Origin of the sequence: Erwinia sp. JH02 (genome assembly GCF_013074405.1) — a bacterium.
Taxonomy (GTDB): Bacteria; Pseudomonadota; Gammaproteobacteria; order Enterobacterales; family Enterobacteriaceae; genus Erwinia; species Erwinia rhapontici.
Genome location: NZ_JABANZ010000011.1, coordinates 1 through 115343, shown reverse-complemented (window position 1 = coordinate 115343; position 115343 = coordinate 1). Strand labels below are relative to the sequence as shown.

The window sequence follows — 115343 nt, the reverse complement described above, 5'->3', positions numbered from 1 at the left end:
CAAGCGTATCGCTGGCGGAGGCGTTGGCGACAGCCGCACGCAGTTTGCCGCCCTTCACCGGGGCTTCAGCGGCAAAGCTGAATTCCGGAAAACCAATCAGACCGGTGCTCATCACCGCGCCTGCTGACAGCAGCTTCATCATGCCGCGTCGGGATATTGCGACATCCGTAATCGCCTGGGTCAAATTCGGGTTAACACGGCTAAATTCTTTGCGAAATTTACTCATTTGCACACCCTCAAAATCGTTGTTAGTAACGTTTACCCTGAACGGATATGTTCTTATTTAGGACATTTTGTCTTTAACTTTGTAATACAGTCCTGCTACCGGCAGGAACCAGGGCTTCCCGAAGTAACCGGGTACCGCTGGCCAGCTGTTGCGCTGCCACGGATTTTCGTTGCTTTTCTCTGCTATCAGATCGGCCATCACGCGGCCCATCCACACTGACATCTGAGTGCCATGCCCGCTGTAGCCCAGCGAGTAAAACACCCCGTCCTGTTCGCCCGCATGCGGCAGACGGTCGGCGGTCATATCCACCAGTCCACCCCAGCAGTAATCAATCGCCACATTGCCCAGCGCCGGGAACATCTTCTGCATTCCGGCTTTCAGCACGTCGCCACTTTTTGCATCCGATGTCGGGCTGCTGATGGCAAAGCGGGCGCGTCCACCAAACACCAGACGACGGTCGGCGGTGGTACGCATGTAATTGCCCAGGTTAAGCGAGGTGACGTAGGTGCGGTCACCCGGCAGTAAACGGTTAAGCAGGCTTTCCTCCAGAGGCTCGGTGACCACGACAAAGCTGCCCACGGGGATAATGCGGCGCTGGAACCAGTCAAACGGGCCCATGTTCGAACAACCGGTCGCCATCAGCACTTTGTCCGCGATAATATCGCCCTTAGCGGTGCTCACACGGTGGCGGTACCCGCTCAGACGCGTCAGGCCGGTGACCGCACTGTGCGGGTAAATCGCGGCTCCGGCACGGGCGGCAGCTTCCGCCAGGCCGACGCCAAACTTGCCCATATGCATCTGGCCGCCGTGGCGCTGTAACAGCGCACCATGGAACTGCGGCGAATCGATTTCGCGCTTCACCTCATCGGCACTCAGGATTTCCACATCCGGGTCAACGTGGCGTTTCATCATTTCGCACGCCGCGACCAGTGACGGCAGATGCGACGCTTTGCTTGCCAGCTTCAGCTTGCCGCAGCGGCGGAAATCACAATCGATCTGCTCACTCGCCACCACGCTTTGTACATAGTCCACCGCATCGGCAAAAGCGCGGTAATAGCGGGTGGCCTGCTCCACGCCCTGGCTCTCCACCAGGGCTGAGAAGTTCTGCGCGACGCCGGTATTACAGTGGCCGCCGTTACGGCCGGAGGCCTGGCTCATTACTTCACCCGCTTCCAGTACCACCACTTTCACGCCACTGCGGGCGAGGTTGAGTGCTGCTGAGATGCCGGTAAAGCCGCCGCCAATCACCACCACATCGGCAGTGGCTGGCAGGTCGCCCGTTGCCGCACCGGTGAAAGCGGGTGCCGTTGCCTGCCAGAATGATTCCAGTTTCATTGCCCTGCTCCTCTGAGGCTTACAGCCCGACGACGCCCGGAAGACCACCAATATCTGTGATTTCGCTGTACTCATAGGCCGGGTTGCCCGGGCCGTGACCGCGATTAACAAACACTTTGTTTTTGATGCCGAGGTCGTAGGCGGTCATCAGGTCGTAACGCAGGCTGCTGGAAACGTGCAGGATCTCTTCCGGGCCACAGTTCAGCTTGTTGAGCATGTACTCAAAGCCTTTCATCTGCGGCTTATAGGCACCGACTTCTTCGGCGGTGATGGTCATATGGATCGGTGCGCCCAGGCGCGGAATATGGTTCTTGATCAGCGCATCGGTGGAGTTAGTCAGCAGCACCAGCGGGAACTCTTTCGCCACAATGGCCAGGCCGGCAGGCACATCAGGATGCGGGCCCCAGGTAGCACAGGCGGTCATCACGTCAGCGCAGTCCTGATCCGTACACTCCACGCCCCACTTGTTACAGGTGCGGTACAGCGCATTGGCCACCACCAGCGGATAGAGCTTGAACGCCCCCAGTACTTCATCCATGCGATAGTTCGAGAAGTCGGTGGTAAACGCCACCATCTGAGCCGGGCTGACGCGATCGGCGAAGATGGCGGCGGCGGCACCGGCCATATCGAAGTTGATCAGCGTGCCGTAGCAATCGAAGGTGATGTATTTCGGTTTGAACACAGCCATTACGCTACCTCTACAGAGTTCGGTTTAGGGATGAAAACAGGTTTCAGAAATCGATCAGCACGCTTTTATAGCGCTGGCAGGCCTCAAAAGCCTGACGGCCCAGATCCTTGCCGATGCCGGAGCCATGGAAGCCCCCGGTAGGAATAATGAAGTCGCCGGAGCGGCCGTAACGGTTGATCCATACGGTCCCGGCAGCAATACCGCGCATCGCGCGCAGGGCGCGGTCGATATTTTTGGTATGCACCCCGGCGCACAGGCCGTAGGTCGGATGGGAGGCAAGTGCCAGGCCTTCGGCTTCGTCGTCGAAGATCTGCACCGTCAGTACCGGGCCAAAGATCTCTTCCTGTACCGCCGGGTTATCGTTGCCGCTGACGGCCAGCAGCGTGGGCTGCCAGAAGTAGCCTTCACCGGTATCCGCAAAACGCTCGCCGCCGACCAGCACTTCAGCCCCCTGCTGACGAGCGCTGCTCACCACAGAGGCCACTTTTTCCGCCTGACGGCGGTCAATCATCGGCGCATAGCGGCTGGCGTCGTTCCAGGTCACGCCAGCGCGGAAGCCCTGGCACAGCTCAATCAGTTTGCTAATCAGCGCATCGTGGATGCCGCGCTGGACAATCAGACGGGTGCCCGCCACGCAGGCCTGCCCACCGTTGGCGGTGAAGCCGCGCAGGATACGTCCGGCCACTTCATCAATATCCCCACAGTCGTCAAACACCAGCTGCGGGCTTTTGCCACCCAGTTCCAGCGTGACCGGTTTCATACCGTTAAACGCGGCATCGCTCATAATGCGTGCCCCGGTAGCGGTTGACCCGGTGAAGGAGACTTTACGCACCAGCGGATGGGCCACCAGCGAGCTGCCCGTCACCGCCCCGCCACCCTGGATGATGTTCAGCACGCCCGCAGGCAGACCCGCCTGAATGGCCAGTTCGGCCATACGTACGGTTGAAAACGGGGTCAGTTCTGAAGGCTTCAGCACCACGGCATTTCCTGCTGCCAGCGCCGGGCCACATTTCCAGGAGGCCATCGACAGCGGGAAATTCCAGGGGGTAATCGCACCGATCACGCCGTAAGGTTCCGGCACCAGCATGCCCAGGCTGGCATCACGGGTCGGCAGCACATCGCCGCTGTATTTGTCGGCGCACTCGGCATAAAAGCGGATCGCTTCAGCAGTAAAGGGAATTTCGTGGTTCACCACGTCATGAATCGGGCGGGTGGAGCCGAGAGACTCTAACTGTGCCAGCAACGGGTCAGCGGCAATCAGATCGGCCCAGCGCTTCAGCACCGCGCCGCGCTGGCGTGGTGGGCAGGATGCCCAGCCACTGTCGCGCACCGCACGATCAGCGTTGCTCACGGCGTCATCGACCAGCGCGGCATCGGCCTCAAACAGTTCTGCGGCACGTAAACCATCAGAAGGACGGTTAACGGTTAATGCCTCACCTTTACCGGTCAGATGCTGACCATTAATGAAGTGTCCTGCCGGTAACGCTATTTTGTCGGGATCGAAACTGAGCATGAATAGACCCTTAATGGAGACCAGAACTTTTTGGTCTTAGTTATTTCATTTGTATTAAGCAATGCAGAAAGTATGCCACTCACGCAAAAAAATAATAATGCGTAAAAGCGGGTGCAAAAAAATTTTCTGCCGTAATGAAGGGTGTTTTTTTCCAGATAAACCGAGTAATTAAATAGATGATTTTCATCACAAAAAAGATGCACCACTGCGGTGAATTCGGTACTAAACTTGCACCAAATAAGAGCGGTGAATGTGTCAGTTTTCCGTTAAGTGCAGGTATTACAGATAAAAAAAGGCCCGCACCTTTATGGGTAGCGGGCCTTTTTAAAGATGAATCCTTATCCTTACCTTAAATAATTCGAGTCCCCTCAGGGGGCCTACTTTTGGTACAGGAAGGCGGCAAGTGAATGAATCCCCAGGCGCTTAGATAACTAAGTGACTGGGGTGAATGAATGCAGCCAACGCATCTGCGGCTTGAAGTATGACGGGTAAGTTACAGGCTGCCGAAATGGAAGGCTTTAGATTCCAAATATTCTTCGATGCCGTAGCGTGAACCTTCGCGGCCAACACCCGATAATTTAATCCCACCAAACGGCGCCACTTCCAGCGAAACCGATCCGGTATTAAATCCAACCATGCCAAACTCCAGCGCCTCTCCTACGCGCCAGGCACGGCGAATATCTTCGGTGAAGAAATAAGCCCCCAGACCGAAGGGGGTGTCATTCGCCATCGCAATCGCTTCCTCTTCAGTATCGAAGATAAACAGCGGTGCGACCGGGCCAAAGGTCTCTTCATGGGCAATACGCATGGCGCTGGTGACGTCACCCAGTACCGTTGGCATCACAAACGTGCCGTTCCCGTTGCTGATGCCACCCGCCAGCAGTTCTGCACCGTGGCTGAGGGCATCTTCAATATGGCTGTTCACCTTAGTCACCGCGGCCTGGTTGATCAGCGGCCCGATGGTGCTGCCTTCGGTGAATCCGTCGGCGACTTTCAGTTTCGCCACCTCGGCCAGCAGACGCTCGGCAAAACGCGGATAGATATTGCGCTGCACCAGGATACGGTTGGCGCAGACGCAGGTCTGCCCGGCATTGCGGAATTTACTCATCATTACGCCGCTGATGGCGATATCCAGATCCGCATCATCAAAGACGATCAGCGGGGCATTGCCCCCCAGCTCCAGGCTCAGACGTTTAATGCTGTCGGCGCTCTGCTGCATCAGCAGCTGACCAATACGGGTTGAGCCAGTGAAGGAGATCTTACGTACCGTGCGGCTGCCCGTCAGGGTTTCCCCGATGGCTTTCGGCAGCCCGGTGACAATCTGCAATACGCCTGCGGGAATACCTGCTCGCTGGGCCAGTTCCACCAGGGCAAGCGCCGAGAGCGGCGTCAGCTCTGAGGGTTTAACAATGATCGGGCAGCCTGCGGCCAGCGCCGGGGCCACTTTGCGGGTGATCATCGCAATCGGGAAATTCCACGGCGTAATCGCCGCCGCCACGCCAACAGGCTGCTTCAGCACGAGGATACGGCGGTCGTCGCTCGGTGCCGGGATGGTATCGCCATAGATGCGGCGGGCTTCTTCAGCAAACCATTTAACGAACCCTGCACCGTACAGCACTTCCCCTTTGGCTTCTGCCAGTGGTTTACCCTGCTCGGCGGTCATGATAATCGCCAGGTCGTCGGCGTTGTCGAGGATCAGCTGATGCCATTTTTCCAACAGCAGTGCGCGCTGCGCATTCGGTGTTTTTGCCCAGCTTTTGCGCGCCGCATCGGCAAAGGCAATCGCCTGTTCGGTTTCCTCAGCACCGAGCGACGGAATGGTACAGAGCACATCTCCGGTAGACGGGTTGATCACCGGCAGGGTTTCGCCATTGATAGCATCCTGCCACTGTCCGTTAAAATAAGCCTGCTGGCGCAGCAGAGTGGCATCCTGTAAACGTTGTGCGAGCATAGCGTCTCCTTAATAAGTTCATTTCACTTTAGCGGAGGAGGCGCAGGCAATGCTGCGTTATCGTTTGGGCCGATGCGTGGTGGCGCGTGTTTTGCTGCGGGAAACGAAATTTTATGCCGTTGAGGTATTGGGGGCTGATTTTATGATCTTCCGTCACTGCTGATGCGCTCGGTTTTAAAACCTCAACGGCGTCCAGGTCTGATCCAGGAGGCGATCACTGAAGGATCCCCACAAAAATGAATGGCTGGCAGTCTGGCTTCAGGTCCGGGGCCAGTTTGAGCACGCCGGATCGGCAACGACCGCATCCCTGCGGGCCTCGGCACGCGACGTCCTGTCGCGTGACGTCCGGCTTACCTCAAACTGGCCCCATCCCCGCAGAACGTCTGCTCGCTGTCGGTTTTAAAACCACCACCACGTGACAATCTATGCGGATTGATTCGAATCAAAATTTTTAGGTTTTGACCTGGATTTTGACGTTGAGGCGGCATTCAGCAGCGCTGAGGAAGCGCAGAGAACCAGGACGACCGAAAAAGAGAGTCCGCCACTACGGATTAATCTCAGCATTATCGATTAATCAGCAACACGCTTAATTTTAGCGTTATCGCCACGCTGAATATATTCACTATCATCCGTCGTGTAACTGGTATCGGTTTGGTTGTAGTGCGATATCCATAACAGCCATTTTTTTTCGATACAATTAGCACCAGGTTTTAGACTGTCAAAACAGCGCAAATCATTGTCGCTGGCCCTGTGCTGCAGAAACTGAAACCCATCACCTACTTCGCTAACTAACACGGTCCACGGGTATTTACTGCCAATAAAGGGCAAGTTATATTTTTCTTTCAATAACTCTTTATTTTCCAGCCACCATGCAATTCTCCCTTTATCCATCATGGGGAAATGCTCCACAAAAAGGTAAATACGACTTCCTTCCCGTACGAAACTGACAATTTTCACTGTCCTGAGAAACAGGAACAACAGGAGAAAGAAAATGATAAGCAACGAGATCACTAAAACCGATTTTATTACTCGCTGATTTTTCCCCATTTTCTCTACTATGCCCATATCTGTTTCCTTCTGACAGGATGCACGAAAATGGCCCAACGATGAAAATCGTCATATCAGGCCAGTTATAATATCAACCGAATAGCTGCTTTCTGCTATCCAGACAAGACCGCTTTATCTCTTAACACGTCTAATTTCAGCATTAACGCCACGCTGGATATATCTTTCGTCATCCGTATGGTAGCTGGTATCGGTTTCGTTATAGTGTGATATCCATAACAGCCATTTTTTCTCGATACAATTAGCAGCAGGTTTCAGGCTGTCAAAACAAATAAGGTCGTTGTCGCTGGCCCTGTTGCTCAGAAACTGAAACCCATCACCGGCTTCACCAATTAACACCTGCCACGGATATTTACCGCCGATAAAGGGCATATTGTACTTTTCCTTTAACACGTCTTTATTCTCTTCCCACCATGCAATTCTCGCTTTAGCGGTACTTGGGAAGTTAGCCACAAAAAAATAACCCTCATTCCATTCGCGGACAGTACTGAAAATTTTCACTGGTCTGAGAAAAAAATACAGTATGATAACAGTGGTGACCAAAATGATAGTAACCGGCACTATATACTCAAAACGTTGCTGGCTGGTGTTTGTTTTTGACTTATTCATAGCGATTACCTGTTATTGTTATGGTGGTATTCATCTCTGTAATAAAGGGTTTAAATGAAAATTTATTATAATGTTGAAGTACAAACCAGAGACGGAAAATTCTAAACTGCCTGTAAATCGGATGCAGGACATCTTTGTAATCCAGTCCAAAATGGTCCTGAGCATGGTAATGAATCACAGCAGAGTAATGATTCCCCTTAATGACCAGAGATTTTAGTGTAATATGGGTGGCCCATACATCATGTACACTGATAGTAAGCGAATTTATTCTATCTACCCACCTGTTAAATTTTGGCAAAATCATTTTTGCCATATTTCTCGTAAACTGGTGTTTATTTTCACTATCGTACTGCCCTAAATCCCAGTTAATAAATTTAGTCAATGTATTTTTAATAATCAGAAGCGAGCTATTTTCTGATGAGTCGTTCACTATCTGTTCCTTATACGCAGAATCCAGCAAGTGACTACTAAATAACTTGCCATTCCCTATTTGCATATGGGTGATTAATTTTTTAATCAGATCGCGATAAGGACCCGTAAATGAAAAGATCGTTGATAAGTCGCGAAACTCATCAAATAAAATATCCGTTCGTTCTTTCACAGACAGCGGCCGTGGTGCCCAATGATTAAGATCATAACGCGATGCCGTCATCTTCTCGCCTGAGTAGGGATCGACAAGGGCGGAAACGAGCCTTAGATTGAAATCGCTTTTCAGACGAGATTCTGACACGTCGCCATAGCGCATATCCTCGGCACTGTATTCGTCCATTCGCTTGATAGTTTCAAACAGACGGCAGGGAAGAGAGATGGCAGGCTGCTTAAACAGCGAGTTGGGATCAAACGACTGTTCTGACACAGAGCAACTCCTTTTGCTTTACCCCTTCATCATGTAGGGGAATAGAGAAGCGCCTAATATAGCCTGGTTTTTCCGTAAATTTTCATGCTGCACAATAAATCAGATTTTACACCAGTCGGCATTCTTACTGCCGTTGAGAGTGACGCAGGCCGTGCCCGTACAAGACAAGCTGGGCGATCACCACCATTCCGCCCGTCCCCGGCCTGCCGGGGTGGCGGGTCGATCATTTTTTCGATCGGCCCGTAATGATGATGTGTACCATGGGTCAGGTCCGCGTTGCTGGCCGACCAAAACGGAAGATCGACCACTGAGGGAGCCCCTGCAATATTAATGGCTGGCAGTCTGGCTTCAGGTCCGGGGCCAGTTTGAGCACGCCGGATCGGCAAAAGACGCATCCCTGCGGGCCTCGGCACGCGACGTCCTGTCGCGTGACGTCCGGCTTACCTCAAACTGGCCCCATCCCCGCAAGAGAGTGCTCGCTGTTAGATTTAAAGCCGCCACGACATGACGTCACGACCATTCCGTCGGTGAACGAAGCAGACGAATGTATCCACGCAGTGGACGCAGCGCCTGCCGCAAAGCCCGGGTCCCCAGGGTGGTGGCGACTGCCCACCCTGGGTCGCTCAGCGCGCGCAGCGGGAAAGCGAAACGCCCTTGACGTTGACCTGGCCGTTAAGCCCCTTACAGGACGACCGAAAAAGAGAGTCCGCCACTACGGATTAATCTCAGCATTATCGATTAATCAGCAACACGCTTAATTTTAGCGTTATCGCCACGCTGAATATATTCACTATCATCCGTCGTGTAACTGGTATCGGTTTGGTTGTAGTGCGATATCCATAACAGCCATTTTTTTTCGATACAATTGACGCCAGGCTTCAGACTGTCAAAACAAATAAGGTCGTTATCGCTGGCCCTGTGCTGCAGAAACTGAAAACCATCGCCTGCCTCACCAATCAATACCGACCAGTAGTATTTACCGCCAATAAATGGCACGTTATACTTTTCTATCAACAACGCTTTATTATCCAACCACCATGCAATCCGACCTTTATCCGTCATGGGGAAATGCTCCACAAAAAGGTAAATACGACTTCCTTCCCGTACGAAACTGACAATATTGACCGGGCGTTGAAACCAGGAAAACACATATACACCCGCGATTAAAACCAGCAATAGATAATATTTTTTCATCATCCCAGACCATAGATAACAGTAACCGACCGGTCGACATATCCTTGCTATCGATCGGTTAACAGCGATAAATTTAATCAGCAACACGCTTAATTTTAGCGTTATCGCCACGCTGAATATATTTGCTATCACCCGTAAGGAAGCTGGTATCGGTTTGGTTATAGTGTGATATCCATAATAGCCACTTTTTTTCGGCACAATTGGCGCCAGGCTTCAGACTGTCAAAACAAATAAGGTCATTATCGCTGGCCCTGTGCTGCAGAAACTGAAAACCATCACCTGCCTCACCAATTAACACCGTCCATTGCTTATCACTGCCAATAAACGGCATGTTATATTTTTCTTTTAATAACTCTTTATTATCCTGCCACCATGCAATTCTCGCTTTTTCCGTCATGGGAAAGTTATCCACAAAAAAATAACCCTCATTCCATTCGCGGACAGTACTGACAATTTTCACTGGCCTGAGAAAAAAATACAGTATGATAACAGTGGTGACCAAAATGACAGTAACCGGCACTATTTTTTCAAAACGTTGCTGACTCGTCTTTATTTTTGAATTAATCATAGCGACTACCTGTTATTTCTTAACCGACCGACGTATCCTTGCTATCAATCGGCCAACATAAATAAAATCAATCATCAACACGCTTAATTTCAGCGTTCTCGCCACGCTGAATATATTCACTATCATCCGTAGTGTAACTGGTATCGGTTTGGTTGTAGTGAGATATCCATAACAGCCATTTTTTTTCGGCGCAATTGGCGCCAGGCTTCAGACTGTCAAAACAAAGATAATCATCGGCTTTGTCTGTTTTCGGCCGAAATTGAAAACCCTCGCCTGCCTCACCAATTAACACCATCCATTGCTTATCACTGCCAATAAATGGCATATTGTATTTTTCCTTTAAAACTTCTTTATTCTCTTCCCACCATGCAATTCTCGCTTTAGCCGTCATGGGAAAGTTATTCACAAAAAAATAACCCTCATTCCATTCGCGGACAGTACTGACAATTTTCACTGGCATGAGGAAAAAATACAGTATGATAAGAGCGGCAACCAAAATGACAGTAGCCGGCACGACTTTTTCAAAACGTTGCCGACTCGTCTTTATTTTTGAATTAATCATAGCGATTACCTGTAATAGTGATGGTAGTGTTCATCTCTGTAATAAATGGCTTATATGAGTATTTTTCATAATGTTGCAGTAAAAACCAGATGCGAAAAATTCTAAACTGCCTGTAAACCGGGTTCAAAACATCTTTGGAATCCAGCCCAAAATGATCCTGGGCCCGATAATGAATTGTAGCAGAGTAGTTATCACCGTCGATCACAAGAGACTTTAAAGAAATATTAGTTGCCCACACATCATGAATGCTGATCGTGAGTGAGTTGATTCTATCCACCCACTTATTGAATTTTGGTAAAATCATTTTATCCATACTCTCGAAAAACTTGTATTTATTTTTGTTATCGTAGCGACCAACCTCCCAATTTATAAATTTCGATAGCGTCTTCTTTATTTTCAGAAGTGAACTATTTCTTGATAAGTCGTTCACTACCTGCTCCTTATACGCACTATCTAACAAGTGGCTACTAAATACCTTGCCATTACCTGTCTGCATATGGGTAATTAACTTCTCGATCAGGCCGCGATAAGGACCAATAAATGAAAACACCCTCGATAACTCACGAAACTCATCAAATAAAATATCCGATCGTTCTTTCACTGAAAGCGGTTGTGATGCCCACTGATTAAAGAGAGTGAAACGCGATGCGGTAATCCTCTCACCCGTGTAAGGATTTACCCTTGCGGAAACGTCCCTTAGCTTGAAATCGGTTTTCAGACGAGATTCTGACACGTCGCCATAGCGCATATCATCGGCACTGTATTCATCCATGCGGTTTGCGGATGTAAACAGACGATAGGGAAGAGAAATGGCAGGCTGCTTAAACAGCGTATTGGGATCAAACGATTGTTCTGACACAGAGCAACTCCTTTTGCTTTACCCCTTCATCATGTAGGGGAATAGAGAGCGCCTAATATAGCCTGGTTTTTCCCTGAATTTTCATTCTGCACAATAAATCAGATTTTACACCAGTCGGCATTCTTACTGCCGTTGAGGATGGCGCAGGCCGTGCCCGTACAAGACAAGCTGGGCGATCAACACCATTCCGCCCGCCAGCCCGAACGTCAGTCGCATTCCGTGGGATGATGCAAGATGAGGAGCAAAATCACCGTACCGTGTGGCTGCGGCATACACCGCCGCCATTAATGCCGCACCGGCAATAAACCCCAGGTTCCGGCCCAGATTCATCAACCCGGAAACCAGACCGCGCCGTGCCGGATCGGCCCCTTTCAGTAAGGCCGTATTATTCGCCGCCTGAAACAGCGCATAACCCGCCGTCAGCAGCATCAGGCCCACCACATAACCCGCAATACCGGCGCCGGGCGGCAACAAAGCCAGTAACAGGCAGCCCCCCGCCACCGCGGCTAAACCGATTAACGTCGTGGACTGCGCCCCAAGACGGTCCACCAGACGCCCGGCAGGTACACCGCTGAAGGCGGCCACCAGTGGCCCCACTGCCATCACCAGCCCGGTCTGGCGCGGGGAAAGCTGCAATCCATGGCTCAGATAGAATGGCCCGACGACAAAGGTCGTCATCATCACCATGGCAACCGCCATACTTAGCAACAGGCCGCGTACCAGCGCCGCCTGACGCAGCAGCGACAGCAGCGATCCACGGGGCATGGCGGCATCCGGCGCGCCAGAAGACGGCAGGAAATGCTGCACCATTCCCCATGCGATCAGCCCAAGCGGCAGGTTAATCACAAACAGCGCCTGCCAGCCGAAACCCGTAATCAGCAGGCCACCCAGCGCAGGCCCCAGCGCCGTGCCGATGGCAGAGACGGTCCCCAGCAGCCCCATTGCCCGCCCGGTGCGTTCAGCGGGCAACACCTGGATCGCCAGCGCCAGCGTATTCGCCATCATCATCGCGCCGCCCAGGCCTTGCAGAATGCGGGCAGCAATCAGCCAGCCGATATGCGTTGCCAACCCACAGCCCAGCGATGCCACACTGAACAGCAGCACGCCGTAGCCCAGCAGCCGCTGGCGACCAAAACGATCGCCCAGCCACCCCATCGCCAGCACGGAAGCCGTCACCGCCAGCAGATACGCCAGCACCACCCACTGTATTTGTGAAAAAGTGGCAGCAAACGCCGCCGCCAGCGTCGGCAGACCGACGTTCGCAATACTGCTGCCCATTGAGGAGATCAACATACTGAAGGCCAGCGCATAAAGCGGGCCGGAGGAAGAACGGGGAAGAGATGAGGTCATGGCTTAAGCTCGCGAATAGAATGTACCCGGAGCTTAGGCCGTCAGTCGATAAGGCGGAAGACGCAGGGGTGTCAGTATATAGCTGCACCCAACGCCATGTCAGAATCAGATCTGGAAGTCGATCACCGGTTCTTCTTCGTTCAGCGACAATGCCTGGCGTTTGATCTCTTCCAGCGACAGGTTCGCATTACAGAGCTCCAGGAACTGCCAGACAAAATTACGCTGCAACTGCCCGCGTTTCAGCCCCAGCCAGACGGTATTAGACTCGAACAAATGGCGCGCTTCGAGCCGGGTCAACGGCGAATGCTCATCCAGCTGGCAGGCCTGATCGGCCAGTACACCCACACCGAGGCCCAGCTCAACGTAGGTTTTTACCACGTCCGAGTCCTGCGCACTCAGTACGATATCGGGCTTCAGACTGGCGGCGTGGAACGCACGGTCGACTTTCGAACGCCCGGTGATCCCCTGGCGATAGGTGATCAGCGGATAACGGCTCAGCGCCGCCAGCGTCAGCGGTTGCTGCTGCTCCAGCTCGTGCCCTTTCGGCACCAGCAGCGCATGGTGCCAGCTGAACCACGGGAAGGCAGCCAGCGCCGGGTTGTTAACGACCTGCTCACTGGCGATGCCGATATCGGCCTCCCCCGCCACCAGCATGGAGACAATCTCCTGCGGCGATCCCTGATTGAGTTCCAGACGCACATTGGGATAGAGCGAACGGAACGCTTTAATCACTTTCGGCAGGCTGTAGCGCGCCTGAGTATGGGTGGTGGCTATCGTCAGCACGCCGCTGGATTCGTTGGTGAACACATCGGCCAGGCGACGCACTTTACCCGCTTCATCAAGAATACGTTCTGCAATGGTCAGCAGCGCTTTGCCCGGTTCGGTCATCCCCAGCAGGCGTTTACCCCGGCGGATAAAAATCTCGACCCCAAGTTCATCTTCCAAATCCCGTATATGGCGGCTGACCCCAGACTGGGAGGTAAACAGCGCATTCGCCACTTCGGTAAGATTAAACTCGCAGCGTGCTGCTTCCTTAATGATTTTAAGTTGCTGAAAATTCACGCGCGCTCCTCCCTCTGTTATCTGTTGGTTTCCTTCATGTTAAGGACGCACATTGATAGCAACAAATAATAAAAAGAGGTTTTATATGCTTTTTAGCGATAAGGGAGGCGAAGCGGCAGGAAGTGAGGCGCGCGATGGCGCGCCCGGCACAAAGGCATTTAACTGACCAGCATCAGTTCGCGATCTTCTGTCACTGGATTATTCAGCAGCGACAACAGAATGTTTTTGACCGCCAGCGCGGACGGTGACATGGGCAGCGTGGCAGAGACGTTTAAGGACAGCGGCAGGTTCAGCGCAGGGCTGGTGATGCGCGCCATCCAGGCATTGGTTGAACTCACCAACGCCCGCGCGGCAGACTCTGGCAGCACGGTCGCTCCCATGCCGCTGGACACGGCGGCGGTCAGCGTAGCGATAGATTCAATTTCACCGATGATGCGTGCGCTGAGGCGACGCAGAGAGAATGCTTCGTCCACACGTTTACGTACGGCGCTGTAATCACGCGGCAGGAACAGATTCATCTCTGCCACATCGGTCAGGTCGATAGTCTGCCCAGGACAGGCGCTGGCACCCACCAGATACAGTTCTTCTTTCATCAGGGGAATGCTGGTGATGCCCGCGGCCGGTGAACGGTCATACAACACCGCCATATCCAGTTGCCCACTCATCACTTTTTCGTTTAATGACGCGCCGCTGTTCTCATGCAGATATACCAGCACATCCGGAAATTGTTCGCGTACGGTTTGCAGCAGAGGCATGGTCAGCGAAGAGGCGGCGGTCCCCGGCGCCAGGCCGATGGAAACCTGCCCTGCCAGTGCCTGCCCGGCGTTGATCACCGCCGTCTGTGCTTGTTCACACTGACGCAGAATAGTGCGGGCGTGGGCATAGAGGATCTTACCCGCGTCAGTCGGCGTGACACCGCGTTTGGTGCGGATCAGCAACTGCTGGTCAAGTTCGTTTTCCAGTGTTGCCACCTGCTGGCTGAGAGCTGGCTGTGCAATATGCAGGACTTCTGCCGCCTGAGTCAGGCTGCCGATGTCGACGATTTTTACGAAATACTTCAGTCGTCTTAAGTTCATTTTGCCTCCGTCACGGTTCCCCGAGTGCCAGTAATGCTGGCGTCTGTAATAAGTTTTCATTCTGACCCGAGGGTAATTGCAAGGGGCGTGCCAGAATTTTCCTAATAGTGACAAGGCGTCAGGGATGTGGGCTAACAGGCGGTAAAATAAGAGAATCTGATTACGGGTACTGGGATGATGCGTACGCAGGAGGTCTGGCAGGTCAGGTCACTTTGCGGGGTTGCACGCGGATGGTGCAGGAAATGCGTTGAGGATGTGCAGGAGGTTAATGGAAAAGGCGGACCTGAATTCTGGCCCGCCCGGTCCCACCCGAATTAACGCTTACTACGGTTGCGGTACATATCAATCGATACCGCGGCGACAATAATCATCCCTTTGATGATGTCCTGGATGTAGGCATCAACACCCACGAAGGTGAAGCCGCTCTTGATCAGACCGAGGATCACCGCACCAATCAGCGTGCCGGTAATACGCCCTACCCCACCCATCAGGCTGGAACCGCCGATAACCGCCGCGGCAATGGCATCCAGCTCGTAGCTCAGGCCCATACTTGACTGGCCGCTACTCACACGCGCCGCCAGCACCACACCCGCCAGGCCAGACAGGCCGCCTGCGATGGTGTAAACGATGATCAGGTATTTATTAACGTTGATACCGGAGACTTTCGCCGACACCATATTGCCGCCGATGGCGTAAACATACTTACCGTAGCGGGTATGTTTCAGCGCGATATGGAAGATCACCGCCACCACCAGGAAGATAATCACCGGCATTGCACCCTGACCAATCGACGTAAAACCATCGGACAGGAAGCTGATTGGGTTACCCTGAGTGTAATACTGTGCCAGACCACGCGCCGATACCATCATCCCCAGCGTGGCGATAAACGGCGGAATACCGGTCTTCGTGATCAGCACGCCGTTGACGATACCGCACAGCAAACCGACCCCGATCCCGGCGCTAATCGGCAGCGCGGCAGGCATATCCACCAGCGAAGGGAACATCGGTGACAGGCTTTCAGAGGTTTGCGCCAGACTGGCGGCAACCACCGCCGTCAATGCAATCACCGAACCGGACGACAGGTCAATCCCCGTGGTAATAATGACCTGAGTCACCCCGACCGCAATAATACCGATAATCGCGACCTGAAGAACAATCAGCACCAGGCGGTTCGGGTTCATCAGGAATGACTGATCGCGAACATACCAGCCAAAGGCCTCAAATATCAGCGCGATGCCGACCATCACCACAAAAATACCGGTATCTTTCGGCAGTTTGCCTTTCAGATTACTAAAGAACGACGGTGTCTCAGCTGACTGTTGCGTTGTCATTTTCACATCACTCATGTTTGTTTACCTCACGCCCTTACTCGGACGCCAACGACAATATGGTTTCCTGGTCGGCTTCTTCTTTATTGAGGATGCCGGTAATACGTCCTCCGTGCATCACCATCACGCGGTCACTCATGCCAATAATTTCCGGCAGTTCAGAGGACACCATGATGATGGCAACGCCACGGCTCGCCAGTTCGCTGATCAAACGGTAGATTTCCGCTTTTGCGCCGACGTCGATACCACGGGTAGGTTCGTCAAGAATCAGGATCTTCGGTTGTGCCAGCAGCCAGCGGGCAATTAATACCTTTTGCTGATTACCGCCACTGAGGTTGTTTATGATCTGGTCCATGGTTGGCGTCTTGATATTCAGACGTTTGATCTGTTCCAGACAGTCTTTCGCCATGTTGGCATGATTGACGAAGCCGCCTTTGGCGCTGTAGTCAGTCATTTTGACGATACTCATGTTTTCCATCACCGACAGCACCAGGAACAGGCCTGACTTTTTACGGTCTTCGGTCAGGAACGCCAGTCCTTTATCAATCGCACTGGCCGGTGAATCAATTTTGGTCGGCACACCATCAATCAGGATCTCTCCACTGTCTATTGATGTCATACCAAACAGACTTTCCATTACTTCACTGCGTCCGGCACCCACCAGACCCGCCACCCCAAGGATCTCCCCGCGACGTACGCTAAAGCTCACATCGTGGAACACATCCTTACGCGTCAGGCTGCGTACCGTCAGAACATCTTCGCCAATATTGCTGTCTGTTTTTGGGAACAACTGGGTCAGTTCACGCCCCACCATCTGGGTGATCAGCGACTGTCGCGTATAGCTCGATGTCTCATTGCTCGCCACCCAGGTGCCGTCACGGAATACGCTGACTTCATCGGTAATCGCAAAGATCTCATCCATTTTATGGCTGATATAGATGATGGCTTTGCCCTGCTCACGCAGGTCGCGAATGATGGTGAACAGATGCGCCACTTCGGTTTCCGTCAGGGCTGAGGTCGGTTCATCCATAATCACGATGTCTGAGTTCCAGGAAACCGCTTTGGCGATCTCCACCATCTGCTGGGAGGCGATACTAAGATCGCCCACCATCTGATCGGGACGCAGACGAATATTCAGCTTAACCAGCAGATCTTTGGTTAAACGGTTGAGCTTACCGTGGTCAACGAAGCCGAATTTCATCGGCTCGCGACCCAGCCAGATATTTTCGGCGACCGTCATATGCGGTACCAGATTAAGCTCCTGGTGAATCATGGAAATTCCCGAACGCAGCGCATCCAGCGTGTCGGTAAACTGCACAGGCTCCCCTTTAATACGAATCTGCCCCTCATCGGGACGATAAATCCCGATGAGGCACTTCATTAAAGTGGATTTACCTGCGCCATTCTCACCCATCAGAGCATGCACCGTTCCCGGCTTGATACGGAATGAGACGTTACTTAACGCCTTCACACCCGGGAAGAATTTGCTGATGCCTTCGGCTTCAAGCGCATATGCGGTCATTTAACTACCTCCGTACTACGAGTTCAGCGAAAGTTATTTCAGATTCTTGCTGGTGAAGCTTTCATAGTTTTCTTTGGTGATCAGCTGGAACGGGATATCCACGATCTTCTGAACCTGCTCACCTTTCACCAGTTTCACTGCGGTCTGAACTGCGCCGGAACCCTGCCCTTTGGCATCCTGGAATACGGTGGCAACCATCTTGCCGTTCTTGATCATCTGCAATGCATCCGGGGTACCATCCACGCCAGCCACCAGGATTTTCTGCTCGTTTTTACCTAATGCCTGAAGGGCACCGATAGCCATTTCATCGTTGTTAGAGGCGATGGCCTGGATGTCATCACCGGCGGTCAGCCAGTTACTGGTGACGTCAACGGCATCGTTACGGGTAAATTTCGCGGTTTGTTCCTGAACCACTTTCAGGCCAGGGTATTTCGCCACCACCGCTTTCACACCTTTGGTGCGCTCACGCGTGGCTTCGTTTGCCAGGTCACCCAGCAGGATGGCGACGTTACCTTTGTAATCCATACGTTTTGCCAGTGCTTCCATCTGCAAGCGACCCGCCAGCTCGGAGTCAGAACCCACGAACGCCATTTTGCCTGTCAGCGTGGTAGCCGGTTTACGGTTGACAAACACCAGCGGGATGCCGGCTTTGGTGGTCAGATCAACGATAGGTTTAACGGCGTTGGTATCCACCGGGTTAACGATAATCGCGTCAACGCCCTGACCGATAAAGTTTTGAACCTGTTGCAGCTGCTGTGCGACGTCACCTTTGGCGTCTTCGATCTGGCCTTTCACGCCTTCCGTTTTCATTTCATTAGTGATGGAGTTACGGACAATCGTTAAAAAGTTGTCATCAAACAATGCCATAGAGACGCCAACCTGCAGGTCTTTGGCAAAACTGGTAACAGGTAACATGCAGACTAACAGTGACGCTAAAATTGTTTTTTTCACGTTCATGTCCAGGCCCTTATTATCGTTAGCTTGCGAAGGTGACGGATTCTGCGAATGAAAAATTTCTTTTACATTCACACACCCTCACCGACGGCTTTATTAAAGTGTAGGGGGTGACTATCTCGGGTAAAACTATCTTTCTTATTACTGTGTATCGGGACCTACTTTTACTCTTTAAAACAACACGTTATGTACAACCCACTGTTTCTTCTTCTTTCATCCCCGTCTACGTTACCGCAGAGCAGTTTTTTTGTTTCATAATAACGCTAATTGAAACTTTCACTATGAAAGCATCGAAACGCATGTTTTAAAATCAGCAAATAACAAAAATTTGACACACCTCTAACATCGGCCAGCTAAACGCTACAAAGTGAGATCTGGCGCAGAGATTGAAGATTGTCCAATCAAGATAAAAAACCCTCACGCTGCTGCTTTTGCCAGCAAACGCACCGACAGAGTGGAATAGGCCTTTGACATTTCCCGGACACGCCGTTAACATGCGCCCCGTTCACACGATTCCTCTGTAGTTCAGTCGGTAGAACGGCGGACTGTTAATCCGTATGTCACTGGTTCGAGTCCAGTCAGAGGAGCCAAATTAGAAAAGCCCGCTCAGGGAAACCTGAGCGGGCTTTTTGCTTTGTGTGATTGGTGAATCTCTGACAGGCTCAGATTTTATCCATCAAATAGCGATGCGCTTTGGATGCGTGCCATTTACTCTTGCGGGACGGGTTGTGTTGGGAAACGATTAACCGAAAGTTGATTCGGAACGGAAGACACGCAGGATAAAACATCTGACCGGCATAACCGGCGGTGAAATGGGTTAACGCTGGCGTTAAGAACCTGAATCTAACTGTATCAGTTCAGACCTGATATGGCAGTGTTCTGAGGTAGAACACACTCAAGTCTGACTTTCTGCTATGAGCGAGGAGCGGAAGTTATGTCTGAAATAATAGCCCTCGAATTGAAGAGGACTTAAAGGAATAAGATAAAATTTACATGGCCGTAACCCAGTTAATCCCGAAATCCGGCCATGTAAGAACTTTCCAGGTTCTGAAATGAATCAATGACAAGTTGATTCTAATTGTCATATTACGGTTAGGCCGTATTTAACGAATGTTGAACCAACCAGTTGTATCCTCAATGACACGCCACAGTTTCTGGGGTATAGCAAGTTGCTCTACGTCTGATGCAGCAATATTGAGAGCAATTTTTCCTTCAGCTTTGCCATCTACGAATTTAACCCAGTCTGGGTTCATAACCATACCCTGACCTACTGCCGTCAAAGATACCCCTGCTTTAACAGCATCCTCGGCTTGCTCTGGTGTTCGTAACTGCCCGGCAACAATCAGAGGTATACGTCCAGCAAGGTGGTCGCACACGATTTCGATGACTTTGGGACCATTCGGTGCATCAACGGGTCTGGCTTCAAGTGCATTACCGAGTGATACATGAAGATAATCAATACCCTCATCGACCAGTCGGTCAACCAGCTGAAGCGACTCATCAATGCGCAACCCATCTTCGTAATGCTCGTCCAGGGAAATGCGGTATCCCATCAGGAAGGGATTGGCTGCATGCTCAGCAATTGTATTAAGCACACTTTCAATGACGCTGAGTGGGAAACGCATACGCTTTTCAAGTGAACCGCCCCATTGATCATCTCTTCGGTTGGAATGAGGTGAGAAAAAGTTCTGAAGTAAAAAGCCATGAGCACCATGTAACTCAACACCATCAAATCCTGCTTCAATCGCACGGCGAGTTGCTTCACCGAAAGCCTGAATAACCGTTTCGACTTCAGCGCATGTCAGTTCACGAGGGGTAACGGACGGTGCGAAAGGACCGGCGTCACCGGTAATAGCGCTTGCAGCTACAATATCCGAAACCAGTTCAGGGCTGGTTTTCACACCTGCATGGAATATTTGTAAGATTGCCGGTGCTCCACCGCTTTTGGCAGCAATAGCAAGGCGCTTTAAACCGGGAATAAATTTGTCGTCATACGCAGCAAACTCTCCCGTAAACCCAATGCCGTTTTCCTGAACATGTGTACAACCAGTAATGACCAGCCCGATGTCCTGAACGCGTCGACGATAATATGCTTCTTCCTCATGAGACACCGTGCCGTCATCATTACCCGCCCAGGTCGTCATCGGGGCCATAACAATACGATTGCGCAGAGTCACACCTTTACCCAGTGGAAATCTTTCAAGAAGTGGAGTTTGTTTCATGGATAATCATACCTATGCGAGATTTTTCTTGAAGAAAGGAGCCAGCTGACTCGCTGCAACCGTTGCACCCTGACCATCATAGAGATCCATGTGCGTCGCACCTGGGATGATATGCAGCGTTTTTTGAACAGAAGCAGCAGTTTTGTGTAATTCCTGGCTGTGCCAGAGCGAGCCAGCTTTGCTACCAGCTACAATCAGAAGTGGCTGTGTTAAATAGACATCCGCCCCTTCAAATCCGGTGAAAGATGCCAGCGTACTGATACTTGTCATCAGCATTTGATTGGTGGAAGTCGGATATTTTCCGCGTTCGGTTAGATAGTAGTCCGCAGCTTCCTGAAGATCTTTTGGGGCACTGGTATCACCCAATTGGGGCACATAGTTGACATAAACCGGTGCGCCGCCTGCTGCTTCGATTGTGCGCTGTTTAGCAACCGCATCCAGAGTTGGAATGAGTTCAGATTCTGATGTTGTTCCCTCCCAACCTTTACGGGTCGCCGCCCCAACATCTACGGCACTGACTGTTGCCAGCGCTTTGATTCGGCGTTCCGTCATCGATGCTTTAACCGTGATACCACTGCCTGCACAAACGCCTAATGCGCCGATACGATTATTATCGACATAAGGAAGAGTGGTCAGGTAATCGACTGCGCTATAGAAATCGACGACTCGCTTCATGGGATCATCAATAAAACGTGGTAATCCGCCACTAGCCCCCTGATGGGAGGCATCAAACGCCAGGGTGATAAATCCTTCTTTAGCCAGTTTGAGGGCATAAAGGCCCGCAGTCTGTTCCTTAACACCACCGCCTGGGTGGACAACGACAATTGCAGCGTATTGACGGTTTTCGCTGAAGTCCGGGGGAACATAGACGTTTCCGGACATCATTATTTCATTGTTCCGGAACAGGACACTGCTGACTGTGACGCCATCTACGTGTGTCGTGGTGCCAGATGTACGAGGTGTTGGTGAGAGCAGGGCTGAAACATGACCCGCCATCAATAATCCTGCTGAAGCCACTGAACTCGTCAGGATAAAATTTCGGCGGCTTAACCCGCCTGCTTTTTTACTCATTGCAAGACTCCTTCATTTACATGATGACGGCCCTGGCCGCTGAAAGAACACAAATTGTTTCAGCAGCCATCTTAATCTCTTTAGTATTCAGAAATTAGAGGCTTAATTTCGCATGGGCTTAGAAGGAGGTTTTATTAATAGGGTTATAAGAAACTGAGTTCGATATAGACCAGTACAAACAGCGCTCAAAGGTTATGGGGCGCGGAGTGCTTCGAGCACAAGTGCAAATGCCGGAGAATGTTGCAGACGGCTGGGGTAGTAAAGATGATAGGGGGGACGCGGTGGACACCAGTCTGTCAGCACCTGGACTAACATCCCGTTTTCAAGATAAGCCTCGACGGTATCTAGCGGCAGATAAGCAAGTCCCAGCCCATCAAGGGCGGCCTGCCTCATCATATTTATGGTGCTGAAAGTCGCTCGTCCATCAATACGGACCTTAATTTCAGTCTCATCTTTGCGAAACTCCCAGGTATAGAATCCGCCATGAGTGGGCAGGCGTAATCTGATACAGCTATGATCGTTTAAATCACGAGGCGTGACCGGATATGTCTTCCCCATGAAATAAGAGGGTGCTCCGACCACTGCAAAACGGAAGTCCCTGGCAAGCGGCAGGGAAATCATATCCATATCCACCTGTTCGCCCAACCGAACTCCGGCATCATAACGTTCAGCGACGATATCCTTGAGTCCGTACTCACTGATAATTTCAATGTTGATATCGGGATATTCAAGCATCACCGGGGCGAGCTTAGGCCAGAGTATTGTATCGGCTGCGTGTTCAACGGAAGTAATGCGCACAGTACCAGCGGGTTTTTCTCTCAATCCACTGAGCGCGGCGATCTCACTTTCAATTTCGTCAAAGTGTGGTCCTATACGGGAAAGTAGCCGTTCGCCAGCTTCTGTCACAGAAACGCTACGTGTGGTACGTGTAAGAAGACGAAGACCAAGATCTGCTTCAAGAGTCCTTACGGTGTAGCTCAGCGCCGACTGTGAGACACCTAATTGAGCGGCCGCTTTTGTGAAGCTTTTTTCTCGGGCTACTGCGATAAAGGCTTGATAATCGTTAATATTTTTACGGCGCATTTATTGACCAGGTTCTTTTGGATTAATATTTCTTACTTATAAAATAATTCCTGGCGTGGAGGTTTGTCTATTGGTAACGATCCAACATTCCTCATCCACGGCAAGTATCCATTAGCACTCACTAATGCTCAATAGAACCAAGGCTTACCAACTTCCGCTTCTGGCACAGGGCGGACATCCCATCTTCTTACGGGCTAGAGGGCCAATCGTGCGAAAAATCACGTTGAGAAACTAACTGTAGTCATTTTGAAACTAGATCGTATCAAGATAGATTTCCGATACCCATCAGCGTGGTTTGTAAATCGCCGGACGTCATCCCCCCCCCCCAGGGTACTCGGTTTGGCCAACTAGCATGAGGCGACCAGCACGCCTGGCCCCTCTCCAAATGCAGCCGCGCCGACAACGCGCCAGTGTTGGGCAACAAATACAGCATGATGTCGCCTAACGTGTTGTCGAACATAACCGCCCGTTCGGTATTGCTTGGTGTCCCACTGGTATCCTGAATCCTTAGCCTGCAATACTATCCAGTGCCGTAATCGATTCATCAGGTAAATAAAGTGCAGCCGCTGCGAGGTTTTCTCGTAAATGCTCCAAAGATGAGGTGCCCGGAATGAGCAGAATGTTCGGCGAACGGCGCAAAAGCCACGCTAAAGCGACCTGCATTCCTGTCGCATTCAGGTTTTCAGCTACTTCAGTCAGAATGGATGACTGGAAGGGACTAAAACCGTTAAGGGGGAAAAATGGGACATAAGCTATATCCGCCTGTGCCAGGGTATCTATCAAGGCATCATCCTGGCGGTGAGCCAGATTGTAATGGTTTTGCACGCAGACAATCTCACAGATTTTACGGCTTTCCTCAATCTGCATCGCGGTAACATTGCTCAGGCCGATATGTCCCACTAATCCCTGTTGCTGAAGCTCTGCAAGCACGGTCAGTGGCGCTTCGATGGAACCTTCAGTTGGACCATCCACACCAAGCATTATCCTTAAGTTAACGACTTCAAGCCGTTCCAGCCCAAGATTTTTCAGGTTGTCATGCACTGAACGGGTAAGCGTCCCGGGCGATAAATCAGGGATCCACTCACCATTATTGCCGCGTACTGCACCAATTTTCGTGACGATTGTTAGATCTTGTGCGTAAGGCGCAAGCGCTTCTCGTATCAGTCTGTTGGTAACATGTGGACCGTAATAATCACTGGTATCAATGTGATTTACGCCAGCGCTGACCGCCTCATACAGCACTTTTACCGCTTTATCATAATCCCGCGGTTGTCCAAATGCGCCCGGCCCTGCTAATTGCATTGCGCCATAGCCAAGCCGGTTTACGCTGCGATCGCCAAGAGAATATGTGCCTGCGTGACTGATATCCGTCATAAAAACCTCTTACTGTAAAGTCGAGCAGATACCATAGGAGAAAAATTTAATCCGCACTATGCTATAACGTCCCCTTTATCTTTGAGATCGTCCAAATTAGCTATGGATCCCCTTTCTGATGTTCTCGCGCTGCTTAAACCACGCGGTTATGTCTCCACCGCATTAGATGCTGGCGGAGAATGGGCGCTGCGCTTTCCTTCCAATGCGGGAATAAAATGTTATTCAATCGTGTCGGGGCATTGCTGGCTGTCGATAGAGGGTGTTGATGACCCTATTACCCTGAGCGCCGGCGATAGCTTTCTGTTACCCGGAGGACGGCCATTTGTCATGGCCAGCAATCTTTTGCTACCGTCGGTAGATTCTAATGAAGTCTTTGCGTCCCCAAGGATAAAGGGGGTTATCAGCCACAATGGCGGCGGAAATTGTCTGATGGTAGGCAGTCGCTTTTTTCTTGGCCAGCGCCATGCCGGTATCTTGCTCTCAATGTTGCCACCTGTCGTTTTTATCCGGGCAAAAGCTGACCAGGCGGTTTTACTTTGGTCGGTTAACCTCATGATTCAGGAGCTTTCTGAGCAACGGCCAGGCAGTGAATTGACTGCCGAACATTTGGCACATTTGATAATGATTCAGGCGCTACGGATGCATATGAATGAAGGCAGTAAAAACGGTGGTATGGGATGGCTTTATGCGTTAGCCGATCCGAAGCTCGCTGCGGCGCTTAATGCGATGCACTCCACCCCGGCGCATCGCTGGACACTCGCGGAATTAGCGAATTACGCCGGAATGTCACGTTCGGCTTTTGCCTTAAATTTTAAAAAGGTGGTCGGCACAACTACGATGGAATATCTAACACAATGGCGCATGATGCTGGCCGGTGAAAAGTTACTTAATTCAGGGCTTCCAATTTCAGCAATTGCACCGTCCCTTGGCTATGAATCTGAAAGCGCCTTCAGCACGGCATTTAAACGCGTGATCGGATGCTCGCCTCGGGATTATACCCGACGTCATCGCCTCTCAGATTAAAAGGGTGGAACGCACACGCTTTTCGTGCCTGAAGATGTTAAGGAAATGATAACGCTATTCACCATATGCGGTGTTTATACGTATGTCGATCCAGAGGAAAATGCGCCCTTTTCATTTTTGGCTGAACAGCTGTAGCCCTGTTTTATCGGGGCATGGGAGATGCGCTGGCGTAGTACCTGAAAACATATCCCGCAGCCCCAGGGGGAGGAAAATCGCTTTTTTACGGACATGATGTGGGGAGATATGGACGAGCGCGAAGGACTGCAACGACTGCTGGTCCGTGCAGAACAGGAGGACATTATCCTCTGTACCAAAATGGACCAACTGGGCCGTAATACGTCTGACATGATCAAAATCGTCGACACATGTTATAAAAAGAGATAGCCATCAGGCTTCTGAATAATGGGCTGAGTACTGAAGTAACGACGGGTAAAATGGTTATTCAGATCCTTGCAGCCGTTGCAGAGGCGGAACGTGAACGAATATTAGAACGTAGCAACGAGGGCAGAGTGGTTGCGATGGCGGCAGGGGTTAAAACCTCATAAAGGGTCGTGAATGGCTCTGAAACTTATTCACCGTGATATTCCCATTAAGATGGTGATGGAGAAAACCGGCATTTGACGGGCAACTTACTTTCGGTTGAAGAATCATCAGAGCCGTTCCTGATGTTCAGAAGATACAAATGAAATTTTCAGGCTCCTGCCTCGGAAGCGCTAAACATCTTCACATAAATGACCGGGGACATAATGGATAATTATAATCAGTTGCTTGCATTCATATGGGCGTATGAATACGGCAACTTTTCTGCCGCCGCGCGGGCAAACGGATTGACGCCTTCAGCAATGAGTAAACTCATCAGCCGGCTTGAGGCGAGATTACAGGTAAGACTCTTCCATCGCGGAACGAGAACGTTAACGCTGACCGAAGAGGGACACGTTTATCTTAACAGTGCCCGGGCAGTCGTTGACGCAATGACGGAGGCTGATTCACTGGCTGAAGATATGCCATCACGCATCAGCGGGCAGCTGAAAATCCGTACTATGACTACCTTTGCCCGTTATCATATCCTTCCATGGTTGTCCGAGTTTATTGACGCCTACCCTGACCTCAACGTTGATATTGAAACGGGGCCGGTTTACCGGGATGACTTTGATAAAGGGCTGGATTTGGCCATTTATGGTGGTGTACTTGCGAGTTCTTCCCGAATCGCCCGTCGTATCGGTGAGAGTCAGTGGATTACCTGCGCTTCGCCGGCCTACATCACCAGGTACGGCATACCCTCCCATCCCCGTGAGTTGATGGAGCATCGCTGTTTTCACTTTAATTTCGATAGCCACTGGAACCAGTGGCTATTCGCCGAAAACAATCAGAGCATCATATTCCCGGTGAAACCGGTTGCCTCCCTGTCGCAGGGCGATTTGTTGCGCGATCTTGCCATTCAGGGAGAAGGTATCGTCCGGCTGGCTGACTTCCACGTTCACCGGGATATCAGAGAAGGAAGATTAATCCCGCTTTTGAAGGCATTCCAGTCTCCTGTCAGAGAGCCGCTCTATATAATTTACGCAAAAAGGCAGCATCTTAGCCCACGCATCCGCTGTTTTATTGAATTCATGGAAAAACAGATAGCCCTTCATCCCTGGAACATTTGAATTTTCAGTCAGCCCTTACTACTTGTCCCTCAGGTCATATTTTAATACCCACTGTGAAACTACGTCACAGTGGGTATTCCTGCTGCTCGAATCCCGTCGCTAACGGATCGTGTTACTGTTTTATGGATTTTTACAGAACGAATCCATTTTCCAGGACACAATAAATTACTATGTCAGACAGACAAACATCACGGGCAGGGATGGCACTGGCCCTGGCTTTCTTTTCCGGAATGCTGAGCAGCAGCCTTCCCACTCCACTCTATCCCGTGTACATCAGTTTATATGGCTTCAGCGCTTCTCAGATAATGGCGGTGTTTGGCGTCTATGCGGCAGGTGTACTTTTCGCGCTGGCATTTACTGCCAAATTCAATATCAGGACTGACCTGTATACAAGACCTCTCTATGCAGGTCTGGCATGCGTTTTGCTGTCATCACTACTAATGATGTTTGCAGATAACCTTATGATACTTCTCCTCGGCCGATTTGTTACGGGTCTGGGTTCAGGTATTTTAATGGCCTATATTAACCGCTCGCTGATTAAATTATTTGATACGGAAGTAAGTAATACTGCGGCATTGACGGCTTCTGCCTCGTTGATCCTTGGACAGGCTATTGGCCCATTAATAACGGGGGAAATCGTGCATCGCGGTTTTTATGCACTTAAGGCTCCCTACGTAATTCTTTTTATTCTGGTTACAGCTTCAGTATTTGCGATCAGGGGCAGTCGTCTGGTGATTAACAGGCACAGTACGCCCGTAACCGGTGAACGGAAAAATGTCAACGCTCAAGGTCATAAGGCGCTCTCTTTCCGGGACGTCATCGTCTGCTGCATGGCCATATTTCTTTCATGGGCGATGGCGTCCACGTTTATGTCCCAGGGGCCCACCCTCGCCCGCACCTACTTCAATGTTACCAGCGTGCAGCTGGTAAGCTATTCACTGTCGGTATTCCTACTGATTGCAGGTATCACCCAGATAGTGATGAGAAAAAAACACCATTATTCATCGCTGAAAATCGGAATTGTTACCCAACTTGCTGCGGTTTTGATCGTCCTCTGCAGTGTATACACAACGGATCCCTTCCTTCTTTTCATAGCCGTGATGCTCGAAGGATTCGCCTATGGGGCAATACTGGTCGGTGCCGCCACTATCGTTAATGTGGTCGCCAGGCAGAGTCAGCGGCACCACCTGATAAACCTTCTTTACATTGTGGGATACGTGGGTAACTGGTTGCCGTTTTCGCTGAGTGTAATGATGGATCATTTCTCCCAGGAAAAAGCCCTGAATGCCTATCTTTGTTTGTGCAGTGTTTTAAGTGCGTGTATTGCTTTATCGGCTTATTTCGCGGGAAGGAGCCAGCCAAAATCATGGGTCGGAGCATAAAATACTAAATAACATAGACGGAAAATCAATCATCCGGGCCCATCTATGCATGACGGCCGGAAATAGAATGCGAAAAATTCAAACGTAAAGTCAAAATTAAAGGAAAATAAAGATGTTATTATGAATGCTAATTTCCCGAAAGTCGATCACATCGTCTAAGGAAGGCTCCTCCCTTACGAGCGCTCAGCCTTGATGACCTGGTATTGCCATCTTCGTGGAAGATAACACGTCTACGGTTGCTGAAATTGCCACGATGACCGGTATGCTGCGTATTCCTGAATCAAAACTGGCATGCAAAAGATAAGCACAATCAGCGCTCTTTATCTTTCTCCATCAATATATTTAAAAATGAGCGTACCTTTGTCGGGCGAAATCGAGATGCGGGAAAAACTGCATGAATCTCACCTGAAGGTAGTTCCCATTCTGGGAGCACCTGAATTAAGCGGCCAGAAATAAGATCATCACTGACAACGTAATCCGGCAACACAGAGATGCCTGCACCTTCTCTCACCGCTTCACGGACCGCCAGTGTGTTATTAATGAATATCGAGGGCTGAACGTTGATACTTTGTTGATCCGATCCATTCAGCGTGAAATGCCACTGAGAAGGTTCACGCAGAGCTGTATTGGCTATAAAAGGCAGTGGTTTGATATCTTGTGGTTTATTAATTTTTTCTACCTGCGGCTGCATATTGCGCGGGGCTATCAGCAGCTGCCGGAAGTGCCCGATTTTCCTTGCCTGCAAATGTGAGTCATCTAACCAGCCCACACGGATGGCTATTTCTATATCTTTGTCCACGATATCAAACTTGTTATCACTTATCACGGCGTCAACTTTGCAGTCTGGATAGCGCTGACTGAATGCAGTGATAGCTGGAACGACGACGCTGATCCCATAGTCAAAAGGCGCTGTCAGCCTCAATGTCCCAGAGGGCTCAGCCACCAGTGCGTCTAACTCTGCAAAGGCTTCCTCTGTTTCACGTAGAATAGACGCACAGTGCTCATAAAAGACTTTTCCCGCATCCGTTAAGCGAATGGTACGAGTGGTACGGATAAGAAGAGTGGTGTTCAACTCCTCTTCAAGACGCGCGACCTGATGACTGACTACCGCTTTAGTTATACCCAAACGCTCGGCAGCTGCAGTAAATGAGCCAGCTTCAACCACGGAGACAAAGTAGGCAAGGCGTCTGATATTTCCCAGTTTTCTCACTATCGCATTCCAATTGTATGTTTTTAGATGACAAGCTGTTTACCATGGATGTATTTAATATCCAATGAAAGTTTTCTATGATGAGCTACTTTTAAAAATAGGGGGCACCTGTGAACATGATTCTTAATTACTTATTCGATCCACTTTGCGGTTGGTGCTACGGCGCGTCACCTGTGCTTACTGAACTAAATGACATTCCGGGTATTAAACTTGAGTTCATGCCAACCGGCCTGTTTTCAGATGCCGGTGCACGTCCCATGAACAATGAATTTGCTGCTTTTGCGTGGGAAAACGACCAGCGAATTTCTAATATCACCGGGCAGCCTTTTTCCGAGATTTATCGCGAAAAAGTGCTTCATGACCAGCAGAAAAAATTTGACAGTGGTTCAGCCACGCTTGCGATTACTGCAGTATCGCTGTCAAACCCTTCGCGGGAAATTGAAGCGCTGAAAGCAATACAACGCGCCCGTTATGTTGAGGGGCTTGACGTCACGTCATTGTCGGTTCTTGCGGGTGTGTTAAGTTCTCAGGGGTTGGAAAATGCAGCGAAGAAAGTGTTGGATCCTACAGCAGACTTGCTCGAAGCAAACCATACTCGTACTGAGCGTGCGAAACGATTAATGCGGGAATTTGGCGCACGCGGTGTTCCCACTTTTATTGCCGAATCCGGCTCAAAGCGCTGGATGCTAAACTCAAGCATATTGTTTTCAAACCCTCATGAATGGGTACGTCAGTTAGTGGATTCATAACGTCTGGTGAAAGCAATGCTCACCTAATTACCACTTTAACAGAAGGGGAAAATACGATGACACTACAAACCAACGTCCCTGATGCAGGGAAGAACATTCCCCTGAGTTGGACACATTTTCCTGCCGGCGAGCACGGTTTTTATCGCTCGCCAGTGCTGATCTCTGGCGATAAGGAAGCCGTACTTATTGACGGTGGTTTTACGCTCGCCGATGGCAGACTGCTGGCAGAGGCTATCCAGAAAACAGGTAAAAAGCTGACCACAATCTATATTAGCCAAAGCGACCCTGATTACTACTTTAGCCTCGGTCCCGTAAGAGCAGCCTTTCCGGAAGCTCGTGTCGTTGCCGCATCGTCGACAATCGACGCCATTAAGAAAAGTGTTGATAAGAAACTGGCAGTGTGGGGCCCACAACTCCAGGACAACGGCCCGCAAACGTTGTCAGACATCGTTATGCCCGAGGTCTTTGACGAGGATGCGTTATCTCTCGAAGGCCAGGCCCTCGAAATTATCGATGCTGATGGCCTCGCTAACCGTCGTTATCTCTGGGTACCTTCGCTTAACGCCATTTTTGGCGGTGTACTGGTGTTCTCTGGTACCCATGTGTGGACCGCCGACACTCAAGGTCCAGAGGCTCGCGCACTTTGGATAAAAAATCTGGACACCATGGCATCCAGACATCCCACGACGGTCATCGCAGGGCATATGTTATCTGAGGGTACTACCGATATTTCAGCAATAACCTATACCCGCGACTATCTTCTGGCTTTTGAGAACGAACTTAGTCTGGCCGGTGACAGTAGCGAACTGATTGCAGCCATGACAAAACGTTATCCTGATGCTGGCATGAGTGTCGCTTTACAAATTGGTGCAAAAGTCGCCAAGGGCGAAATGAGTTGGGGATAGAATAGTGAAGAGTAATGTGGAAATTATACGCGCGACTTATGAAGGCACCTCTGAAGAAAATGGAAAGAACCTGCTTGCTGTCCTGTCCCCCAATGCGACATGGACTGAAGCGGCTGGGTTCCCCTATGCAGGGACTTACACCGGTGCAGAAGAGATAATCGCTAACGTATTTCAGCGACTGGATAAACACCTTCGACGTTACCTCTGGCTACGCTTCATTTCCAGAGAGTAAAATAGTAATGTTCACCCATGCTGCGGAACAGTCATACCAGATTTATGGAGCCCCCAACGGTGGTCATTCTGGTTGTCTTGACAGAAAGAAAATTCAGATTCACCTTACTTATTAGCCAGTTAATGGCAAAAGCGTTCCCAGTCAGAGGAGCCAAATGTATGTTTCATGCATCTTCATGAATCTGTATACGATTGAGATTAAACGAGGAGAACGACACTAAAATCCGCAGTCTCAGGCCTTCTGAAAAACCTTTCAACGTTTGCAATTAACACCGCCTGTACCCGTTAGTTAATCCCGGCAGTTAACGTTTCTCGTATCTCAAATATCGCATCAGTGCCCGTAAAGCGATGATGCGATAAGTGAAAAGAAAATCTCGTTTACCGCACAGCACGTAATCCGTCAGAGTTAGCTGTTTTTAATCCCTGGAGTTGGGGTGTATGCACATGAAATGAGAGCATATTTTCAGCATCAATAAACTGCTTAACACCCTGTTTATCGGGTAATGCTGTCAATGCGCCCTTTTGCGTCGTCGCCAGCGCTCCGCAGGCGCTGGCCTGTGTGATAGCTTTCTCGAGTTGTATTAAATCATCCAGTGGATTTCCCTGTGCGATGCTTGCCAGCAACCCTGCCATGAAGGCATCCCCCGCTCCCGTTGTGTCCAGGCTTTCCACCTCGAATGCACTTACGCGAACAAACTTGCCCTGCCACAATACGTCTGCACCGTTTACCCCCCTGGTAACCACTTTCAGGCATGAAGGGTATTCCATTAATAAACTCAGCGCGTTCTCATGATGGTTTGTCCCAGCCAGCCAGTACAACTCCTCTTCTGAAAGCTTGAGAATATCCGCCTCGCGTGCAAAATGACGCACGGTATCAGACATGATCATGGGGTCCGGCCACATTTGTTCACGTAGATTAAGATCAAAACTTAACATCCCTCCGCGCTGTTTAATCTGATCCACTGCCCGCACCAGGGTTTCGCGACAATCCACAGCCACCAACGCCAGCGAACAAAAATGCAAAATGTCGTTGCCGAAATCCGGCAGATTAGTGGAAGACAAAAACTGATCTGCCGAGGGATTGACCAAAAAAGTAAAACTGCGATCGCTGTTTTCACCGAGGGAAACCACCACTGTGCTGGTACGATGTTCGGCATCAAATTGCATATGCTGTGTATCAACATTCTTCTCAGCAAGCGTGTCCTGAAGAAAATGACCGAAAGGGTCATCACCTACCCTGCCAATAAATCCACAATCACATCCCAACTGTGCAGCACCAACGGCTACATTGACCGGCGCGCCGCCCGCACACGCCGTATACTGCATCATCCCCTCAGGCATCAAATCGACTACCGCGTCACCCAATGTCCAGATTTTCATTTGACCTCCTTAGCGCAATGAATAGAGTTAGAAAAGATATTTAAAACGCACCCGTGCGCCATAGCGGTTATCGGTATTGCCGGTTTTAACCGCCGGTGATTCAAGCCATGAGGCATAGGCCCCGAGATAAATATTGAAGTTAGGCATATCCATGATGTCAGGCAGCTGCCATGAAGAATGGATGGTATGAATGTCATATTTTCCCGGTGCAAGGATCGCGCAGTCGCTGTCACAGTCACTGGCCAGGCCGGCCATATTGAACTTGTCGATATTGTTGTGCGCATAGATGTAACCAAGTTCCACGCGATGCCAAAAGGCATTAATTCCTGCGCTAAAATCTTTTTCGTCAGCGGCATCGAGATATGCGGTGCTCAGGTTAACGACTGCGCCGTTTTCTGCATCAGTTTTGAGTGTGTTCCAGCTCATGGTCATGCCATATCCTGTCCGGCTTGACTGATCGACCCAAACACCCTGCGTATTTTGATATCCATAAGCATTGTTCACCAGGTTGCTTTCGACAGCGGCGGCGACCGACCACTCGCCGGATTGCCAGGCCACGACCGGGCGGGCATAAACCACATTTTTTCGGTTATCTAACGTGTTGCCGTGATAGTTATTGTCGACAAATAGCGAACTGCCATCTTCTATTAGCGTGTTGAGTTCGAAATACCAGTTGTCGAGGGTTTTACTGAGCAGGAAATTGCCACCGCTGCTGCTACGCCCGCGCCCCTCTTTCATCATGTAGATATAACCGTAGCCGTCACTGTAGAGATCGTTAGCGGTGTTACCGGAATACTCAATGAACGTATCCTGGTTTAGCGGGAACATATCCCAGGCCTCGAAGCGACCTATTTTAATTTTCCAGTCATTCTGCTGACCAAAGAAAAATGCCGCATCATCGAGATTCATTTTTCCGTTGATATCAGCCAGTGGCTGAACACTAAATCCAGCATATTTTCCATTAATGCCATTTCGCAGACCATCAAACCCAAGGAGAATGCGACCATTCATATCCCAGCGTTCTTTATCTCCGGGGGCCCAGTTTTTATTACTACTGGTTTTTACCGACGTCAGGCTACCGGTACGGCTGGCACCATCCATATTAAATTCAACATCACCATAAAATTTTATATCACTATTGCCAGTGAGCTGAAGAGCAGGAGTGGCGGGAACATTATTGACCACAGGGGATACTTGCTTCTCCTGCTTGAGGACGCGAATTTCTGCCTCCGCAGTCGCAGCGCGTTGTTCCGTGACTTTCAGTCGCTGCTCCATTTGTTCCAGCCGTTGTTCGAGTGAAAGCGCATCCTGTGCATTCGCTGCTGAGGAGAGTACAGACGTCAAAATACATCCGAGCCAGATTTTATTCATCGGAAAGACCTTCTTATTATTTATAGTAATGCATCATTTTGGTGTAAATACAGCCCAGAGATAAATACAGTAATAACCCGCCCATCCTCCAGGGCAGGTTATTTTCGACACTCACTATGGATTATCCCAGCTGCCAGGCTCCGGCATCTGATAATGTCGCCGTTCCATGCCAGGCAAATAAACTTAATTCGCGGCGATCGGCATCAGGATATATTCGGCTGCTGAGGCACGCCTCACCGTCATTAACGAATACCTCGACCGAAGAACTATCAATAAACATACGTAAAGCCAGAGGAGCGCCGGGCACCAACGGTACACTACGCGTGCCACATAATCCGTACTGCGGATAGCGGCGCTCAAGCACCAGACGCTGCATCTGTGTATCAACATAAACACGCAGGCCTTCACCCAGACTCAGTCCATACTGTTCCGCGTCACTGTTTGCGCAATCCCAGTGAAGCACAACTTCCATGGCTTCCCCTTTTTCCGCCATCAGGATCTGCTGATTTTTCAAGGTACTGACAGGCCAGGGGAACCAGGCCTGACGCAGCGCGTCGACCTCTTTCGCGGGCCGCATTTGCAGGCGATTGTTGTCATCAAGACTCAGCTCACGCGGCAGAGACAGCATCCCGGCCCAGCCGTCCTGTTGCTCCGGCAGCGGCGACTCCCACATATCCAGCCAGCCAATTATGATGCGGCGGCCATCCGGCGTCAGGAAGCTCTGTGGGGCATAGAAGTCATGTCCGTTGTCCATTTCGGCAAATTCCCCTGCGCGGACAAACGGCTCTCCAGGCTGCCAGTCACCCACCAGATAGCCGCTCTGGAACAGGTTGCGGTTCTCAAAACCCTGCGCGGCGATCCCCTGCGGGGAAAACATCAGGACACGTTTGCCATTAAGGGTAAAGAAATCAGGGCACTCCCACATAAAGCCCATTCCGTTTTCTGCCTCATCCAGGATCCCTTCATCCTGCCACTGACGCAGATCGGCTGAGCGATACAACCGGACTTGCCCGGTATCGCCAACGCGCGCACCGACGACCATGTACCAGCTATCCCCTTCGCGCCATACCTTAGGGTCGCGGAAATGATGTAAGTCCGGCGGGGTATCGATAATGATCCCCTCACGCTTAAAGTGAATACCATCGGTGCTGGTGGCCAGGCACTGCACCTGATAAAGGTTCTCTTCATTGCCGACATCGCCGTGAAATTTGTGTCCGGTGTAAATCAGCGACAGGGTATCGCCATCCACCACCGCCGAACCCGAAAAACACCCGTCTTTGTCTTCCGGCCCTTCCGGGGACAGCGCAACAGGTAAATGCTCCCAGTGAAGCAAATCTTTGCTCCGCGCATGTCCCCAGTGCATCGGCCCCCACTGAGTGGAATACGGATGGTGCTGGTAAAAAGCGTGATACCAACCATCAAACCACACCAGGCCATTAGGATCATTAATCCAGCCAGCCCTTGCGGCCAGGTGATAACGCGGGTACCAGCGCAGGTTTAGCCTCTCGCGTTTAGCCTCAAGTTCATGTTCAGCGTTAGCAATTGAGTACGTCATAGTCTTCACTCTTTTCATTCAAATAGTAGAAAGTTGCGGTATTTGCGGATCCCGGGTGGGTTTACCGGAGCGCAACAAGAAGATGGAAATAAAGGTGATACAGAACACCATCAGCCCCATAACCAGATAGGACTGGGCAAATCCATATTTTTCGTAGCTGTAGCCTGCGAGGGGTGACAGCACGGTGGCGATCACTGAACTCGTACAAGCAAAGCCCACCAGATAGAGCGTGGAGGAGAGTCGTTTATCGAAGTTAAGACTGTTGTACTTGAAGATTGAGATTAACAGTACCGGTAGCTCAACGGCATGTAACAGCTTAGTGATGGAGATAAGCAGTGGACCTTCCACTAACCCGGAAGCGATCATGCGCATCGCCATCACTATTCCGGCGAAAATCAGACCATTTTTGGCGCCGATACGATTGACCAGCCATGGAGCACAGAACATGCCAGCAGCCTCAAGGAACACCTGAAATGAATTCAGATATCCGTACATGGCATTTCCTTCATGTTGCGTCGGGAACTGTGAGGAAAAATAGACCGGGAACTGCTGATCGTAGACGCCGTAGATACAGGTCCCGACCACAAAGAACACCAGAGCCCAGAAGCGCGGCAGGGTCAGCAGACGAACCGCATCTTCCAGCGTGACTTTTCCGCCTGATACGGCCTCCTGCATCGCATGTGGTGCCGAAGAGACGCGCAACCGCATCAAAAGCATAAAGAAGATCAGACCAGAACAGCTGGCGACCACGAAGTTTAACTTCGGGTTTATATTAAACAGCAGCCCGGCGAAAAACGTTGCCACCGCCCAGCCCAGCGACCCCCACATTCTTGCTTTTCCGAATTCAAACTGGCTCTGGCGTGCGACACGCTCGGTGTAGGATTCCAGAACACCAATACCGCCATTGAATGTCAGACCGATATAGACACCACCAAAAAAACTGCCAAGAAAGACATTCACTTTCAGAAGATGACCAAAAAGCAGATAAGCCGGGCCGGAAAAGATCAACAATGCCGTGATAAACCAGAGCAGGTTCTTGCGCAAACCGAGCTTATCCTGAATAAAACCATAACAAATTTGCACAAACAGGGTGGAAAACGACATCACTGAAAAGATGATTCCGGTGTCCCCTGCTTTCAGACCGACTTCCTGATGCAGCCAGATAGAGAGCAGTGAGCCAGTAGAGGACCAGGTCACAAAGAAAAAGAATAATAAAGCGCTGAGTATCAGATAACTTTGAGAATGATGGGTTTTCATCATGGCAATCTCATGCGGAGTTGGAGCACAAATGATAACGTTAACATAAAATCAAATGCATGCCGTTTTACGGCAATTCTAGATGTTAATCACAAAAGTTAACGTTAACATTGAGAATATGAGATCATGATCAACTTTTCTTATTCGCTGCAATCGATACCCGCAGTCCATAATCACGTATGATCCTTTTACATCAGTAAGTTAGTTATATAACCTGTGGCAGAGTGATAAGGCTGGAGCAAAACAATGGCATCCCTGAAAGATGTGGCAAAACTGGCAAACGTCTCGCTGATGACTGTATCCAGGGCATTAAACTCCCCGGAACGCCTGAAGCCGGAGACATTGTCTCGCGTACAGTCCGCTATCGATGCGATGAATTACGTGCCCGATTTATCGGCAAAAAAAATACGTGGTGCTCACGCGATTCCAAAAACCATCGGGGTGTTAGCACTGGATACCGTCACCACCCCCTTTTCAGTGGAAATCACACTCTCTATTGAAGAAACGGCACGCGCACATGGCTGGAACAGCTTTGTGGTGAACATGTTTTCCGATGACAGCCCGGAAAATATCGTCGATCTGCTTCTCTCACATCGGCCGGATGGCATTATCTATACAACAATGGGATTACGGCAGGTGCCGCTACCCGGGAAGTTGTTAAACCTCCCCTGCGTACTGGCCAACTGCGAAAGCCTGCATCAACAGGTTGCGAGTTATATTCCGGATGATGAACGTGGGCAGTATGCTGCGGTGCGTGCACTTTTTTCTGCAGGCTATCGTCGCCCGCTCTGCTTACATTTACCTGAAAATCAAGTCGCTACCATCAGACGTCGCAAAGGTCTGGAACAGGCATGCAGGGAAGCAGGTATAGCGCCTGATACACTCGACCACTATTACATGGGATATGGGGATGAACATTATCGCGATATTCCCAACAGGGTTTTAGCGCATATCCATCAAGGCATACCTCAATTTGATTCAATTGTGTGTGGAAATGATCGTATCGCCTTTATGGTCTATCAGACTCTGCTGTCACAGGGGTTAAGAATACCCCAAGATGTCGCGGTGCTTGGCTACGATAATATGGTCGGTATTGGCGATCTATTCTTACCATCACTGTCAACGGTGCAATTACCCCATTACGAGATCGGTCGTCTTAGTGCGCTTCATATTATTAACGGTGAGTCTCATCAGAAAACGGTGGCCGTTGAAAGCCCGTTGCTACTTCGTGAATCGGTGTAAAAAAACAACGTAAATCTGCCTTGCTCGTCCAACGCAATCGGCTTAGCTCACCGATACTTCCTCACATGCCACCCATTCGTAAAGTGAAGGAACATAAATAACATCGGTATCAGTGTCAGGAAGATTGAAGCGTCTGTGCTGCGTCAATCAGAAGAATATTCGTCACACCATTGAGAGCTACCATCCGACATATTACTGCAGGGTGCAAATGATGAAGCACAGTCCAACACTGTATTTAATATAACTTCAGACGTATTCATGAGGTCTCATGATCGAAACCCGGCTTCTTGTCCAGTTCATTGCCGTTGCAGAAGAATTACACTTCAACCGCGCCGCGCAGCGACTCCATATGGCGCAGCCCCCCCTGAGCCAGGCTATCCGCAGGCTGGAGCAGGAAATGGGGATTTCGCTGTTTGATCGCACCAATCGCAGCGTGTCGCTGACGCCTGCAGGAGAAGACTTTCTCGAATCCGCCAGAGAGGTATTGCGTATTCTTGACGAAGGCGTTGAAAAAAGCCGCCGGGTGTCACAGGGTATTGAAGGCCATCTCACCCTCACCTTTATCAGCATTGCACAGTATGGCCCCCTGCTACACGCCCTCAGGAACTTTCGTGCTGCCTTCCCTGCCGTCTCTTTCACGATGAATGAGGCCACGACGCAAGAACAGGTTGATGCCCTTGAGCAAGGACGCGCCGACCTGGGATTTATGCGGCCGCCAGGCAGAACCTCGCCTGGCCTGCGTTTCGACGCCATATTGCGCGAACCTGTCATGATCGCTTTGCCTGCTGAACACCGCCTTGCAAGCTGCGAGAGCATCCCACTGGCAGCACTTCAATGTGATCACTTCGTTTCAGCCCCCCGCCACCTGGGCCAGGGTTTTCATGACCAGCTTGTGCAGCTTTGCGAAGCGGCTGGATTCACACCTCACATTGCACAGCAGGCCCGGCAATTGCAGACACTCGTTGCACTGGTTGCCAGCGGCTTCGGCGTCGCGCTGTTACCCGCCTCACTGGCGCAGGAGCCGCGGAAGGACGTGATATTCCGGCCACTTGAGGTCGATGCGCCGGCCGAACTCCAGCACGTTGAACTGTTAATGGGATGGAATGAGCACTCACCTTCTCTCATCCGCGACAAACTCATCGAAGAAATACGCAATGCAATGCCGCCAGGCCTTGATTAAGACTATTTAGGTCTTATTAGACTACAAATAATATATTTTACTGGCTACGCGTGGCGTCCCATCATCGTGACACCTAAATTCACGGAGATTCAACATGGGACAGAAAAACCCACTTACCGATGCGCTTTTGAAGGATGCGGTAGCCATCATCACCGGCGCAGGACAGGGCCTGGGACGTGCCTACGCGCAGTTACTGTTAGACCATGGTGCGCGCGTTGTTATCAGCGACCTCGGCACCAACCGGGCCGGTGAAGGCGCCAGTAAAGATGTGATTGCGGAAGCTGGCCGTACCCTGCGCGCTGACAACGGACAATTGATCACACACAACGGACGCCTGGATAATGAGGATGGCTGCAGGGAGCTCGTGGAGCTGGCTATCACCCACTTCGGTAAGCTGGACATCCTGATTCACAACGCAGGCTGGGTGGACTATCAACGTATCGAAGACCAGAGTGATGATTTCCTTGAACGTGCCATCGGCATCAACATCCGTGCGCCGATTTGGCTGAGCAAATATGCCTGGCCATACCTTAAGCACTCTTCATCACCACGGATCGTGCTCAACACCTCTGATCGCGCCCTGTTCCAGCAATATGCGCAGCCCGGCCTAGTGGCTTACGCTGCCGGTAAGATGGCTCAGGTGGGCATCATGAATGCACTGAGCCTGGAAGGCGAGCAGCATGGGATTCTTGTCAATGCTATCTCCCCTGTTGCCAAAACACGCATGTGGGGAAGCATGCCGTCACCCGAGAACCTCAAACCGGAGTGGGTCGCACCGGGCGTCGTGTATCTGGCCAGTCCGCTGTGCCATGACACAGGCTACATCCTTCGCGCAAGCAACGGTCATTTCACCGCAACCCGCTTTTGTGAGAACCCCGGCGTTGTTTATCCCACTGACCTGGCGCGTGTCGAATGTGAGAATGTGGCTGACGTCGCCCGCCAGTGGCAGCAGATCAAAGAGTGTGAATATGCATAACGATTATGATCTGTGCAACATTGCTCATGTCGGCGCCACGTTAGGCGAAAGTCCGGTCTGGGATGCTCAGAAGGGGCTTTTGTACTTCGTGGATATCGTTGAAGGGCGGATCAACATGCTGCGGCCAGAGGGAAAGGTCGACCGTGTTTATGAGTCCGCTGCACGTATTGGCGCCCTGGCGCTCACTGACAGAGGGAATCTGATCTTCACTGAAGATGCCCGCGTTGCCATGCTCAATCTGGAGACCGGTGCAGTGAGCCACGGCTCTCCCATTATCCATGAAGGCACGAGCTATCGTTTCAATGATGGTGCCTGCGATCCACAGGGACGTTTTGTTACCGGACTGATGAACGAGCGCCCGGATGGCAATAGCGGTGCCCTGTACCGATTCGATAGTGCACTGAATGCCCGGTTAATCCTGCCGGGAATTGCACTGCCCAACGGGGTGGCCTGGTCGGAAGATGGCCGTACTCTGTTTTTCGTTGATTCGGTAGCATGTGCAATTTTTCAGGCCACCTGTTCGGCGGAGGGCTTGCCAGGCGATATCAGGTTATTTGTTGAGACACCCGCCGAACTCGGCCGTCCTGACGGTATCGCTCTGGATAAGGAGGGAGGGCTGTGGGTATGTCAGTTCAACGGGGGATGCCTGCTGCGCTACGACAGCAACGGGTGTCTGAGCGATCGTGTCATCATGCCCGTTCCGCGCCCTACCAGTTGCTGCTTTGGTGGAGAGGATCTCAAAACATTATTCATTACCACCGCACGCTTTGCTATGACGCCTTCGGAGTTACTGACGTCCCCAAGTGCCGGGGATGTGTATACGATTCATCCCAGAATATCGGGCAGCCGAAGGCATCTGTTCAAAGAAAGACCACTATTCATGCCGTAGCAATCCTTGCTGATGGCGAATGCCTGTGGCGCACCCAGGCACGCGGTAGATCTCAGAAATCACCTGCATCGTGGCGTCTTCGATTGTTCCTTCATTACGGCATAAAACCCAGCCGTTATCGGCAATTTCCCGTTCGAACGCCTTGCTACAGGCAACATGTTCTTCCAGTTTATGAATCACCGTACTGCTTAGCCCACGCGATCGGGCCGCGGCCCTTGCCCATGAAATATCAGGCGCAGTCACCACACCGACATGCAGGTCTGGCGTTCGCACGTTTCGTTCAAGGTTAAGCTGTAAAATCTCTGCGAAGGGAACCATGCGGCGAAACGCGGCATCCGATGGATACCAGCGATCCATCAAGATAATGCTGTCCTGTGGCTGTTTAGCCAGCACGTGCCGGGAAATCCAGGCGCGGCTGGCGGCCAGGCGCTCACACACCTCCCATTCCAACGCCAGGGTGGGTTGTCTGGCGAGCCTGTTAACGAGAACCATGATTTCGCGCCTGTAGGGATCGCTTTTTTTCTCGCAAAGCCGGATCACCTTCTTGTTGTCAGCCCTGAGGGCTTTGGTCATGGCCTCCAACAGTGTGGTTTTACCGGCGCCTTTGGGCCCATCCAGCGTCACAAACAGCGGACGACTCATGGTTCAAATGACGCTTGATAGACGGTTTTTGTAAAGCTCACATCAGGCAAAAGCATCTTACGTCCTTCGTATGTTTTGATCTGCGCGCTACTCATGTGGACGCGTTGCCCGTTTTCCATATTCCGACAACATTGCCGTTGCTTCATCCATCCGTTGACGATCAAGTTTATAGAATACCCAGTTCTTGATACGTTTCGAGGTCACAATTCCGGCTTTAGCCAGATTTTGTAGATGGCCTGTCACTGTGGGCTGACTCAGACCAATTTTTTCGGTGATAAACCCGACACACACACCGTCCTCAACCAGGTCGCCGTCCTGCTGCTCCGGAAAATGTGACCTTGGATCGGACAGCCATTCAACAATCACGAGCCGGTGCTCATTACCCAGGGCGCGAAAAATATCGGCCATTAACGTCTTTGAGTTGTTCATATAGCCAATTACCTATATAGTCATTTTCTTATATAACTTCAGGAGAATACTATGACAAACCCCGCACAAAGGCCAATGGGCAGTGTCACGCTGAAAGATATTTATGCCGCTTCCCGGCGAATTAAGGCAACAGTATGCAGGACACCGCTGGAGCCTTCGCAGGAACTGTCTGCCCTTGTCGGGGCGGAGGTCAGACTCAAGATGGAAAATCTCCAGCATACCGGTAGCTTTAAGCTGAGAGGCGCCGCAAACGTTCTTGCCAGTCTTGATGCTGAACAGCGAAGCACCGGCGTCATCGCCCCGACGGCGGGGAACCATGGCTTAGGACTTGCCTGTGCGGGGCATGTAACAGGCATACCCGTATCCATATACTTACCGCATTCAGCAGACCCGATGAAGGTCTCGGCGATGAAAAATTATGGTGCTCAGGTGAGCTTTTTTGACAGTATTGAAGACGCAAGGCAAGCCGCTATTGCCGCAGCGCAACAGTCCGGCGCGACGTTCGTCTCCGCCTACAATAATGAGCAGATGATTGCCGGGGGCGGCACCGTCGGTCTGGAAATTATGGAAGACTGGGCAGATGCTGACGTTATTCTCGTGAACATCGGCGGCGGCGGGCTGGCCTCAGGTATTGCGACGGCCATCAAAGCCATTAACCCTGCTGCCGAAGTGTGGGCAATACAAAGCGAAGCGAGCCCGACATTTGCGCGCTGGAAAGACGCTGGCGAGACGATTCCTGTGGAAATAACGTCATCAATCGCCGAAGGCATCAGTGGCTACATAGAGCCCGAAACGATGACCTGGCCACTGATACGCGACCGTGTCGATCGTGTTCTTCTCGTCTCAGAAGCCGAAATTAAAGCAGCGATGGCGTTAATGCTTAATCTGCATCGCCATGTTGTGGAGCCTTCAGGAGTGCCCGCAGTTGCGGCAGTCCTTCGTTATGCAAAAGAACTGAGCGGGCGTAACGCTGTCTGCGTGGTCAGCGGTAGAAACATATCTGGCTCCCGCTATCTCGGATTAGTGAATGAGGCCACACGCTGAAGAAACGACATCCTCAGCCGTAGTCGATTGAACGATGAGCGTTTCCAGGCGTTGGAGCGGCGAGCCGTATTGATGATAGGCATCGGCAATCACCTGCCCTGCCAGGCGCCAGAGCTGATAGCTGGACTCCGCCATCTCGGTGTTGAGATGATGGATCATGGTGGGTGAGTCGCTCCCTGCTAACCAAAATTCAAACAGCTGATCCCGTGCATATTCCCAGCGATTTTCTTGCTGCATCTCTGTGATGGCACTGAAAAACTCCGTCGACGGCTGATTCATGATCCAGTCCAGGAATATCATAGCAGGCACGCGTTCAGTTAAACTTTCCGCTAAGTCCACGGCGATCCAACTGGCGTGGGCGACGGAAACCGGGACAACGCGCTTCAACCCGAGATGTTCAATGAGTGCCAAAGCGTCAGCGAATAACGCTGCCCCGTCAAAATCCTGACCATCGGTGGAAGATTTCCCATGGCCCCGCCAGTCTGGAGTGACAACCCGAAAAGAAGCGGCTGCCAGGCAGGGAGAGCTGGCAGCCATTAACGCCTTACTCACTCATGTTTAGAGAGGCATTCTGTACTCGATAACCCCCGGTTTCTCGGCCACCCAGTCATAAAGCCTCTGTGCCGTTACGTTCTTTTCCTGGGTATGCCAGTATAAGCGCCCACACTGGCGCTCGCGGGCCTGCCGTTGCACATAGTCAATCAGATGCTTTCCTGTCTGTTTACCCCGACTATTGGCGGCCACAAACAGATCTTCTAGATAACAGAAATCACTGACCGACCATGTTGAGCGGTGAAAAACATAGTGAACAAATCCGAGGAGGGTCTCCCCCTCTTTTGCGACAGCGCAATACATCGGTTCATCAGCATCAAAAAAACGCCCCCATGTTGCTAATGTCGTCTCTTCTGGCAGCTCAACACCATAGAATTTCTGATAGCTCAACCAGTAAGGTAGCCATGCTGAGTAATCTGCCTCTTGAACGGGCACCACGGAAATTTCTAAATTTTCATCATTCATATCAATCACTTTTTTAAAATGAAACGTATCAGGTGATGAAAGAGTAACGCTGACAGTGGTATTGTATAAGGCACACTTTGTTTATTTTTTATGGGTCCACTTTGGCGATGAAAAAGAACGCGGCCAGCTTTCCCAGCATATTGTTAAAAAACGGGAAAATTAAAGAACAGTTCTATTCGGTGATCAAAGAACTGATCCTGAATGGTCAGCTTCAAACAGGGAAAAAACTCCCCTCCAGCCGGACATTTTCTGAAATGATGTCCATATCAAGAAACTCTGTTCTCGCAGGCTTAGAACGCCTGACTGATGAGGGCTACCTGATCGCTAAACAAGGATCGGGAACCTATGTGGCATCGATCATTCCTGATGAGGTGATGCACAGTCAGCCGCAAGCCTCTTATCTACCGGCGAGCCTTGATAAGGGGAGCCCCGACATTAATCCGCATATGCAGGTCATGAGAAACATATGGGATGAAACGCAGCCCTGCTCGGGGCAAAATCTGACGTTTAATATTGGCGTCGGCTGCAGAGATTTATTCCCTTATGAACTTTGGGGTCGCCTGTTAGGACGCACCTGGCGTCAGTTCCGCCACCAGGATGGAAAACTGAATGAACTCCAGGGGTTTAAACCCTTACGGCAGGCTATCAGTAAATATGTCTGCACCACGCGCGGCCTTCATTGCACTGAGCAGCAGATACTGATTGTTAATGGTACCCAGCAAGCCATGAATCTGGCCGCGCAGGTGCTGTTGCAAAAAGGGGATGAAGTCTGGCTGGATGAGCCGGGCTATGATGGTGCGTTAGGGGCGTTTACCGCCATGGGGGCTACCCTTCGTCCTGTCATCAGTGATAACAATGGCATGGACGTTGCGTATGGCATCAGGCACTGGCCCAAGGCCAAATTGATTTTCACCTCTCCCTCTCACCAGTTTCCGCTGGGCGGAACATTAAGTTTATCCCGCAGGCTGGCGCTACTGGAGTGGGCCGCTGAAAATAACATGTGGATATTCGAAGATGATTATAACAGTGAGTTCAGGTACACCGGCCAGCCAATACAAGCCCTTCAGGGGTTAGATAAACATCAGCGCGTGATCTATGCAGGAACCTTCTCCAAAATGATGTTCCCGGGATTTCATTTAGGTTTCCTGGTGGTTCCAGAACATTTAGTGGCGTCTTTTAACATTGCCAAATATTACGCCGATACACGCACCTCGTATTTAGAACAAACGATCCTTGCCGCTTTCATTTCTGAAGGCCATTACGCCCGTCACGTCAGGCGGGTGAGAAAAGCCTGTCATGAACGCCAGCAGGTGATGATTGAGGCCATCAAATTATATCTGCCGGAAGTCGTCTGTGTGGAGCCGTCGGATTCAGGTATTCATCTTGTCTGCTGGTTAGCGGATAACCTTGAAGAATCCGTCATCATTGAGCAGTGCCGTCAAGCGGGTTTAGGCGCACAGCCGCTTTCACGCTACTGCCAGACCAGGCCAGCGAAGCAGGCGATTTTGTTCGGTTTTGCCGCGCATCCACCGTCAGAGATCGTTGAAGGCATCAAGAAACTGGCTCAACAACTTGCTGAAAACAAAAGAGATTGAAACTGATAAACAGCCTGTTGCCTCTGTGCAGAGATAACGAGTCTCCCCGTTATCTCCCTGCATATCCCGTTCAGCGCGTGCCGGTAGACTCATTAACAAAATGCTCGTAGGTCCGTAGCGGACGTCCCAGCAGCGTCTGCAAACGCTCCACCGTTCCTTCTGCCGCCTGCATCCCGTACTGCTGAATGCCCGCCATCATCAGGCTCATATCATAGGCCAGCCAACCGGGGCTCCAGGCGGTCATCTGCTGCTCAAAAGCGACCACGTCATCACCGCCGTAGCCAACTTCACGCCCCAGCGCTGCGCTCCAGACGGCGGCGACACGCTCACCGGTCAGAACGTCCGGGCCCACCAGCGCCAGGGTGTTGCTCTCCAGTGCTTCGGGTGCCCTGTCACGCCGCAACAGTTCCACTACCGCGATATCGGCAATATCCCGCACATCGATCATGGAAACACCCGCCGAACCGATCGGCATCGGATACACCCCATACGCTTCAATGACCTTTTGCACCGAGGCTTCGTTCTGCATGAAATAGGCCGGACGCAGAATAGTCGCCGGGATATTCAGGCTTTTGATCATACGTTCAACCGTATATTTACCGGTAAAGTGCGGTACGTTGGTGTACTTTTCCGCATGGATCACCGACAGATACACCACGCGTTCGATACCCGCCTCACGGGCAAGATTCAGGGTGATAAGGGCCTGGGTGACTTCATCGGGTGTCACCGCATTCAGCAGGAACAGGGTACGCACCGAGGCTAAAGCGGCGCGCATTGCCGCGACATCGGTCATGTCACCCGCGACTTCAGTCACACCGGCCGGAAAAACGTGTTTACCCGGCTGGCGCACCAGCGCCTTGGTGTCTGCGCCCGCATCAGCAAGACGCTGACAAATCAACGAACCCAGCGTGCCCGTGGCACCAATAACAAGAATGGTCATATTTATCTCCAGAATGCGTCAGATAGCGCCGGTTAGCGCAGAAAATCGGCCACTACTTTGCCGATACGCGGCGCCGTGCGGTGACGTTCAATGGCCTGCGGGATGTCGTTAAAGCCGACGATCTCGCTGACGTGTGACTTCAATGCTCCGCTGGCAATGCTGGCGGCCAGCGTTTCCAGCTGCGTGCCGTCCGGCGTGTTCATAAACCACAGCCCACGGCGCCCGGCAGGTGTGCGGGCAACAATGTCGGGCGAAGCCGTGCTGATGATAACGCCCTGCCCCGACAGCACCGGCCATGAGCGATCCAGCACGCCGCCACCAACATAGTCGAGGACAAGGTCAATATTGCGGGCAAGCGATTCAAACGGTTGCGACTGATAGTCGATAATGTGGTCGGCCCCGAGGCTGCGCACGTATTCCATGCCTGCCGCCGCCACGGTGGCAAACACCTCTGCCCCGGCCTGTTTAGCAAACTGCACGGCGTAGCCCCCCAGCCCTCCGGCAGCGCCGTGGATCAGAATGCGTTGCCCGGCGGAGATCGGGCCAGCATAGTTAAGGCTTTGCCATGCAGCGACGGCGGCAACGGGGATGGCAGCAGCGTGGATATCGTCCAGTCCTGCCGGTGTATGGGCCAGATTTGCCTCACTGACGACGACGAAATCCGCATACGCCCCGATTCGCCCCAGCGATCCCATCACACGGTCACCGATACGAAAACGCGAACAGCCCGGGCCCACGGCCTCAACAACACCTGCCAGCTCAATGCCGAGAACGGCGGGCAACGATAAGGGAAACGCATCGCGGACGTACCCTTCTCTCACCTTCCAGTCGAGGCCATTAATACCGGCGGCGTGTACCCGCACCCGTACCTGACGCTCTCCCACGTCGGGCAGCGCTATATCAGCCACTTTGGCGGCATCAGCCCCTCCGTACTCTCCGATGACAACGGCTCGTTGCGTCATACTCATGATCTGTTCCTCTGGTCTGTTAGGATGAATGAACGATAAACCGTTGCGCAGACAGAGAGCAGACTCTAAATTAGAGACATGTCGTTTCAAAAATGGAACAGTATGGATCTCAATGCTCTGGTTGATTTTGCGCTTGTCGCCACCCATGGCGGGCTGGGGAAGGCCAGCCGCGCCAGCGGCAGGTCTAAAGCCACGTTATCGCGTCATATCGCGGATCTTGAACAACAGCTTGGCGTACGCCTTATCGAGCGCAGCCCCAGAGGGCTGAGACTCACTGAGGCGGGCGATATGCTGATGGCCAGAACATCGGGGTCAATGAACGAGGTGGTGGAGGCCATGACGTCGGTGCGGGAAGGGATCTCTGTTCCACGCGGGCACCTGCGCGTGGCATCACCCGTGTTGTTCTCGCAGCTCACCATGGGGAGAATAGCTGCCGAGTTTTGCGCCGCGTATCCGGAAATCACCCTTGAAGTGGTGGCAGAAGACCGCATGGTGGATCTGGTGGAGGAACATTATGATGTGGCCATTCGTATTAACCCGCGCCCCGACAGCAGCCTGACGGGGCGATGCTTTGCTGAAGACCGCCAGATTGTGGTTGCCGCGCCCTCCGTTACCCTGCCCCAGCCGGGCCTGGTCACTCAGGTTCCCGCCATCGTATTTGGCAACGCACAGCCATCGCTGTGGAAACTGGACGATGGCCGCCTGGTGATTGAACCTCTCCCCCGCCTGAGGTTTTCCTCTTTTCTGATGATCCGCGACGCCGCCATCGCCGGTGGCGGTGCCGCGATTATTCCTCAGTCTATTGTCGGCAACGCCCTTGCCCGCGGCGACCTGGTGCAGTGGGGAACGGTGTCAGATGTCAAGGTGGCGCTGTGGGTGCTGCATACCTCGCGGCGTTTAACGGCGCCAAAGGTCAGGGCATTCGTCGATTTTATCTGCGAACGCTACCCTAAAATTGCGCTGGTGATGACGGGATAACACCGCACCGGATGCGCTCACCTCACCGGTTATTTCTCTGCGGCACATCGACCGAAAACCTGGCCGTTCTTGCATCACGTTCATACCCCTGCAGTTCCGTCAGTATCTGGTATAGCTCAGGACGGCGACCGTGGATCCAGCGGCGGCCCGTGCTCATCGCCAGCAGGGTTAAATCGAGTTCGGCGCTGACCATGGCATCGCCCGCCGCCCAGGTTTCCTCAATAATGCTGCCGTAAGGGTCAATCATCATGGCATTGCCGGTACGGACTTCGTCTTCATCCGCACCAACGCCGTTACTGAATAAGATAAACACCCCGTTGTCATGAGCACGCGCTGGCAGCCAGCGCATCAGCCAGCCGCGACCATTCGGGCCTCTAAAAGCAGCGGTCAATTCCTCCTGGCGCGTCGCCCGTTGCTCCCAGAGTTCCAGCGGGATCGGCTTCATGCCGCAGGGACTGCGGGATTGCGTGCCCCCTGTCTGGTGCGGTGCGAGAAGAATATCGGCACCCAGCAGCGCCGTGGCGCGCACATTCTCCACCAGGTTGTTATCCCAGCAGATCAGTATCCCCACTTTCACTCCCCAGGGGGTGTCAAACACCGTGAACCGATCGCCACTGCTGATCGCGGGATGTTCAAAGGCATGAAGCTTGCGATGTGTATGCAGTGAACCGTCGGGCAGACAGGCAACGTAGGCGTTATACAGGCGGCCATCGTCGGCACGTTCGATCAGCCCGGCACCAATCAGCATCTGATGCTTGACGGCCAGCGAACGGATCAATGCCAGAGAAGGACTGGTTTCAATCGGCTCTGCCAAAGCTGAAACCTCAAAAGAGGTCAATTTAGGAACATGCCAGTAACCGGTGATACACATTTCGGGGAAGGTGAGGATCTTCACCTGTTGCAGGGCGGCTTGCTCGATAAACTTCTCCATCATCAGGAGATTATAGTGTTTGTTACCGGCCTGATGCTGAAACTGCACGGTGGCAGCCTTTAATGATGTTAACGCGGACATAATGATTCTCCAGCGGGGGTCAAAACACCATTACACCCGGTTGACTGATAACGGTATAATCAAATGATTTCCCATTCTGATAACTTTCTGGAATGTAATAATGAACCTGCGGTTGCTTAAAGCCTTTGTCACGCTGGCAGAGAAAGGTAATTATGCCGACGCGGCACAGGCGCTGTTTGTCTCGCAGCCCGCGTTAACCAAACAGATTAACCTGCTTGAGTCACAGCTCACTCTGTCGCTGTTTTCACGTGGCCGTCACGGCACCACGTTAACTGCCGGCGGCCGGCGCTTACTGCCAGAAGCGAAGAAGGTGGTCAGGCAGGCCGCGCTGTTTCTCCAGCATGCAGAGCAGGTCGCGAAAGGGAGTGAAGGCAGTCTGGCCGTGGGATTTGGGCTTTCCAGTTTCTACTTAGCCCCGCGCTACATCGCAGAATTTCGCCAATGTTATCCCGGTGTCGACGTCTCATTAACGGATCTTCCCTCAGCAAAACAGGACCAGTTGCTGCAAAGTGACGAGCTTCAGGTGGGGTTTGTTCGCGTTCCACCCAGCGAGCCGCTGGATTACCTGCCGCTGTTCAACGATCGGCTGGTGTTAGTGACGCCGGATACAACGTGGGTCAGTGCGGCAGAGTGGCTAAAAAATCGCCCTCTGTTGCGGCTGCATACTGAACGCGGCCGTGGGCTGAATACACAGATTGATCGCTTCTTGCAGGACAACGCGCTTTATACTTCCTCGACTCAACTGGCTGACGATATTCATACCATCGTCGCGCTGGTGATTGCCGGTACGGGCGTGGCGCTTTTGCCACAAAGCGTTATTCATATTGCGCCACCGGGGTTGAATATTATTCCGTTAAGCGGCGAGTCGTTAAGCTGGCAGGTGGGCATCGCCTGGCATGCCAGTACGGAGGATCTCATCAGGGATAATTTTATTGCGCGGATAAAAGCGGGTCTCACCCGCGAAGCGTCTTCTGAAACAGGCTCCGCAGGTGAGACCCGCCACGGCAGCGGAGGCCGTGATTAAGCCTCCGGCCAGTATCACTACCAGCTCACACACACCTTGCCAACGTGTTGACCGCTTTGCAGGTGGGCAAATGCCTCACCCAAACGCTCATAGCTGAAGACCTTGTCGATCACCGGTTTCTGCGACATCAGTTCCAGCGCCTTCACATAATCAATCTGGTCCTGACGGCTGCCGACAATCAGCCCCTCAATACGCACCTGTTTCGCCAGGATGCTGAAAATCGACAATGCCGCATCCGTACCGGACAACACGCCGATGACGGCAATATGCCCACCGACTTTCACCGCCTTAAGGGACTCATTAATCGTGGCAGGGCCGCCGACCTCAACAATATGGTCAACGCCCAGGCCGTGAGTGAGTTCCAGCACTTTATCCCCCCACTCCGGGGTGGAGCGGTAGTTAATGGTGTCATCGGCGCCCAGTTTGCGCACCATCGCCAGTTTTTCATCAGAGGACGAAGTGGCAATCACTCTGGCCCCCATAGCTTTGGCCAGCTGTAACGCAGCAATCGACACACCGCCGGTGCCCTGTACCAGCACGGTCTCACCCGCCTTTAAGCGACCGTTGACCACCAGCGCCCGCCACGCGGTCAGGCCGGAGGTCGTGATGGTGGCCGCCTCGGTGTGCGACCAGCCCGCAGGAGCGGGAGTAAAGGCATTGACCGGACGCACCACCACTTCGCTGGCCAGGCCATCAACGCCATCGCCTGGCGTATGCGCAAAACCGCCCACCGCCGGGGTGGCTTTGCCTGCTGCCCACTGCGGAAAGAAGGTGGAAACCACGGCATCACCCACGCGGAACTCCGTTACGCCTTCGCCTACCGCCTCAACAATTCCGGCACCGTCCGACAGCAGAATACGGCTATCCTCCACCGGCATAGCGCCGGTGGCCACCATCAGGTCATGGAAGTTAAGCGAGCTGGCTTTGATGGCGACCCTGATTTCCCCTTTAGCGGGTTGGCCGGGATCCTTCACCTCGGTGAGCTGAACACTGTCCAGATTAAATGGGCTGGTAACCGTGACTGCTTTCATTATCTTCTCCTGGTTTGTACATTTCTGGCACATGCCATCGACTCAGTGCCGTCAGGTATACACCCGATGCGGATTCGCCAGATAAGCACTTCGCGCTGTTACGCGGCGTTAATGCCCTGCGCCTCTTTTACCCACTGTAAGCGTAGCAGCAATGCCACGGCGATAAAGCAGGCACCTCCGGCGCACAGCATGGCGAGATGAAAACCACTTTCCATCGCTGCTGTGTAGCGTGCGCTAAAATCAGCGACGACCGAGGTGGGCAGATGCCGCGTCACCGCCAGGTGGGCAATCTGCGCAGCATCGCTAATACCGCTGACATCGAGGGAGGCCGTCAGCGTGCGTATTGCCTGTGCGCTCATTAACGTTCCCAGTAACGCAATGCCGATGGTCATCCCCGCCTGGCGCAGCGCATTCATCATGGCGGAAACTGACCCGGCCTGCTCAGGCGGCGCCATCGCCATCACCAGCATGCCCGTGCCCGGAACCGCCAGCCCGGCCCCGGCCCCCAGCAGCGTAAACAACGCCCCCACCTGCCAGTAAGCGGAGTTCGCATCCAGCAGCACCATAGCGATCATCGACAGGCCCGCCAGCCCGTAACCCGTGACCATTAATCCACGCATCGGCAGCCGCGCACTCATGCGGCCAAACAACAGCGACACCAGGCCGGTGACGACAAATAACGGCATCATGCGCCAGCCTGCTTCTGCGGGTGCCCAGCCTTGAATCTGTTGGAGGAAAATCGAGAAAAAGAACAGACAGCTGTAGTAAGAAAAACCGAGAATAAACGACGCCAGATTCACGCTGACAAATCCCTGCTCGCGCAGCAGTGCCAGCGGCAGCAGCGGGCGCAACGTCCGTTTTTCCACCAGCGCGAAAAGCATAAAACTCACCAGGGCACAGGCCAGAATCGCCAGTGGAAGTTTGCCGGTAAAGCCGTATTGCCCTGCCTCAATCATTCCCCAGGCCAGCGTTCCTAACGCGACAATCCCCAGCAACTGGCCCGCCGTATCCAGCGCCGCGTGGTCAGGATATTTACGCTCCGGTATCCCCCACAGCCCTGCAGCAATCGCCACCAGGCACAGTGGGATATTGACCAGAAAGATACTTTGCCAGCCCAGCCACTGGAGCAGAACGCCCCCCAGCAGCGGCCCGAGGATCAGCGCCAGCGCGCTAAACGCCGACCACCCGCCGATGGCATGCGCGCGCTGGCGGGCATCAGGAAACGCGTGGGTCAGGATGGGCATCGCCCCTGAAATCAGCAGCGCGGCGGACACGCCCTGAATGGCCCGCCCGGTCAGCAGCATGCCGAGGCTGGGCGCCACACCACACAGCAGAGACCCGCCGGTAAACAGCACGACGCCGCTCACCCAGGCACGTTTATGACCGTAACGATCGGCCAGCGGACCGGCAGAAAGCATAAAAGCAGACAGGCAAACGGCGTAGGCATTGACCACCCACTGCAACCCGGCAATATCCGTATCCAGCGCACTCTGCATGGTGGGCAAAGCGACATTCACAATGCTGATATCCAGTGAGGCAAGAAAAGTGCCAAGGTAAGCCGCAGCAAGCGCGGCATGATGACGGCTAAGACGCATGATAATCCCTAACGTGATTGGCTGATTTTACCCAACCCTAGCAATTGACTGACCGACGGTCAATCAAAATCCGACACAATGGACACTCTGCCAGCCATCATTATACCGCCCTTCATCCCCCCGGCTGTGCATCCTCCCGTTCCGGTGTTTTCAGCCCCAAATGTCCCCGGAAGGTGGTCGCGGTGTACTGCTCTCTCAACAGCCCCCGGCGCTGTAACACCGGGATCACCTGGGTGACAAACTCCTCTGCGCCGCCGGGAAAATGAGAGAACATCACGTTGAATCCATCGGCCGCCCCGCTCTCCAGCCAGTGTTGCAGGGTATCGGCCACCTGGGTTGCCGTGCCCACCATTTCCAGCCCCTGATAACCACAAATGCGACGCGCCAGCGCCAGGATGCTGAGACCCTCCCGCCGCGCCAGTTGAACCACCCGTTCACGCCCGCTTTTGCTGGCATTACTTTCCGGCATCGCGGGCAGCGGGCCATGTTTATCGTACGGCGAAATATCATGCCCAAGCGCCACGGATAAGGTGGCAAGGCTGCTCTGCTCGTCGACCAGACTGTCGAGCAGTGCTCTTTTCGCCTGCGCCTCTTGTGGCGTTTCCCCCAGCACCACGAACGCCGCCGGGATGATTTTCAGTGCATCAGGGCGGCCAGCAGCCTGCGCCCGGGACTGCATATCCTGGTAAAACTGACGGGCAGAGACGAGATCCGTCTGGTAGGTGAAGATGACTTCTGCCGTTTCCGCTGCCACCTGCCTGCCGGCTTCAGACGCCCCGGCCTGCACAATCACCGGTCGCCCCTGCGGAGGACGGTCAACATTTAACGGCCCGCGTACGGAAAAATACTCCCCCTCGTGATTGAGCGTATGCATCTTTGCCGCATCAAAAAACACGCCGCTGGCGGCATCACGGCAAAATGCATCCTGCTCCCAGCTGTCCCACAGCCCGTTCATCACCGACGAAAACTCGCGCGCACGCGCATAACGCAGGCCGTGCTCCATATGTTCAGTGACACCAAAATTACCGGCCTCGTTGGCATTACTGGAGGTCACCAGATTCCATCCGGCCCGGCCTTCGCTGATGTGATCCAGTGTGGCCAGCCGCCGGGCGAGCATATAAGGCTCATTGTAGGTGGTGCTGGCGGTGGCAATCAGCCCGATATGCTGCGTGACCGCCGCCAGCGCAGGGAGCAGCGTCAGCGGATCCAACGTCACCGTACTGTGCCCCCGCGCCAGGGCCTCGGTCGATACCTGGCGCAGCGCCAGCGTGTCGGGCAAAAACAGGCCGTCAAACCGCCCCTGCTCCAGCGTCCGGGCAAACCGTTTCATGTGTTTAAAGCTGCTGTGAAACTCGGGGATGGCGCCGGGATAACGCCATGCACCGGCATGAATGCTGGGCATCGCCAGCAGAATAAGTTGAGGTGTTCGAGTCATACGGCGGTCTCCTTGAGGCTTAACCAGTAGCCGGATTGATAAGGCACGGGAAGAAAACGTTCATGTAACTCGCGGAAGGTGGCTTCCGGGTCAAGCGCGGCAAACAGCTCAGGATGCAGCCACTTCGCCACGCGCTGAAGGGCGATAAAATAGTAAGGATTGTCATAAAACGGGTGCCAGATGGCATACACCTGCTGTTCCCTGACGGCACGCAGCGTGCGGTACGCCGGACGCTGCATCAGGCGTTGCAGGCGCGCATGCCCTTCCTGCGCATCGGCCCCTGGCCCCAGATTCACCCAGTCACCGCCGGGGGAATACAGTGACCAGTTCGCGCCGGTGACCAGCACCACATCGGGGTCGGCGTGGATCACCTTCTCCGGGCTGAGAGCACCAAAGGTGCCAGGCAGTAGTTGTGTGCCCAGGTTACGCCCCCCGGCCACCGCCACCAGTTCACCAAAGTTGCCGTCACCGTAGGTCAGGCAACAGTCGTCATAGAGTCCTGCTGCGCGTTCAACCATCACCAGGGGGCGCGTGGTTAACAGTTTAAGCGGCTGTATCACCCGGTCGATCTGCTGCTGACGAAAGCGTAAAAAGTCGGCTACCCTTGCCACTCTGCCGAACAACTCCCCCAAAATCTGCATGCTGCGCCCGGTGTTGGCGAACATCCTGGTCCGAAAGTCGACGAACACCACCGGGATCCCCGCCTGCTCCAGCAGGCGCAGTAAACCGGAGGTGGTTGCTGCACCTGCCGAGCTCAGGTTCAGCACCACAATATCGGGCTTCAGCGCAATCGCCTGCTCTCCGCCAATCGCATCAACCGTCTTACCGGAAAAGCGTGGGATCTGGTCGATATGGGGAAACTGCCGCTGATACGCCCGATAACTATCGAGGTCGGCGGCGCGGAAGTTATCTCCCCAGGCCACCACGCCCTGAAAGGGATCGTCGGGGCGCAGCAGCGCCAGTGCATACGCCAGGGTGCCGTCACCCAGCAGAATACGGCTGACCGGCGTGTGAATCCGCACTGAGCGCCCGGCGATATCAACCACAGACTGCGTGGCGGGTTTTGCTGCCAGTGCCCGCGTGGTCATCAGAACCCCCGCGGCCAGCAGGCCAGTGAGCAGCGAACGTCGCGAGGTGCCGCCAGATACGGCATCACTGACACGTTCACGGCGATGAGTGGAGGACGGTTTTTGCATCATGAGGACATTATTCTGTTAGCGGAGAAAGAAAGAATCATAACATTGACCGACTGACGGTCAATGTATAATATGCAGTCATTATAATTATCATTCGCATTTATGAATTGTGAAAAACCCGCTTAAAACATTTTATTTCAATAAGTTGAAATGAGCTCTGTGTGCACAGACCACTCCACTCTGAACTTCTACCAGGATCATAAGGACGTACATGCTGACGAAACAATCTGCTGCTGCGCACATTCGCTCTCTACCCTGTCCGCCGTTGGTGTTAAGCGGCTTTTCCCTGTCATTGATGCTTTCTCTTTGCCTCACTGCGCCCGCTAACGCCGCAGAAAATCCGTCAGGTGAGAAAAAAGAGGACGCGACCACAGAACAATCCCCGATGACGGTGAGTGCCAGTGTGCCGGTGCAAACTGAGGGAGAGGAAAACGGCTATGTGGCGGAAGAATCGGCCGTCGCCAGCAAAACCCGCACCTCTATCCTGGAAACGCCCCAGTCCGTCTCGGTGATCACCCGTTCGCAGATGGACCTGACGCGCCCGTCATCCAGCAGTGCCGCATTGCGCTACACGGCTGGCGCCACCAGTGAACGATATGGTGGCTTTGGTGATTATCTGGATATGACCCGGATTCGCGGCGTCGATGCCGATTACTATCTGGATGGTTTACGCATCATCAGCAACCCGGGCAGCTGGCTGCCGCAGGTCGATCCCTGGTCCCTTGAACGGATCGAAGTGCTGCGCGGCCCCGCATCGACCCTCTACGGCCAGGGGACGGGCGGCGGTATTGTCAATCAGGTCAGCCGCAAGCCCCAGGATATCGCCTCACACGAGGTCAGCCTGCAATACGGCAGCTTCAACCGTAAGCAGTTCGGCATTGATTCCACCGGCGCCGTCAATGACGATAACAGCCTGTTGTATCGTTTTACCGCCAGTGGCCTGGACAGCCAGGGGCAAATTGAAGATAGCCGCCACCGCCGCCTCTATCTCGCCCCTTCCCTGACCTGGCGCCCGAGTGATAATGCCAGTTGGACCGTGCTGGCGACGTATTCCTGGGAACCGGATATTCCCGACTACAACAGTTTGCCTGCGGCCGTCCTGGGGCTGAATAACAGCCCTTATCAGCAAATTGACCGGCATAAAAACTACACTGATGGCCATTTTTCCCACTCCACCCGCCGTCAGGATTCACTGACCTCGCTATTTGAATATCAGTTTGATAATGGCTGGCGTTTCAACAGCAATGCGCGTTATATGAATGTCCATTCAGATATTCAGCGCGGCGTGGTTTACGGGTATCAGCTCGTCAACGATCGCCCCTGGCTTAAAGCTTACGATGAGCTGACCCCGGCCAGAGTCAGCACGTTCTCGATGGATAACCATATCAGTGGCGATGTGGACGCTGGCCCCACCCGTCATACGCTGCTGGCCGGCATCGATTTTTCCACCGGTAGTCTGAAGAACGAGCTGTACAGTGTCGGTCCGGTGCTGATTGACCCGTACAGTTCTGACTACCGACCGGATCTCAATCCTGATTTCACCGCCAGCCGGGCCGCCCCCTGGAAAGAGAAACAGACATTTAACCGTACCGGCGTCTATGTGCAGGATCAGATGGCCTGGAACCGCTGGCGCCTGACGCTGAGTGGCCGCCATGACTGGTCGAATACCGACCATGAAACCAACAGCTACTCTCCGGTGACGGTGAAAAGCCGCCAGGAAGATACCCAGTGGAGTGGGCGCGCCGGGTTAAGCTATCAGTTCGATATCGGGCTGGCACCTTACATCAGCTACGCGACCTCATTCGACCCGCTGCTGGGCAGTGGCTATGATGGTAAAACCTTCCTGCCCGTGGAAACGAAGCAGAGCGAAATCGGCATTAAGTACCACCCGCAAGGGTCGAAAACATTACTCAGTGCCGCCCTCTTCCAACTGACCCAGTCCAATGTGAAAACCAGCGATGCCGAGCATCTGGGCTTCAATACCCAGGCCGGTGAGGCGCGCACGCGCGGGCTTGATTTACAGGCGACCACTGAAATTGTGCACAACCTGAACCTGATCGCCAGCTACACCTGGCTGGATAATACGTTGACCAGGGATACGAAAAATCAGGGCAACACCCTGACGCAGGTACCGGCCAACAGCGCCGCCGCCTGGCTTGACTATCGCTTTGATGCGGGAGAGCTGGCGGGCTTACAGCTGGGCAGCGGCGTGCGTTATCTCGGCACCAGCTACGGCGACCCCGCCAATACCTTCAAAGTCCCGGCCACCACGCTGGTGGATATGGCGGTAAGCTATGATTTAGGGCAGTTAACGCCACAGCTAAAAGGCACCACGTTGGCCGTGAATGTCAGCAATCTGACAAACCAACAGTATGTGGCCAGCTGCACCTCGGCGATGTATTGCTTCGTCGGTCAGGATCGCAGCGTCACGGCCAGCGTGGATTATCGCTGGTAAAAAAAAGGGGATGGCATGTGCCATCCCCCGTGTATCAGGCCACCATCAGCGCGGATTTTACCGGCTGCAATAACCTGCCCACTTCACAATCCAGCAGTGTTGCACGCCGTAATAACTCTTCCGTTTTCGCCCCAATCACCGAATAAACATAGGCATTCACCTGATCCTGGCTCATCTGGTTGTAGCGCTCGGTAAAGGCCATTTCGATACTGTCACAAATCACCGCCCCCGCATTGCTGACATAGTCGGGCAGATAATGAATCCCGCGCGCAATCAGCACATCTTCCGCCAGTTGGCTGTTAAACGGTGAGTTGGCGCTGCTGACCACCCATCCGCAGGCTAACTGCGTAACGTTATCCTGGGTTAAAATGCCGGACAGTGACGCGATACACAGGATATGACTGCGCAACTCGAATAGCTGCGCTTCGTTAACCCGGCGCACGCCTTCAGGGAAAACCGCGCGTGGGTTAATGTCATATCCCACCACCTCGCACCCCTGTTGCAGGCACTGCCTGGCCACTTCAGAACCCACTTTGCCCATACCGTGGATCGCCACCAGCGGATGCGCAACATCAGACAGACGCAGCATGATCACTTTATGAATCGAGCTCCAGACGCCGTAGCCGGTGGCAATCGACGTATCAATCTGTGGGCTGTCCATCGCATTGAGGATCCAGGGGGTAAAACGCCGCAGATAATCCATATCCTGGTTACTGGTGTTAATGTCACAGCCGGTAAACATGGTGCCATTATAGCGATTCAGCAGCTCGCCAATCGCCGCCATCACCTCCGGTTGCTGGGCGGGCAGATGCGGGCTGTTGACCACAATTTTGCCGCCGCTGAAGCCGGTGTTATACAAACCATGCTTGAGTGACATACTTTGTGCCAGCATCACAGCCTCACTCTCCTGCTGCTGACGCGAGCCATATTGACGCCAGCGAATGCCGCCGTTGGCGGGAAGGAGCTTGATTTGTGGTGAGCAGGCCAGAGTAAAGGACGTCTCGCTGTCAAACTGCACGGTTTCAATCTGATACTGTTTATCGTTCAGTGTTGCATTCAATGCGCACATGATTTTCATCCTGTTAATGAGTGAGATTTTGCTCAACAACGCCAGACTTCAGCAAACAGTGGCGAATCCCCAACGGGGTTGGCTGCTGTAAAAAATCGGCCATACTGATGGCCACGCTAAATTCCTGTTCCAGCCGTGCCATCAGGCGCAGTGCCATCAGTGATTGCCCACCGGAATCATAAAAATCCTGATATCCCGACGCAGGTAGCGCCCCGGTAATTTCCAGCCACAGCAGGCGGATACGGGCCATTAGCGCATCATGCTCTTCTGCCTCCTCACCGGCGCCAGCGGGCTGCGGACTGGCGGGCAACTGACGGTCACCCATCCACCAAAAATGCGGTTCAAAAGGATACAGCGGCAATGCCACGTGGCCGGGCGATGACGTCCACAGTCGTGACCAGCAGATATCCACCCCGGCACGCCAGATTTTTTGCAGCGCCTGTACCCACAGAGCACATTCGCTGAGTGCATCATCGCGGCGACGCAGTGTGCGCACCGTGGAGGTTTTCCCACTCTGCTGCCGTAACTGCGCGACCAGGGCGGTCAGCGTCGATCCTGGCCCCACTTCGATAAACAGCGTTCGCCCACGTTCGGGGATCTGTTGCAGCGCCTGGTGATAACGCACCGCCTCGCGGGCATGGCGACACCAGTAGTCGGCATCCAGCTGACGCAAGTCACCGACCTCCTGCGCCAGCAGCGCGGAGTAGTAGCGCACGCCCTGGTGCGGCACAGTGACGGGGGGCACAACGTGACGCAAGTCGTTGAGGATCGGTTCCATCATCGCCGAATGGAAAGCGTGGGAAACACTGAGGGCTTTACAGCGAATGCCTTCCCTGCGCAGGCGTTGCTCGCAGTCGGCCAACGCGGCCACATTGCCCGACAGTACACAGCTGTTTTCGCCATTGACCGCCGCCAGCGCAACACCGCGGCCAAGCCAGGGCTGGCAGCCACTGTCGCTGAGTTCCACCGCCAGCATCGCCCCCCCTTCCAGTGAGGCCATCAATCTGCCGCGCTGCGCAGCAAAGTTCAGCGCCTGCTCAACGGAGAAGGCGCCCGCAGCCCAGGCCGCAGCGATCTCCCCGACGCTGTGGCCGATCACCCGGTCGGGGACCACACCGTAATGCATCAGCAGTTCGGCGAGAGATATTTCCACGGCCACCAGTGTCGGCTGGGTCAGTGCCGTATTGTTCAGCATCGCGCTGTTGCCCTGCGGGCTAAACAGCAGAGCAATATCCAGCGCCAGTTGATCACGCAGCAGTGCGATCTTCTCCTCCATCAGACGCTGAAAGGTGCTGTCATTGGCCATCAGCTCTCGCGCCATACCGATAAACTGGCTGCCCTGCCCTGGAAACTGGAATATCACGCTCAGTCGCCCTTTACCGCTGTCGGTCACGCCCTCTTTCACCACCAGTTTTCCCTCTTCATCTGGCCCCAGCGTGCCGCGAAAGCGCATGGCCTGCCTGCGGGTCTGCGCACTCCAGGCCAGCGCGGATAACGGCTCACCCGCCGCACGCTGACGATACTGCTTTGCCAGCTGGTGCCAGGCCTGTTCAGAACGGGCAGAGATCGGCACCACGCTGTCAGCCAGCGAAGAAGACCGGGTGTCAGATGCGGCTGCGGCAACCTCAGGTCGGCTTAACACCACGTGCGCGTTGCTGCCACCGATACCAAAGGCACTGACACCAATTGCACGGCGGGGATCGTCAGCCTGCCAGCGTTCTGCACGTGTCAGCACGCGAAATGGACTGTGGCGCAGGTCGAAGGCCGGATTGGCACGGGTGAAATTGATTTGCGGTGTTAGCCAGCCGTGTTTGATTTGCAGTGCAGCTTTGATCAGTCCCGCCATCCCAGCCGCCGTTTCCAGATGCCCGACATTGGCCTTTACCGCCCCCAGCGCGCAGAAACCTTCACGCCCGGTAAATTCCCTGAACACGCTGTTAAGCGCGGAAAACTCGATCGGGTCACCCGCCAGCGTGCCCGTACCGTGGGCTTCTATCGCACGGAAATCCTCCGGATGCCGCTGCGCATCCTGCAAGGCCAGGCGCAACAGGCGTTGCTGCCCCGCAAGGCTGGTAGTGGTAAAACTGACTTTTTCAGCCCCGTCATTGTTCATCGCCACGCCGTCTATCACGGCGATCACCTCGTCCCCGGCGGCCAGCGCGTCCTCCAGACGTTTCATCACCACCACGCCCACACCGCTGCCAAACACTGTCCCGCTGGCATCCGCCGAAAATGGCCGACAATGCCCATCCGTGGCGAAGATCATGCCCTGCTGGCTGAAATAGCCTTCGAGTTGAGGAATGCGCAACGTGCAGGCTCCGGCCAGCGCCAGATTGCAACGCCCGCTGCGCAGGGCATAGACCGCCTCACAGACAGCGACCAGAGACGTGGCACAGGCGGCCTGAACATTCACGACAGGCCCCCCTATGCCCAGGTGCCAGGCCACACGCGTGCTGAGATAATCTTTATCGTTGGTGATCTGCTGCTCGAATGCCGAGGGTGCCAGGCTGGCAAAGCGCTGCGCGCCGCTGTTCTGCCGTAAATAGTCTGAACTGCTGCAGCCCGCAAACAGAGCAGCATCAGGCAGTGCGCCAGGCACAATGCCGGCATCTTCCAGTGCGTGCCAGGCACACTCAAGGAACAGACGGTGCTGCGGATCCATCAGCGCGGCTTCACGCGCACTGAGACCAAAAAATCCGGCATCAAAGCGCGCGATATCCTGCGCCAGCGGCGCAGCAACCCCCACCCAGGTCGGATCGTCTTGCGGGCCGTCTTCCAACGTGATCAGAGATTCAACGCCGTTGACCAGATGGTGCCACCATGTCTCGATATCACTGGCGCCGGGAAAACGGCAGGCCATCCCCACCAGCGCAATCTTCTGATGCGTGCAGTGTTGCTGTTGCATACTGCTCTCCTCAGTCAAAAACGTAATGCGCTGATATCCCAGCGGGGCGATTTATCACTTAACAAGTCCGCGCAGATCTCCCCCATCAGTGGCGTAAATTTGAATGCCCATCCCCCCGCAGACACCACCACGTTCTCGCCGCCGTGGCAGCGGCCACGGGCGCTATCCAGGTAGAACTGCCGCTGGGGATCGGTGGGTAGCACGGCCAGGCAGCTGCTGGCGTAATGTTCACGGTCGGGGGCGAGGAACGGCATGTGACGCTGGGCGAACTCCAGTGCACGTTCGACGTGCAGCGGGTTGGCACGATAGCTCGGGCCATGCGTGTCACTGAGCGGGTCGACTTCAAAATCGGTGCCGAGGCGGTCAAAACCGTTAACCGACCAGGGATTGGGGGGAAAGCCGTAAAACAGATTACTGTCACTGGCAACCGGCTGCTGAAAAGCGAACCAAAATGGATCATTCGCCGTGGTGCGCTCGCTGCGCAGCATACTGATACAGGCCATCTCATAGGTCGACAGCGCCAGATCGATATCCAACTGCCCCACCAGTTTTTTACTTCCCGGACCACTGGCCACCAGCACCTTACGCGCCCGGAAACGCTGTTCTGCGCCAATCACAGTGACGCCCGTGCTGTCCGGCTCCAGTGCCACCACTTCCTGGCCGAAAGCAAAGCTGACATTCAGTTCGCTGGCCAACGCATACAGCGCGGAGAGCGTGCCCTTAACATCAATAACGCCGCCGTCACGCTGTAAAAAACCTTCATAGTTAGCGTCAAAATGGGTGAAGCCGAAACGCTGCTCAATGGCGCGGATGCTCAGACGCTCATAGGGCAACGCCATCTCATCCATCGATTTCATTGTCTGCGTGATCTGTCCTTCATTCGTCCAGACATCCGCATCGCCAAACCACAGACTGCCGGTACGATGGATCAGTTTCCGGTCAGCGTTTTTTTCCAGCGCCTGCCATAATTTATCGGCTTCCAGCGTTAAGCGGAAAATATCAATTTCTGAATATTGCAAACGCCAGTGGCGTTCTTCACCACTCGTGCCGGCAAGTTGCGTCATCAGACCATATTTATCTAAGACTAACACCTTATGCTGTTTATTCTCTCTGGCGTAATTCCAGGCCGTGGATAAACCAATCGGACCCGCACCGATAATAACAACATCCCATTCTTCAGACGTGTGCATACCTACCCCTTAAGAGTGTTTATCTGTTCTTGAATATAAAATTATTGGGTCAGTGTTTTAATTTGATCGAGTGGCACCAGCACCAGTAACGTACGATATTTCTCTCTGGGCACTTCCTGATAAAGCTGACGTACCCCCACTTTCCCCATCACATCGCCACTTACGCCTACGGCCAGCAATGACTGCCACTGCGATGCCCAGATGGCACTGGAGTTCCAGATGCCTGAAGTTTCAATACGTCCCTGAGGGGTTTCGGCGGTCTCATGATAATAAGAGACCACGCTGTTATCGGCCAGCGCCGCAATTTTCCACCCGCTGCCGGTCATGGTTCCTGCGGGGTCACCTCGCTCATCAATAAAATGGTCGACGTGCGAATTCGCGTCGCCCACCGTCGGCCCACTGTTGGTTTTCGCATTAAAATGAATATTTGCCATTTCCACGACGGAAATAACCGTAGCATTCGCGTAGCCTTTATTTTCTGCCAGAGAATGCTCAACCTCGGTTACCGAAGAACCCTGTTCAATTTCAGCGCGAACCCAGTTTGCGAGCGCAATCAGCTCTGACAATACATTATTATTGCCCTGAATAATTTCCATGTTTTTGACCCTTTAATTAAAAATGAGGTTATGCCACCACGATATCTGACTGTTTAAACCAGGCTTCTCCTTTCTCTCTTTCCACATCACTTCCGGCGTCAGCGAACAGGGTCACCACCTGCTGACCGCGGTCAAGCGTCTGCGCCAGTTTCCACGCGGTCTTCCAGTTGGCGGCGGAGGATGCGCCAATTTTCACGCCGGTCAACTGCCAGAACTCATACATCGCCGTCAGTGCTTCGCGATAGGTCACTTCATTAAACGGCAGATTTTTTGGCATCAACTGGGTAATAAACGGCTGGCGGAAGCCAAACCCCAGGCCGCCTGCCCCGGCAAACTTTGCCTCACCGTTAGGGGCATTCAGCGTGCCATAAGGTAACTCTGCAGGCGTGGATCCCCAGGCAATAATCTGGGGATTATCGCGGCTCAGTGCTGCATATACCCCGGATAAGGTGCCACCGGTTCCTACTGCCGATACCCAGCCATCGGCACGTGTGCCGTTCAACTGATGGAGGATCTCAGCCCCGGTCTGATGCTGATGCACGGCGGTATTCACCAGATTGAGGTGCTGTGAGAGTAGCGTCCAGCTGGGATCATCACGGGCAATTTGCTGGCTACGGGCAATCACGCCGAGTAAAAACTGACTGCGGTCCACCAGCGTCACCTGCGCATTATCGCCCTTCAGCGTCGCCACCAGCTGCTCGGGTGAGGAGTCGGGGATCACTACCTGCACGGCAATGCCACACATGTTGCCCAGTTTTGCCAGCGCCTTCGCCATATTGCCGCCGGACGAATCCAGCAGTTTCAGTTCGCCACGCGCAAAGTCATGTTGATTGATGGCATCACAAAACAGCCCGAAGGCGGTCCGGTCTTTTACCGAACCAAAAGGGTTGTTGAATTCATATTTCGCCAGAATCGTCGCGTGCCCCTGAGGGCCTGGCACCGGGATCAGCGGCGTTTTGCCGAGCGAGGCATAAAACTTTTTCAATGCCGGGAACAGCGTAAAAGCCTTTTCTGTGTCTGGCGCAGCGTGTTGAGGATTAAACAGCTCAAAGTTCATCACATCTTCCTTATCTGACCATCAGTTGAGTTGAGCCGCTGCGCATGACGGCAACAGCTGGTGTAAAAAGGCATCCAGATTGTCCTGGAAGTAAAAGTGTCCGCCCGGCCAGCGCTTAAGCTGACTTTCCGTCACCGTTGTCGACCAGGCTTCCAGCGCCGACCGTTCCACCAGCGGATCCTCTTCCCCACCGGCAATCAGTAACGGGATATCGGCGACCGGCAGGTCGGCCAACTGCCCGAGCAACATCAGATCCTGCAAAATTAAAGCGGCGACCCTCGGGCGCGTCAGTTCGTCAAGGCGCATGATGCCGCTCTGTTCGCTGTAGCTGAGGATGGTGTCGAGCAGTCGCTCGCGCGCGCCCGGCTGTTGCAGCATCACCAGTTCTGACGGCACCCGCTGTGCGGAGAGCACCACCCGCTGGCAGGCAAAGCGTGAATCCCATAGCGCAGTGGCCACCTGCAATGCCAGCAATGCGCCCATGCTGTGACCAAAAAATGTTACCGGTGCCACGCCCAGTAATTCCCGCAGCCCGTGGTTACAGGCCGCGATCGCCTGCTGTGCGCCCGACCAGGGACGGTCTGCCTGGCGCTCTTCCCGCCCCGGATATTGCACCACCAGCAGGTCACATTCTGCCGGGAGTCGCTCACGCCACTGCTGGTAAAACGCGGCACTGCCGCCAGCATGAGGAAAGATCACCAGCTGCTGCTGTACGGGTGCAACGTTACCGGTGCTGAAGCGCATGACTGTTCTGTTATGACTGAGGGTGGTTTTCATCGTCTACGTTCGCTCTGTCATCGTGCCAGGAAGAGGCGCCTCTTGCTGCGCCAGTAACGCCCTCAAGGCCAGGCGGTCAATTTTGCCAATGCCTTTCATCGGGATGGAATCAATCAGGATCAGTCTTTCCGGGGCCTTGAAGGTGGCGAGCCCCTGCTGTTCAAAAAAACGGCGCACCGCCCCCAGGGTCAATTCGCTATCGTCGGTGGTGACAAACAGGCAGGGAACTTCGCCATACAACGCATCCGCCATGCCCACACAGGCGGCCTGCCGGATCGCCGGATGATGAAGCGCCAGCTCTTCAATTTCATTCGGTGAGAACTTCTCCCCGCCACGGTTAATCGCGTCGTTAACTCGTCCATCGATAAAGACATTGCCCTGTCGATCAACGTGTGCGAGGTCGCCGGTGCGATAAAACCCGTCAGCGGTAAACGCCAGGCTGTCGGCCAGCGGATTCTGGTAATAACGGGTGATGGTATAAGGGCCACGGGTAATTAATTCGCCCGAATGTCCCGGCGGAACGTCTTCCCCCTGTTCATCAACGATGCGCACCTCATCTTCAGGACAAAGCGGGCGCCCCTGCGAGTGGAAACGAAGGCTGTCATCATCTTCGAGAGCGTTAAAACAGAGCAGCCCTTCGCTCATGCCATAGCATTGCTGGAGGGTAATGCCGAGGGTGTCAGATGCGGATGCGGCCAGCTCCGGTGTCACGCGTGCGCCACCGACCTGCACATGCCACAGCGAATCGATAAAGCGGGGACTTTCGCGCTGAACCTCCGCCCACTGCGAGAGCAGCGCCGGAACCAGCGTGGTATGTGTGACGCCACAGTAGGCGATGAAATCCAGTGCCTGCGCCGCAGAGGGCACATCGGCCAGTGCGACGGCACCTCCCCGCAACAGCGTGCCCAGCATCCCCGGGCAATTGATCACGAATCCGTGAGAAACCGGCATTACCGCGAAATAAACGGAGCGCTCAGTCAGGCCAAAAACGTCGCACCCGCAGGCAATCATATAGCTATAGCCGGCGTTTTTACGGGCGATAGCCTTCGGAAGACCGGTCGTGCCGCTGGAGAGCAGCATCATGGCGATATCGTCATCGGCCATCGTCGCCAGCTTTTGCACGGGAACGGGCGCCAGCAACGCGCAGAAATCCTGCAAATTAAGATAACGTGAGTCCTGGTGGCAGTTAGCGCCCTCCTCCACCAGCACCAGATCGACATTAAGCCCCTCCTGCTGCAGATTTTGTAATATTGCCAGAGGGTTATAACGACGAGTACTGCGTTGCACAGCCAGCACTTTAGGCGTGGTCATTTGCAAAATATGACGCAACTCTTTTTCACGATAAGAGGGAAGGACAGGAACGGGGATCGCGCCGATCATCAGCGTAGCGAGCATTAATATCACGGCCTGATGCGTATTACGCAGTTGCATCGCCACGCGATCTCCCTTCTGCACACCCCGTTGCTGCAGGCGATAGCTACAAGAGGCCACGCGGTCGGCTAACTCACCGTGAGTGATTATCATGTCCTGCTCGAACAATGCCCGGCGTTGGCGGTTTTCGTGCAGCGCCGCCAGCAGGTTTTGATTCAATGAACCACCAGACTTAACCATGTTTAACTCCATCATGCGCACACTATTTGTCTGCTTTGAAAATACGGTCAACCGCAATCATGCAGGGTTACCCCTTCTTCGGACCTGGCTTAACGAAGATGCTGTTACTCGTGCTTACTCACATGGAAGAGAAAAATTTACTTACTGGTATTTATTAGTTATGGGCCACACTACACACCACGACTGACCGTCAGTCAATTAAAAATAGATTAATTTTATATGTATTTTTCTCGCAACCTAAGTACCTTCGCTTCTGTTGCGATAACGAATCAGATAAATCCCTACTGCCCCTCTCGCTTTAGTTACCCAGTGCAATAATTTCATCAAGGGTGTAGTCATTGCTTCCCCATAACGAAAACTGCCTGCCGGTTTGCTGCTGTAATCGTGCCTGCAGAGCCACCGTTTCGGCAGAAGATAGCGCCAGATCGCGCCTTAACTGCCAACTTCCGTCTGCCTCATCCAGCACATCTGCCGGAATACCAATCTCATTGAGCAGGGAGATTATGTCGTTAAAATCCATAACAGTTTCACCTAATGATTAATGAAAGTGATTATTATTAGCATTGACCGCCAGTCGGTCAACAGCTTTTTCACCACAGAAGTTTGTATGAATGTAAAACAAACAATTAATAAAACTTATGTTTATGAGGGTATTCAGAAGAAGAACGAGGAAGGGAGAACAAAGGCCGGAAGGAGACGTAGTCGCGACGCCCCCTTCAGAGAATTATGGCTGGTGGTAGCCGAGTAAGCGCAGAAACTCGCAGGCAAGTTGATGGCCCAACTGCGTTTTATCGTTTTCATCAGTGACCACCGCATCATCCACCGCACCGTGCATGCCGTGGTACATCAGGATAGCGGTCAGACGCGGGTTCTCAAGCTGCCAGGCACCAAAAGTGCTGCCGTGATTGAGGATTGTCAGGATTTGATCCAGTACCGCATCACGATCCTGATTACCACGCGTGTGATAATGATGATCGTGATACAACGCATCATGCAGCGCCATGCCGTTAAAATAGGCGGTGATACCGGCATCACACCAGGCACGCAGACGCGCAACACTGTCTTCAGCGGGACAGGCATCCACGGCCAGCTGGATCTCTTCGATAAAATGCCGGGTAAAGCGCTCACGCAGTGCGGAAAGCATCTCATTTTTTGACGGGAAGTAGTGGTAGAAGGTCCCTTTTGCCACTTGCGCATCGCGTACGATGTCGCTGATGGTGGTGGCTTCAAACCCTTTAGTGATGAACAACTGCTGTGCAGCATCCATCAGTTCATCAAGACGGACTTCCGCCGGTTTCGTACGTGGCTTAGGATCTGTTTTCTTTATTTCCATTTTAACCATTTTATCAAGTCAGGACTTGAGTAAGATAGTAGACAATATTGACCTGATTGGCGAGGGGTTGTTGGGTTATAAAGAAACCTTTTCATTTTACTCACAAAAGTGCTGACAAGGGTATTAATAAAACAATAACCCTCTGCACAAAATTATAATTCCGCATGGAGAACTGAATTAGCCAGAGAAAGCACAAATTTTAATATCATAGATAAATAAAATATTGAATATCATTAATACACGTCAATAATTAATACATTAAAATAAAGCACAGCGCTATTTTCATCCACCGCGGATCGTCCCGCGCCAGATAAAATCAGCATGGTACATCCGTGTTTCGCCAGGCATCTCCTCGTCCAGCGCCGCAGGCTGGTTATCTTCACGTTGCTCCTCATTCACCAGCCACTCGACCGCGTCACGGGCAAAGCGATCAACGGGTTGGGTGAAGGTGGTGAGATGATAAGACGACCACGCCGCCTGGGGAATATCATCGTAACCCGCGACGCAGAGGTCCTGCGGGATGCACAACGAAAAACGGTGCCGCGCTTCATCCATAAAGCCGCAGGCCAGCAGGTCAGTCACACAGAATACCGCGTCGGGGCGATCGCGGCGGGTCAGCAGTCGGTGCGCCAGGATCTGCCCGCTCTCATAAGAGGTGGTGCCGAAGCGCTCCACGCTGGCTTTTAGCCCGGCCGCTTCCGCCGCCTGAAGAAACCCACGTTCACGCGCCATCAGGCTCGGCGTTCCGGCAAGGGAGTTAGCAAATGCCACATGCTGGCAACCCGCCCGCGCAAACGCCATCACCACACGGCTGGCGGCATCTTCGTTATCCAGATTAATACTCAATGATCCCGGCAGCACATCGTTGCGGTTAATCAGTACCAGCCGCTGACCGTGTTTATGACACTGACGCGCAATGGCGCTTTCCGGCATCCCCGAGAGCACAAAGGAAGCATCAGCACGATAGTTGATCGCCTGTTGCAGCGCCTGCGACACGCTGTCATCCGAGCGGTCGGTATTGATCAGCATGGCAATTTTCCCGGCTTCCTGCAGATGCTGCGTCACCAGCCGCACGAGGCTGGCACGGTACGGTGTGGCCAGTTCAGAAACAATCAGGCAGACGAGGCCGCTGCGGTTACGCACCAGCCCGCGAGCCAGGTGATTAACGTGATAGCCCAGTTCTTCTGCGGCCTGCATGACCCTTTTCCGCGTGGCCGCGGAGACGCTGGCCCCCGTCGTGAAGGTGCGAGACACCGCTGAACGCGACACGCCCGCCCTCTCTGCAACATCTTTCGCACTGACCACTGCCTTTTCCATCGCCATTATCACACCCGCCCACTTTGTGTTGCGAATGAGTCTGTCGCACTTTGCACGGCTGTGCAATTATTTTTGTAGCGTAATTGTTTCATTTTTGTGACATGGCAACTGAAATGCGTACCAGCGCAATTGACAGCATAAATTTTGTGCATTAATTAATTGCACACACGTGCAAAACGTATGCACAAAAAACCTGGCGACAACGTATCGCCTACCCTACACACTGAAGGAGAACACCATGCATCGTATTACTCTGATGGCGGTCATCGCCGCTGGCTCTGCGCTCTCAGCCCTTCCGGCTCAGGCCGCTGAAAAGCTGAATATGATCTGCTCCGCCGATGTGGTTGTTTGTGAGCAAATGACCAACCTGTTTGAGAAACAACACCCGGATATCAAGGTCAGCATGGTGCGTCTCTCTGCGGGCGAAGCCTATGCACGCATCCGCACCGAGGCCCGCAACCCACGTACCGATATCTGGTGGGCCGGGACGGGCGATCCGCATATGCAGGCCGCCGACGAAGGCCTGACCCAGGCCTACAAATCACCACTGCTCGACCAGCAGCAGGACTGGGCACGTAAGCAGGCGGAAAGCGCACAGTTCCGCACCGTCGGCGTCTATGCAGGTGCACTGGGCTGGGGTTACAACACCAAGCTGGTGGAAGAGAAAAAACTGAAAGCGCCTGCCTGCTGGGCCGATCTGCTGGACCCGTCATGGAAAGGGGAGATCCAGATGGCAAACCCGAACTCCTCCGGCACCGCCTACAATACCCTTGCCACCCTGGTGCAAATCATGGGGGAAGAGAAAGCCTTCGATTACCTGAAAAAGCTCAACGCCAATATCTCCCAGTACACAAAATCCGGCTCCGCCCCGGTGAAAGCGGCAGCACGCGGTGAAACCACCATCGGTATTGTCTTTATGCATGATGCGGTGGCCATGCAGGTGGATGGCTTCCCGGTGAAAGCCGTCGCCCCCTGCGAAGGCACCGGCTATGAAATCGGCTCGATGTCGATTGTGAAAGGGGCGCGTAACCTGGCCGCCGCCAAAGTGTGGTACGACTGGGCGCTCAGTGCGGAGGCACAGTCCCACATGAAAGACGCCAAATCCTTCCAGCTTCCGTCAAATAAAAATGCGGCGATATCGGAATACGCACCGCGCTTCGAGAATATCAAACTGATCGATTACGACTTCAAAACCTACGGTGACTCGGCCAAACGCAAAGCGTTGCTCAGCCGCTGGGATAAAGAGATCGGCGCCAGCGCCCAGTAATTCTTCCTCCCTTCCCCTCCCGCCCGTGCGGGAGGCCGGATCATAAACGATCGAGGTTATGATGAATGCTCAAAACCGCCGCCTGGACGGGGCTTTCGTGCTGGGCGCACTTGCCATCCTGCTGCTGCCCTGGTACAGCCTGGAAGCCGGATTTTTCGACTTCGGCTGGCTGACAACACTCTGGCAGGATCGCGAAACGGCCCCGGCGCTATGGCAGATTGCCCAGTTCCAGCGTCCCTGGCTGACTATTGCCGTGCTGATGCTACTGATCTGCGCCCTGGCGCGCTTACTGCCCGTGGGCAATCGCCGCTCCTGGTTACTGATGGGGGCCAGTATCTTTGGCGTCCTGTTTTTGCTGTTTGAAGGCCATGCGATTGGTTACACAGGCTGGAACTGGCAGTGGAGCGAACAGCTGTTCGGCGCACTCAGCGACGGCCAGCCTGCTTTTGGCGCAGGGGCGATCCTGCTTCTGACCACTTTCCTGCTGCTGTTCTCCTTTGCGCTGGCAGAACGCGGCGTGCTGCGCGGTGATGCCTTTGTGGTGGCGGCAATTGTACTGCTGGTAGCCCTGGTGACCACCTTCGTGCTGTACCCGGTGCTCAGTATGTTTGTCGCCTCCGTACAGGATGTGGACGGTTCCTTTAAACCGGATGGCATGATCGCCAATATTCAGGACCCGGCTATCTGGAGCCTCGGCTGCCTGAACGGCAGCGGAGGCTGCGGCACGGCCTGGCGTACCCTGTGGCTGGCGCTGATGACCGCCTCTGGCTCTACCCTGCTGGGTCTGGCCTTTGCGCTGGCGGCGACCCGCACGCCGCTGCCGTTTAAGAAAGCGCTGCGCATGCTGACCGTGCTGCCGATCATCACGCCGCCGTTTGTTATTGGCCTGGCGCTGATGCTGCTGTTTGGCCGTGCAGGCGTCGTGACAGAACTGCTCGCAACGGTGTTTGGTATTGAGCCTGGCCGCTGGCTGTATGGTCTGACCGGGATCTGGATAGCCCAGGTTCTCTCTTTCACGCCGATTGCCTTCCTGGTGCTGATTGGTGTGGTTGAAGGCGTCAGTCCGTCACTGGAAGAAGCCTCGCAAACGCTGCGCGCTAACCGCTGGCGCACCTTCCGCTATGTCTCGCTGCCGCTGATGGCACCGGGCCTGGCGAATGCGTTCCTGATCAGCTTTATCGAAAGTATGGCGGACTTCGGCAACCCGATGGTGCTGGGTGGCAGCCACGGCGTGCTCTCGACCGAGATCTTCTTCTCGGTGGTCGGGGCGCAAAACGACCCGAGCCGGGCAGCGGTGCTGGCGATTATCCTGCTGTGCTTCACCCTCAGCGCCTTTATTTTCCAGCGACTGTGGCTGTCGGGTAAAAACTTCGCCACCGTCACCGGCAAAGGCGACTCCGGTCAGCACTGCGGTCTGCCGCGTGGCCTGCGTTATGGCGTTTACGCACTGGTGATCCCGTGGGGCCTGTTCACGCTGGTGATCTACGGCATGATCCTGATTGGTGGATTTGTACAGTCGTGGGGCCTGGACAGCAGCCTGACGCTGGCGCACTACGCCCGCGCGTTCGGCTTCCACTGGAACGAGGGCCAGATGGTGTGGACCGGCGTGGCCTGGAACTCGTTCTGGACCACCATGGAAATTGCGCTGATTGCGGCTCCGCTGACGGCCATTGTCGGCCTGCTGACCGCCTGGCTGATCGTACGGCAGAAGTTTGCCGGGCGTTCGACCTTTGAATTTATGCTGATGCTCAGTTTTGCCATTCCCGGCACCGTCATTGGTGTCAGCTATATCATGGCGTACAACCTGCCGCCGCTGGAGATCACCGGTACAGCGCTGATCCTTGTCGCCTGCTTTGTTTTCCGCAATATGCCGGTTGGCGTTCGCGGGGGAATTGCCGCCATGAGCCAGCTCGACCGCAGCCTGGATGAAGCCTCATTAACATTAGGGGCCAGCAGTTTCCGCACGCTGCGCAAAGTGATCCTGCCACTGCTGAAACCGGCGATCAGCGCCGCACTGGTCTACGCCTTTGTGCGGGCTATCACCTCCATCAGCGCCGTCATTTTCCTTGTCAGCGCCCAGTACAACATGGCCACCTCTTATATCGTCGGGCTGGTCGAAAACGGGGAATACGGCGTCGCTATCGCTTACTCCTCCGTCCTTATTGTGGTGATGCTGGCGGTGATCCTCACCTTCCAGCTGCTGGTCGGTGAACGCCGCCTGCGCCGCGCTACCCGCATTGCCACAGCACCGGTGGCTCCACCACCGGCATTACATCAGGAGAGTGCCGTATGACGACCATTCGTTCCGGCTCGGTGGTGTTTGAGAACGTCACCAAACAGTTTGCCGATTTCAACGCCCTGCCCAACTTATCGCTGACGGTTGAACCGGGCACGCTGGTGACCCTACTCGGCCCCAGCGGCTGTGGCAAAACCACCACCCTGCGCCTGCTGGCGGGACTGGAACACCCGACCTCCGGGCGTATTCTGATTGGCGGTAAAGATGTGACACATCTACCCGCTAACGAACGTGATGTGGCGATGGTGTTTCAGTCCTACGCCCTGTTCCCACATATGAGCGCACTGGATAACGTGATGTACGGCCTGCTCTCCGGCGGAATGTCGAAAAAAGAAGCGCAGGATCGTGCCCGCGAAGGGATGAAGCTGGTCGGCCTGGAGAATATGGGCCAGCGCCTTCCGGCGGAGCTGTCCGGCGGGCAGCAGCAGCGTATTGCCGTAGCACGTGCGCTGGTGCTGGAGCCGCAGGTGTTGCTGCTGGATGAACCGCTCTCCAACCTCGATGAACGCCTGCGCCGCCGTGTGCGCACTGAAATCCGCGATCTGCAACAGCGGCTGGGCTTTACGGCCGTATACGTGACTCACGATCAGGAAGAGGCGCTTGCCGTCTCCGATAAGATTATTGTCATGAAAGAAGGGCATATTGCCCAACAGGGTGCACCGCAGGAGCTGTATCAGTCACCGGCGTCGGTATTTATCGCCGACTTTATGGGCGAGGCCAATATCCTGCCCTGCGATATCCGCCGGGTGGAAGACAGCGAAGCGGTGATCGCACTGGGCAATCGTGAATATCGCGTACCCGGCGCTTACGCCCGCCCCGGTGCCGCGCAGCTCTCGGTGCGACCGCAGTTTATTACGCTGCGCACTGAACCGGCAGGCGCACTAAACGGTGAAGTCACCCACAGCACCTGGCTGGGGGACCACATCGAATATGAAGTGCAGACGGCGCTGGGTGCGCTGTTTATTGTCGATGTGCAGATGGAAAGCCAGCTGGCGCCGGGCAGCCGCGTATTCGTGGATTTCAAACCTCAGGGACTGGCGCTGATTGCCCAGTGATCCCCATTAATAAGGACTGAACATGAGTGAAGACATTTCCCGCCGGCTGAGACTGGCGGAACAGGTAGCACGAGAAGCCGGCGCCAAAGCGCTCGATTATTTTCATCGCCGTGAAACGCTGGTGATTGAAACCAAGCGAGATGCGCAGGACGTGGTCTCGATCGCCGACCGCGAAGTGGAAATGCTGATTAACGGGCAGATTGCTCAGGCATTCCCGGATGACGGTTTTCTCGGTGAAGAGTTCGGCTTGCAGGCGGGCAGCTCAGGTTTCACCTGGGTGGTGGACCCGATTGATGGTACCAGCCCGTTTGTTAACGGTATGCCGAACTGGTGCGTATCGATTGCCGTGATCCACGAAGGGCAGCCGGTCATTGGCGTGATCATGGCACCGTGCCAGCAGGAGTGCTTTGTGTCTGCACGCGGCCAGGGCGCAACGCTGAATGGCAAACCGTTGCAGGTTGATCCGGCACGCACCATGCAGAACCACGTCACCGGCTTCGGTGCTAACAGCTATGTTACCCCGGAACGCGTGGGTGAGATTGCCGCCGGGATCACCGCCGCAGGCGGCAACTTCTTCCGCAACGGATCGGGGGCCATGATGCTGGCATACGTTGCCGCCGGGCGTCTGGTGGGTTATTACGAACCTCATATGCACGCGTGGGATTGCCTGGCGGGTTACTGCCTGGTCAATGAGGCAGGCGGCTGGACCCACACGTTTAACACCGCCGGTGAGCACCTGCTGCGTGGTGCCCCGGTGCTGGCCGTGGCACCAGGCGCCAAAGACGATTTGCTGAGGATTGCCCAACTGTAGCCCCTTCTGCGCAGTGCTTTCATGACGCCGGATAGCACTGCGCAAGTTCCCCTCCATATTTCGTTCTCCAGCGAAGTGTTGTTTTTTTAGATCAGTAAAGTTGCCTCTCCCCCTGCAAGAGAGTGCACTGATGATCGCCGTTCTTTTTGAAGCCGAGATAAGCCCTGACGGGCAAACGCGTTACCTGCAACTTGCCGCTGAACTGAAACCTCTGCTGGCAGATATTGATGGTTTTATTGCCATTGAACGTTTTCGTAGCCTGGCCGACGACGGCAAGATCCTGTCGCTTTCATGGTGGCGCGACGAAGACGCCGTACTGGCCTGGAAACAGAATGCCCACCACCAGGCGGCCCAGGCTGAAGGACGCCGCCACCTTTTTTCCTTCTACCGCATCCGCATTGCCGGGGTACTGCGGGATTACTCATCAGAAAATAAAGGACAACACCATGTTTGATATCCATATCCTGTTACCCAATGTTCCCGGTGCGCTGGCCGCGCTGGCGAGCCTGTTAGGCCGTCAGGGTATCGGCCTGGAAGGCGGTGGTGTCTTTAGCGCAGGTGAACACAGTCATGCACACTTTCTGGTGGTCGAAGGCCAGCGGGCGCGGGCTGTGCTTGAGGCAGAAGGGTTTCAGGTTCAGAATGTCTGCCAGCCGCTGATCCGCAAGCTGAAGCAGGCGCGCCCGGGTGAACTGGGCGAGATCGCAACCGCACTGGCAGACGCCGGGATTTCGATCCTGACGCAGTACAGCGATCATGCGAATCAGTTAATTCTGGTGACGGACAACCCCGCTGCTGCCGAACGCGCTACCAAACAATGGGCCTTAGTGCCTGAGTAACCATGCACAAACAGACGATAACGACCGACAATGAGGATGTGCTGGCGTTTTCCATGGTCGCCGTCGCGGCGGCCCTGGCGGATACCTCACGGGTTAAAATACTCTGCGCCTTAATGGACGGGCGCGCCTGGACGGCGACAGAGCTGAGTACCGTGGCGGATGTCGCCTCTTCCACCGCCAGCGCGCATCTGGCACGTCTGGTGCAAAGCCATCTGATTTCCTGCCTGTCCCAGGGGCGGCACCGTTATTACCGGCTGGCCGGTGGCGATATTGCGCAGCTGATCGAAACCATGATGGGGGTGTCATGGCGGCGTGTTGCGGCACCAGAACCCAGCACGCCCGCCGATATGCGTTATGCCCGCACCTGTTACGACCATCTGGCGGGGGAAGTCGCGGTACAGATCTATGACGCAATGCGCGATGCACAGTGGATAACGGCAGATGGCGCTGCGCTGACCGATACCGGCAGACGACACCTGACTGAACTGGGGATTGAACCCGATGCCGGTACCCGGAGGAAACACTGCTGCGCCTGCCTGGACTGGAGTGAGCGACGATTTCATCTTGGTGGCTATATCGGTGCCGCTTTTTTCCAGCACGGCGAAGCGCAGGGATGGTTTGTCCGTACGCCGGGTTACCGGATGGTCACGATCACCCCGAAAGGCAGGATGATGCTGAACAGACATTTCAAGCTGGCCCTGTAATTCCTCCACCCTGAACCTGTGATAAACCTCTCTTGCTCCTGGGCGATCGCCCAACTCTTTCCTTTTATTCCCCCTGTTATTTGGGTAAACGCACATAGCGTCACTCTACAATAAGCCTTAGAATATTCTCACTGAATATTACGCGAGGCGAAATTTATTATTTAACATTCACAATGAAAATAAAAAAAATTTATAACACCTGTTCGGACATTATAAAAAACAACTCAGGGATAGCTGTACCCTATCGTCAATGATAATAATATAGAGGTGACAAAATGCCTATTTCCGAACCCCTTGCCTGGTATGGGGCGCTGGCAGGTCTGTTTATTGCCATTTTTCTTATTCTGAAAAAAACCAACCCTGTTTACTCACTGTTTTTCGGTGCTATTATCGGCTCATTTATCGGTGGCGGCAGCCTGGAGCAGACGATTTCATTGCTGACATCCGGCACGCAGAGCGTGATGGGCACAGTGATCCGCGTCCTTGCGGCCGGGGTGCTGGCTGGAGTCATGATGGAGTCCGGCGCAGCGGAAACCATCGCCCAGGCGATTGTGAAAAGAATGGGTGAGAGCAAAGCGATTATTTCGCTGGCACTGGCTACCATGATTATTACCGCCGTTGGTGTCTTTATTCCGGTGGCGGTGTTAATTGTTGCACCAATTGCGCTCTCCGTCGGTAATAAAATCGGCATATCGAAAATTGCTTTATTGCTGGCCTTATCTGGCGGAGGGAAAGCGGGAAATATTATTTCGCCCAACCCCAACGCCATTGCTGCCGCTAATGGTTTCCATATTAATCTTAGCGATGTGATGATTGCCGGTTTTATTCCGGCCCTGTGCGGCCTGCTGATGACGGTGCTTGTCGCCTCACTGCTGAGAAATAAAGGTATCAACGTATCGGATGCTGAAGCCGCGGCAGCCTATGGCAAAGGCAATGCATCCGGCGATAAGCAGTACCCAACGCTGGGTAAAGCCGTGGTTGCTCCGCTGCTGGCCGTGATCCTGCTGATGGTCAACCCGATAGGTTCGATCTTCCATCTCAGCGCGCTGACCGCCTTCAAACTGGATGCCATGTACGTGTTGCCAGTGGCCGGTTTCGTCGGACTGCTGGCAATGGGCAAAAAAGAGAAAATGCTGGCCTATACTACGTCCGGGTTGGAAAAAATGACCGCCACCGTGCTGATTCTGATCGGTGCCGGGGCGATCGCTGGACTGATTGCCGCATCAGACCTCTCCACCCAGGTGGTGCAACTGATCGATATGATGGGGATTTCCGGCACTTTCCTCGCCCCGATTTCCGGCATCCTGATGGCGGGTGCCACAGCGTCGACCTCCACCGGGGTGATCCTCGCCACCAGCACCTTCGGCCATACGATCACTAATATTGGCATGGCGCCGATTGCCTCTGCGGTGATGGTGCACACCGGCGCCACCGTGATTGACTCATTACCACAGGGAAACTACTTCCACGTGACGGCCCAGAGCATGAATATGAGCATCAGACAACGTATGGCGCTACTGCCTTATGAGGCAATGGTGGGCGGAACCATGACGCTGGTTGCGACTCTTCTCTACGGCTTTGCTCGTTAATATAAGGCAACCCATTATGAACAAGACGTTTGTATTAGCACCCGACTCCTTCAAAGAGAGCATGACGGCGAAGCAGGTTTGCCTCGCGATGGAGGCCGGGCTGAAGCGCGTGTTTCCTGATGCCAACTATATTCACGTTCCGATGGCGGACGGCGGCGAAGGCACTACTCAGTCACTGATTGATGCCACGGGGGGTGAGATATTCACGCTAGAGGTGACCGGCCCGCTGGGTACCCCGGTGGAAGGCTGCTACGGCATTATGGGCGGTGGCGACATTGCGGTGATTGAGATGGCCTCGGCCAGCGGCATCCATTACGTTAACCAGCACACTAAAAATCCTTTGCTGACCACCACCTGGGGCACCGGGGAACTGATCCGCGCCTGCCTGGATAAAGGCATCAGGAAGATCATTCTGGGCATCGGCGGCAGTGCCACCAATGACGGCGGGGCCGGAATGGCAGAAGCGCTGGGCGTGCGTTTCTTTGATAAACAGGGTGAACGTTTAGCGCCCGGTGGCGGCGCACTGGGTGATTTACACCGCATTGATATTTCCGGGCTGGACAGCCGACTGGCAGAGGTAGATATTCAGGTGGCCTGTGATGTCACCAACCCGCTATGCGGTCCGCAGGGTGCATCGGCGGTGTTTGGTCCGCAAAAAGGGGCAACACCTGAGATGGTCGCCACCCTCGACCATCACCTCGCTCATTATGCTGACGTTATCTCGCAGCAACTCGGCTACGAAGTGGCAGCAACGCCAGGAGCCGGAGCCGCGGGAGGGCTGGGCGCCGGGCTGATGGCCTTCACCCACTGTACGCTGCGTAAAGGTATTGAAATCGTGGTTGAGTACAGTGGTCTGAGCGCGAAGTTGGCCGGGGCTGATTACTGCTTTACCGGGGAAGGCCGCATCGACTTCCAGACACGTTTTGGTAAAACGCCTTTCGGTGTAGCACAGACCGCCAGACAACATCAGGTTCCGGTCATTGCAGTTGCTGGCAGTATTGGCGATGATGTCGGCGCGCTGTATGACGCTGGCATTGATGCTATTTTTGGCATTATCCCGCACGCGGCGGCAATAGAATCGCTGTTGCAGGAAGGCACAACCAATATGGAACGCACCTGCGAAAATATTGGCCGACTGATAAAAAAAACAGCGGCAGGTTCTCATTAATACCCGATCACTGGCATCAACGCGCCAGGATAACGACGGGTGACATTTAACCAAGGACGTGATCATGTCTGAAGTATTGAGACGCACCAAGATTGTTGCCACGTTAGGCCCGGCGACAGACCGGGATAATAACCTCGAAAAAATTATCAAAGCGGGCGCTAACGTCGTCAGGTTGAACTTTTCTCATGGTACCGCCGAAGACCATATTGCCCGCGCCCAGCGCGTGCGTGATGTCGCCAGCCGCCTTGGTCGTCAGGTGGCGATTTTAGGCGATCTCCAGGGGCCGAAAATCCGTGTTTCGACCTTTAAAGAAGGTAAAGCCCTGCTGACGGTCGGCGATGAATTTATCCTCGATGCCCTGCTGGACAAAGGCCAGGGCGACAACCAGCGCGTGGGTATCGACTATAAATCCCTGCCCGATGATGTGGTGCCCGGCGATATTTTGCTGCTGGACGATGGCCGCATTCAACTGCGCGTACTGCGCGTGGCGGGCGCGACGATCTCTACCGTGATCACCGTGGGCGGCGTGCTGTCGAACAATAAAGGCGTGAATAAGCTGGGCGGTGGTCTCTCCGCCAATGCCCTGACCGAGAAAGACAAAGCCGATATTCTCACCGCCGCCAAAATGAACGTCGACTACCTTGCCGTCTCTTTCCCGCGCAGCGGTGAAGACCTGCGTTTCACCCGCCGTCTGGCGCGTGAAGCGGGCTGTAAGGCGCTGATTGTGGCAAAAGTAGAGCGTGCCGAAGTGGTGGCAACACAGGAAAGCATGGACGATATGATCCTCGCCTCCGATGTCATTATGGTGGCGCGTGGTGACCTCGGCGTCGAGATTGGTGATGCGGCGCTGGTCGGGGTGCAAAAACGCCTGATTGCGCGTTCACGCCAGCTTAACCGCGTGGTGATCACCGCCACCCAGATGATGGAATCGATGATCACCAACCCGATGCCAACCCGCGCAGAGGTGATGGACGTCGCCAACGCCGTGCTCGACGGCACCGATGCCGTCATGCTGTCGGCTGAAACCGCAGCGGGCAGCTTCCCGGTAGAAGCCATCACCTCCATGCATAATATCTGCCTGGGTGCGGAACGGGTGCCGGGAACGAACACCTCTAAACACCGCCTGGACGTTGAGTTCAGCAATATCGAAGAGATGACAGCAATGTCTGCCATGTACGCGGCAAACCATCTGACCGGGGTGAAAGCCGTCATTGCCATGACCGAATCCGGGCGCACGGCACGTATGATGTCGCGCATCACCTCGCGCCTGCCGATCTTCGCCCTCTCCCGCCATCAGTCCACGCTCAATCTGACCACGTTGTATCGTGGTGTCACGCCGGTGCTGTTTAACGGTCATGCTGAAGGCGTGCAGTCGGCGCAGGATGCTATCGCTATTCTGCGTGAAAAAGGTTACCTGGCCTCGGGCGATCTGGTGATCGTCACGCAGGGAGACAGCGTTGGCCAGATTGGCAGCGCCAACACCTGCCGTATTTCGATCGTCGACTAAGTCCACTTCTCTCTGCGGCCTCTGTGCCGCAGCGCCGCGCAGGACCCGACTGCGCGGCGTGCATTCGTCAGTTATTCCGGAGTCCGTCAATGAGTGAATCTCTGTTCGATGCCAGGCTTGCCTGTTCCATCGTCGACAGAACCATGCAGATCATCAACTGCAACGTCAACGTGATGGGAGCCAATGGACGCATTATTGGCAGCGGCGACCCGGCGCGGATCGGTGAAATGCATGAAGGCGCATTGTTAGCGTTAACCCAGCAGCGCGTCGTCACCATTGATGATGCATCGATGCACTCGCTCCACGGCGTGAAGCCCGGCATCAATCTGCCGCTCAAACTGAATAACCAGACCGTTGGCGTCATCGGACTGACCGGGGACCCTCAGGGGCTGATGCAATTTGGTGAACTGGTGCGTATGACCGCCGAAATGATGCTCGAGCAGGCGCGTCTGCTGCAACTGCTGGCCCACAACAGCCGCCTGCGTGAAGAGCTGGTGTTAAGCCTGATCCGCAACAGTGGGAACACCGCAACCGCCAGTGAATGGGCACAGCGCCTCAATGTGGATCTGCAACAGCCGCGCGTGGCCATGGTGGTGGAGCTGGAGAGCGGGCAGCTCGGCGTCACCAGTGCCATGAGTGAACTGCAACAACTCCAGTCTTTACTGCTGGAAAGCGGGCAGGATGATCTGATGGCTATCGTGTCACTGACGGAAATGGTGGTCCTTCGCCCCGCTCACCTGCATGCCGAACGCTGGGAGCCGAAAGAGCATAAACAGCGGATGGAGCGGCTTTATCAGCGCCTGCAACAGGGCAGCTCACTCAAAGTACGCCTGGCATTGGGGAACTTTTTCCCGGGAACGGGCGGCGTTGAGCGATCGTATCGCACGGCAAAAGCGGCCATGAAGGTGGGTAAGCAGCGTATGCCAGAGGTGCACTGTTATGATTATCAGGACAGTAAGCTGCCAGTGCTGCTGGACAGTTTAGCGGATGGCTGGCAGGCGGCTGAGCTGGTCAGCCCACTGAAACGGTTAAAAGCAATGGATGAAAATGGGGTTTATCGCAGAACGTTACGTGCCTGGTTTCGTCATGATCTGCATGCCAGCACCACGGCAAAAGCCCTCTATATTCACAAAAATACCCTGGACTATCGGCTGAAACGCATTGCCGACCTGACCGGGCTGAATCTGAGCAAACTGGACGACCGCTTCCTGCTGTATGTGGCCGACCAGCTTGATAATGACTGACGGGGAACGGCAGATACCGCTCCCCGGTTCAGATTACTTCAGGCGGTAAGCCACTACCGAGTCACCGGCTTTGGTGCCGAGCGAACCGTGACCACCGGCCGCAATCACCACATACTGCTGGTTATCGCTGCCCATATAGGTGGCAGGCGTTGCCTGGCCCCCGGCGGGCAGTTCGGTCTGCCACAGTAACTCGCCCGTGTTGACATCGTAAGCACGGAAGAAGTTATCGGCCGTTGCACCGTGGAACACCACATCACCTGCGGTGGTTAACGGGCCACCGTGTGCCACCATCCCCATTGGGAAGCCAATCGGGAAGCGTCCCGGCAGGAAGCTGGTGTTCAGGTTCTTGGTGGTGCCCACGCGGCGCAGCCATTCGGTTTTCCCGGTTTTCAGGTCAACACCGACCATGCGGCCCCATGGCGGCGCGATGCACGGAATCCCCAGACTGGAAGAGAGCTGCTGAATATGAATGGCGTAATCACCTTCAAAGTTCTCATTCCAGTACGGCGTACCGTCTTTGGTGAACAGACGCTTGTCCGCCGTTGCCGCCGAACGTTTGATCAGGTTGTATTTGTAAGCCAGACGAACCGGTGAAGCGATCAGGATCTGACGCTCAGGATCGACCGCAACAGAACCCCAGTTAAACACCCCTATATTGCCCGGGAAGATAATCGAACCGGCTTCGGTCGCTGGCGTCCACGGATTGCCGTCATAACGCAGTGACTTGAAGTCAATACGGCAGGCCATCTGGTCAAACGGCGTCAGGCCCCACATCGCTTTTTCATTCAGCGGTGCCGGAATAAAGTTCAGCGCAGAGACGGGCTGCGTTGGGGAATATTTCTCGCCGCTGATGCCCTGCGTGGAAACATCAACCTGATTAATCGGGTACACCGATTGGCCCGTCAGGCGGTTAAGCACAAACAGGTTGCCGGTTTTGGTCGGCAGGATCACCACAGGCTGTTTCTGGCCCTGATAGTCGATATCCAGCAGCGAAGGCTGTGACGGATTATCGCGGTCCCACAGATCGTTTTTCGAGGACTGGAAGCGCCATTTGAAGCTACCGGTTTTCAGATCCAGCGCCACCAGGGTGTCGCGGAACTTCTCGGTGTTGCTGTTGGCATCACGCGCAATGCCCACTTCATCCGGCGAGGCATTACCAAACGGCACATACACCAGGCCATTTTTCAGGTCAGCACTCAGCGTACCCCACGCCACCGGCGTATCCTGCGGATAGCTTTGGTCGGCGCCAATCGGCTGGGTGTTTTCCGGGTTGGCCGGGTCGAAGTTCCACACCAGACGGCCAGACATCGCATCATAAGCGCGGATCACCCCAGATGGATTTCCAGTATTGTAGCCGTTGTCCATGACGGAACCGCCAACAATCACCAGGTTACCCGCCACCAGCGGTGCTGCCGTTTGCATCAGAGCATGCGGGCGCACTGTGCCCATATTGGCATGCAGATCCACCACGCCGTTGTTACCGAAGTCAGCACACAGCTTGCCGGTATCCGCATCCAGCGCGATCAGTTTGGCATCGTTGCTGGCGTTATAGATACGCTTGCGGCAAAGGGCGGGCTGGGCGGGTGTGCTATCAGCCTGTACCGCGCTGCCGTCATAGTAGCTCACACCACGGCAGGTCTGATGCTGTTGCAGATAAGAGGCATCTTTCGCTGGCTGATATTTCCACTTCAGCGCACCGGTTTCCGGGTTCAGCGCATGAACTTCATTGTGAGGCGTACAGAAATAGACGCTGTTGTTCACCTTCAGCGGCGTCGCTTCAAAGGTGTATTCCGTGGCATCTTTTTCCGCATCGCGCACGTCGCCCGTATGGTAGGTCCAGGCCACATCCAGCTTGCTGACGTTATCGCGCGTGATCTGTTTCAGGCTGGAGAAACGCAGGCCGTTGGTGGTGCCACCGTAGGCCGTCCAGTCACTGCCCGCCACCTCGGTGTCGCCGCTCTGGCGCTGGTTGGTAATGTTGCCTGCCTGTGGCAATGGATCGTAAAACATCATCCCCACCACCAGCGCCACAATCAGAATGACCGTCGTGCCGAGGAAGGGATGAAAACGGCGCCCTTCTTTTTTGTACAGTGGGCGAACCACCCAGGGCAACGCCAGCCACAGGCCGATCAGGCCAATGATGTCTCCGCGCGGGATCCACTGCCATTTGTCAAAGCCGACTTCATAAATCATCCACGCCAGTACCATCCACATTAATAAAGCGTAGAGAGACAAAGCGATTTTTTTATTCATAAACAGCGTGATAGCCGTGACCAGCAGGCCGAGGCCCATCAGTGCATAGAACGGCGTACCGCCGATCAACAGCAGTTGTGTACCCATGTAGAGCATCGCGATCCCGACGATTGCGATGACAATACTGGTTATCTTGTTAAGCATTGGTATCCCTTAGTGTTAAAGTGCGCAATTATTATCTGACAAATAATTACAACGTACTTACACTAATTTAACTAAAAAAATCTGATATAAAAACAAAATTATTTTAATTGTTATCGGTAACTATTTCGGTCAGGGCAGAGTTTTGCCCAACGTCAGTTTTACGAGCCTGCTCTGAAAGTTGTCATTTCCTGCCCCTTTAGCGCCATGACTTCATCCTTTCTGTCGCACCTGCGTTTACAATCCAGGCAGATTTATTGTGTCTGGCACTTGAAAGTACGAAATGAAACGTACATGATACACGGAGGTAATATGACACTCACAGAGGTGAAGAAGCAGGCAATCAACTGCCTCAGGCAAGATGCTTATGACCATGAAGTCCGGCGGGATCTGGACGTAAAAAACCTGTTTGCGACGGGCGTGGTGGATAAGGTCTGGGTTGCTGAACTGATCAGGAAAACCAGCGGGTCGGGGTATCATTGCAGCCCTCATCATCGGGCCCCTGACGTGGATGTTCATATCTGTCGCAGCTGGAAATGCGGCGGCTGGTGGTACGTTAAATTTTATTTTATGGAACCTGATATGATTTTTATCAGCGTGCATCTGTAACAAGGAAGAGGTGACCATGAGAATTGTCAAAGAGGGCGAAACACGGACGCTGCTGTGCCATAACTGCGGTAAAACATCTGCCACCTACCGGGTACGTGATGTCGCATTCAGCGATAAGCGTGGCACGGTGAAAAATATTCTCGCCGCTGTCTGCGACCGCTGCGATGAGGTGGCCGCTATCCCCGCGCAGTCCACCGCGCGTATCAAAGAGGCCTTCGAACAGTCCAGTTCCCCGCTGGAAATCAGAGTGCCGGTACACTACCTGGATATTCTGTATGTTGCTACGCAGAAGATTGATACCACCCTCAGCGAAAACTTCAACAAGGCGTTGATCCTCTGGTATCTGCATGCGCTGACCAGCGGCCGTTATCCGCAGCAGGAACTGAAAACATTGCTGAGCAGCGACATAGCGGATGCGAAAGCGTCAAGACGCCTCTCGATGAAAATCACGCAAAAGCAGCAGGCGGAACTCAACCAGCTGATGCAGCAGCAGGGGATGAAAAAAACCTCTGATGTGGTGAAAGCGGTGATCCTGAAAATTCATCAGGACCTGGTGCTGGAGCAGGATCTCAGCGGCCTGCCAGAGTTACGCAATATGGCTGCCGCAATCGCCTGATCAATCGCGGCCTCTGTGACACCTGTATCACCTGCCCGGCAGTCGTGCGGGCAGTTCAAGACTGGTGCGGAAATCCTCGCCGCGGTAATCCTCATCCAACAGATGACGTTTGCGCAGCTCCGGCAGCAGGCCATTAATCAGCAGATCTTCCTGGTCTGGCTGCCCCAGCCCGTGCAGCGAAATCACATCCAGCACACCTGCGTGATAGCGCTGCTCAATGGCATCGGCCAGCGATTCCGGGGTTCCGGCAACAAACCAGTGCCCGGTCTCTTCGGCTTCAATAATCAGCTGACGCAGCGTCAACCCCTGGCGGGCGTAGCGGGTAAATATCTCCGCACGTCCACGACGTCGGTTCACCTGGCTCGTATCCGGCAGCAGAGATTCCGGGATCGCCCGGTCGAGATCCAGCTCCTGCAAATCGACCTCCCCGCCGAGCATATCCGCCACCTTCAGACGTCCACGCTGATAGTCAATGCGCTGATGCTTCTCTTCCAGGCGGCGCGCCACATCGGCCGGGCTTTCACCGATAACCGAGTGGAAAGAGTTCATGATCAGCGGCGGCTGCTCGCGGCCTGCCAGCTGCGCACGCCGCCGGACTTCGGCCACAAAGGCACTGGCGGCATCCAGCCCAGGCTGCGAGGTGTAAATCACTTCGGCATAGCGGGCACCGAGGCTGATCCCCTCCTCCGACTGCCCGGCCTGGAACTGTACCGGACGATGTTGCGGCGACGGTGGCACATTTAGCGGCCCCGCCACGCGGAAGAAATCACCGTGGTAATTGATCGGATGCAGCTTGCGGGGATCGATGCTGACACCTCCGCCGCTCTTGCGCTGTACCGCGTCCCGGTCATTGGCATCGAACAGTGCATTAATCACTTCAATAAATTCGGTAGCGCGGGCATAACGCGCCGCCGGAGAAGGCAGCTCGCCGCCACCAAAATTCTCCTCACCCACCGATGAGGTCACCGCATTCCAGCCCGCGCGCCCGGCGCTGATATGGTCGAGCGTGCCGATCAGACGCGCCAGATTGTAAGGATGCTGGAAGGTGGTGGTGACGGTGGCAATCAAGCCTATCTGGCGGGTCACCTGGCTTAACGCCGCCAGCGTGACAATCGGGTCCTGACTGCCGGTGATCCCGGCCAGCCCGACGGGATCGCTCTGGAGCAGATCGGCGGTAAACAACCCGGTGATTTTTTCACGTTCAGCGGTTTGCGCCAGTGCGACGGCGCGCTGAATGCCAAAAGCGCGGTCGGTGTCGTTGGCGGCGTATATCACGCTGCTCGCGCCTACCAGTGTTTTCAGTCGTCTGCGGTGTTGAGTGGTCACTTGAAGTCCCTTATTTCAGCCAGGTCAGAGGCTTAAAAAATAAAGGGCTGAGGTTTTTACGCCACTAAGAAAAACGAATGTGGTTGGGTGAAATTCAGCTAAGAGGCATCAGTGTGGGTTCAGGCACCGCGCAGCGACTTCGGCGACACACCAAACTTCTTACGGAAAGCGACCGAAAAATGGGCAGGTGTGTAACCCACGCGATAAGCGGTGGTCGACACGCTCATCTCCCCTTCGGTCAGCATCTGCCATGCTGTTTGCAGGCGCAGATTTTGCAGATACTCAAACACACTTTCCCCGAACAGGCGGCGGAAACCGACGGTGAGTTTACGGGTATTAATCCCGACGCTCAGCGCCAGTTCGGCCAGAGAAGGCGGCTGTAACAAGCGGTCCGCCAGCAGATCTTTTGCCTGGTGCAGGCGTTCAATGTCTGCCGTTGACAGGCGCAACTGCCCGGCTTCGCTGCGCGCCGGGCGCTGGCTGAATCCCTCCAGTGCATGCGCCACAATCTCCAGCGCTTTACCGGACAAATAGAGCGCCCGGGCAATTCCTGTCATCGGGCAGCTGGCTACCTGCGCACGTAACGCCTGAATCGGCGCCGAGGCTTCCATCACCAGCAGGCGCGGGCCGTTGAATTTTTCCAGTTGAAACGTCTGCTGGAGCTGCTCATGCACATCGCCACCGATGCGGCTGGCCAGCGTCGCCGGAGACAATGTAATGGTGCTGTAGTCCATCCTGCGCCCCGCTTCGAAACGCTGCATCGACTCACTCTCCCCCTGATTCCACACAGCACAAACGCAGGGGCCGACGATACGACGCTCAGCCGCCTGTGGCATCCGGCACAGCAGTTCACCGCCGTCGACCACAATCAGCTTCAGTCCCTGTTGCAAGCGTTCCGTCTCCCATGTTGCCACGCGGGGATTAAGCGATCCGCTGCTTAACGCAATGCTGCCGTCAAAAACAACATCATTCACAGGCTGGAGATTCAGATGAGGAGAAAGGGTCGCGCTGGCTGGTTTCATATCTCTGCCTGTCAGTTCACCACAGTGGAAGAAGGTATTTAAACGCAATCGATTATCATTCTCACAATACCAGTGCAGCTCCTCTGCTGTCCAGCAACGATGAAATCCGTGTCTTATTTTTCGTTTCCTTCTTTGATGGTGAAAAAACGAAAGAAAGAGTCGCGCCAGCGAAAGTCTCTGCGATTGCTGAAACGCCGTGCGTAGCGAGAATAGTCAGCGTTGAATCACTTCTTATTTTTCCCGGAGAAAACGGTGTTAAACCCTGAAAAAAACAAGGTGACGATGATCGCCGCCTGCATCAGTCTGGCTCTGCTTCCTGCCGCTTTTCCGAGCTTCGCACAGCGTGCAGATGACGAAGAAAAAACCCTGACGGTCACCGCCGATGTGGACCCTGAACAAAATGCAGGTTATGTGGCGAAACAGAGCACCACCGGAAGTAAAACCCGGACGCCGGTACTGGCAACGCCGCAATCTCTGAGCGTGATTGGCCGCGATGAACTGACCGACCGTAATGTGCAGACCACCACCGAAGCGCTGCGCTATACGCCTGGGGTGTTTACGTCGACGGCCGCGATCAATACGCGTTTCGACTACTTCAGCATTCGCGGCTTTGACGCTACGCTGAATGGCGCCCTGCTGGACGGGCTGCGATCCACTACGGCTCAGTCCTATGTCCGTTACCAGCCATACGGCATGCAGAGTATCGATGTGCTGCGCGGCCCGGCCGGGTTCCTCTACGGCAGCGGATCGCCGGGCGGCGTGGTCAATGCCATCAGTAAACGCCCGACAGAGCAGCCGCTGCATGAAGTGGGCATTCAGTTCGGCAGCCATGGCCGCACTCAGGGCCAGTTTGACGTTGGTGGCCCGGTGAATGACGATAACAGCGTGTTGTATCGTGTCGTAGGCGTTGCCCGCGACAGCAACACGCCGTTCGAGAATGTGAAAGACGATACGCTGTATCTCGCCCCGTCCATGACGTGGAAACCCAACACTGATACCGCGCTAACCCTGCTAACCTCCTTCAGCCGCGATACGTTTGGCCCACCGCGCAGCTACACGCCGTTGCAGGGTACGCTGCTCAGCAACCCGAATGGCAAAATTCCGCGCAACCAGTATCTCGACGGCAGTAATCTCGATAACCATATGACCCAGCTTAATCTGGGTTACGATCTGGATCACCGCCTGAATGACAATCTCTCGTTGCACTCAACGGCGCGCTACACCCGCACGGAACTGCTGACACAGACCTACTCCGGCATGGGGCTGGCAGCCGATTTGCGTACCCTTAACCGCCGGGCCTATGAGTTCGGCATCAAGGGAGCGATTATCGCCACCGATAATAATCTCAAGGCCGACTGGAATGCTGGCCCGGTGAAAGGTACCAGCGTTCTCGGCGTGTCATATCGCCATACGGGCGAAGATTACTACCTCAACTACGGCAGTGCGCCGTCGGTGGATATCTATAATCCGGTGTACGGCGGGCGTTTCGCTGCCACTACGCCATTTGCCTCCACCTGGCAGAGCGCCGACGAAACCGGGGTGTATCTCAGTAATACGCTGGCACTGGCAGAGAGCCTGCTGCTGGACCTCTCCGCGCGGGAAGACTGGGCATCCGTGCAGACCAGCAACCGTCTGAGCAATACCGATACCAGCCAGAACGATCATCACTTCACCTGGCGAGCCGGATTAACCTGGCTGACCGATTCCGGGCTGGCTCCGTACGTCAGTTACACCACCTCGTTCGCCCCGGTGCTGGGCACCAATTTTTACGGCGAAAGCTACAAGCCGACCACCGGCAAGCAAATTGAAACCGGGCTGAAGTATCAGCCGGAGAGCTTCGACGGACTGTTCACGCTCGCCTGGTTCGATTTAGAGCAAAACAATGTCTCCACGACCGATCCCAATCAGCCGCTGAACACCGTCCAGACCGGACAGATCACCTCAAAAGGGATTGAAGCCTCTGCCGCCGCCACCCTGACGCCCTCGTTTAAGCTGACGGCCAGTTACACCTGGAACGATCTCACCACCACCAAAAGCAACACCGCAGGCGCCGAAGGGAAAACCCCGGTGGGAATGCCGGAACAGATGGCGTCCGTCTGGGGCGATTACACCCAGCAACAGGGGCCACTGGCCAGTCTGGGGCTGGGCGCGGGTGTTCGCTACGTCGGCAAAACCTGGGCTGACACCAACAACACTATCCGCGTACCTGACTACACCGTGTTCGATGCGGCGGTGCATTACGATTTGGGCCAGGTGAACTCGTCACTGAAAGGCGCCCGCGTGGCGGTCAACGTCAACAACCTGTTGAACAAAAACTATTACACCACCTGCTCCACCACCTCATGTAACCAGGGCTACGACCGCTCCGTGCTCGCTACGCTCAGCTATCGCTGGTAAGGAAAAAACCGATGATGACAATACTCCGGGCAGGGAAACCTGTCCGCAGTGCGCTTAACGCCCTGCTGTTCACTGCATTACTGATAAGTGCCCAGGTACAGGCCGCCGTGACGGTCACCGATATGCTGAACCGCACGGTCACCCTGCCTGCCCCGGCAAAACGTATCGTGCTGGCGGAAAGCCGCCATATCATGACGCTGGCACTGCTGGAAAAAGATCCGCTGGCAAACGTTGTGGCCTGGGGAACTGACCTGCAACGCTACTCCCCTTCGACCTTCGAGGCGCTGAAACAGCGTTTCCCGCAGGCAGCGAGCATTAAAGAGATTGGGGATCTCAATACCGGCACGTTCTCAATGGAAGCCGCGATTGCCGCCAGACCGGACCTGGTGGTGTTCACGCTGTACGGCGCCATCCCGGAGGGCCTCAACAAGCTGGATGCTGCGCATATCCCTTATGTGTTCGTCGATTTCTTCCGCCATCCGCTGGTAAAAACCGTTCCCAGTATGCTCATGCTGGGCAAGCTGCTGGGGCACGAGAAAGAAGCGGAAGCCTTTGTGGCGTTCTATCAGCAGCATATGAATGAAGTGGCAAAACGTGTGGCGCAGCAACCCCGGCGCCCGCAGGTGTTCTTTCATCTGAATCCCGGCGGTGACGACTGCTGCTTTACCTCCGGTAAAGGCAATATGAGTGACTTTATCGCCGTTGCCGGGGGCGACAATTTGGGCGCGGCAACGCTGCCGAATGGCATTGGCAAACTCAACCTGGAATATGTGCTGGCGAAGAAACCGGACTTCTATCTGGCGGGCGGCGGCTCCACCGTCAGTCGTCGCGGGCTGAACATCGGCCCTTCTGTCGCCCCCACTGAGAGCGCCCGTTCACTGCGGGAGATTGTCAGCCACCCGGCTCTTGCCAGCCTGCCAGCGATCCGCCATCAGCAAGTGGGCGGTATCTGGCTGTTCTTCTTCGATAACCCGCTGTTCTTTATCGGTGTGGAAGAGATGGCAAAAATGCTGCATCCGCAGGCGTTTAACGATATTGACCCGGCCAAAACGCTGGAGGAGCTGAACCAGCGCTTCCTCGCCTTCCCGCTGCGGGGCACATTCTGGACCACCCTGAACCCACAGGAGTAATCATGAAGATCCCGGTCGCGGTACCTATCGCGCAGAACGTCGCGATCGGCATTCTCACGCAGGCCAGCTATCTGGGGCAGGCGCTGCTGGTGGCGCAGGTGCTCACCTTGCTGATGCAGGCAGAGTACGGCGCGCCCGTCATCACCGCGTTGTGGTGGCTGGTTGCCGTTGTGGTGCTGCGTGCGCTGCTGTTGTGGCTGACGGAGATCACCGCCCTACGTATTGCCCGCATCAGCAAAACCGTATTGCGTCAGCGTCTGCTCGACCAGTTGGTGCGCTTTGGTCCTGGCCTCAGTCTGCTCCACCCCGCTGCCGCACTACAGAATACTGTGATTGCCGGAGTGGATGCGCTGGAAGGTTATTACAGTCGCTATCTGCCTGCGGTACTGACGGCGCCCCTCGCCTGTGGCCTGGTACTGGCCGTCATGGCGTGGGTTGACGGACCAACCGCGCTGCTGCTGATGCTGTTTGTCATCGCCTGTCCGCTGTGCGACTGGCTGTGGATGCGCTGGCAGATGCCCAAAGCTAGCAGCGTCTTCAGTGCCATGGGGGACTTCGCCGCCGAACTGCTTGATGCCTTACAGGGGCTGGTGACACTGAAAGTGTTTGGCGCATCTCCACGCTGGCGTGCCCGGCTGGCCAATCGTGCGGCGGCACTGCGCCAGGCTTCCATGACCACGCTGCGGGTGACCTTAATCCGCAGTGGACTGACACGCATGATCACCCTGAGCGGTATTGCACTGGTACTGATGATGAATGCCTGGCGCGTGGCAGAACATCAGCTGACGCCGTTTACCCTGCTGTTGACGCTGTTTATTGCCCGGGAAGCCTTTCGTCCCTTAGCACAGCTGGAAAATGCCTTTTACAGCGCCTGGGCCGCCAGCGGTGCGCGTGCTCCCGTCGACGCCCTGCTGACACTGACGGCTCCGGTGGCGGAACCCGCCAATCCCTGCCCGCGTCCGCTGCATTTTGATCTGCATATCGACCGCATCAGTTTCCGCTACCCGGATAGCCGCCAGGCCCTGTCTGACGTGTCATTGCAGATCCCTGAAAGGCAGTTTATAGCGCTGGTTGGCCCGTCCGGTGCAGGGAAGTCTACGCTCGCCACGCTGCTGATGCGCTGCTTTGATCCTGACCACGGCACGATCTTCCTCGGCGGCACGGATATCACCGAACTCCCACTGGCAACGCTGCGTGAGATGATCAGCGTCGTCTCGCAGGATGTGTTTCTGTTTCATGGCTCAATCGCCGACAACCTGCGCATCGCCAGGCTCGATGCCAGCGACGAAGCACTGCACCAGGCAGCACAGCAGGCGCAGATTGCCGATTTTATCCAGCAGCTCCCTGCCGGTTATGACACACCGGTTGGCGAACGCGGCGCACAGCTTTCCGGCGGTCAGCGCCAGCGGCTGGCGATTGCCCGCGCATTGCTGAAAGATGCCCCGATCCTGATTCTGGATGAAGCTACCGCCAGTGTGGATGCCGCCAGCGAGCGTGCGCTGCGTGATGCCCTGGCGCAGCTCTCCGGGCGCACGGTGATTGCCATCGCTCACCGGCTGGAGAGTATCCGTCATGCTGATCGTATTCTGGTGTTCGATAACGGACGGCTGGCAGAACAGGGCACCCATACACAACTGGTCGCCGCCAACGGACGTTATGCGCAGTTACTCGCCGCACAGGAGGAGCAAACATGAACAAACGCCACAACGGAATTCTGGGATTAATCCGGCTGATGAAAGGCCAGCGCCATCGGGTATTACTGGCGGTGGTAGCGGGCGTGCTGGCACAGGGTGGCACGCTGGCAAGTCTGGCATTGGGTGCTGTGATTGTCGGGCAGGCCATCGTGGCCCCTGACGCTGACACCCTGATAACCGGATGTGCCGGGATGGCCCTGCTGGTGCTGTTTACCGCTGGGGCACGCTGGTGGCAGGGCTGGGCCTCACACGATCTGGCGTTTATGCTGATAGAGAAATTGCAGATGGCCATCTTTGACGGACTGGAACGCGCAGCCCCGTTAACCGCATCCGGCCAGCGTCTGGGGGAACTGGCATCCGTTGCCACCGCCGATGCCGAACGGATGGAACGTTTCTATGCTCATACCCTGGCCGATTACATCGCGGCGTTTATTGTGCCGCTGGCGGCGCTGGCGCTGCTGTATCTGCTCGATCCTCTGCTGATGCTGGTGATGCTGCCCTTCCTGCTGCTGGTCGCCAGCGTGCCCGCGTGGCTGGCGCGCCATGCAGCGCGGCAGGGGAAAGCGGTCACCGGGCAGCTTGGGCAGCTTAACGCCGCAACGCTGGAATTTATCCACGGGTTGCGTGAGCTGGCGCTGTTCGGTCAGACGCAGATCTTTGTGCTGCGTCTGCTGCAGCGAACCCGGCAGCTCAGCCTGGCGCAGCAACGCTACGCGGCCCGCAGCGGGCTGGAACAGGCCACCATCGATCTGCTGAGTGCCAGCGCCCTGCTCGCCATGCTGCTGTGTACCCTGCACCTGCTGCTGGCGGGCGCCCTTATGCCGCAGTGGCTACCGCTGGTGGCGGTACTCAGCATCGGGGCGCTGCTGCCAATCGCGGAGGTCACCCATACAGCCAGTGAATTGGGCGAACTGCATGCCGGGGCCGGACGCATTCTCACCCTCGCCAACCAGGACAGCCGCGTGAAAGATCAAGGAACGGCTGCCCTGCCCGACAACGCCGATGTGATGTTTTCTGCCGTCAGTTTCGCGTATCCTGGCCGTCCGCCGCTGCTGCACCAGGTGGATTTTCATCTCAAGCGGGGCGAAATGGTGGCGCTGGTGGGGCGTTCCGGTGCGGGCAAAAGCACCCTCAGCCAGTTGTTGCTGAGATTGCACGAGGCCACGGAAGGGACGATCACCATTGGCGGCAGCGATATCCGTACCCTGCCGCTCGCCCGTTTGCACCCGTTAATAAGTTGGGTGCCTCAGGACATCGATCTTTTTGCCACCTCGATTGCTGACAATATTCGCCTTGGCCAGCCGGAAGCCTCGCAGCAGCAGGTAGAACAGGCCGCCCGCCTGGCTCAGGCGCATGATTTTATCTGCGCTCTGCCCGATGGTTATGCCACCTCCTGCTCAGGCGCTGATCGTCTCTCCGGCGGCCAGCGCCAGCGTATTGCCATTGCCCGCGCACTACTGACAACAGCACCGATTCTGATCCTCGATGAAGCCTCTGCCAGCCTGGATAGCGAAAACGAACGCGCGTTTCATCAGGCGCTGGATGCGATACGCCAGCAGCGAACCGTGCTGTTAATTGCTCACCGACCGAGTACCATTCAGCGGGCAGACCGCATTATACAACTGGTGGACGGCGTTATTATTTAGCGCGTTTATGACGCAGATCATTTGGTGCCATCCGCGCCCTGAATATTTAATGCTAGAGTGAGGGAAATTAACATTGGACACCCCCTCATGAACCATTTAGAACTTCAGGCATTACGCCACATTTTCTTTCTCAGCCTTGAAGAAGCCGCCAATTATATTGCCAACGATAATGACGTTGCCGCATGGCAACGAAAAGAATCAGGAACGGAACCCGTCAGCGAGGCAATAACTCATCATTTTGATGCGTTATTACTGCAACGACAACATCATATGAATGCCATTATTGATAAAATCAACTCACGCATTGGTAATAACACCATGAAGTATTTCTCTGACTTCGATGAGTTCCAACGCGCCTGCCCTGGAGGCGATCGGCTGGCATGGAAAACCTATCAGTCCGTCGCCGCAGAGCTTTATTCGCTCGGGCTGGAGCGCCTCTGCTAACAGTAACGTGACGCAGCACACAGAATCGTGGATGCCATCCCGGTTCCATCGCCCGGCACAACACAGAATATTTAACATCATCCGCAACACCTTCTTCGCAATTGATTACCTTTCTCTCTCTTTTATTCCATTCCGGGGTTTTACCCCGGTTACAAATGTTAATTATCTTGAGTTTCTATAGATCACTTTGTTAATCCCATAGAAAACCTCTATTGATTACACAAAAAAAAGAATTATTCAGCCTTATCACTGCTCCGTAGTATTAATAACAACAGAATTATTATTGATATTCACCGCACGCCGGATTTATTTATCTGGCAAGAGTCGCAACGGAGCCGATATTATGAATGGTTATCGCCATCTCTTCACCCCAATTACCATTAACGGCATGCGTTTAAAAAATCGCATTATTATGCCGCCAATGGGAACCAATTTCGCCGGGTTAAATGGAGAAGTCAGTGAACAGCAGCTGGATTATTATGCGCTGAGAGCAAAAGGCGGCACCGCGCTGATCACCATTGAAAATGTCTGCATCGATTTTCCCTTTGCCACTAACGGCACCACCCAGCTGCGTATTGATAACGACCAGTATATTCCCGGCCTGTTCCGTCTGACCGAACGCCTGCATCAGCACGGCGCCTGTGTCTCCGTTCAGCTCAACCATGCCGGGGCATCGGCTTATGCCGCCCGCCTGAATCAGCAGCAACCCGTCTCGTCTTCCACCCAGCCGTCAAAGAAAAACGGCAATATTCCGCGTTCCCTGAGCGTGGAAGAAATCTATCAGGTGGTGGAGAAGTTTGGCGATGCTGCCCGGCGCGCCCGTCAGGCAGGCTTCGACTGCGTGGAGATCCACGCCGGGCACTCCTACCTGCTGTGCCAGTTCCTGTCGCCGATCTACAACCAGCGTGACGATGAGTTTGGCGGTTCTGTCGAGAACCGGGCGCGCATCGTGCGCCTGGTGGTGGATAAAGTGCGTGAGCAAGTCGGCCCACGTTTTCCCATCAGCCTGCGCTTCAGCATGGATGACTTCGTTGAGGGCGGTAATCACCCGGAAGAGATGCTGGCACTGCTGGAACACTGCCAGCAGAACGTCGATATGCTCAACGTCTCCGCGGCACTGAACGATACCCTGCAATTCCAGATTGACCAGATGGACCTGCCCGACGGCTGGAAGCGCTATCTGTCACGCGATGTGCGCCAACGCTTCGGCAAACCGACGGTGATCGCCGGAAACATCCGTAACCCTGCCATTGCCGAAGACATCCTTGCCAGCGGCGATGCCGACCTGCTGGCTATCGGTCGCGGGCTGATCGCTGAACCGGCGTGGGTGAACAAAGTGCAGAGCGGCCAGGAGCATCTGATACGTCACTGCATCTCCTGCAATATTGGCTGCGCCGACCATCGCATTGCCCGCTCTCGCCCCATCCGTTGTTCCATCAATCCCGACATCTTGCACGGCGATGCGTATCAGCAACGCCAGATCACCCGTCCGCTCAAGGTGGTGGTGATTGGCGGCGGCACCGCCGGGATGGAAGCCGCCTGCACCGCGGCCGAAGTGGGCTGCCAGACCTGGCTGCTGGAAGCGCAGCCACAGCTGGGCGGCCTGGCACGTGATATTGCCCGCCTGCCGGAAAAACGGCGCATTGCCGGATTCCCGCAGTTTATGGAACGCCGCCTGCGCGCCCTCAGCAACCTTGAAGTCATCACCGGAAAACGTGCTGGCGTGGCGGATATCGCCGCACTCCAGCCAGACCTGGTGGTGAATGCCACCGGATCCACCCCACTGCTGCCGCCGATTAACGGCCTGATGGACTTTATTGACCGTCCCGGCAGCCCGGTGTTCTCCATCACCGGCCTGCTCTCCGGCATCGACAACTTTACCGACACCGCAGGCAAGCGCGTGGTGGTGGTCGGCGGCGGCGCGGTCGGGCTGGACGTCAGTGAATATTTCGCCAAACGCGGCGCGCAGGTCAGCCTGGTCGAGATGCTGGATGCACCGGGCCGCGACCTCGATCTGATCACCAAAAGCAGCATGCTCGCGATGCTCGACGAGCACCAGGTGGCGCTGTGGATGCAGACCCAGTTGATGGCGGTGCATGGCGATCGCTTCAGCGTGAAAAAAGACGATGCCCTGCACGACCTGCCGTTCGACTACGGCTTTGTCTGCCTTGGCATGCGCGCTAACCAGCAAGGGCTGGATGCCCTGCAACAGTGGGCAACCAGCGAACAGGTGCGGCTGATGAACATCGGCGACAGCGTGATGGCGCGCCGCATCATTGACGGCATCCGCGAAGGGCACGACGTGCTTACCACACTGGAAGATATGGGCTGCCTGGCGTGATGCGGTGAGCACTCCCCTGCGCCCGGCGGTAATGAATTTTTTAACATTATGAGGATAGCATCATGGCAGAACGTATCACTGGTCACACCGAACTGATTGGACTGATCGCCACACCCATCCGTCACAGTCTCTCTCCGACCATGCATAACGAAGCGTTTGCCCATCTGGGGCTGGATTATGTTTATCTGGCGTTCGATGTCGGCAACAAAGAGCTGAAAGACGTGATCGCCGGTTTCCGGGCACTGAACCTGCGCGGCTTTAACGTCTCGATGCCGAATAAAACCACCGTGTGCCAGCATCTTGATCACCTCTCTCCCGCCTCAAAACTGGTGGGCGCGGTGAATACCGTGGTCAATGACAACGGCGTGCTCACCGGGCATATCACCGACGGCACCGGTTATATGCGGGCGCTGAAAGAAGAGAACATCAATATCATCGGCGAGAAAATGACGCTGTGCGGAGCAGGCGGTGCCGCCACGGCGATCTGCGTGCAGGCCGCGCTGGACGGCGTGCGCGAAATCTCTATCTTCAATCAGCGCGATGCCTTCTGGGACAACGCGCAGGCCACGCTGCGTAAAATCCAGGACAACACCAACTGCGTGGTGAATCTGTACGATATTGCCGACACGCAAAAACTGCGCGATGAAATGGATGACAGCCTGATGTTCACCAATGCCACCGGCATCGGCATGAAACCGTTCGAAGGCGTTACCCTGCTGCCGGATGAGAGCTTCCTGCGCCCTGACCTGATCGTCTCTGACGTGGTGTACAAACCGCAGCAGACGCGTTTACTGGAAATTGCCGGGAAAAAAGGTTGCCGCACAGTCAATGGCTTAGGCATGATGCTGTGGCAAGGGGCGGCTGCCTTCGAGATCTGGACAGGGAAAGAAATGCCGGTCGACTACATCAAAAACATCCTGTTTTGAGTGAAGGCATCTATGAAAAATACCTACATTCCAACCGCCGCCGGGCTGTACCTGAATTATCTGGTGCATGGCATGGGGGTTTTATTAATGACCCTCAATATGTCCCACCTGGAGCAACAGTGGCAGACCAACGCCGCCGGGGTTTCCGTGGTTATTTCGTCGCTGGGATTTGGTCGTCTGGTGGTGCTGTTTGTCTCCGGCATGCTATCTGATAAGTTCGGGCGCAAACCCTTTATTTATCTCGGTATGCTCTGCTACCTCGGCTTCTTCTTCGGCATTCTCAGCTCGCACAGTATTACCACCGCCTTTGCCTTTGGCTTCCTGGCCGGTATGGCGAACAGCTTCCTCGATTCCGGCACCTATCCGGCCCTGATGGAGTCGTTCCCGAACTCAGCCAGCACCGCCAATATCCTGATTAAAGCCTTTGTTTCCGGCGGCCAGTTCCTGCTGCCGTTTATTATCAGTGCCGTGATCATGGCTGACCTGTGGTTTGGCTGGTCGTTTGTGATTGCCGCCGCCATTATGCTGGCGAATGCGATCTACCTGCTGAAACGTCCGTTCCCGGATCACCGGGCGCAGGCGAAACCGGCCAGCACCGTCAGCGCGCAAGCCACGCCGTCCCAGCCGCAGAGCAAAAGCAACCTGCTGGATATCGCCTGTTTTACCCTGTATGGCTATATCTCGATGGCAACGTTCTACCTGGTGAGCCAGTGGCTGGCGCAGTACGGTCAGTTTGTGGCGGGAATGCCCTACGCCTCGGCGATCAAGCTGCTGAGTATCTATACCGTCGGTTCCCTGAGCTGCGTCTTTGTCACTGCTGCCCTGGTGAAAAAAGCCGTCAGCTCGGTGAATCTGCTGATGCTCTACACCTTTATCTCGCTGGTTGCGCTGCTGGGCGTTTGCCTGCATCCCACGCCTGCGGTGGTAATGGGCTTCGCATTTGTGATTGGCTTCTCGGCGGCGGGTGGCGTGATGCAGCTGGGCCTGACCATTATGGCGATGAGTTTCCCGCACGCCAAAGGCAAAGCCACCGGCATTTTCTACAGCGCTGGCAGCCTGGCGACCTTCACCATTCCGCTGATCACCGCGAAGCTGTCGCAAACCAGCATCGCCAGTATTATGTGGTTTGACGTCGGGATTGCGGCGGCAGGTTTTGCCCTCGCCCTGTTTATTGGCTATCGCCAGCTGGCTGCGCGCAGCGCATCATTGCAGGTTAATCGTGTGCAGGCGTAATGCCTGCTATCAGAGATGAGAACATCATGACCGCTATTGTGAACGTAAAAAATATTACCTTTGGCGCAGGCAAACCGCTGATCTGCGTCCCGCTGGTCGGCCGCACGCTGGCCGCCATCAGTGAAGATGCCCGTCAGCTGGCGGACGTGCAGGCAGATGTGATTGAGTGGCGCGTTGACCACTATGAAGCCGTGGATAACCTGGACGCCGTCAAAGCGGCCCTGCAACAGATCCGCGCCATTTTGCCGCAGGTGCCGCTGCTGTTTACCTTCCGCAGTAAAAAAGAAGGTGGCGAACATGAAATGAGCGATGACGCCTATTTCACTCTCAACAGCGTGATTGTCCGCAGCGGGCTGGTTGACCTGATTGACGTCGAGTTATTTAACGATGAGGCGCGCATCCGGGCACTGATCGACCAGGCGCATGATGCCGGGGTGAAGGTGATTATGAGCAATCATGATTTCCATAAAACGCCGACCAAGACGGAAATCATCGCCCGCCTGTGCCGGATGCAGACGCTGGGCGCGGACCTGCCAAAAATCGCCGTGATGCCGCAAACTGCGCACGATGTGCTGGTGCTGCTGGATGCCACCCTCACCATGAAAGAGGAGTACGCAACCTGCCCGCTGATTACCATGTCGATGGGCAAAACCGGAGCGATCAGCCGCCTGGCCGGGGAAGTGTTTGGTTCGGCGATGACCTTTGGTGCCGCACGCCAGGCCTCAGCGCCGGGACAGATCGCCGTGCAGCCGCTGCGTGAGATGCTTTACGTACTGAGTCATTAATGCCTTACGGGTAAACCTGCGGCATCAGGTTTACCCGCTTTATTATGTCGGTGGTTTATTTCAGATTCAGCTCAGACTGACTGTGCTGAATAATAAACGCTTTAAACGCATTGGCGACCGGGGATAACTGGCGATCTTTGCGGGTAGCCAGATAGATATAACGTGTTTCGCCAGGATCGGTAATACTCATCACCTTCACATCGGAATAATCCAGCGTGGTAATACGCGGCATAATCGCAATGCCGTAATTAATACTGACTAATCCCACCATCGCCGTATCTTCCTCAACGTAGCAGGCAATTTTAGGTGTCAGATTCTTCTGGCTAAATATCCTGTCAATAAATGGCCTTAATCCGCTTTTTTCAGAAAAGAACACAAACGGCCACGCCATCGCTTCATGTAAATCAATCGTCATTGCCTCGCGCTGCGCCAGCGGATGATGACGCGAGGTCACCAGCACCAGCTCCTGGCTGATAATCGGGGTGAACTGAATCTCACTTTCATGGGGAAGATGGGAGCAGATCGCCAGGTCGAACTTATCGGCCTTCAGCTCCTGCACGATAGCGCGGGTGGTGCCCTGAAAGAAGCAGAAGTCCGCCGGGGGTTGCTCCGGCTGCTGGCTGAAGCGCTCGATCAGCTGCGGTACCACCCGTTCCCCCATGGTGTAGATATACGCGAGGTTGACAGTTTCCCGCTGGCTGCCGTTTAATCTTTGCAGTGCCGCACGGCCATTCTCCAGCTCGGCAATCGCCTTTTCCACATAGGGCAGAAACAGCGTGCCCTCTTCGGTAATGCGAATATTTCTCCCCTGTTTGGCAAATAACATCACACCCAGCTCTTTTTCCAGTTCAGAAATGGCATGACTGAGCGAAGGCTGGGTAATAAACAGACTACTGGCGGCGGCAGTATAATGTTCTTTCTCCGCCAGACGTTTAAAATAGTAGAGTTGCTTCAGGTTCATTATGCTGACTCACGGTGATGTTCCCGGTAAATAAAAAGTCATCCCTGACGCAATCCCTGTTATTCACGGAATGTAGACTGAGATAATTCTAATATCGGGGGAGGATAATGAACTTGATGCGCGTCATGGAAGATTGCGGGGGATACGCGGGCAACGCTAAAAATAAACAAGGGCCGACGAGAATCCCGCCAGCCCCTGCTTTCGGACTAAGAACGTTAACGCACAATCAGGCCTAACAGGATGCCGACAGCACCGAAGTCAGAATCACTGAAGGTGGTGTTCGCCAGACCGATGCTGCCCAGGACCGGCAGCAGGAATACCGGAATAAAGGTAATCAGCAGGCCGTTGGTGAAAGCACCCAGGATGGCACCACGGCGCCCACCGGTGGCATTACCGAACACCCCGGCGGCAGCACCGACGAAGAAGTGCGGCACCACGCCCGGAATAATCACCGTCATATTCAGCGCGTACAGCAGGAACATACCCAGCACCCCGGCAACAAAGCTGCTGAGGAAGCCGACCAGCACCGCATTAGGCGCATACGGGAACACCACCGGGCAGTCGAGGGCCGGTTTCGCGTTCGGCACCAGCTTGTCGGAGATGCCTTTAAACGCCGGAACGATTTCCGCAATCACCATGCGCACACCCTGCAGCACGATGTAAACCCCGGCGGCAAAGGTAATGGACTGCATCAGCGAGAACATAAACCAGTTTTTGCCACCTGCGTTCATCTCTTTCACCGTTGACGGCCCCGCCACCAGACAGGTGAAGATAAAGATGAAGAACATGGTAAAGGCAATCGCTACCGGCGTATCACGCAGGAACAGCAGGCTTTTCGGCACTTCCATATCTTCGGTGGATTTCTCTTTGTTACCGAACTTGCTGCCGATCCAGGCAGACAGTAACTGAGAAATCGCCGAGAAGTGACCAAATGCCACATCGTCTGAACCCGTCACCTTCTTCATATACGGGTGGACAATCGCCGGGAAGAACACCATCGACACGCCAACCACCAGCGAACCGACCGCGATCAGGCTCGCGCCTTTCATGCCTGCGGTAGCGAGGATCACCGCCACCATCATCGACATAAACAGCGTATGGTGACCCGTCAGGAAGATGTATTTCCACGGCGTGAAACGGGCAATCGCAATATTGATCACCATCGCGAAGAACATAATCATCGCCATTTCAGTACCGAAGCTCTTCTGCGCTACGGCAACAATCGCTTCGTTGTTTGGCACCACGCCCGGAATACCGAAGGCATGATGGAAGATCGCGGCAAAGTCGCCCAGTGAAGAGACAATCAGCCCGGCACCGGCACCGAGGATCAGGAAGCCCATCACGGTTTTCACTGTGCCTTTAATCACTTCTGTGGCCGGTTTTTTCTGTGCAACCAGACCGATCAATGCAATCAGCCCCACCAGAATGGACGGCTCGGACAACACATCACTCATTAAAAAACGGAAAAATTCCATTTTTGGCTCCCTTATAACGCGCCGAGTTCAGTCAGAGCCGCAGAAATGCGCTCTTTCATCGCCACTTTGTCTACCATGTTTTTCAGGGAGACAATCTTACCGCCCACCTGCTGAGCCACCAGCTGCTCGGCAATATCGGAGGTGCCGACGAAGATATCGCTGGCGGTGCCTTTGGCTGAACCGAGGTCAACATGGTCGACTTCCGCATTCACGCCCAGATCTTTAACGATTGTTTTAATGCTCATTTCCATCATCAGGCTGGTACCAAGACCGTTGCCACATACCACGGTGATTTTCATTTTTTTTCCTCTGGAGAATTAATAGCGTGAAATAATGGATAAAATCTGTTCAACCTCGGTCGCTGCAATCAGCGATGCCGTATCTTCCGGGGTATCAAACAAGTGGGCGAGCGCGGTAATAATGCCGATATGGCTGTTACTGTCCGTCGCCGCCAGCACAATCAGCAGATGCACCGGGTCATTTCCTTCTGAATCGAAGTTTACACCCTCGCGGACCACCGTCAGGCTGACGCCCATTTTGTTTGCGCCGTCTTCAGGACGTGCATGAGGCATAGCGATACCGGGGCCAACCACGTAATATGGACCAATCGCCTCGTGTGAGCGGTAGATAGCCTCGACATAACGGGCTTCAATGGTGCCATTATCGCGCAGCGGCTGGCAGGAAAGTGAGACAGCCTCACGCCAGTCAGTGCAGGCAGGGATAATCTGAACAACGTCGGCTGTCAGTAATTCTTTAAGCATGTGTGTCACCTCTCTCTTAATCGCCCGAGCAGAGTAGTGTGAGACTCATCTGATTAATGTGACGAACATCTAAAAAGATAACGCTAACTGTTATAACTATCATTAATTGTGATCGGCTTATCATCAGCCGGAGAATAATTTGTTGCCAGACGTCGGCAACGGCACACTGACGGTGAGAATGGGTCAGGCATGCCTGACCCCTACGCTAATTTCGTGGGGGCGAGGTACACCTCACCATCACATGCGCGTTGATAATGGGTCAGGCGTACCTGACCCCTACGCTAATTTCGTGGGGGCGAGGCACGCCTCACCATCACATGCGCGTTGATAATGGGTCAGGCATGCCTGACCCCTACGCTAATTTCGTGGGGGCGAGATACGCCTCACCATCACATAGATTTTTGTAGGGGCGAGGCACGCCTCGCCCGGCCCTGCCGGAACCAGTAAAGAAGGAGAACCAGGATGCGCAAGCGTCGCAGTAGCGGTCGGGTGACGCTGCAGGATGTCGCCGATTATGTCGGCGTCGGGGCCATGACCGTGTCGCGCGTGATGCGCACACCGGAGCTGGTGTCAGACAGTGTTCGTAACAAAGTAGAACAGGCCGCCCGCGCACTGGGCTATCAGGCCAACCCGGAAGCCAGCGAACTGGCAGCCGGGCGCAGCGACCGCGTCACCTTGCAGGATGTCGCCCGCCATGCCGGTATCGGCCCGATGACGGTATCGCGCGCGCTGCGCGATCCGAGCCAGGTCTCTGAAGCCTCGCTCATCAAAATCCAACAGGCGGTCGCGACCCTCGGCTACGTGCCCAATCAGGCCGCCAGCACGCTCGCCTCGTCCCAGTTGCATACCGTGGCCGTGCTCTACCCCTTTCAGCACGATCGTGCCAGCACCCGCTTTGTTCAGGCACTGCAACAAACCCTGAGTAAACAACCTTTCCAGCTGATCATGGCCTGCCATGAATATCATCAGTACGGTGAAACGCCGCTGGTAGAAAAACTGCTGCAAAACCGCCCTTCCGCCCTGGTACTGTTCGGGGCGCAGCTCTCCAAAAAGACCTGCGACCTGATTGAATCCGCTGAACTGGTGACGGTTAACGTCTGCGGTGCGGAGCGTTTTTCTGCCGATATCACCCTCGATATCGCCATCAACGATGCGGCCGAACGCCTGACGGCGCATCTGCTGGATAAAGGCTATCGCCGCATCGGTTTTATTGGCGCGCACACGGATAACCGCCTGCACAAACAGCAGCTGAACGGCTGGCATAAAGCGATGCTGATGCACTATCAGAATGCGGACCTGATGATCACCGTGCCGGATGCGCCAAGCCTGGAATTTGGCCGCTATGCGCTGGGGCAGCTACTGCAAAATCAGCCGGATCTGGATGCGATTATCTGTAGCCATGAAGAGATTGCTTTTGGTGTACTGTCTGAGTGTCAGCGGCGACTGTTGAAGGTACCCTATGATATGGCGGTGGCCTGCCTTGATGGCTCGGCTAACTGCGATCACACCTTTCCGGCGCTGACCTCAATGCGACTGAATTACGAAAAGCTGGGCCAGCAGGTGGGCCAGCAGCTGATGGCGATGCTGGACAATGCCCCGCAGCCGCAGGAAGAACAGGTGAGATTCAGCCTGGAACCCGGTGCCAGCAGCTAACATACCCTGAATAATTCGAGGTGCGTTGAGGCGGCAAGAGAGCGAATCCCGATGAGCTTACACAGGTAAGTGATTCGGGTGAGTGAACGTCGCCAACAAAGAGGCAGCTTGAAGTATGACGGGTATAAATTAAACGATGCAAGGAGAGACCATGACTTATCCCGTAGCGCGATCCCTGACCGTCACCGAAGCGCTCGACAGCCTCGAAAACCATTACAACGCGGCAGTTGATGCCCTGCGCGACGCCATCACGGCGTTCATCGCTGACGGCAGCCTGCCTGATGCCACACAGCGCGCAGCTGGCCTGTTTGTTTATCCGCAGCTGCGCGTCACCTGGGACGGCGTGGCCCCCTCCCAGCGCCTGACCCGCGCCTTTGGTCGCTTCACCCGCGCAGGCAGCTACAGCACCACCATTACCCGCCCGGCCCTGCTGCGCCACTACCTCAGCGATCAGCTCACGCTCCTGACCCAGGAGTATCAGGTGCAGATTGACGTGCTGCCATCGCAGCAGGAGATCCCCTTCCCGTATGTGATTGACGGTTCCGGCCTGGCGCTGGATCGCAGCATGAGCGCCGGGATCGCCCAGCATTTCCCGACCACCGAGCTGTCGCAGATTGGCGATGAAAATGCCGACGGACTGCTACCGCCGGGTGAAACTTTCCCGCTGTCGCACTTCGATGCCCTGCGCACCGACTTCTCGCTGGCACGCCTGCGCCACTACACCGGCACGCCGGTAGAAGATTTCCAGCCCTACGTGCTGTTCACCAACTACACGCGTTATGTCGATGAGTTTGTGCTGTGGGCCTGCGAACAGATTGCCGACCCGACGTCTCCGTATCTGGCGCTCTCCTGCGCGGGCGGCACCACCATCACGCATGATACGCCGCACCCGGAACAGACGGTGTCTGACCTCGCCTGGAAAAAACACCAGATGCCCGCCTGGCACCTGATTGGCAAAGACGGCCAGGGCATCACGCTGGTGAACATTGGTGTGGGCCCGTCGAATGCTAAAACCATCTGTGACCATCTCGCCGTGCTGCGCCCTCATGCCTGGCTGATGATCGGCCACTGCGGCGGACTGCGCGAGAGCCAGACCATTGGCGACTACGTGCTGGCGCACGCCTATCTGCGTGACGACCATGTGCTGGATGCCGTGCTGCCGCCGGATATCCCCATCCCGAGCATTGCCGAAGTGCAGCGCGCGCTGTATGACGCCACCAAGCTGGTGAGCGGGATGCCAGGTGAAGCGGTGAAAGAACGCCTGCGTACCGGCACCGTGGTGACCACCGACGACCGCAACTGGGAGCTGCGTTATTCGGCTTCCGCTCTGCGTTTCAACCTCAGCCGCGCCGTTGCCGTCGATATGGAAAGCGCCACCATCGCCGCCCAGGGTTACCGCTTCCGCGTGCCTTACGGCACCCTGCTGTGCGTTTCCGATAAACCGCTGCACGGCGAAATTAAGCTGCCGGGCCAGGCAAACCGTTTCTATGAAGGCGCCATTTCCGAGCATTTGCAGATAGGCATTCGCGCCATCGACCTGCTGCGCGCCGAGGGCGACCGCCTGCATTCACGTAAGCTACGGACGTTTAATGAGCCGCCGTTCAGGTGAGTTGAGTATGTAGGGAAACAAAACCGCTTATGCCTTTGAGGTCAGAGCGGTATGGATGATTTTGGAATGCTGTCCCGTTTGGGATGGCATTTTTTTGATGCTGTAGATTTCACAACCTGATAGTGAAATAGGGTAACTATTTCTGGAAGGTAATATATGAACTCCAGGAACATCAGTACAATAAATTTTTAATTAGCTAAAGTTTTATCGTAAAAAGCCGATAGCAATACAAAAGGACTTATTCTGATAACATCGATATAGCATGGAGGCACAACAATGAGATTTTTAATAGCATTTGCAATACTTTTTTCTCTTCCTCTCTATGCCGAAGATGACGACTATGGCCCACCCATCACGTTATGTTTGAACAAGCATGCTATTCCCTATATCAACACCACCATTCCTGTTGAGAATATTGTTAATGGCGCTTATAAGGCGTGTGATGGTATCGTTAATCAATGGAATCGTGAACGTACAGCATTACCAAAAGAAATGAACATTAAACAGGATAAGGATCTCCGGGAGATGTATATCCGAATGATTGAAATTCGCCGAAAAAACAAGAAATGATTGATTTTTAGCATAAAAATAACCGATGCTGGCAATAACCTTATTACCATTTCAAAAAACACTGAATGAGAAATTTTTACTTCGCGAGAAAAAAATGAAAAAATCAGCTGTAAATATTGTTTGTACTATTTTATTATCTTTGCTTTTGAATGGATGTACCATTATTGAGAATGGAGATTGGTACAAAACGGATCTGACGCAAACGCCACTTAATAAAGATTTAACCAAAAAATACAGAAATAGTGATGGCAGCCAGCCTGTTTTATACATTCCGGGCTCAAAGAAATTTGCTGAGCTAGTGCAAGATACTGGTGAGTTATACATTGATCATGCCTATATGGTAAAAAAAACACTCATCCAATGGGATAATGTTTTTCAAAGGTTTGTCGACTGGAAACCCTCTCCTAATCAGATAATCGAACTCAGTGATCCTGTCACCACTGCCACAGCATTCAGACCTTTAGGAACAAGTCACAAGGTCAGCTTCATGGAGATTAGGGGAAAAAAATATTTGGTTTTCACTCATTATCAATTGCCTCCTTTTAGTGATGATATCTATTCCTATGATGAAGAAAACGTTATAAAGATGAGAGAGCTATTCAGATCACTTAACTCTGTGTTAGTGGATTAATTGAAATAAATGGAAAAGTGAGGATCAATTTCTTGTCTGTTTTTTAAAGTAAAAAAATACAGTTTAGCAATTTCCTTTTCAATACAGAAATATCCGCTCGTGGCTCTAACCGGCCAGACACCCGCTTCGAAGGTCTGCGAAGAGCGAGGAGTGGAAATTGGTAACAGCATTCCCTGTGAATCAACGGCGAGTATGTAAGGTTAAGGTCACATCTTCTGATCACCGGTTAAGCACGACTTGTGCCCGGATTATAAAAATACCCCGTCCTGCATACCTGACATAAGATCATGGCAAATTCTCCGGTCAGATAACTGGCGAGATCACGCTTTATTGCTGGTTTTAAAACTTCATTTCAATGACGTCTTTGAAGGGGTCAATTTGGATAAAGAAAAGTAATGTACATTAAGGTGATTTTTTGTACATATGAGCGATGATAGGGGAACTTGACCACGTTGACAGGCAGCATTGAGTGAGTAACTGACTTCGAGTTATATGAATTATAAGGGATTCAAATGTTACTGGCACAACTTTCTGGGATGCATACAGTCACACTAAGTGTTTAAACAAGGTTCTGTACTATGGCTAACCCATCAGTTAAGTTTGTTTCCGATCTTTCGATTTCGCCCTGTCAGAGGCCACTTATTTCTTTGTTATGTTTTAAGGATAATTCATGAGTAATGGAGCACAATCATTTTTTAGTCAATTGCTAATTTCCATAATTTCTATATTGTTAGGGTCATTTCTTTTTGCTGGAGTTCTAGAGAGCTACAAAAAAGACCAAGGACTTCAAGAGGAGTTTATAAAGGATTACTTCAGGCCAATGATGGAATTACAAAGCTCTTGTTCATCTTCACACAATGAACTATTTCTAAAGTATGGGGAGTTATCTGGTTCTTATCAACTCATGTCTAATGAAATAGTACATATGACATTGACCCCTGATTCAAAATTAGGCCAATATTATGAAGCTATTCCAATGTCTATTATTAAAGAAAATACAGAGTTAAAAAAAGTAGTTAAAGATCTTGAAATAACGGTTAAAAAATGCAAGTCCAATTTATTCCTCAAATATGAAGAACTTGCATTAGTTACTGGTTCATACCCAGAGTTTAGGAATTTAGCAAAAAAATATACAAATGCGATTAACACCATCTATTCAGAAAGACAAAAAAAAGCTAAGGAAAATACAAAAAATACAGACCCTAATCAGCTAATGCCATTAATGCGGAAATTTATTGCTATGGATCTATCCACCAGTGAAAATAAATCCATGCTTGCATGTGAAATGGAGAGAATATCTAAAATAACAACACAGCATAGTTTAATAATGGCAGAGCATGAGGAGTTAATATTCAAGGAAGATAATGATTTCTTTCTAAGTCTTCATGATCTTTATGCAATAAAAATTAGTGAAAAGTATTCGGGTGGATTTATCAGTTGGGTATTTTAAAACATGATAACTCATCAACTACGACGCTTACTGCGTAGAACGCGTAAACCTGTGAAGGTTATTAATGTGTTAGGTAATCTCCACTCATGGCACACAGCAGACAAACACGTGACGCTGAGGGTCCGCTGAGAGCGAGGAGCGGAAATTCGCAGTTGTTCTCATAACTGATAAAGACATTACTTACATTTTTGTGTCTTAATAAACGCGGAACATGCCAAAGGTTCTTCACTTTATCCGGCCATTTCACTTTTTTGAGAGTGGCTTCCACTGCCTCATCAGCAAAGTTCTGAATCGAGGTGCTGATGTCCAGACTGGTTGATGAAGTTCGCCAAGCTTTCGGACACTGCTGATAGCTTTCAGGCTAACGTCGTCGTTAAGAATGTTCAGAAAGTCCATCTGGTCGATCTCAACCAAACGTGGAGCACATAATTAGCAACGATACCCACATCTTCATTGCGCTTCGTTTTGAGTTCGATGATTCTTTTTGGGATGACCGGTTTACGGGTACGGTACAGTTAGCAGTCTTGCCGCTGTATCCCGCTCGAATAGCCAGTCACTTGTGTAGGGTTTAAATCGACGAGGTGCTCACGACAGGAGATTTCTTGTTTGTCAGTGATGCCATTGTTCTTTATCAGGAAGGTGATGAGTGGAAGATATACTGTTTGTGATGAGCTGGATTAAAGATCATCATGTGGTGTCATTAACTTTTGGAATCTTATCCGCAATTTTATGGATTAAATCTGCCACAGCAAAAGTTGAACTAGGCAAAAAAATTGTCATGGTCACATATGAAGATCCCGAACTTAATGTAAATCTCCATGATTTCTTCGCCACCGCGCGGCTTCAATCTAAGTACAATTCATTTGCGGCATTGTCTGCGGCTGCAACAGCGCTATTCCAGATTCTTGGTTTGTAAAGCTGACCTGCCCCCATTGATTAATACCCTTTGGGGTTGGCAATGTCTGATCCTGGCTGTGAGTTCAACTGATGGATGCAACACATTGGTTAAAACGCTCTGCGGGTGATTCATAGTCTAGCGTTTTTCTCGGTCTTTCGTTGAGCTGTCTGGCAACGCTGTTTAGTCTTTGCTGGCTGTGAACCGATAAGTCAGTTCCCTTTGGAAAATATTGTCTGAGCAACCTGTTCGTATTTTCATTTGAGCCACGTTGCCAGGGATATTGAGGATCACAGAAGTAAATCTGGATGTCTGTTGCTACAGTAAACCGGGTGTGGCTGGTCATTTCAGCCCCCCGATCCCAGGTTAATGTTTTATAAAGCTCAACAGGTAATTCCCTGGCTTGCCTGATGAGTGCAGATATAACGGTTATGGTCTTGTTGTCCCTGATTTTGGCCAACATAACAAAGCGGGAATGGCGTTCTACGAGAGTGACAATATAGGAGTTTTTCGAGCCCTGGATCAGATCGCCTTCCCAGTGACCTGGTATGGCTCTGTCTGCGGCTTCAGGTGGCCTTTCTCTGATAGGTATCGCATCCGGGATTGACCCTAATCCTTTCCCTTTAAGCGATGACGTTCTGGATCTACGCACAACTCTTCCGCTTCTGAGGCATTGCTGTAGTTCTTTTTTTAATGCTCCCTAGGTTTGTATAAAAAGCGTTTTATAAATCGTTTCGTGTGACACATGCATTTCCTGATTATCCGGATAACAGCGTTTCAGCCAACCGGCGATTTGTTCCGGCGACCAGTCCTGATGCATCTTTTCTGCAATGAGTTTACACAATGTGGGGCTTTCAATTAGCTTGCAAGGTTTTGGTCTCAGAGCACTTTCCCACGCAGCTGTATCTGCTTTTGCTGCACGGTATTGTTTTGCACCTCCATGCCTCTTGATCTCGCGGCTAATCGTTGAGGGGGCTCTTGATAATTTGTCAGCGATATCCCTGATGCTACGTCTTGCTACCAATCCTCTGGATATCTCCTCTCTTTCATTAAGTGAAAGAGCCAGTCGGTGCCGCTTTCGAACAGGAGGACGATACCCACCAGTCTGGTGGATAGTCGGCATAATAGAAGAATGAAATCTGTCGAACATTCTGGCGATATCATGCAGGGAATCCCCTTGCTTATATCTGTCCCAGATAATCGCCTTTTGTTCTGGCGTATAGTGAATGCGAGTTCTTCGTTTCATGGCAACATCCCCCTTCTTTAAGGATAGCGTTGCATCGACACGTTGAACTCACAGCACATAGCGGTCATTCACATTAATACCCTGATGGCACCCTCTGGTTCCCCGGCGCTGCCGGGTCGTCAGCCCTGCTGCCTCAAATGAGGGCGAAAAAAGTGAAAGTGAATGGACTGATGAAGAGTTACCAGTTAAGACTGAGAAAGGCCTGCTTTGAGCGACAAGCGTACGTGTTCCTGACAAGATAAATAATAATGAAGAAAAAGACTAGATTGGGTTAAGGGCTCAAGCTAAAATTTAGGCAGGCATACATTTTTCTCTTTAAAATAATAAAAGAGATAACCCATTGTAAAAGGATTGCATAATGTTTGATTTTTCATTTATTAAAAATGATCTTTCTAATGAAACGATCAGTGTTCGTTGTGGAGAGGTTAATTTTTTTGTCGGTGGAAATGGAACAGGGAAATCATCCCTCGTTAATAAATTATATCGAGAATTCTCAGATGATAATTCCGTATACGTCGTTGCACATAGAAAAAATACATTCAATACGGATGTGGTTGATTTTAGTCACGCAGATTATGAAAATGCAATCATGAGAGTGTTAGGTGACTCTAAATCTGAAGAAAGTAGATATCGGACATATTGGGAGGATGAAAGGACTACGTTGCCAATAGTAAGATTAAAAAATAAATCAACATCCCACGCTGTCAAAAGTATGCAATATTTAAAAGCTGGCGGTAAATTAGAAGAACTTGTTCTTCACAACGAAATTGATATAGTTAATAATATCTTTAAAAATAGTGGGTTTAATCTTGAATTTATCATCGATGAAGAGTCAAAATTAATGGTAAATAATTTTAGCTATGAGCCAGCAAAAAAATATTCACTATCCCGAATGTCTGATGGGGAAAAAAGTGCATTAATTATCTGTTGTGAAATTTTATGTGCTAATGGTGGCGCACTTATTGTTCTTGATGAGCCTGAACGCCACTTACATAAACGAATAGTATCTCTTCTCTTATCAAATCTTATCGAGACTCGCAGAGATTGTGCTTTTGTCATATCAACACATGAATTGACATTACCTTCTTTTTTCAGAGATTCTACAGTTGTAAGTGTTAATAGCTGCATCTATGAAAATGACATGCCTACTCAATGGAGTGCAACTGTTATAAACAGATATGATGAGACATTGAATGGTTTAGCGGAACAAATAAAAGCTGACATTCTCGGTGCAAGAAATAATATGTTGTTTGTGGAAGGTACACAGTCAAGCCTGGATGCTGAGTTGTACGGTGCTTTATTTGATAATGTATCAGTAATATCAAAAGAAAAATGTGATCTTGTTGAACAGGCAGTTAAAGGTTTGAGAAACAATGCTGCTGCGCATTGGGTTAATGCTATTGGAATAATAGATAATGACAATAAGCTTCCATCACAAATAGAAAACTTAAACTCAAACTTTGTTTTCAGTCTTTCAGTACATTCAATTGAATCAATTTACTATCATCCTAAAATGATAAAGTGGGTGTTGAATTCTGTTAAGGATACTAATTTGACTTCTACTGTTGATGAATGTTTTGGTGAGGTTTGTGAAATTATACGTTCTGCTCTTGAAGATAAAAAAGAAAGTTTGTGTTGCCGAGCAATAGAGAAAAAAATCCGAGCAGAAGTAATATCTTCAATTCCAACGCAAAGAGACATTCGTGTAGGTGGGATCTATAATAAAGAAATTAATTTTTCTTCATTTTTAAATGATGAGATTATTTTTTTTGATAACTTAATGAATTCATCCGATTTTGACTCGCTCGTTGGTCGTTATCCAATCAGAGAAACGAACTTTCTGACTCCTGTTGCCAAACAATGTGGTTTTATAGATAAAAAAAGATATGAACTGAATGTTATTAGGGTTGTAAAAAATAATTCCGATGCCAGAAAGTTTGTGCTCTCTTTACTCGGCGGTGCCGCCGAGGCTCTCATTCAATAAGAAAAGAAGAGCTAATTAATTATTTAAAGTAACAGTCTTTTTTAAATAAAGGTTGTTGCATTATGAGCTGATATATTGGTCAAATCCCTTTCAATCTTTCTAATGTCCGCTTCTGGCACACAGCAGACAAACACGTGGCGCTGAAGGTCCGCTCCGAGCGAGGAGCAGACATTAGAACGTACCTGTTAATCTGGAAGCTGACAATATGCTGCTTTAAATGACGTTAGGCTTCTCTCTGCTCTGGTAGTGGTTATAGGAGCGTATTGAGAGTAGTTGTCTTTTAGAGGGGCAATACGTTATGCTCATTTCGCTCGTCATATCTTATATGATGTCAACATACACCATAAAATTTCTAACCGGTATTGAAGATGGAAAATTCAGA

101 protein-coding genes, 1 tRNA gene and 2 pseudogenes (1 of these 104 running past the window's edge) are annotated in these 115343 nt (G+C 53.5%); 47 read left to right on the top strand and 57 right to left on the bottom strand.

All coding sequences use genetic code 11. From position 1 onward, the window contains the following. The 18 genes from HHI26_RS21540 to HHI26_RS21455 all read right to left on the bottom strand — a co-directional run. Positions 1 to 226: the start of an ABC transporter substrate-binding protein gene (locus tag HHI26_RS21540; RefSeq protein WP_159337291.1), read on the bottom strand. It extends 1379 nt beyond the left edge of the window; 226 of the gene's 1605 nt are visible here — the first part of the coding sequence; its start codon is at positions 224 to 226; the stop codon falls past the left edge of the window. Between the two features lie 57 nt (positions 227 to 283). Next, complete coding sequence (locus HHI26_RS21535) at positions 284 to 1561, bottom strand: FAD-binding oxidoreductase (RefSeq protein ID WP_159337292.1); 1278 nt, start codon at positions 1559 to 1561, stop codon at positions 284 to 286. 19 nt (positions 1562 to 1580) lie between these two features. After that, entirely contained in the window at positions 1581 to 2249 is a 669-nt protein-coding gene (locus tag HHI26_RS21530) for a haloacid dehalogenase type II (protein WP_159337293.1), read from the bottom strand. A gap of 43 nt (positions 2250 to 2292) precedes the next feature. Then, a complete protein-coding gene (locus HHI26_RS21525) occupies positions 2293 to 3762 on the bottom strand; it encodes an aldehyde dehydrogenase family protein (protein WP_171149683.1) in 1470 nt (489 codons plus the stop codon). A 493-nt stretch (positions 3763 to 4255) separates the two neighbouring features. Further along, positions 4256 to 5713 carry an NAD-dependent succinate-semialdehyde dehydrogenase gene (locus HHI26_RS21520; RefSeq protein ID WP_171149682.1) on the bottom strand — a complete coding sequence of 486 codons (1458 nt, stop codon included), beginning with the start codon at positions 5711 to 5713 and terminating at the stop codon, positions 4256 to 4258. Positions 5714 to 6283: 570 nt separating this feature from the next. Further along, positions 6284 to 6778: a DUF943 family protein gene (locus tag HHI26_RS21515; protein ID WP_171149681.1), complete on the bottom strand. Its 495-nt coding sequence runs from the start codon at positions 6776 to 6778 to the stop codon at positions 6284 to 6286. Positions 6779 to 6892: 114 nt separating this feature from the next. Then, positions 6893 to 7387, bottom strand: coding sequence for a DUF943 family protein (locus tag HHI26_RS21510; RefSeq protein WP_171149680.1), 495 nt, complete (start codon positions 7385 to 7387; stop codon positions 6893 to 6895). Further along, the gene (locus HHI26_RS21505; RefSeq protein WP_346775703.1) at positions 7380 to 8243 is read right to left on the bottom strand and encodes a DUF3289 family protein; all 864 of its coding nucleotides are present in this window, start codon (positions 8241 to 8243) and stop codon (positions 7380 to 7382) included. The genes HHI26_RS21510 and HHI26_RS21505 overlap by 8 nt, the downstream gene beginning before the upstream one ends. Before the next feature lie 738 nt (positions 8244 to 8981). Then, positions 8982 to 9440, bottom strand: a complete 459-nt coding sequence (locus HHI26_RS21500) for a DUF943 family protein (RefSeq protein ID WP_171149679.1) — start codon at positions 9438 to 9440, stop codon at positions 8982 to 8984. Positions 9441 to 9510: 70 nt separating this feature from the next. Beyond that, positions 9511 to 10005, bottom strand: a complete 495-nt coding sequence (locus tag HHI26_RS21495; protein ID WP_171149678.1) for a DUF943 family protein — start codon at positions 10003 to 10005, stop codon at positions 9511 to 9513. Positions 10006 to 10072: 67 nt separating this feature from the next. Beyond that, the gene (locus HHI26_RS21490) at positions 10073 to 10567 is read right to left on the bottom strand and encodes a DUF943 family protein (RefSeq protein WP_171149677.1); all 495 of its coding nucleotides are present in this window, start codon (positions 10565 to 10567) and stop codon (positions 10073 to 10075) included. Next, positions 10560 to 11426, bottom strand: coding sequence for a DUF3289 family protein (locus HHI26_RS21485; protein ID WP_346775702.1), 867 nt, complete (start codon positions 11424 to 11426; stop codon positions 10560 to 10562). The genes HHI26_RS21490 and HHI26_RS21485 overlap by 8 nt, the downstream gene beginning before the upstream one ends. Positions 11427 to 11549: 123 nt before the next feature. Continuing rightward, a complete protein-coding gene (locus HHI26_RS21480) occupies positions 11550 to 12776 on the bottom strand; it encodes an MFS transporter (protein ID WP_171149676.1) in 1227 nt (408 codons plus the stop codon). Between the two features lie 105 nt (positions 12777 to 12881). Beyond that, positions 12882 to 13838 carry an HTH-type transcriptional regulator Cbl gene (gene cbl / locus HHI26_RS21475; RefSeq protein ID WP_133843238.1) on the bottom strand — a complete coding sequence of 319 codons (957 nt, stop codon included), beginning with the start codon at positions 13836 to 13838 and terminating at the stop codon, positions 12882 to 12884. A 158-nt stretch (positions 13839 to 13996) separates the two neighbouring features. Continuing rightward, complete coding sequence (gene nac / locus HHI26_RS21470; protein ID WP_159336953.1) at positions 13997 to 14914, bottom strand: nitrogen assimilation transcriptional regulator NAC; 918 nt, start codon at positions 14912 to 14914, stop codon at positions 13997 to 13999. Positions 14915 to 15228: 314 nt separating this feature from the next. After that, positions 15229 to 16260 (bottom strand): ABC transporter permease, encoded by a 1032-nt coding sequence (locus tag HHI26_RS21465; protein WP_133843234.1) that lies wholly within the window; start codon positions 16258 to 16260, stop codon positions 15229 to 15231. Positions 16261 to 16279: 19 nt separating this feature from the next. After that, on the bottom strand, positions 16280 to 17764 hold the full coding sequence (locus HHI26_RS21460; protein WP_171149675.1) for a sugar ABC transporter ATP-binding protein: 1485 nt from the start codon (positions 17762 to 17764) through the stop codon (positions 16280 to 16282). Between the two features lie 33 nt (positions 17765 to 17797). Then, complete coding sequence (locus tag HHI26_RS21455; protein WP_171149674.1) at positions 17798 to 18721, bottom strand: sugar ABC transporter substrate-binding protein; 924 nt, start codon at positions 18719 to 18721, stop codon at positions 17798 to 17800. 511 nt (positions 18722 to 19232) lie between these two features. Between HHI26_RS21455 and HHI26_RS21450 the strand changes: the two genes are divergently transcribed. Beyond that, a tRNA-Asn gene (locus HHI26_RS21450) sits at positions 19233 to 19308 on the top strand. Positions 19309 to 19821: 513 nt separating this feature from the next. On the opposite strand, the gene HHI26_RS21445 is transcribed toward HHI26_RS21450, so the two are convergent. The 4 genes from HHI26_RS21445 to HHI26_RS21430 form a co-directional block, all read right to left on the bottom strand. Continuing rightward, the gene (locus HHI26_RS21445) at positions 19822 to 20940 is read right to left on the bottom strand and encodes an NADH-dependent flavin oxidoreductase (protein ID WP_171149673.1); all 1119 of its coding nucleotides are present in this window, start codon (positions 20938 to 20940) and stop codon (positions 19822 to 19824) included. Between the two features lie 12 nt (positions 20941 to 20952). Continuing rightward, complete coding sequence (locus HHI26_RS21440) at positions 20953 to 22011, bottom strand: alpha/beta hydrolase (protein WP_241008329.1); 1059 nt, start codon at positions 22009 to 22011, stop codon at positions 20953 to 20955. A gap of 192 nt (positions 22012 to 22203) precedes the next feature. Continuing rightward, complete coding sequence (locus HHI26_RS21435; protein WP_167864485.1) at positions 22204 to 23094, bottom strand: LysR family transcriptional regulator; 891 nt, start codon at positions 23092 to 23094, stop codon at positions 22204 to 22206. Between the two features lie 507 nt (positions 23095 to 23601). After that, positions 23602 to 24468 (bottom strand): aldo/keto reductase family oxidoreductase, encoded by an 867-nt coding sequence (locus HHI26_RS21430; RefSeq protein WP_133843224.1) that lies wholly within the window; start codon positions 24466 to 24468, stop codon positions 23602 to 23604. 102 nt (positions 24469 to 24570) lie between these two features. Between HHI26_RS21430 and HHI26_RS21425 the strand changes: the two genes are divergently transcribed. The 5 genes from HHI26_RS21425 to HHI26_RS21410 all read left to right on the top strand — a co-directional run bounded on the left by HHI26_RS21425 (position 24571) and on the right by HHI26_RS21410 (position 28522). After that, the gene (locus HHI26_RS21425; RefSeq protein ID WP_133843222.1) at positions 24571 to 25491 is read left to right on the top strand and encodes an AraC family transcriptional regulator; all 921 of its coding nucleotides are present in this window, start codon (positions 24571 to 24573) and stop codon (positions 25489 to 25491) included. Between the two features lie 228 nt (positions 25492 to 25719). Next, positions 25720 to 25875 (top strand): recombinase family protein, encoded by a 156-nt coding sequence (locus tag HHI26_RS25640; protein WP_277395234.1) that lies wholly within the window; start codon positions 25720 to 25722, stop codon positions 25873 to 25875. 50 nt (positions 25876 to 25925) lie between these two features. After that, positions 25926 to 26036, top strand: a complete 111-nt coding sequence (locus HHI26_RS25635; protein WP_272952607.1) for a recombinase family protein — start codon at positions 25926 to 25928, stop codon at positions 26034 to 26036. Between the two features lie 201 nt (positions 26037 to 26237). Next, on the top strand, positions 26238 to 27140 hold the full coding sequence (locus HHI26_RS21415; protein ID WP_133843220.1) for a LysR family transcriptional regulator: 903 nt from the start codon (positions 26238 to 26240) through the stop codon (positions 27138 to 27140). 200 nt (positions 27141 to 27340) lie between these two features. Continuing rightward, entirely contained in the window at positions 27341 to 28522 is a 1182-nt protein-coding gene (locus HHI26_RS21410) for an MFS transporter (protein ID WP_159336956.1), read from the top strand. A gap of 310 nt (positions 28523 to 28832) precedes the next feature. Here HHI26_RS21410 and HHI26_RS21405 read toward each other — a convergent pair whose 3' ends face one another. Continuing rightward, the gene (locus HHI26_RS21405; RefSeq protein ID WP_197931305.1) at positions 28833 to 29732 is read right to left on the bottom strand and encodes a LysR family transcriptional regulator; all 900 of its coding nucleotides are present in this window, start codon (positions 29730 to 29732) and stop codon (positions 28833 to 28835) included. Positions 29733 to 29848: 116 nt separating this feature from the next. Between HHI26_RS21405 and HHI26_RS21400 the strand changes: the two genes are divergently transcribed. The 3 genes from HHI26_RS21400 to HHI26_RS25550 are packed head-to-tail and all read left to right on the top strand — an operon-like array spanning position 29849 to position 31618. Beyond that, positions 29849 to 30481, top strand: a complete 633-nt coding sequence (locus HHI26_RS21400; RefSeq protein WP_197931312.1) for a DsbA family protein — start codon at positions 29849 to 29851, stop codon at positions 30479 to 30481. Positions 30482 to 30537: 56 nt separating this feature from the next. Continuing rightward, on the top strand, positions 30538 to 31386 hold the full coding sequence (locus HHI26_RS21395; RefSeq protein ID WP_171149672.1) for an MBL fold metallo-hydrolase: 849 nt from the start codon (positions 30538 to 30540) through the stop codon (positions 31384 to 31386). Positions 31387 to 31390: 4 nt separating this feature from the next. Beyond that, positions 31391 to 31618, top strand: a complete 228-nt coding sequence (locus HHI26_RS25550; RefSeq protein WP_241008328.1) for a hypothetical protein — start codon at positions 31391 to 31393, stop codon at positions 31616 to 31618. Positions 31619 to 31995: 377 nt separating this feature from the next. Here the strand turns inward: HHI26_RS25550 and HHI26_RS21385 are convergent, their stop codons facing one another. The 4 genes from HHI26_RS21385 to HHI26_RS21370 form a co-directional block, all read right to left on the bottom strand. Beyond that, positions 31996 to 32997, bottom strand: a complete 1002-nt coding sequence (locus HHI26_RS21385; RefSeq protein WP_171149671.1) for an aminoimidazole riboside kinase — start codon at positions 32995 to 32997, stop codon at positions 31996 to 31998. A gap of 27 nt (positions 32998 to 33024) precedes the next feature. After that, positions 33025 to 34368, bottom strand: a complete 1344-nt coding sequence (locus HHI26_RS21380; RefSeq protein ID WP_171149670.1) for a carbohydrate porin — start codon at positions 34366 to 34368, stop codon at positions 33025 to 33027. A gap of 121 nt (positions 34369 to 34489) precedes the next feature. After that, a complete protein-coding gene (locus HHI26_RS21375) occupies positions 34490 to 35923 on the bottom strand; it encodes a glycoside hydrolase family 32 protein (RefSeq protein WP_171149669.1) in 1434 nt (477 codons plus the stop codon). An 18-nt stretch (positions 35924 to 35941) separates the two neighbouring features. Continuing rightward, positions 35942 to 37183: an MFS transporter gene (locus HHI26_RS21370; protein ID WP_133843203.1), complete on the bottom strand. Its 1242-nt coding sequence runs from the start codon at positions 37181 to 37183 to the stop codon at positions 35942 to 35944. A 243-nt stretch (positions 37184 to 37426) separates the two neighbouring features. Here HHI26_RS21370 and HHI26_RS21365 point away from each other — a divergent pair, with 243 nt between their 5' ends. The 4 genes from HHI26_RS21365 to HHI26_RS21350 all read left to right on the top strand — a co-directional run bounded on the left by HHI26_RS21365 (position 37427) and on the right by HHI26_RS21350 (position 41467). Next, on the top strand, positions 37427 to 38422 hold the full coding sequence (locus tag HHI26_RS21365; protein WP_133843201.1) for a LacI family DNA-binding transcriptional regulator: 996 nt from the start codon (positions 37427 to 37429) through the stop codon (positions 38420 to 38422). A gap of 268 nt (positions 38423 to 38690) precedes the next feature. Next, complete coding sequence (locus HHI26_RS21360; RefSeq protein ID WP_171149668.1) at positions 38691 to 39602, top strand: LysR substrate-binding domain-containing protein; 912 nt, start codon at positions 38691 to 38693, stop codon at positions 39600 to 39602. A 94-nt stretch (positions 39603 to 39696) separates the two neighbouring features. Next, entirely contained in the window at positions 39697 to 40578 is an 882-nt protein-coding gene (locus HHI26_RS21355) for an SDR family NAD(P)-dependent oxidoreductase (RefSeq protein WP_171149667.1), read from the top strand. After that, a complete protein-coding gene (locus tag HHI26_RS21350; protein ID WP_171149666.1) occupies positions 40571 to 41467 on the top strand; it encodes an SMP-30/gluconolactonase/LRE family protein in 897 nt (298 codons plus the stop codon). Before HHI26_RS21355 ends, HHI26_RS21350 begins: the two co-directional genes overlap by 8 nt. Here the strand turns inward: HHI26_RS21350 and HHI26_RS21345 are convergent. Then, complete coding sequence (locus HHI26_RS21345) at positions 41453 to 42109, bottom strand: dTMP kinase (protein ID WP_171149665.1); 657 nt, start codon at positions 42107 to 42109, stop codon at positions 41453 to 41455. The two genes, HHI26_RS21350 and HHI26_RS21345, sit on opposite strands and share 15 nt — an antisense overlap. Positions 42110 to 42196: 87 nt before the next feature. After that, complete coding sequence (locus tag HHI26_RS21340) at positions 42197 to 42538, bottom strand: metalloregulator ArsR/SmtB family transcription factor (protein WP_133843191.1); 342 nt, start codon at positions 42536 to 42538, stop codon at positions 42197 to 42199. Between the two features lie 51 nt (positions 42539 to 42589). Between HHI26_RS21340 and HHI26_RS21335 the strand changes: the two genes are divergently transcribed. Continuing rightward, a complete protein-coding gene (locus HHI26_RS21335; protein ID WP_171149664.1) occupies positions 42590 to 43582 on the top strand; it encodes a threonine/serine dehydratase in 993 nt (330 codons plus the stop codon). Here the strand turns inward: HHI26_RS21335 and HHI26_RS21330 are convergent. Both HHI26_RS21330 and HHI26_RS21325 read right to left on the bottom strand, forming a co-directional pair. Further along, positions 43559 to 44119, bottom strand: a complete 561-nt coding sequence (locus HHI26_RS21330; RefSeq protein WP_133843189.1) for an alpha/beta fold hydrolase — start codon at positions 44117 to 44119, stop codon at positions 43559 to 43561. The two genes, HHI26_RS21335 and HHI26_RS21330, sit on opposite strands and share 24 nt — an antisense overlap. Before the next feature lie 21 nt (positions 44120 to 44140). Further along, positions 44141 to 44599 carry a GNAT family N-acetyltransferase gene (locus HHI26_RS21325; protein WP_171149663.1) on the bottom strand — a complete coding sequence of 153 codons (459 nt, stop codon included), beginning with the start codon at positions 44597 to 44599 and terminating at the stop codon, positions 44141 to 44143. A gap of 107 nt (positions 44600 to 44706) precedes the next feature. On the opposite strand from HHI26_RS21325, the gene HHI26_RS21320 reads away from it, so the two are divergent. After that, entirely contained in the window at positions 44707 to 46194 is a 1488-nt protein-coding gene (locus HHI26_RS21320; RefSeq protein ID WP_171149662.1) for a PLP-dependent aminotransferase family protein, read from the top strand. Between the two features lie 70 nt (positions 46195 to 46264). Here HHI26_RS21320 and HHI26_RS21315 read toward each other — a convergent pair whose 3' ends face one another. Further along, positions 46265 to 47134, bottom strand: coding sequence for an NmrA family NAD(P)-binding protein (locus HHI26_RS21315; protein WP_171149661.1), 870 nt, complete (start codon positions 47132 to 47134; stop codon positions 46265 to 46267). Between the two features lie 32 nt (positions 47135 to 47166). Continuing rightward, the gene (locus HHI26_RS21310) at positions 47167 to 48102 is read right to left on the bottom strand and encodes an NADP-dependent oxidoreductase (RefSeq protein WP_171149660.1); all 936 of its coding nucleotides are present in this window, start codon (positions 48100 to 48102) and stop codon (positions 47167 to 47169) included. A 102-nt stretch (positions 48103 to 48204) separates the two neighbouring features. On the opposite strand from HHI26_RS21310, the gene HHI26_RS21305 reads away from it, so the two are divergent. Further along, entirely contained in the window at positions 48205 to 49080 is an 876-nt protein-coding gene (locus HHI26_RS21305) for a LysR substrate-binding domain-containing protein (protein ID WP_159336977.1), read from the top strand. Positions 49081 to 49102: 22 nt separating this feature from the next. Here the strand turns inward: HHI26_RS21305 and HHI26_RS21300 are convergent, their stop codons facing one another. Then, positions 49103 to 50092, bottom strand: a complete 990-nt coding sequence (locus HHI26_RS21300; RefSeq protein WP_159336978.1) for a nitrilase family protein — start codon at positions 50090 to 50092, stop codon at positions 49103 to 49105. Between the two features lie 100 nt (positions 50093 to 50192). Between HHI26_RS21300 and HHI26_RS21295 the strand changes: the two genes are divergently transcribed. Then, positions 50193 to 51116, top strand: coding sequence for a LysR family transcriptional regulator (locus HHI26_RS21295; protein WP_133843175.1), 924 nt, complete (start codon positions 50193 to 50195; stop codon positions 51114 to 51116). 17 nt (positions 51117 to 51133) lie between these two features. On the opposite strand, the gene HHI26_RS21290 is transcribed toward HHI26_RS21295, so the two are convergent. From HHI26_RS21290 to HHI26_RS21275, 4 genes are all read right to left on the bottom strand, one after another. Then, entirely contained in the window at positions 51134 to 52147 is a 1014-nt protein-coding gene (locus tag HHI26_RS21290) for an NAD(P)-dependent alcohol dehydrogenase (RefSeq protein WP_167864468.1), read from the bottom strand. A gap of 98 nt (positions 52148 to 52245) precedes the next feature. Then, the gene (locus HHI26_RS21285; protein WP_133843171.1) at positions 52246 to 53742 is read right to left on the bottom strand and encodes an MFS transporter; all 1497 of its coding nucleotides are present in this window, start codon (positions 53740 to 53742) and stop codon (positions 52246 to 52248) included. A gap of 112 nt (positions 53743 to 53854) precedes the next feature. Further along, positions 53855 to 55177 (bottom strand): LLM class flavin-dependent oxidoreductase, encoded by a 1323-nt coding sequence (locus tag HHI26_RS21280; protein WP_171149659.1) that lies wholly within the window; start codon positions 55175 to 55177, stop codon positions 53855 to 53857. Beyond that, positions 55174 to 56376 carry an ABC transporter substrate-binding protein gene (locus HHI26_RS21275; RefSeq protein ID WP_205945656.1) on the bottom strand — a complete coding sequence of 401 codons (1203 nt, stop codon included), beginning with the start codon at positions 56374 to 56376 and terminating at the stop codon, positions 55174 to 55176. Before HHI26_RS21275 ends, HHI26_RS21280 begins: the two co-directional genes overlap by 4 nt. 208 nt (positions 56377 to 56584) lie before the next feature. Between HHI26_RS21275 and HHI26_RS21270 the strand changes: the two genes are divergently transcribed. Continuing rightward, complete coding sequence (locus HHI26_RS21270; RefSeq protein WP_197931302.1) at positions 56585 to 58828, top strand: TonB-dependent siderophore receptor; 2244 nt, start codon at positions 56585 to 56587, stop codon at positions 58826 to 58828. Positions 58829 to 58862: 34 nt separating this feature from the next. On the opposite strand, the gene HHI26_RS21265 is transcribed toward HHI26_RS21270, so the two are convergent. The 10 genes from HHI26_RS21265 to HHI26_RS21220 form a co-directional block, all read right to left on the bottom strand. After that, positions 58863 to 59897, bottom strand: a complete 1035-nt coding sequence (locus HHI26_RS21265) for a Glu/Leu/Phe/Val dehydrogenase (protein WP_167864466.1) — start codon at positions 59895 to 59897, stop codon at positions 58863 to 58865. A gap of 13 nt (positions 59898 to 59910) precedes the next feature. Further along, on the bottom strand, positions 59911 to 62802 hold the full coding sequence (locus tag HHI26_RS21260) for a type I polyketide synthase (protein ID WP_171149658.1): 2892 nt from the start codon (positions 62800 to 62802) through the stop codon (positions 59911 to 59913). Positions 62803 to 62816: 14 nt separating this feature from the next. Next, positions 62817 to 63992, bottom strand: coding sequence for an FAD-dependent oxidoreductase (locus tag HHI26_RS21255; protein ID WP_171149657.1), 1176 nt, complete (start codon positions 63990 to 63992; stop codon positions 62817 to 62819). Positions 63993 to 64033: 41 nt separating this feature from the next. Then, complete coding sequence (locus HHI26_RS21250) at positions 64034 to 64588, bottom strand: hypothetical protein (protein ID WP_159336983.1); 555 nt, start codon at positions 64586 to 64588, stop codon at positions 64034 to 64036. Positions 64589 to 64616: 28 nt separating this feature from the next. Further along, positions 64617 to 65645: a pyridoxal-phosphate dependent enzyme gene (locus tag HHI26_RS21245; RefSeq protein WP_133843159.1), complete on the bottom strand. Its 1029-nt coding sequence runs from the start codon at positions 65643 to 65645 to the stop codon at positions 64617 to 64619. A gap of 21 nt (positions 65646 to 65666) precedes the next feature. After that, positions 65667 to 66389, bottom strand: a complete 723-nt coding sequence (locus tag HHI26_RS21240) for an alpha/beta fold hydrolase (protein WP_241008327.1) — start codon at positions 66387 to 66389, stop codon at positions 65667 to 65669. A gap of 36 nt (positions 66390 to 66425) precedes the next feature. Beyond that, positions 66426 to 68033 (bottom strand): AMP-binding protein, encoded by a 1608-nt coding sequence (locus tag HHI26_RS21235; RefSeq protein ID WP_171149655.1) that lies wholly within the window; start codon positions 68031 to 68033, stop codon positions 66426 to 66428. A 298-nt stretch (positions 68034 to 68331) separates the two neighbouring features. Continuing rightward, positions 68332 to 68553, bottom strand: a complete 222-nt coding sequence (locus HHI26_RS21230; RefSeq protein ID WP_171149654.1) for a hypothetical protein — start codon at positions 68551 to 68553, stop codon at positions 68332 to 68334. A gap of 204 nt (positions 68554 to 68757) precedes the next feature. Then, positions 68758 to 69366, bottom strand: coding sequence for a TetR/AcrR family transcriptional regulator (locus HHI26_RS21225; protein ID WP_241008326.1), 609 nt, complete (start codon positions 69364 to 69366; stop codon positions 68758 to 68760). A gap of 282 nt (positions 69367 to 69648) precedes the next feature. Next, positions 69649 to 70689, bottom strand: a complete 1041-nt coding sequence (locus HHI26_RS21220) for a LacI family DNA-binding transcriptional regulator (protein ID WP_171149653.1) — start codon at positions 70687 to 70689, stop codon at positions 69649 to 69651. Between the two features lie 232 nt (positions 70690 to 70921). On the opposite strand from HHI26_RS21220, the gene HHI26_RS21215 reads away from it, so the two are divergent. From HHI26_RS21215 to HHI26_RS21165, 11 genes are all read left to right on the top strand, one after another. Further along, a complete protein-coding gene (locus tag HHI26_RS21215; protein ID WP_133843149.1) occupies positions 70922 to 71950 on the top strand; it encodes an ABC transporter substrate-binding protein in 1029 nt (342 codons plus the stop codon). Positions 71951 to 72011: 61 nt separating this feature from the next. Continuing rightward, a complete protein-coding gene (locus HHI26_RS21210) occupies positions 72012 to 74243 on the top strand; it encodes an iron ABC transporter permease (RefSeq protein ID WP_171149694.1) in 2232 nt (743 codons plus the stop codon). Next, entirely contained in the window at positions 74240 to 75301 is a 1062-nt protein-coding gene (locus HHI26_RS21205) for an ABC transporter ATP-binding protein (RefSeq protein WP_133843147.1), read from the top strand. The genes HHI26_RS21210 and HHI26_RS21205 overlap by 4 nt, the downstream gene beginning before the upstream one ends. Before the next feature lie 22 nt (positions 75302 to 75323). Further along, on the top strand, positions 75324 to 76112 hold the full coding sequence (locus HHI26_RS21200; protein ID WP_159336990.1) for an inositol monophosphatase family protein: 789 nt from the start codon (positions 75324 to 75326) through the stop codon (positions 76110 to 76112). A 130-nt stretch (positions 76113 to 76242) separates the two neighbouring features. Continuing rightward, on the top strand, positions 76243 to 76566 hold the full coding sequence (locus tag HHI26_RS21195) for an antibiotic biosynthesis monooxygenase (RefSeq protein ID WP_167864461.1): 324 nt from the start codon (positions 76243 to 76245) through the stop codon (positions 76564 to 76566). Further along, a complete protein-coding gene (locus tag HHI26_RS21190; protein WP_171149652.1) occupies positions 76559 to 76951 on the top strand; it encodes an amino acid-binding protein in 393 nt (130 codons plus the stop codon). Before HHI26_RS21195 ends, HHI26_RS21190 begins: the two co-directional genes overlap by 8 nt. Before the next feature lie 2 nt (positions 76952 to 76953). Further along, complete coding sequence (locus HHI26_RS21185) at positions 76954 to 77655, top strand: winged helix-turn-helix domain-containing protein (RefSeq protein WP_171149651.1); 702 nt, start codon at positions 76954 to 76956, stop codon at positions 77653 to 77655. A 275-nt stretch (positions 77656 to 77930) separates the two neighbouring features. Further along, a complete protein-coding gene (locus HHI26_RS21180) occupies positions 77931 to 79244 on the top strand; it encodes an SLC13 family permease (RefSeq protein WP_159336994.1) in 1314 nt (437 codons plus the stop codon). A 16-nt stretch (positions 79245 to 79260) separates the two neighbouring features. Continuing rightward, positions 79261 to 80412 (top strand): glycerate kinase, encoded by a 1152-nt coding sequence (locus HHI26_RS21175; RefSeq protein ID WP_202879938.1) that lies wholly within the window; start codon positions 79261 to 79263, stop codon positions 80410 to 80412. 64 nt (positions 80413 to 80476) lie between these two features. Continuing rightward, the gene (gene pyk, locus HHI26_RS21170; RefSeq protein WP_167864458.1) at positions 80477 to 81919 is read left to right on the top strand and encodes a pyruvate kinase; all 1443 of its coding nucleotides are present in this window, start codon (positions 80477 to 80479) and stop codon (positions 81917 to 81919) included. Between the two features lie 89 nt (positions 81920 to 82008). Further along, complete coding sequence (locus tag HHI26_RS21165; RefSeq protein WP_133843133.1) at positions 82009 to 83163, top strand: CdaR family transcriptional regulator; 1155 nt, start codon at positions 82009 to 82011, stop codon at positions 83161 to 83163. Between the two features lie 33 nt (positions 83164 to 83196). Here the strand turns inward: HHI26_RS21165 and HHI26_RS21160 are convergent, their stop codons facing one another. Then, positions 83197 to 85560 carry a membrane-bound PQQ-dependent dehydrogenase, glucose/quinate/shikimate family gene (locus HHI26_RS21160; RefSeq protein ID WP_159336996.1) on the bottom strand — a complete coding sequence of 788 codons (2364 nt, stop codon included), beginning with the start codon at positions 85558 to 85560 and terminating at the stop codon, positions 83197 to 83199. A gap of 309 nt (positions 85561 to 85869) precedes the next feature. Here HHI26_RS21160 and HHI26_RS21155 point away from each other — a divergent pair, with 309 nt between their 5' ends. Both HHI26_RS21155 and HHI26_RS21150 read left to right on the top strand, forming a co-directional pair. Beyond that, on the top strand, positions 85870 to 86166 hold the full coding sequence (locus HHI26_RS21155) for a hypothetical protein (RefSeq protein WP_133843129.1): 297 nt from the start codon (positions 85870 to 85872) through the stop codon (positions 86164 to 86166). Between the two features lie 16 nt (positions 86167 to 86182). Further along, entirely contained in the window at positions 86183 to 86782 is a 600-nt protein-coding gene (locus tag HHI26_RS21150; protein ID WP_171149650.1) for a hypothetical protein, read from the top strand. Between the two features lie 27 nt (positions 86783 to 86809). Here the strand turns inward: HHI26_RS21150 and HHI26_RS21145 are convergent, their stop codons facing one another. Further along, positions 86810 to 88108 carry an NtaA/DmoA family FMN-dependent monooxygenase gene (locus HHI26_RS21145; protein WP_171149649.1) on the bottom strand — a complete coding sequence of 433 codons (1299 nt, stop codon included), beginning with the start codon at positions 88106 to 88108 and terminating at the stop codon, positions 86810 to 86812. Between the two features lie 119 nt (positions 88109 to 88227). Then, positions 88228 to 89130: an AraC family transcriptional regulator gene (locus HHI26_RS21140; protein ID WP_171149648.1), complete on the bottom strand. Its 903-nt coding sequence runs from the start codon at positions 89128 to 89130 to the stop codon at positions 88228 to 88230. A 252-nt stretch (positions 89131 to 89382) separates the two neighbouring features. On the opposite strand from HHI26_RS21140, the gene HHI26_RS21135 reads away from it, so the two are divergent. From HHI26_RS21135 to aroD, 9 genes are all read left to right on the top strand, one after another. Then, positions 89383 to 91527, top strand: a complete 2145-nt coding sequence (locus tag HHI26_RS21135) for a TonB-dependent siderophore receptor (RefSeq protein WP_205945654.1) — start codon at positions 89383 to 89385, stop codon at positions 91525 to 91527. 11 nt (positions 91528 to 91538) lie between these two features. Beyond that, on the top strand, positions 91539 to 92657 hold the full coding sequence (locus tag HHI26_RS21130) for an ABC transporter substrate-binding protein (RefSeq protein WP_171149647.1): 1119 nt from the start codon (positions 91539 to 91541) through the stop codon (positions 92655 to 92657). Between the two features lie 2 nt (positions 92658 to 92659). Then, positions 92660 to 94351, top strand: a complete 1692-nt coding sequence (locus HHI26_RS21125; protein WP_171149646.1) for an ABC transporter ATP-binding protein — start codon at positions 92660 to 92662, stop codon at positions 94349 to 94351. Then, the gene (locus tag HHI26_RS21120; protein ID WP_171149645.1) at positions 94348 to 95997 is read left to right on the top strand and encodes an ABC transporter ATP-binding protein; all 1650 of its coding nucleotides are present in this window, start codon (positions 94348 to 94350) and stop codon (positions 95995 to 95997) included. Before HHI26_RS21125 ends, HHI26_RS21120 begins: the two co-directional genes overlap by 4 nt. Positions 95998 to 96084: 87 nt before the next feature. Then, on the top strand, positions 96085 to 96441 hold the full coding sequence (locus HHI26_RS21115) for a DUF1870 family protein (RefSeq protein WP_171149644.1): 357 nt from the start codon (positions 96085 to 96087) through the stop codon (positions 96439 to 96441). Positions 96442 to 96784: 343 nt separating this feature from the next. Next, complete coding sequence (locus HHI26_RS21110; RefSeq protein WP_171149643.1) at positions 96785 to 98782, top strand: FAD-dependent oxidoreductase; 1998 nt, start codon at positions 96785 to 96787, stop codon at positions 98780 to 98782. Positions 98783 to 98844: 62 nt separating this feature from the next. After that, entirely contained in the window at positions 98845 to 99708 is an 864-nt protein-coding gene (locus HHI26_RS21105; RefSeq protein ID WP_171149642.1) for a shikimate dehydrogenase, read from the top strand. Positions 99709 to 99720: 12 nt separating this feature from the next. Then, positions 99721 to 100941, top strand: a complete 1221-nt coding sequence (locus tag HHI26_RS21100; RefSeq protein ID WP_171149641.1) for an MFS transporter — start codon at positions 99721 to 99723, stop codon at positions 100939 to 100941. 26 nt (positions 100942 to 100967) lie between these two features. After that, positions 100968 to 101726, top strand: a complete 759-nt coding sequence (gene aroD, locus HHI26_RS21095) for a type I 3-dehydroquinate dehydratase (protein WP_171149640.1) — start codon at positions 100968 to 100970, stop codon at positions 101724 to 101726. A gap of 55 nt (positions 101727 to 101781) precedes the next feature. Here aroD and HHI26_RS21090 read toward each other — a convergent pair whose 3' ends face one another. From HHI26_RS21090 to HHI26_RS21075, 4 genes are all read right to left on the bottom strand, one after another. Continuing rightward, a complete protein-coding gene (locus HHI26_RS21090; RefSeq protein WP_171149639.1) occupies positions 101782 to 102687 on the bottom strand; it encodes a LysR family transcriptional regulator in 906 nt (301 codons plus the stop codon). A 215-nt stretch (positions 102688 to 102902) separates the two neighbouring features. Continuing rightward, positions 102903 to 104162 carry a PTS ascorbate transporter subunit IIC gene (locus HHI26_RS21085; RefSeq protein WP_133843122.1) on the bottom strand — a complete coding sequence of 420 codons (1260 nt, stop codon included), beginning with the start codon at positions 104160 to 104162 and terminating at the stop codon, positions 102903 to 102905. 11 nt (positions 104163 to 104173) lie between these two features. Further along, the gene (locus HHI26_RS21080; protein WP_171149638.1) at positions 104174 to 104461 is read right to left on the bottom strand and encodes a PTS sugar transporter subunit IIB; all 288 of its coding nucleotides are present in this window, start codon (positions 104459 to 104461) and stop codon (positions 104174 to 104176) included. A gap of 18 nt (positions 104462 to 104479) precedes the next feature. Next, positions 104480 to 104923, bottom strand: a complete 444-nt coding sequence (locus HHI26_RS21075) for a PTS sugar transporter subunit IIA (RefSeq protein ID WP_133843119.1) — start codon at positions 104921 to 104923, stop codon at positions 104480 to 104482. A gap of 462 nt (positions 104924 to 105385) precedes the next feature. Between HHI26_RS21075 and HHI26_RS21070 the strand changes: the two genes are divergently transcribed. The 4 genes from HHI26_RS21070 to HHI26_RS21055 all read left to right on the top strand — a co-directional run bounded on the left by HHI26_RS21070 (position 105386) and on the right by HHI26_RS21055 (position 109386). Next, positions 105386 to 106576 carry a LacI family DNA-binding transcriptional regulator gene (locus HHI26_RS21070; RefSeq protein ID WP_167864454.1) on the top strand — a complete coding sequence of 397 codons (1191 nt, stop codon included), beginning with the start codon at positions 105386 to 105388 and terminating at the stop codon, positions 106574 to 106576. Positions 106577 to 106727: 151 nt separating this feature from the next. After that, entirely contained in the window at positions 106728 to 108185 is a 1458-nt protein-coding gene (locus HHI26_RS21065) for an AMP nucleosidase (RefSeq protein ID WP_133843115.1), read from the top strand. Between the two features lie 276 nt (positions 108186 to 108461). Next, complete coding sequence (locus tag HHI26_RS21060; protein WP_171149637.1) at positions 108462 to 108755, top strand: hypothetical protein; 294 nt, start codon at positions 108462 to 108464, stop codon at positions 108753 to 108755. A 25-nt stretch (positions 108756 to 108780) separates the two neighbouring features. After that, a complete protein-coding gene (locus HHI26_RS21055) occupies positions 108781 to 109386 on the top strand; it encodes a hypothetical protein (RefSeq protein WP_171149636.1) in 606 nt (201 codons plus the stop codon). A gap of 229 nt (positions 109387 to 109615) precedes the next feature. Here HHI26_RS21055 and HHI26_RS25545 read toward each other — a convergent pair. Continuing rightward, positions 109616 to 109752, bottom strand: a pseudogene (locus HHI26_RS25545) (IS3 family transposase); the annotation flags it as partial. A 304-nt stretch (positions 109753 to 110056) separates the two neighbouring features. Here HHI26_RS25545 and HHI26_RS21050 point away from each other — a divergent pair. Further along, the gene (locus HHI26_RS21050) at positions 110057 to 110836 is read left to right on the top strand and encodes a hypothetical protein (RefSeq protein WP_171149635.1); all 780 of its coding nucleotides are present in this window, start codon (positions 110057 to 110059) and stop codon (positions 110834 to 110836) included. Positions 110837 to 111482: 646 nt separating this feature from the next. Further along, positions 111483 to 111752: a hypothetical protein gene (locus HHI26_RS21045; RefSeq protein WP_171149634.1), complete on the top strand. Its 270-nt coding sequence runs from the start codon at positions 111483 to 111485 to the stop codon at positions 111750 to 111752. 64 nt (positions 111753 to 111816) lie between these two features. On the opposite strand, the pseudogene HHI26_RS21040 reads toward HHI26_RS21045, so the two are convergent. Then, positions 111817 to 112977 (bottom strand): annotated as a pseudogene (locus tag HHI26_RS21040) (IS30 family transposase). 358 nt (positions 112978 to 113335) lie between these two features. Here HHI26_RS21040 and HHI26_RS21035 point away from each other — a divergent pair. Continuing rightward, positions 113336 to 114961 (top strand): AAA family ATPase, encoded by a 1626-nt coding sequence (locus HHI26_RS21035; protein WP_171149633.1) that lies wholly within the window; start codon positions 113336 to 113338, stop codon positions 114959 to 114961. Positions 114962 to 115343: the final 382 nt, after the last annotated feature.

Bases quoted from the DNA above. Each gene is read 5' to 3' on its own strand.
- HHI26_RS21515 (WP_171149681.1), bottom strand. From the start codon at position 6,778: ATGGGCATAGTAGAGAAAATGGGGAAAAATCAGCGAGTAATAAAATCG.
- HHI26_RS21400 (WP_197931312.1), top strand. From the start codon at position 29,849: ATGATTCTTAATTACTTATTCGATCCACTTTGCGGTTGGTGCTACGGC.
- HHI26_RS21360 (WP_171149668.1), top strand. From the start codon at position 38,691: ATGATCGAAACCCGGCTTCTTGTCCAGTTCATTGCCGTTGCAGAAGAA.
- HHI26_RS21240 (WP_241008327.1), bottom strand. From the start codon at position 66,389: ATGCGCTTCAGCACCGGTAACGTTGCACCCGTACAGCAGCAGCTGGTG.
- HHI26_RS21320 (WP_171149662.1), top strand. From the start codon at position 44,707: ATGAAAAAGAACGCGGCCAGCTTTCCCAGCATATTGTTAAAAAACGGG.
- HHI26_RS21160 (WP_159336996.1), bottom strand. From the start codon at position 85,560: ATGCTTAACAAGATAACCAGTATTGTCATCGCAATCGTCGGGATCGCG.
- HHI26_RS21080 (WP_171149638.1), bottom strand. From the start codon at position 104,461: ATGAAAATCACCGTGGTATGTGGCAACGGTCTTGGTACCAGCCTGATG.
- HHI26_RS21345 (WP_171149665.1), bottom strand. From the start codon at position 42,109: ATGAGTCGTCCGCTGTTTGTGACGCTGGATGGGCCCAAAGGCGCCGGT.
- HHI26_RS21070 (WP_167864454.1), top strand. From the start codon at position 105,386: ATGCGCAAGCGTCGCAGTAGCGGTCGGGTGACGCTGCAGGATGTCGCC.
- HHI26_RS21150 (WP_171149650.1), top strand. From the start codon at position 86,183: ATGAGAATTGTCAAAGAGGGCGAAACACGGACGCTGCTGTGCCATAAC.
- HHI26_RS21500 (WP_171149679.1), bottom strand. From the start codon at position 9,440: ATGATGAAAAAATATTATCTATTGCTGGTTTTAATCGCGGGTGTATAT.
- pyk (WP_167864458.1), top strand. From the start codon at position 80,477: ATGTCTGAAGTATTGAGACGCACCAAGATTGTTGCCACGTTAGGCCCG.
- HHI26_RS21290 (WP_167864468.1), bottom strand. From the start codon at position 52,147: ATGAAAGCAGTCACGGTTACCAGCCCATTTAATCTGGACAGTGTTCAG.
- HHI26_RS21530 (WP_159337293.1), bottom strand. From the start codon at position 2,249: ATGGCTGTGTTCAAACCGAAATACATCACCTTCGATTGCTACGGCACG.
- HHI26_RS21155 (WP_133843129.1), top strand. From the start codon at position 85,870: ATGACACTCACAGAGGTGAAGAAGCAGGCAATCAACTGCCTCAGGCAA.
- HHI26_RS21435 (WP_167864485.1), bottom strand. From the start codon at position 23,094: ATGCGCCGTAAAAATATTAACGATTATCAAGCCTTTATCGCAGTAGCC.
- HHI26_RS21535 (WP_159337292.1), bottom strand. From the start codon at position 1,561: ATGAAACTGGAATCATTCTGGCAGGCAACGGCACCCGCTTTCACCGGT.
- HHI26_RS21375 (WP_171149669.1), bottom strand. From the start codon at position 35,923: ATGACGTACTCAATTGCTAACGCTGAACATGAACTTGAGGCTAAACGC.
- HHI26_RS21410 (WP_159336956.1), top strand. From the start codon at position 27,341: ATGGCACTGGCCCTGGCTTTCTTTTCCGGAATGCTGAGCAGCAGCCTT.
- HHI26_RS21180 (WP_159336994.1), top strand. From the start codon at position 77,931: ATGCCTATTTCCGAACCCCTTGCCTGGTATGGGGCGCTGGCAGGTCTG.
- HHI26_RS21415 (WP_133843220.1), top strand. From the start codon at position 26,238: ATGGATAATTATAATCAGTTGCTTGCATTCATATGGGCGTATGAATAC.
- HHI26_RS21090 (WP_171149639.1), bottom strand. From the start codon at position 102,687: ATGAACCTGAAGCAACTCTACTATTTTAAACGTCTGGCGGAGAAAGAA.
- HHI26_RS21480 (WP_171149676.1), bottom strand. From the start codon at position 12,776: ATGACCTCATCTCTTCCCCGTTCTTCCTCCGGCCCGCTTTATGCGCTG.
- HHI26_RS21330 (WP_133843189.1), bottom strand. From the start codon at position 44,119: ATGGCTGCCAGCTCTCCCTGCCTGGCAGCCGCTTCTTTTCGGGTTGTC.
- HHI26_RS21200 (WP_159336990.1), top strand. From the start codon at position 75,324: ATGAGTGAAGACATTTCCCGCCGGCTGAGACTGGCGGAACAGGTAGCA.
- HHI26_RS21350 (WP_171149666.1), top strand. From the start codon at position 40,571: ATGCATAACGATTATGATCTGTGCAACATTGCTCATGTCGGCGCCACG.
- HHI26_RS21465 (WP_133843234.1), bottom strand. From the start codon at position 16,260: ATGAGTGATGTGAAAATGACAACGCAACAGTCAGCTGAGACACCGTCG.
- HHI26_RS21325 (WP_171149663.1), bottom strand. From the start codon at position 44,599: ATGAATGATGAAAATTTAGAAATTTCCGTGGTGCCCGTTCAAGAGGCA.
- HHI26_RS21270 (WP_197931302.1), top strand. From the start codon at position 56,585: ATGCTGACGAAACAATCTGCTGCTGCGCACATTCGCTCTCTACCCTGT.
- HHI26_RS21210 (WP_171149694.1), top strand. From the start codon at position 72,012: ATGAATGCTCAAAACCGCCGCCTGGACGGGGCTTTCGTGCTGGGCGCA.
- HHI26_RS21250 (WP_159336983.1), bottom strand. From the start codon at position 64,588: ATGGAAATTATTCAGGGCAATAATAATGTATTGTCAGAGCTGATTGCG.
- HHI26_RS21385 (WP_171149671.1), bottom strand. From the start codon at position 32,997: ATGAAAATCTGGACATTGGGTGACGCGGTAGTCGATTTGATGCCTGAG.
- HHI26_RS21440 (WP_241008329.1), bottom strand. From the start codon at position 22,011: ATGAGTAAAAAAGCAGGCGGGTTAAGCCGCCGAAATTTTATCCTGACG.
- HHI26_RS21115 (WP_171149644.1), top strand. From the start codon at position 96,085: ATGAACCATTTAGAACTTCAGGCATTACGCCACATTTTCTTTCTCAGC.
- HHI26_RS21190 (WP_171149652.1), top strand. From the start codon at position 76,559: ATGTTTGATATCCATATCCTGTTACCCAATGTTCCCGGTGCGCTGGCC.
- HHI26_RS21520 (WP_171149682.1), bottom strand. From the start codon at position 5,713: ATGCTCGCACAACGTTTACAGGATGCCACTCTGCTGCGCCAGCAGGCT.
- HHI26_RS21075 (WP_133843119.1), bottom strand. From the start codon at position 104,923: ATGCTTAAAGAATTACTGACAGCCGACGTTGTTCAGATTATCCCTGCC.
- HHI26_RS21255 (WP_171149657.1), bottom strand. From the start codon at position 63,992: ATGCACACGTCTGAAGAATGGGATGTTGTTATTATCGGTGCGGGTCCG.
- HHI26_RS21185 (WP_171149651.1), top strand. From the start codon at position 76,954: ATGCACAAACAGACGATAACGACCGACAATGAGGATGTGCTGGCGTTT.
- HHI26_RS21225 (WP_241008326.1), bottom strand. From the start codon at position 69,366: ATGGAAATAAAGAAAACAGATCCTAAGCCACGTACGAAACCGGCGGAA.
- HHI26_RS21525 (WP_171149683.1), bottom strand. From the start codon at position 3,762: ATGCTCAGTTTCGATCCCGACAAAATAGCGTTACCGGCAGGACACTTC.
- HHI26_RS21230 (WP_171149654.1), bottom strand. From the start codon at position 68,553: ATGGATTTTAACGACATAATCTCCCTGCTCAATGAGATTGGTATTCCG.
- HHI26_RS21365 (WP_133843201.1), top strand. From the start codon at position 37,427: ATGGCATCCCTGAAAGATGTGGCAAAACTGGCAAACGTCTCGCTGATG.
- HHI26_RS21275 (WP_205945656.1), bottom strand. From the start codon at position 56,376: ATGATGCAAAAACCGTCCTCCACTCATCGCCGTGAACGTGTCAGTGAT.
- HHI26_RS21105 (WP_171149642.1), top strand. From the start codon at position 98,845: ATGGCAGAACGTATCACTGGTCACACCGAACTGATTGGACTGATCGCC.
- HHI26_RS25640 (WP_277395234.1), top strand. From the start codon at position 25,720: ATGATGTGGGGAGATATGGACGAGCGCGAAGGACTGCAACGACTGCTG.
- HHI26_RS21280 (WP_171149659.1), bottom strand. From the start codon at position 55,177: ATGACTCGAACACCTCAACTTATTCTGCTGGCGATGCCCAGCATTCAT.
- HHI26_RS21060 (WP_171149637.1), top strand. From the start codon at position 108,462: ATGAGATTTTTAATAGCATTTGCAATACTTTTTTCTCTTCCTCTCTAT.
- HHI26_RS21100 (WP_171149641.1), top strand. From the start codon at position 99,721: ATGAAAAATACCTACATTCCAACCGCCGCCGGGCTGTACCTGAATTAT.
- HHI26_RS21495 (WP_171149678.1), bottom strand. From the start codon at position 10,005: ATGATTAATTCAAAAATAAAGACGAGTCAGCAACGTTTTGAAAAAATA.
- HHI26_RS21175 (WP_202879938.1), top strand. From the start codon at position 79,261: ATGAACAAGACGTTTGTATTAGCACCCGACTCCTTCAAAGAGAGCATG.
- HHI26_RS21260 (WP_171149658.1), bottom strand. From the start codon at position 62,802: ATGCAACAGCAACACTGCACGCATCAGAAGATTGCGCTGGTGGGGATG.
- HHI26_RS21430 (WP_133843224.1), bottom strand. From the start codon at position 24,468: ATGACGGATATCAGTCACGCAGGCACATATTCTCTTGGCGATCGCAGC.
- HHI26_RS21285 (WP_133843171.1), bottom strand. From the start codon at position 53,742: ATGCGTCTTAGCCGTCATCATGCCGCGCTTGCTGCGGCTTACCTTGGC.
- HHI26_RS21215 (WP_133843149.1), top strand. From the start codon at position 70,922: ATGCATCGTATTACTCTGATGGCGGTCATCGCCGCTGGCTCTGCGCTC.
- nac (WP_159336953.1), bottom strand. From the start codon at position 14,914: ATGAACTTAAGACGACTGAAGTATTTCGTAAAAATCGTCGACATCGGC.
- HHI26_RS21035 (WP_171149633.1), top strand. From the start codon at position 113,336: ATGTTTGATTTTTCATTTATTAAAAATGATCTTTCTAATGAAACGATC.
- HHI26_RS21510 (WP_171149680.1), bottom strand. From the start codon at position 7,387: ATGAATAAGTCAAAAACAAACACCAGCCAGCAACGTTTTGAGTATATA.
- HHI26_RS21165 (WP_133843133.1), top strand. From the start codon at position 82,009: ATGAGTGAATCTCTGTTCGATGCCAGGCTTGCCTGTTCCATCGTCGAC.
- HHI26_RS21335 (WP_171149664.1), top strand. From the start codon at position 42,590: ATGACAAACCCCGCACAAAGGCCAATGGGCAGTGTCACGCTGAAAGAT.
- HHI26_RS21340 (WP_133843191.1), bottom strand. From the start codon at position 42,538: ATGAACAACTCAAAGACGTTAATGGCCGATATTTTTCGCGCCCTGGGT.
- HHI26_RS21125 (WP_171149646.1), top strand. From the start codon at position 92,660: ATGAAGATCCCGGTCGCGGTACCTATCGCGCAGAACGTCGCGATCGGC.
- HHI26_RS21355 (WP_171149667.1), top strand. From the start codon at position 39,697: ATGGGACAGAAAAACCCACTTACCGATGCGCTTTTGAAGGATGCGGTA.
- HHI26_RS25635 (WP_272952607.1), top strand. From the start codon at position 25,926: ATGGTTATTCAGATCCTTGCAGCCGTTGCAGAGGCGGAACGTGAACGA.
- HHI26_RS21370 (WP_133843203.1), bottom strand. From the start codon at position 37,183: ATGATGAAAACCCATCATTCTCAAAGTTATCTGATACTCAGCGCTTTA.
- HHI26_RS21235 (WP_171149655.1), bottom strand. From the start codon at position 68,033: ATGGTTAAGTCTGGTGGTTCATTGAATCAAAACCTGCTGGCGGCGCTG.
- HHI26_RS21205 (WP_133843147.1), top strand. From the start codon at position 74,240: ATGACGACCATTCGTTCCGGCTCGGTGGTGTTTGAGAACGTCACCAAA.
- HHI26_RS21380 (WP_171149670.1), bottom strand. From the start codon at position 34,368: ATGAATAAAATCTGGCTCGGATGTATTTTGACGTCTGTACTCTCCTCA.
- HHI26_RS21265 (WP_167864466.1), bottom strand. From the start codon at position 59,897: ATGTGCGCATTGAATGCAACACTGAACGATAAACAGTATCAGATTGAA.
- HHI26_RS21140 (WP_171149648.1), bottom strand. From the start codon at position 89,130: ATGAAACCAGCCAGCGCGACCCTTTCTCCTCATCTGAATCTCCAGCCT.
- HHI26_RS21220 (WP_171149653.1), bottom strand. From the start codon at position 70,689: ATGGCGATGGAAAAGGCAGTGGTCAGTGCGAAAGATGTTGCAGAGAGG.
- HHI26_RS21460 (WP_171149675.1), bottom strand. From the start codon at position 17,764: ATGACCGCATATGCGCTTGAAGCCGAAGGCATCAGCAAATTCTTCCCG.
- HHI26_RS21315 (WP_171149661.1), bottom strand. From the start codon at position 47,134: ATGACCATTCTTGTTATTGGTGCCACGGGCACGCTGGGTTCGTTGATT.
- HHI26_RS21195 (WP_167864461.1), top strand. From the start codon at position 76,243: ATGATCGCCGTTCTTTTTGAAGCCGAGATAAGCCCTGACGGGCAAACG.
- HHI26_RS21245 (WP_133843159.1), bottom strand. From the start codon at position 65,645: ATGAACTTTGAGCTGTTTAATCCTCAACACGCTGCGCCAGACACAGAA.
- HHI26_RS21050 (WP_171149635.1), top strand. From the start codon at position 110,057: ATGAGTAATGGAGCACAATCATTTTTTAGTCAATTGCTAATTTCCATA.
- HHI26_RS21490 (WP_171149677.1), bottom strand. From the start codon at position 10,567: ATGATTAATTCAAAAATAAAGACGAGTCGGCAACGTTTTGAAAAAGTC.
- HHI26_RS21130 (WP_171149647.1), top strand. From the start codon at position 91,539: ATGATGACAATACTCCGGGCAGGGAAACCTGTCCGCAGTGCGCTTAAC.
- HHI26_RS21065 (WP_133843115.1), top strand. From the start codon at position 106,728: ATGACTTATCCCGTAGCGCGATCCCTGACCGTCACCGAAGCGCTCGAC.
- HHI26_RS21305 (WP_159336977.1), top strand. From the start codon at position 48,205: ATGGATCTCAATGCTCTGGTTGATTTTGCGCTTGTCGCCACCCATGGC.
- HHI26_RS21300 (WP_159336978.1), bottom strand. From the start codon at position 50,092: ATGTCCGCGTTAACATCATTAAAGGCTGCCACCGTGCAGTTTCAGCAT.
- HHI26_RS21455 (WP_171149674.1), bottom strand. From the start codon at position 18,721: ATGAACGTGAAAAAAACAATTTTAGCGTCACTGTTAGTCTGCATGTTA.
- HHI26_RS21295 (WP_133843175.1), top strand. From the start codon at position 50,193: ATGAACCTGCGGTTGCTTAAAGCCTTTGTCACGCTGGCAGAGAAAGGT.
- HHI26_RS21120 (WP_171149645.1), top strand. From the start codon at position 94,348: ATGAACAAACGCCACAACGGAATTCTGGGATTAATCCGGCTGATGAAA.
- aroD (WP_171149640.1), top strand. From the start codon at position 100,968: ATGACCGCTATTGTGAACGTAAAAAATATTACCTTTGGCGCAGGCAAA.
- HHI26_RS21110 (WP_171149643.1), top strand. From the start codon at position 96,785: ATGAATGGTTATCGCCATCTCTTCACCCCAATTACCATTAACGGCATG.
- HHI26_RS21445 (WP_171149673.1), bottom strand. From the start codon at position 20,940: ATGAAACAAACTCCACTTCTTGAAAGATTTCCACTGGGTAAAGGTGTG.
- HHI26_RS21055 (WP_171149636.1), top strand. From the start codon at position 108,781: ATGCTGGCAATAACCTTATTACCATTTCAAAAAACACTGAATGAGAAA.
- HHI26_RS21425 (WP_133843222.1), top strand. From the start codon at position 24,571: ATGGATCCCCTTTCTGATGTTCTCGCGCTGCTTAAACCACGCGGTTAT.
- HHI26_RS21085 (WP_133843122.1), bottom strand. From the start codon at position 104,162: ATGGAATTTTTCCGTTTTTTAATGAGTGATGTGTTGTCCGAGCCGTCC.
- HHI26_RS21395 (WP_171149672.1), top strand. From the start codon at position 30,538: ATGACACTACAAACCAACGTCCCTGATGCAGGGAAGAACATTCCCCTG.
- HHI26_RS21310 (WP_171149660.1), bottom strand. From the start codon at position 48,102: ATGAGTATGACGCAACGAGCCGTTGTCATCGGAGAGTACGGAGGGGCT.